The following is a 115,343-nucleotide window of genomic DNA, read 5'->3' as shown; positions in this document are numbered from 1 at the left end:
TTTTTCTCACCAGGTTGCGAGGTAATTATAGTCAATATTTTCCTGTCAACTTTATTAGTCTTACCAAAGGGCCACAAACCTTAGCATTTAACTTGCAGGGTGGAACTATTCTTGGTGACTTGCCTCCTTACGAAGCCTTTACCCTTGGTGGTAGTAACTCCGTTCGGGGTTATCAAGAAGGAGGATTAGGTAGTGGACGTACTTACATACAAGCCTCGGCTGAGTATCGCTTCCCTATTTTCTCAGTCGTCAGTGGCGCACTATTTTTTGATGTTGGTAGTGATCTCGGAAGTAATACCAAATCAGCTGAGGTACTGAACAAAAATGGTAGTGGCTACGGTTATGGTCTTGGTGTACGCGTACAATCGCCACTAGGGCCAATTCGCATTGACTACGGCATCAATGGCGATGGTGACAACCGCATCAATTTTGGGATTGGCGAAAGGTTTTAGGTTTTCAGCAGTCAGTAAAAATGTATTGTTTACACTGACTGCTGATTATTTTATTTGAGTTTATCCTTGCTTGCAAGCTCAAGCTTTCGATGAAGGGAATACCTGATTGAGAAATAATAACCCAACTAAGAACTTAATTTCGAGACTAAGTTTATAACGTCACAAGATTGGCAAATAATTGTCATAACAAGTTTTTAATATACACAGGTTAGAAGGACATAGGAGAAGGTAGATTAAAAAATCTGTAGCTTTAAAAAGTATATGAACGGATGACGCAGATAGCATTAGTAAAATATTAGGATTGAGCATGGCTTATTTGATCAATCTCTTGCCGATTAGACAACTTTATCACCTGAGTCGCGATCGCTTAACTCGCTATATTGTCGCAGTTGTATCAGTTGTAGTCGCGCTACTGCTGACACTGCTGTTACAGTCTTTGGTAAAATCAACAGTTTTCTCTCTATTTTTTGCTGCTGTAACTTTTAGTGCTTGGTATGGTGGTTTAGGAGCGGGATTGCTTGCAACTATTTTGTCAGTTTTAGCTAGCAACTTTTTCTTAACACCTGTAGCTGACAATTTAGTACTTCGGCACGGTGCGAATCTTCTACATTTGGTCTTATTTAGTATAGTTGCGTTGCTCATTAGTTCGCTCAATGCTGCACTTCGAGTTGCTCGACAACGAGCCGAAGCAAATTTAGCCAAACTTCAACTCAGTGAAGAGCGGTATCGTCATATTGTCGATACGGCTTATGAAGGTATCTGGTTATTGAATGCACAGTTGCGAACTGAATACGTTAACCAGCGATTAGTTGAAATGTTGGGTTATGGTATGGAGGACATAAGCGATCCCTCTTTTAATGAGTTGATGGCTGAAACGGTTGGGAATGAAGTTGAAACAATCTTGGCACAATGGCAACAAGGTAGAAGACAACGATTTGATTGTCGTTTTACCACTCAAGACCGCTCTAATTTGTGGGTCATTGCTTCTAGTACGCCAATTTTTACCGATCGAGGTAATTTTAACGGCGTACTATTAATGTTATCTGATATTACCGAGCGTAAGCTAGCAGAAGCAGAAAGAAACCAGTTACTAGAGCGAGAGCAATCTGCACGAGCAGAAGCGGAAGCCGCAAATCGTAGTAAAGATGAATTTCTCGCAATCCTTTCTCATGAATTGCGATCGCCCCTCAACCCGATTCTAGGTTGGGCAGAGATACTGCAAAGCAAAAAATTAGATCGAGAGACTACTAATTACGCTCTTCAAACTATTGAACGTAACGCCAAATTGCAAACTAAATTAATTGAAGACCTACTGGATGTATCTCGGATTATTCAAGATAAAATAACTCTAGATTTACATCCAATCAATTTAGTATCTACTATTGAGTCAGCAATAGAAATGGTGCGATTACTAGCTGAAGAAAAAGCAATATTTGTATCATTTTCAATGATAGATTTAGAAAATAAAAATGAATTACTTAGTTCTCATACTTGTTTATCATTAAATAACTTCAAAACTTCCTCACAAAAATATTACGTTTTAGGTGACTCCAAACGTTTACATCAAATCCTGTGTAATTTGCTGTCTAATGCGATCAAATTTACACTACAAGGAGGTCGTGTAGATATTGAGTTATCTATAATTAGTACTTTAGAAAAGTATGAATTAGCAGACTCAACACAAAAATTTGCTCAAATTCAGGTGAAAGATACAGGTATAGGTATCAAGCCTGAGTTTATACCCCATGTTTTTGAATCTTTTCGCCAGGCAGATAACGCTACAACGAGGAATTTTGGTGGGCTAGGATTGGGACTAGCAATTGTTCGCCACTTAGTAGAACTTCACAGTGGAACTGTGGAAGCTCAAAGCATGGGAGAAGGACAAGGAGCAACTTTCATTGTCAGACTACCACTTCTACAAAATAGGGAGGAGATAGAGAAAAATCATCATTCAAAAGCCCTTTCAAATTTGACTTGTGCCTCATCACTTTTAGCAGGCTTAAAAGTTTTAGTAGTAGATGATGAACCTGATATTCGGGAGTTGCTTGTTTTTATCTTAGAACAACACGGGATGCACGTCTCTACAGCTGCATCGGCTGAACAAGCATTACAAGTTCTGGCAAATTCAGAGCAAGATTTACTCATCAGCGATATTGGTATGCCAAATGTAAATGGTTATATGCTGATGCAGGAAATTAGAGCGAGTGAAGTGAGACAATATAGCCAGATTCCGGCGATCGCTTTAAGTGGTTATGCCCGTGAATTAGATAAAAAACAGGCGCAGTCGGCAGGTTTTCAAAAAAGTTTAGCTAAACCTGTAGAACAAGCTGAGTTAATTGCAGCTATTGCAAATCTCACAGGGCGGAGTTTTTAAGATTTACTAGGTTTAGACTGGCTTTACCTGGGCAATAATGGGCTACGCCTTGCTATAAGCGATGCTTCCGGCAACATAACGCACTTTAGATATAGTTGAATTCCACTAAGTACACTGAAGATTCAGTTTGATTCACAGACAGTTTTTAAACTACCCATTCATCTCCTACCATACCTGCAAAATTGACAGTGAGATGAATGAGCCTTTTAAAAAAAATCTACTGTTGAAATACTTTTCGGAGATTATTGACTTCACCTTGTACAGGTGCGGCAAGCAGACTATATTCAGTAGGAGAACTAGCTGTCTCAACTAAAGCAATTAGAGTGTCGTCGAACTTCTGTAATTGAGGTGAACCGCCGTGAGATTGGATTGAAGGACGTAAAGCTTCCCAAGTCTCTCGAATTTTACCAGCAACATTTTTTAATCTAGCCGTATTCCCATCGGCTGCCCAAATTTCTAGTTCACGACCATAGTAGTCTAGCATTGCAACCTCCAAAGGCATTTTAGGTTCTAACTGCATTGCTAGTTGATCGGCGATCGCACTAACTTGGTTAGCATCGCACATCGCTTGATGGTTTTTTGCTGCAACCGTACTTTGCAAAACTGTGATACTTGAGTCAAGGTTGGCTAAGTTGACATCAGTTTTTCCCTTCTCTGTTTTAAGGTGATCTGATAGAGCTTTAAGTAGCGATAAATGGTTTTTTGCTTCTGTCCAATTGTTGGTTTTAATCAGGTTGTAGATAGTCTTGCTATACTCGCCGATTTGATTTAGAGTTGCTACTTGTTCATCTTTGCTCACTATTGCAAATGCCTTTGTACCATTAACATCATCATTACTGTCACTAACTTCGATGACAGGGACACTAATCGGTGATGGAGATGCGTAAACTGATTGTACTGATAGACTTAAACTCAAAGTTCCAACCAAACTAGCTTTCAAAATAAGATTGATAACAGGTTTCATACTCATAACCTCCGTTATTGTGATTTTGCAACTCTGCTCTGTATCTGTCGCTAGCAAAGCACTGTAGAAATTGCTTTTTCTAGACTTTATCAGTCATGTGTGACAAATTCTTTACAAAACTATAAAAAAATAGTCACATTTTTCTCTTTATCTGATTTGCAAATTGTGTCTGCAAGGTTTCACAAGTATTTCTCGAAGACAAAATAATTTTTTCAAATCCTGATAAATCTTTCCAAGTTCTTTACTTTTACTAACTAACTTGAAATTACAGCAGAATTCAGAAGTCAGTTCGCGTTAGCTTTCTCGTTCAGTGTTAGCCGTTCCCGAAGGGTAGAGTAGACAAATGAGTTTTGTGACTAGCTTTGAAACCTTGAAGGTATACTTCACTAACTTTAAATCTGCTGTAATAGATTTTCCAAACAAGGAGATACACCCTTATGACTAATAAATTTGTGAAACTTGCTTTATCTATTGCAGCCTTAAGTCCATTGTTATTCTCTTCTATAGCACCAGCTAATGCCCAAGCATCTACTGCAAAAATACAAAAAACAAACGCACATATTTCAACGCAATATCATCCCAAAAATGTCAATGCTATTAAAACGATGCGAGCAACCACAGCAGCATCTAAATCAACTAAACTTATTAGTTATTCACCTCAAACAGCACCAATTCTCCGATTAAGAAGCCGAGGCAAAGCAGTAAGAGAGATTCAGGCATTCTTGAAAACAAAACAACTCTACAATGGAGCAACTGATGGAGTTTACAGTAAAAACACACGTTCTGCCATTATTGCTTTTCAGAAGTCTCATAATTTGAAAGCTGATGGAGTTGTTGGAGCAAAAACTTGGTCTGCCATAGTTCACTAATTACTTAAATAATACAGTTTGCTTTTTTAGCATAGTTTACCAAAAGAGGGGAGGAGGCGAATGTTGCTCGCCTTCTCCCTTTGCTAACAATCATTAATATTAAGTAAATTTATTCCTAATACTTGAATATATTGACAAAATTCACACTGCCAGAAATTTACAATTTACAACTAAATTCACATAATACAAAAATTAGCCCATATCAGAATAAAATGTTTTGATATTTTGTAATATGGAAATCTTAATTGTTGAGGATAAATTTGAAATTTCTCGGTTAATCCAGTTTTCTTTGGAAGACGCAGGATTTTCTTGCCATAGTTGTGGTGACGGGCTTCAAGCATTCCAAATAATTCAAGAGCATCAACCGAACTTAATCATCCTCGACTTGATGATTCCTAGTCTCAATGGCTTAGAGTTGTGTGCCAGAATTCGACAAAAACCTGGTGCAAAAGACCCCTACATCTTAATGTTGACGGCTAAGAGTGAGGAAATAGATCGTATTATTGGCTTGTCTACTGGTGCTGATGATTACTTGGTCAAACCTTTTAGCCCCAAAGAGTTAGTAGCCAGAGTTCGGGCGCTTCTGCGACGTAGCTTGCGTCAACCAGAACAACATCAAGTTTACCGTACCCAACATTTTCTGCTCGATATAGAGCAACACTCCGCTTTGCGTCAAATGAACCCTAATTTTTCAGAAAAAATAGATTTAACAAACTTGGAATTTAACTTACTAACTACTTTTGTTAGCTATCCTAATCGAGTTTGGAATCGCACACAACTAATAGATAAATTATGGGGTAGTGAATTTTGTGGGGATGAACGAGTAGTCGATACACTTATAGCTCGGTTACGAAAAAAGATAGAACCTGATTCAGCAAATCCCACTTTTATTAAAACAGTCAATGGTGTTGGCTATAAATTTGAAGACTGACCTCTTTAGTAATTATATTGGTGAACGAACGCCGTTTTTTGTATATATATCTACTAACAAACAATTGAAACAAGGATAACACAGTATTATCACAACTATTCATTACTGTGAAAATACTCAATAAACTTTGCTTGATAGTTATGGAAAAGTATCTCTCAATAAGGCGTTCAATTCCCATCTTTATTGTTGCTAGTTTTGGATTAATAGCAAGTCCAGATGTGGCAGTTCTAGCAGCAACTAGTAAATTTAATCCTGAATCTGACTCATTAGCTTTAAATGTTGAGTATGAAAACGAGCTTAACAACCTCAATGATACTGACGCTGCTTATGTCAGAGCCATTAGAGAACATTTTGATTAAAATGTGAGGTCGATTGCTTAAAATTAGTTACATAAGGGATGGGTTGTATTCCCATCCCTTAATTTTTACTATACTAATGGTACTAAACAAAATATTATTGACAATTAATCTTTTCTAATTATTGACTTTTATTAAATATATTGATGTTACAAAAATTAAAAATATAGATTTAAGCAACCTACATTATGAATGCTTCAACACAAAAACTGACAAAAAGTATACTTAATTTTTATCATATTATCAATTAATTATCCAACCTGGGAATATAATTATCATAAATCAATCACAGATTTAGGTTGTCAACCTTTTTATTGACAAATTATTTAGCTTTCAGCAAGCAATAAAGTAACAAGTAAGGAAAATTAAATGATCGATAAACGTCCTCCAGGATTAATAGCAATTGTTATTTATAAAGGCTTTGTTGCTTTACTACTTACAGCTACATCTATTGTTCTACTGTTAGCTTTAAAAAAACATGATACTCTTGTGGTCTTTTCCGAATCTTACATACTGGAAGGGAAACGCGAAGTTATTGAGTGGTTACTAGAAAAAATTATTAATATCAAACCACAAACTTTAAAATTTAGCGGAATTGCCACTGCAATATATGCAGTTGTGACAGCCATTGAGGCTATCGGTTTATGGTATGAAAAAACTTGGGCAAAGATATTAGTTATTGGATTAGTTGGTATTAGTATACCTCCCGAAATCTATGAGTTAATTAAAGGGGTAACGATTTTCAAATTTTTAGTCTTTATGGTTAATCTAGCTGTACTATCGTACTTGGTTAAACACTTTTATAAACATTAATTAAGAGAACTTGCTGGTAAACGCACTGTAAAACAACTTCCAATTCCCAATTGACTTGTGACGGTAATTAATCCACCGTGATTTTGAGCAATAGCTTGAGCAATAGCCAACCCTAAACCAGAACCACCAGAATTATAAGAACGTGATTTATCTGCTCGCCAAAAACGTTCAAAAATATTTCCTAAATCTTTTGGTGCAATTCCTACACCTGTATCTTGAACATTAACTACTATGTCTGAAGCAGAACGATTAGCTGTGATTTCTACTATCCCTTCTGACGGTGTGTAATTTATAGCATTTTGAATTAAATTAGTAAATAATCGTGTTATTTGATTTGTATCACCTAATAAATAAAGCTTTTCAGTTAATTGGCTTTTCAGATTAATTTGTTTAGCGATCGCTTGCGATTGATACAGTTGTACTAAGTTATTTAAAATTGAACTGAGATTAACAGTTTCTTTACTGCGGTTAGGAATATTATCATGACGAGCTAAAAATAGTAAATCTTCAGTGAGGCGAGTCATTTGGTTCGTAGCACTAGAAATAGCCTGAAATTTTTCTGCATCAGTTTCTCGTATTCCTTCTGGATACTTTAGTGCTACCCCTGCATTACTTTTAATCGCCATTAAAGGACTGCGGAGTTCATGGGAAGCATCAGCAGTAAACTGTTTCAAGCGTTCAAAGCTTTCTTCAATTGGTTGCATCGCTTGACGAGTCAGCCAAATTCCGCCAACACTACTAATAATCAAAGCTACAACTATTCCACCACCTAATCCCAAATCTAATTTATTTAAAGTTTCATCAAATTCTTCTAAAGATTGACTGGCTCTTACATACCCAATTAATTGTTTATCATCACTACTAATAATTGGTAAAGTGACAGACTGGACACGATTTTTACCAACTGTATTAATTTGTTCTCCTTCTGTTACATGAACAGGTAAACTTAAAATATCTCGTCCCTGTTTTTCGATTAGATTACCTTTAGTATCAAACCAGTTTAATCCTTGATGATTTTCAAATAATTTATCTTGAGGTAAGTCATTTTCAATTTTAATTCTCCCATTATCAAATTCTGCATTAGCAGCAGCAACTTGTGCTAATGCAACAAGTTTCTCTGTTTGTTGTTTATGGAGGCTATGGGTAAAGACAATCCGAACAGCAATTGCAAATCCACCTAAGATTAGTGACAATACGATTAAATAAGACAACAGTAAACGACGGCGAATTTTTTCAAACATAAGCCAAATTTGCCTTCACTTAGGACACAGACGATAACCAACACCATAGACAGTTTCGATAAAATCTTCTGAACTTCCTATCGCTCTCAGTTTCTTTCTTAAATTTGTAATGTGAGTTTTAACGGTTTCTTCTCCGGATAATTTATCAAACTCCCATAATTTATCTAAAATTGCCGAGCGAGTCAAAATTTGAGTAGGATTTTTCAAAAAACATTCCAATATCATGTATTCTTTGGGTGTTAATGATAGAGGCTTACCTGCGTAGGTGACATGACAACTACTAGGGTCTAGTTGTAGCTCACCATGAATTAAAATTAATTGGCGAGTTTCTGGACTCCTTCGAGATAAAGCTCGAATTCGCGCTGCTAATTCTTCTAGTTCAAATGGTTTAACTAAATAATCATCTGCACCAGCATCAAGTCCAATTATTTTATCTGGGGTTGTATCTCGTGCTGTCAACATCAGAATAAAAGCATTACAATTAGAAGCACGTAGCCGTTTACAGAGAGTGATTCCATCTAAGCGCGGCAACATTAAATCTAATAAAATTAAATCATAATTACCTGCTTGGGCGTATTCCCAACCTTCAATTCCATCACCAGCAATATCAACAGCATGATGTTGATGTTTTAAATCTTCAGCTAAGGGTTTAGCGATGCGATCATCATCTTCAACTATTAAAATTCTCATATTTCTATACTATTTATTTTGTATTTAACAAAAAATAGTCATCTATCTGCTTAAACGTATCACTCAATTGGGTAACGCACTTTTTTCTCCTTTCGCACGGAAAAGAATAGGACAACCGCCAGCAGGATAAAGGCGATCGCTGAAGCATAGCCCCTTGGCAGTGATAAACCGCCATCTTTTATCGGTTTGGTAAGAAAATCTCCAAAAGTGGCTCCGAAGGGTCGTGTGAAGATGAATGCAAGCCAGAATAGGAGAACATCGCTCAACTTTGTTATGTAGTGAAGGGCAATGACAACACCAATGACGCTGGCTGTTACCAATGCGCCCTGGATATAGCTCAGTCCTAAGTTGCTTGTTAGAAAATCACCAAAGGCTGTTCCCAAACTGTTGGAGAATACAATCGCCAGCCAATACGTTGTCTCTGCGTCTTTCCTCACGATTGGATAAACGCTCAAATCTCGATCCCGGTAATACCAGATGGCAAGAACGCTCAAGAGACAGGCTACCAGGATCAGCGATCCCACTGCGTAGCCCAGTCCGAGAGAGCGATCCATCAGGTCTGAAACTTCGGTTCCGGCTGTGGTTGTGGCAATGATCGCCACCCAGTAAACGGCTGGACGATATCTGTCGGATTGAATTTGAAAAAACAGGAGAATAGCCAGAATGGCAAAAGTTACGGCAAAGGCTACGTAATAACCCAGCCCAAGAGACATTGAGATGAAGTCACCTGCCGTCTCGCCCAGCGTCGTGGCGATGATCTTCATAATCCAAAAGAAAATTGTGACTTTTGCAACTTTGTTCATTATTGCTCTACTTGCTGGTGGACTACCAATACGTTATCTGAACTTGCAGGTTCATCGTAGAGAGAAAAAGTCAAGAACTTGGAAAGAGATAGCTGGCAATGAAGATTTTTACTCTTTACCTACTGATTTTCGTCTTCCGCCTTCAAATACCAGCAGTAATACGATCGCACTTAAAGCGAACATACTTCCAGCGATGAAAGTTGCTTTTGGACTGATTGTTTGCCACAAAACACCTCCTAACAGGCTAGCTGGTAAGAGCGCTACACCGGTAGCCAAATTAATTAACCCAAAAGCAGTACCCCGCAGATTAGACGGAACTCTATCTGCTACCAGTGCTAACAATATGCCTTGACTCATGCCCTGATGCAGACCATACAGCGCAAATAGTCCCCACACGTGCCAAGGAGCATCAACAAATGCAAAACCTAAATATGCCAACGCATACACAAAAAATCCACCCACTAGCAGCCCCAATCTACCAATGCGGTCAGATAACAATCCTACTGGATAGGCACTGAGAGAGTAAGCTATATTCATTACAACTAGGGTGAGTGGTACTAGTGAGGCGGATACTCCAGCTTGCTGCGCTTGCAGCAATAAAAAAGCATCGCTAGAGTTACCGAAATTAAATAGTAGTGCAACCGCAACTAGCACCCAGTAGCTTTTACCCAAACTTTGCAAAGCAGACCACTGTAGAGGATTATTCTGTCTTTGACTGTTTTTATTGCCGGTTTCCCGCACGCCAGTTGCTAAAAGAGCTACTGCTAAAATACCGGGAAGCACAGCTAACCAGAAAACTAGACGAAAGTTCTGTCCTGAAAAAGACATCAACATGAATGCAACTAGTGGCCCAGTGAATGCGCCGATGGTGTCTAAAGATTGGCGCAAACCGTAGGCAGCTCCACGATTAACGCTATCGGTAACATCTGCTACGATTGCATCGCGGGGAGCTACACGAATTCCCTTACCAACGCGATCACCAAAACGAGCCATCAATACCCAAGCAGGACTAGTTGCCAATGCGAACAGGGGTTTAACTAAGGTAGATAGTCCATAACCAACAACAGCTAATTTCTTACGCTGTCCTAAATAATCACTTAAGGCTCCTGAAAAAACTTTCAGTACAGAAGCAGTTGATTCTGCAATTCCCTCAATCCACCCAACTGTTAGCAAATTTGCTCCTAGTGCCGAAATTAAAAATAACGGCAACACCGAATGAATCATCTCAGAACTAATATCAGTTAACAAGCTGACAAATCCCAAAACCCAAACATTACGAGGGATGGTTTGAAAAGTTTTTGTTGTCACTGCTGTTACCTTTGAGTTGATGACTGGCAATTCGGTGTTAAGAGAAAGCTGTAATTGTTAAATCACAGTTAATTGCATTTATCATCATCACACTTGACGATGAAATTGGAATGAAATTCTATCGACTCCAAGAAATCTCAATCTGGAGCAATTTTTACGGTTGGCGTAGTGCTTGTAGTTGTTCTAACTGTTGGGTTTGTTCTTGCAGACGAATAACAAGGCGATCGCACACTAACTCACATAGCTCAAAAATTATTGGGTCAGTAATTTGGTAAAAAACACTGATTCCTTGTGGTTGACGAGTGACTATACCCGCTTGCATCAATACTTTCAAATGTTTGGAAACATTTGCTTGTCCTAGTCCGGTTTCTTGGATGATTTCTGTCACGTTTTTCGCTCCTGACTTGAGACAACACAAAACTTGCAGCCGACTTACTTCTGACAATACTTTAAAGTATTCAGCAACGGGAGCAAGAGCTTGAGGCGAAGATTCTAACATACAGACTTAAATATTACATCTTCTTATATGTAGTTACTACCATATTACCAGATAGTAATATGGTAGTAAGGATTAAGAGATAAAACAGCAATGGAAAACGTCAAAAAGATTAACAATGAATTAACAGTAGCAGGACAGGTGACACCAGAGCAGTTACAGCAGGCGGTTAGTGAAGGTTACAAGTCTGTACTCAATCTGCGATCGCCTGATGAACAAGGTTTTCTCAGCGATGAACAGCAACAAGCACAAGTCTTGGGACTGCACTACGTCAACATTCCGGTCAAGCCGAACGAGATTAGCGATGAACTGACTACAGAGGTACTTGAGCAAATTGATCAGCTACCCAAACCCGCTTTAATTCATTGTGCTAGTACTATGCGTGCGGGTTTAATGGCATTTATGAACGTAGCAACGCGACAAGGAATGACACCAGAGCAAGTATTTGAGAAAGCTGCTGCGGCTGGCTTTGATTGTAGTGCTAATCCGCAGATGAAACAGTTCCTTGAACATTATGTTTCAACTCACTCCCAAACAAATTGAAGTTTTGGCATTGTTGCAAGAGGAAACACTATGTTATTCAGACAGTTATTTGACAGAGAAAGCAGCACTTACACTTATTTACTTGCAGATCAACAGACTCAAGAAGCTATTTTGGTAGATCCGGTGTTGGAGCAAGTCGAACGTGATTTGAAACTACTGACAGAATTAGGGTTATCTCTGCGTTACTGCTTAGAAACCCACATTCATGCAGATCATATTACAGGTACAGCCAAATTGCGAGAAATGACTGGTTGTTTGGGGATTGTTCCCGATAAAGCTCAAGCCAGTTGTGCAGATCGGTACATTAAAGATGGAGAAATCTTACAATTGGCAAGCATAACAATTCAGGCGATCGCCACACCAGGTCATACAGATAGCCATAATGCGTATTTAGTTAATCAAGATCGAGTTTTAACTGGAGATGCCTTGTTTATTCGTGGCTGTGGACGAACCGACTTTCAAAGTGGTGATGCGGGAACTTTGTTTGACTCAGTGACACAAAAACTATTTACTTTATCAGATGAAACTTTGGTATATCCTGGGCATGACTATCGTGGACAGACAGTATCTACTATTGGCGAAGAAAAACGCTGGAATCCAAGATTTGTCGGGCGCGATCGCCAAAACTTCATTCAGTTCATGGATAGTTTAGATTTACCTGAACCACAAAAAATGATGGAAGCAGTTCCCGCCAATGAGCGTTGCGGTAATTTACTGTTTACCAGTTAAAGTCCTCTAATCAATTCCATAATTTATGATTGTCTGGATATTTGGTCATTTTCTCGCAATTTGTATAGGCATCAGTTTAGGGTTAATTGGCGGCGGTGGTTCGGTTTTAGCAGTACCGATTTTAGTGTATGTCATGGGTGTGACACCAAAACCAGCGATCGCCATGACTCTATTTATTGTAGGCAGTGTCAGTCTCATTGGTGCCATTCCCCATTGGCAGCAAGGCAATGTAAATTTAAAAACCGCTTTCATGTTTGGCTCTGCCACAATGTTAGGAGCTTATGTAGGAGCTAAATTAGCAACATTACCTTTTATTACCGGCACAATCCAGATGATTCTGTTTGCCTTGATGATGCTATTGGCAGCAGGATTTATGATTAACAAAAATGCTAAACCAATTCCAAAAGTTGCTGCGACTGATTTGGATTTAAGCTTATATCCCAAACCAATATGTAAATACTGTTGGCTTTGGATGCTGAGTGAAGGTTTAGGTGTTGGTTTATTAACTGGATTAGTTGGGGTTGGTGGCGGATTTGCGATTGTTCCTGCCTTAGTTTTGCTGGGAAATACCCCAATGAAACAAGCGATCGGCACTTCTTTACTAATCATTGCAATGAATTCTGTTGCTGGACTGTTAGGCTATCTAGGACAGGTATCACTGAATTGGCATCTCATGGCTTCATTTACAATCGCTGCCAGCATCGGCACAATTAGTGGAGCTTATCTTTCTCAGTTTGTACAGCCTAGACAGTTGCAACGAGGATTTGGCTATTTGCTTATAGCAGTAGCAAGTTTTATTTTATTTCAAAACCGCAGCAAATTTTACTCCTCGCCTTCACCAACAGCATACAACATAGGGCAAGAGCAACATTATCAGAATTCACGTTCTCATTTCGGTTACAAAAAAATCAGGAATTCTATTTGAATTATTGTTAACAAATTGCTAAACAGACAATATGCCAATGCGTTAAGCTATTATGCCTGATACGAGATTTAGGACAAGATGACGTTGTAGTTGAAACCCGCTTTTGGACAGATTCGCGGCGTTCTGATTTTGTGGCTACGACATCAGCAGTTAGACAGGCGATAGTTGCTGCGTTGAAAGAAGCGAATATTGGATTACCAGACCCCGATGTAAGAATTTTAGTGCCGCGTCATCCGCAAAGGTGGCAAGCAGCATTCGGTTTAAAGGATAATGACAGTGCTTCATCTTAATCCTCTGATAAGTTTTAACCAATATCTGATCGCAATATTATCAACAACAGTTCAATGACTATGGCGATGGTGAATGTCCCTAGTGTGAGGGTGAGTGTGATAGATAATCGTCGTGTGTTCGTGAAGATGGTTGTGAGATTCGCCTATAGCCATCCCCTCATCGTGGTTATGCTGATGGTGTTCATCGTGGATGTGTTGATGTTCATGCATACTAAGATAGTGAAAGTGTTCGTGTTCATGTGGATGAGGCGAGAGGGTAATTTGTACTACCACTAGCAGCATCAAGCCCACTAAGCTACCGTAAATAAACTCACGTTCAGCAAAGTGACTTCCTAACCAACCCGCAAGAGGGTAGGAGATTGCCCACCAAAGATGACTCCAGGCAAAGTGTGCGCCATAAACTCGCCCTTGTATAGCAGTCGGGATACGGTCTGCAATTAATGTCTGAGTAGGTAAGTTGACTAAATTTTGCCCCGCACCCGCTACCAACCATAAAAGCATCAATACTGTTAAATTTGCGTAGTTGGCAGGTAATAAAGCCAAGGTGATCAAAGTTGCACCAATCAAAACAAACGTTGTACGCAACAAACTTCTATTGAACGTACCATAAATAACTGCACAGAGAGTTGCACCAATCCCAAAAGCTGCCATCACCCAGCCGTACTGCACTTCTCCCAGTTTAAGTGAACCTTGGACATAGCCAACAGTATTGACTAAGATTTGCGCTCCGGCAATTGATGCGACTAACTGCATCGCTAGCGCGTAACGAATAGGTGCATCTGTAAGCAGGCGAGTTGTACCGTCTTTAATGTCTCCCCATGTTCGGCGTGTTGTTCTGGAAGGCTGTTGATTTTGTGCAACGACGAGCCGACCTGGTAGGGTGAATATTAAGATTGCCGCGATCGCAAAGCTGAGAGCATCCAAAAAGAAGACTTGTCTTGCACCAATGAAGGCGGCGACACTTCCAGCGATACCGGGGCCAAGTACACCAAGCAATTGGTAAGTAGCGGACGAAAGAGCGATCGCGCCTGCATAGTCATTCTCACCCGTGACTAATGGAATTGTGGCTTGGTAAGTTGGGGTGAAGAAAGCATTAAAAACGTTCAGTGCAAATATTAATACGTAAACTTGCCAAATTTGTGTCACAAAAGGCAACAGACCCACAATTAACATTCTGAATATGTGGGTAATAACCATGATTTTCTTACGGTCGAGGCGGTCTGCGATCGCACCTGCAAGAGGGGACAGCAATACAAAAGCGGTAACACGCAGAGTTAAAGCTACTGAAAGTACAACCGCCGCATTCTTTCCAGCTAAGTTAAAAGCCAGCAGGGCTAAACCCACCCAAGTAAGTGCATCACCCAATAAACTAGTGGTTTGAGCAGTATACAGCCTTGCAAATACCGGATTTCTCAAGCTGCGGAAAAATGTCAAGGTATTCATTTATCAAGGGGCATAGTTATAAAAGTCTTTTATAGTAATATTTTAACACTAATGGGGGGAGGGGGCATATTTATCAAAGCTGGAAAATAGTCTTGACAAGACCATTTTCACCACTCTGCTATTTTTTAGAAGGGGTGTAGTATTTTTGGCGTTGCTGTTAGCGCAGCTTGGCGTTAGCCAGATCATGAGATAATATCACCTCATTGGCAACTGATTAGTAACACCTTTTGTACTGAAAGCATCAAGATGACTCAAAATTTACTCAAGGCTAACAATTCATAAAGAATTCTAAAAGATAAAATTCTATGATATTTATCATTACTCAAAAACTGCTTTTGGTACTTTGCCATCCTCTACAACTGAGATAGTAAGTTTAGGCAATAAGAACTTACCAAATTTAGCATATAAAGCTGGTAAGACCATTAAAGTTAATGCAGTAGAAGTAAATAAACCACCTAACACCACTATTGAAAGTGGTTGTAAGATTTCTTTTCCGGGGCCACTCTCAATTACTAAAGGTGCTAATCCTAAAGCAGAGGTAAAAGCTGTCATCAAAATGGCATTCAGACGTTCCATTGATCCTTTAATCAGAACTTCTTTCAATGGTGTACCTTCAGCAAATTTGGTGTTGTAATTATCCACAAGTAACAAACCATTACGGGTAGCAACTCCAAATAAAGTGATAAAACCAACTAAAGAGGCAATTGAAATAACGCCGCCAGACAAAGCTACTGAAAAGACTCCCCCCACCAACGCCAAAGGCAAGTTAATCATAATCATGGCGGTAGAAGGAATAGATTTGACAGAAAGGTACATAATTACTGTAATTGCAACAAAGGCGATCGCACTCGAAATTAAGATATTCTGAGTTGCTCTTTCTTCTGCCTCAAATTGTCCTGCATACTGAATATAGTAACCAGCAGGGATTTGCACTTGTTGCTTAACTTTCTCCCTAATTTCATTGACAATGGAACGCAAATCTCTACCATTAGCATTAGCAGAAACAACAATCAAGCGGGATACATTCTCCCTATTTATAGTATTAGGCCCAGTACCATTTTCAATTGTTGCAACCTGTGCAAGAGGAATTTTTTGACCGTTAGGAGTATCAACTAACAAATTACGAATCGTATCTAGGTTTTGCCGTGCATCTGACTTTAACCATACCGCTAAATCGAAAGTTTGTTGTTTTTCTAAAACTTGAGATACTACTCGCCCATTCAGAGCAGTTTCAATAATCTCAGACAGTTTGCCTACTGTCAAACCATACCGTGAAGCAGCAGGTCGGTTGAATTTAATTTGTATTTGTTCAATTGGTATTTGGGGTTCTAGTTGTAAATCTACAATCCCATTAACGGTTTTCATGACATCATCAACCTGCTGTCCAATTGTGCGGAGTTGTTCTAAGTCGGGGCCAAAGATTTTGAGAGCGATCGCACTCCTCACCCCAGACAACACCTCATCCATACGGTGTGAGATAAAGCCCCCAATATTCGGTGCTACTCCCGGTAATTTCGCAAATTCTTGGCGTAACTTCTCAATCGTCCCCTCCCTATCTTTCATTCCTGCGTCGCTTAACTCGATATCCAAGTGTCCTAAATTTACCCCGGCTGCGTCTCCATCTCCTGGCGCACGTCCAGAACGCAATTGCACGTATGGAAATCTAGAGTCTCCCTTGAGTGCGTGTTGAAGTGTTTCACCAGCTGCATTAGTAGCTTCTAGAGAAACCCCCGGATAAAGAGTTAGAGTATTAACCAAAGTTTGCTCCTGAAACTCTGGTAAAAATATTCTGCCAAAGGAAGGGACAATTACAGCCGCAGCCACTAAACTTGCGATCGCAGCCCCTATAACAATTCCAGAACGCCGCAGAGAAAATGTTAGTAGAGGACGATACAGCCCCTTAAAAAATCTCGCCACCCAAGGTTCTGTTTCTGGCAGGCGACCATAAGGTAATAAGATTGCACATAAAGCTGGAGTCACAGTTAATGCCGTAATACTAGAGGCGATAACTGCTGCCATATAGCCTAATCCCATAGGGATAAAAATGCTACCTTCCACACCAGCTAAAGCAAAAACTGGGGAGAAGACAACTATGGTAATGATAGTAGCTCCAAATACTGAATCGCGTACTTCTTGACAACCGTCAAATACAACATCTAAAACTGGACGTGGATTAGGGGAATATTTATTTTCTCGCAAGTTACGATAGACGTTTTCAGCATCAACAATTGCATCATCAACGGCTGAACCAATTGCTACTGCTAACCCTCCCAAAGTCATGGTATTTAAACCTTGACCCAACCAATTTAGTAGCAGTACTCCTAGTAATAAAGATAAAGGTAGGGCAGTTAAACAAATAGCTAGGTTACGCCAATTCATCAAAAAAGGGATTAGAATTAAGGCTACAATAATGCTGCCTTCAATTAAAGCCTCTCTAACATTTTCAATAGAAGAATCGATATAGTTTTCTTGACGAAATGTTGGGGTAACTTTGATATCTTTAGGCAATCCTGCTTGAATCTCTGACATCGCCGATTCTATGGCACGGGTGACGGTAGGAGTATCGGCTTGAGGCTGTTTGTTAATCATCACAACAATTGCCTTTTGACCATTAAAACTGCCATCACCCCGTTTAATAGCTGCACCAATTTGCACGTCAGCAATATCTGAGATTTTGACAGGTGTACCATTGCGGGCAGTAATTACTGATTGCTGTAATTCTTCAATAGATTCAATTCTGCCAATACCACGAATTAACTTTTCTCGGTCAGGAGTAATTAAATAGCCCCCAGGAGCGTTAACATTAGCAGCTTTGGCTGCTTGCTCTACGTCTTCCAAAGTAACATTAAAGGCTCTTAGCTTGGCTGGATCTACTAATATTTGATATTGGCGAACATCGCCACCATACGCCACTACCTGACTAACACCAGGCACAGCTAAAAGGCGATTTGTCACTTGCCAATCAACAATCCGCCGCACTTCCATTAAAGGAGTGCTTTGAGACGTGAAGGCATATTGTAATACTGTGCCAATGGGAGAACTAGTGGGAGAAATTTGCGGAGTTTCTACTCCTTCGGGAAGCTTACTTTGAGCTTGTTGTAATCGCTCTGTTACTAGCTGGCGAGCTTGATAAATATCAGTATCCCAGTTAAAAATGACTTTAACGACAGAAATTCCTGCTGCTGAAGATGAGCGTACCGCCGTTACTCCAGGAGTACCGTTAATCGCGCTTTCAATTGGTAAAGTTACCAGAGATTCTAATTCTTCGGGGGCGAGTCCTGGTGCTTCTGTTTGAATTTCAACTTGGGGTGGTGCAAAGCTAGGAAAAACATCCAAGGGCATTTGGATAATCGTCCGAAATATCCAAATTGTGAGGATAATTGTACCCAGGATAACTAACCAACGGCGAGCGATCGCCCATTTAATAATCGCACTCAGCATTGTTATTTCTCAATCTTGATTTCTGAATCTTGACTCGCTACCCGATGGTTATCATTAAATTCTGGTGATGGCTCTACTGGAACGGAACTATTGATATCTTCTTCTGTGACATAGCTAACTCCTGTGGCTAGTTGATATTGATGTTTGCTGCGACGACCCGCCCAAAAAGTACCTGCCATAAAAGCTAGAGTAGCTAGAGTAGCTCCCCCTCCTGCTGCAATCCACCAGGGTAGTGGTAAGCTAAACGTTTTAGTTTCCGTTACCTGTGCAGGAATTTCGGTGTGTTCGTCTGCTTTCGTCTTGGTATCACCCCGCAAAGATTGAGCGTAAAGTTGCGGCGCGCGCTGGGTAACGATCAAATCACCCTCGAATAAACCAGTTTTTACCTCAATCATGTCTTGCGAAGTTTGACCCAAGGTAACTTCAACAGGTTGATAAGCGTTACCATTCTGCACATAAACCTGTTTCTTGCCATTTGCTTCTACCACAGATGCACTGTTGATAGCCAAAACATCTGACGAAGTTTGGTTTGTCAACACTTCCAACTCAGCAAACATTCCAGGTTTGAGAACTCCACTGGAGTTATCTATTTCGGCTTTCACAGGCACAACGCGCGTATCACCTGCTACCACAGATTCAATTACGGCAATTCTTCCATTAAAGGTGCGATTAGGTACAGAAGCCACTTTCAAGCTTACCCGTTGACCAATCTTAACTTTGTCTAAATCTTTTTCATAAATATTCGCTGTGGCAAAAACACGGCTGTCATTCACAATCGTCATTAACTTGCCACCTGCGTCCTGGAATGTTTGACCGAGAGTAACTTCTCTGTCAGCAACCTTCCCGGAAATCGGAGCATTTACTGTCACCAGTCCTTGAGCATTAGCCCGGTTTCCCAATTGAGAAAGGCGAGTTTGATATGTGGTGCTACTAAGTTGGATTTTTGATTGGGCCAGTTCAACAGATGATTGAGCCGTTTTGAGTTTAGCCTCAGCCTCGATCACATCGCGGCGACTGTTAGCTGTGGTTAGTTTAGCCTTAGCTTCTGCTAACTGGGTTTGGGATTCTAGGGCTGTACGACGTGGCAAAGCACCAGCATCAGCTAACTGTCTATCTTTGTTATACTTTTCTTGAGCAAATGCTACTTGGCTTTGGGCTTGAGCTATTTCAGCTGCGGCTATTTGCTGATAGCGATCGTAATTCTGCTGGGCTAGCCTCAAGTCAGCTTGTGCTTGCCGTAAATCAGCCTGACCTTGTGCTAGTTTTTCTTGGGAGTTAACCCGCAATTCCACCAAGTCAGGGCTGGATACAACAGCTACAGGTTGGCCTTTCTTGACGTTTGCACCGGGTTCTACTAGTAATTCAACTACTTTTGCCCCTGAAATTGGGGTAGTCACTTCCACTCTTTGGCTGGGTAAAGTTTCAATTTGTCCGGTAGTTTTAATACCAACTGCTAGTTGTTGGCGTTTAACTGGCTCAACCTTAATTCCTAACCGTTGGGCAGTTTGAGTATCAACTTGAATGGAACTAGTTGCTGGGGTGGCTTCACTTTCTCCTTGAAATTCATTTCCGTGTCCGCCGTGGGCTAAAACTACTATGGGGCTTGCTAATAACAGCAGGCTGACAAGTGTACCAGAAACACAACGTATGGTTACAGTTGGTTGGAAACGCAGAGAGTTGGGCATCGCTATCAGAAATCCTTAAGTATGAGGGCAAAGGAAGGCGATCGGGTATTTATATTTGGTAAAAAAAGCTAGCTTTTTTTAGGAGATTTTTCTGCACCTCATTCTCAGTCTTTCATCTCAAAATGAAATTGGCATGAAATTGAGAATTCAGAAACTAGCTTTCTTTGACATCTAAAATTCTCAATTGCGTCAGCAAACTTTGTACCCGTTTCTAAGTAGAAATTGAAATTTGAGATTACTGGTTATACCAAGTTTTGCGCCACTGTTTCATTTGGTTAATCTCTATGTCTTGGGCTTTGATAATTTCTTGAGCCAAGTTTTTAATTTCAGGACGTTGAGACTTTTGCAAGGCATCTTTCGCCATAACTACAGCTGCTTCATGGTGCGGAATCATTGCGTTAATAAAACGCAGATCAAATTCTGCATCAGCTGCACCCAAATCTATATCCATCATCATGGCTTGCATTTGCTCAGAAGACATCTCCATGTCATGACCCATTTTGGCATCATAAGCCATTGGTTTATCTCCCACTTTGGGATACCAAGCTGCACGCCACTTTTTCATCTGCGTAATTTCTTGGTTTTGTGCTTTGATAATTTCGTCTGCTAGGTTTTTAATCTCAGGGCGTTTCGATTTCTGCTGTGCAACATTCGCCATTTTCACTGCCCCCTGATGGTGCGGAATCATCGCATCTATAAACCGCAAATCATAATTAGCATCGGCTGGGCCTAAATCCATTGCCATACCGTGGTTCATACCGCTACCATGATTCATCATACCGTCATGGTTCATGGGTTGCTTATCGCTAGTAGCAGTAGTAGGGTTTGGTGTTTGGCTTTGGTTTTGGGAGGCAGTTGTAGAACAAGCTGTTAAGAGGCCGCTAGGAACAGAGGCGATCGCTACCAAAGTCAATGACAAAAAGCTATTTTTCAGAGTAGAAAGTTGCATAGGGTTCATCTAAATATTTCCTGATTGCATTTTCAAATATCCAGTTGGCTGGAGAGTCAACCCCTTGGGTTATTTATCTTTGGCTTGGGTAATAAAATTGCCCAGATAACTAGCTATTCACAAAGCTACTGTTGCACTTACTACATAGTTTGACAGTCAAAAATGAAATTAGGATGAAATCAGGGTTTGTGCTAGTAGTACAGATGTACGAGTGCATATCAACATGAAATCCCTATACCTCAGTAGCTAGAAATATTTATTACCTCATTGGTATGACGCGATACCTTCGGTGAGCTTCGCTAACGCCTTCGCAAATCTTTAAGGTGAGTCTAAAGGCGTTATTGCCTTTGGTAAACCTAAAAAATTTCAAGAGAGTAAATAAATGGCAATACAAGAACTCACTTTGAATCAAGTGAACCAGCAGATGCAGCAGTGTATTCAAAACTGCTTGGACTGCCACAGTATTTGTTTAAATACCGTGACTTACTGCCTACAAAAAGGTGGTCATCACGCCGAACCTACTCATATTCGATTAATGCTTGATTGCGCTGAAATTTGCAATACAAGTGCTAATTTCATGCTTCGAGCTTCTGACTTACATTCTCGTACCTGCGGCGTTTGTGCTGAACTGTGTCAACGGTGTGCAGATGAGTGCGATCGCATGGGTGACGATGCTCAAATGAAAGCCTGCGCTCAGATGTGCCGTCGCTGCGCTGATTCTTGCCGCCAAATGGCGATGGCAACTGCCTAAGTCATCGTCAAAGCTAGCTGGCTGCCGTGTAGTATTTGCTGCAAACTGTGCCTGGAAATGCGGCAGTCAGTAAAGATAACCTTAGCACTGCAAACGGTAACTTCAGACTGACGCTGCTGGTATTGATAGCAATTTGATCGCATATTCACCATCTACATCTCTAAGTATAAGCACCCACAAAGCTGCATCTAATATGTGCTTAAAAAAATTCTTCAGATGGCCTCTTGACTCTCCAGTGAACTGGAGCATTCAAGATGAAAGAGCGTTAGTTGTTAGTTAACGCCACTTAGTAACTGGAGCAGCCAGATGGAGAATACCACACTCAAACTGCGCGGCATGAGTTGTGCCTCTTGTGCCAGCAGCATTGAAGACGCGATTAATTCTGTCCCCGGTGTCGATGAATGTATTGTGAATTTTGGAGCAGAACAGGCAACAGTTAAATATGACCCTAGAAGAACTGATTTAGAAGCCATTCAAGAGGCGGTAAATGCAGCAGGTTACTCTGCTTACCCACTCCAAGAACAAAACCTGATGGCGGGAGAAGACGATGTGGAGAAAAGACATCGCTTAAGAGAATCCCGCGATTTAATGCGAAAAGTAGCGGTGGGAGGCATCATTAGCACTGTATTGGTTATAGGTTCGCTGCCTATAATGACGGGGTTGCAACTACCCTTTATCCCAGCATGGCTGCATAATCCTTGGGTGCAGTTGATACTCACTACCCCAGTACAGTTCTGGTGTGGTTACTCCTTCTACATCAATGGTTGGAAAGCTTTAAAACGTCATGCTGCCACAATGGATACCCTAATTGCTTTGGGTACAAGTGCAGCATATTTTTATTCGCTATTTCCCACTTTATTCCCCAGCTTTTTCATCAATCAGGGGTTAACACCAGATGTATATTATGAAACTGCTGCGGTCGTCATTACCCTGATTTTGCTAGGAAAACTATTTGAAAATCGCGCGAAAGGACAAACCTCAGAAGCTATCCGTAAGCTGATTGGGTTACAAGCTAAAACGGCGCGTTTGATTCGTAATGGACGAGAAGTAGATGTCCCAATTGAAGAAGTAATTATTGGAGATGTGATATTGGTTCGCCCTGGCGAGAAAATTCCTGTTGACGGGGAAGTAATTGAGGGAGCATCCACAATTGATGAAGGGATGGTAACAGGGGAAAGCGTGCCTGTCAAAAAGCAACCAGGCGATGAAGTGATTGGAGCTACCATTAACAAAACTGGGAGTTTTAAATTTCGGGCGACACGAGTCGGAAGTGATACTGTACTGGCGCAGATTGTCCAATTAGTACAGCAGGCACAGGGTTCTAAAGCCCCAATTCAGAGATTAGCAGACCAAGTAACTAGATGGTTTGTGCCTGCGGTAATTGCGATCGCTCTACTCACTTTCATCATTTGGTTTAATTTTACAGGTAACGTGACTTTAGCGCTAATCACCACTGTTGGGGTACTAATTATCGCCTGTCCTTGTGCGCTGGGTTTAGCCACACCAACATCTGTAATGGTAGGAACAGGTAAAGGTGCAGAAAATGGCATTTTAATTAAAGGTGCCGAAAGCTTGGAACTGGCGCACAAGATTCAAACAATAATACTAGATAAAACTGGAACCATCACTCAGGGTAAACCAACAGTCACCGATTTTGTCACCGTCAATGGTACTGCTAATGGTAACGAAATCAGGTTGGTGCAACTTACGGCATCTGTGGAACGCAATTCCGAACATCCATTGGCAGAAGCGGTTGTGAGATACGCCCAATCTCAAGAAGTGACGTTAGCAGATGTCAAGGAGTTTGAAGCTGTAGCAGGTAGTGGTGTACAAGGTATAGTTTCTGGTCATCTTGTGCAAATTGGTACACAACGCTGGATGTCAGAATTAGGCATCGACACCCAAGCCTTACAACAAGATAAAGAGCGTTTGGAATATCTAGGCAAAACTGCGATTTGGATTGCGGTTGACGGACAAATTCAGGGATTAATGGGGATTTCTGATGCCATCAAACCTTCCTCCATACAAGCAGTCCGCGCTTTGCAAAAACTAGGTTTAGAGGTGGTGATGCTTACAGGAGATAATCGCCGCACCGCCAAAACCATCGCCCGTGAAGTTGGTATCAAGCGTGTTTTGGCTGAAGTTCGCCCCGACCAAAAAGCCGCTACAGTGCAGAAACTACAATCATCAGGAAAGATTGTGGCCATGGTTGGTGATGGTATTAATGATGCACCAGCCCTAGCCCAAGCCGATGTAGGAATGGCAATTGGCACTGGTACAGATGTAGCGATCGCCGCTAGTGATATTACGCTTATCTCCGGTGACTTACGAAGCATTGTCACTGCCATTCAACTCAGCCGCGCCACAATTCGTAACATTCGTCAAAACCTGTTCTTCGCCTTCATCTACAACGTTGCTGGCATTCCAATCGCTGCGGGTATTTTGTTCCCCATCTTCGGTTGGTTACTTAACCCAATTATTGCAGGTGCAGCAATGGCATTTAGTTCGGTTTCAGTAGTTACAAATGCCCTACGTCTGCGTAAATTTCAAGCTAAACCAGTAGTATAAGGAGGTAGCAAATGTTGAGTAAAGTAATTCTTAGCAGTATAGCAAGCTTGGGATTGGCATTCACTGTTGCCTCAGATAGAGTAGTTGCACAGATGAATCATGAAATGCCAGCTACCGAGCGATCGCAGACAACTCAGTTCCGCCGTATTGAGCAACCATTCTGGGTAAAAGGTGCAGTTACAACAGTTGGCTTGGGGTTAATCGGATTAGAAATCTGGTGGTTTCTCTTGAGTAAACCAAAGTCGCAAAAAGCAGAAGCTCATGATGGTATTCAAGAAGTTGGCATTATCGTAGATGGAGGCTATGAACCTAGTCGAATTCTAGTCAATGCAGGTCAAAGAGTCCGCCTTAATTTCCTACGTCGTGACCCTAGTAGTTGTCTTGAAGAAATACGCCTACCTGATTTCCATATCGCCAAAAACCTACCACTCAACGAAGTCACACCCATTGAGTTCACATCCGACAAACCAGATACTTATACCTTCAACTGCGGTATGAATATGTTCCGAGGAGTGATAGAAGTTCAACCTACTGACTCGACTGCAAAAGCAACCCCAGCAACTAATTCTCAAGCTATTCACCAGATCCAACCAGAGCTTTCTTTGCCTACAGAGTCAGCAATAAAAGCAGTGAAAACACCAGAAGGTACTCAAGAAGTGACTGTTACGGTTGAAAAGGGTTACAAACCGGAACGAGTAATTGTAGAGGCGGGACAACCGGTAAAATTGGACTTCCAACGTCACAATTTGAGCAAGTGTTTTGATAAATTGCTAATACCGGACTTTGACTTAGCCGTTGACCTTGCTCCTAACCAAACCACTTCAGTGGAATTTACTCCTAAGTATCCTGGTGAATATCAGTTCACCTGCGGTATGAAAATGTATCGTGGTGTTGTGGAAGTAAAACCTGCCACACAATCCAGTAGCAAATAATTAGCAAAATGATCCTGTTCTCACTTGACTCTCCAGCTAACTGGAGAGTTTAAGATAAGGTAAATACATTTATCTAGCATGAGAGCAGCTAAGTATGTTAGTCCAAGAAGCGCCAAAACTCATTGGTAATGTTGCCAAGTCTAGCGGTGTACCTATTAAAACTATTCGTTACTATGAAGAACTTGGTCTACTCAAATCATCAGCAAGAATGGAAGGTGGATTTAGATTATTTAACTCTGATGTTTTGGAGCGACTACACTTTATTAAACGCGCTCAAAGCTTAGGATTAAGCTTGTCAGAGATTAAGGAATTTTTAAATGTTCATGATGGAGGGGAATTACCTTGTGAGCATATAAAAATTAAACTAGAAGATAAGATTAAAGCTATTGATGAACAAATTCAGCAATTACTTATTTTGAGACAAGAATTATCAGGATTAGTTTCTGGTTGGGAAAGCATACCTGAAAATCCTGAAAAAACAATTTGTCCTATTATTGAAAGAAATTAAACAATCAAGCTGTTAATTTGATTTTTTTATCAGTATATCAACGCATTAAGCTAAGTTGATATGCTGATTTTTTATTGAGAGAAATCAATTGATAAATAAATTAGTTGTTTTTTTTATTTTACCTATTGACTCTCCCGTAAGCTGGAGAACTTAAACTAATTTTAGTCGAGTAGATTAAGCGTATATCTATTCAACGATTTTCAGAAAATTAGTTATCCTCAGTAAGAAATTTAACACTATGACACTGCAACTAACAGTTCCCAAACTTGCTTGTTCTGCTTGCGCGAATACTATCACCAAAGCAATTCAATCAATTGATTCTACAGCCACAGTGCAAGCTGATCCAAAAACAAAAATTGTCAGTATAGAAACTCAAGCACCTGAAACTAAAATTAAAGAAGTAATAGCTGCCATAGGCTATCCATCTGTTTAGGTTTTTGAGTTTATTCTACTATCAGTAGTCAGCATTGAATGAACTGCTGATAGTCAAATATTCAGGCTCTTCCGTATGTGTTATGCTAAAGTTTAAACTCAAATTAGGAATTTACCTTTAAAATCAAGGGTTTCAGGCAGTTATAACCTAGATTTTCTTCCTAAAGATAAAACGTCAAGATTAAAAGCTGCCTTTCTTGCCCAGCAAGGGATATGAGCTAATTTCTAGACGTTTTTAGCATAACAAGTAATGAAGAACCAATATTCATTTCAGAAAAGTCCTTCTGCTTTTAGAAGAGAAGTGACTTATATGAGTTTACTTTTTCTGATTCCACTGACGATTGGTTTAGCAGTTAGTTATTTGTTTAAAAATTCTACTGCCGACATGGCAGAATTAACAAGTTTATCTACAGTTGCTTGCCTAATTGTCAGTTTAATATTAGCACCTTGGCAACTAAAAATTGTGGTTCTAATGCTTGCTATATTAACTCCCCAGGCGACTTGAGACTTTTGAATAACTTCAATCATTAAAAAATGGAGCAAAATCAATGAATAGATTTCTGAATACAATTGCTATAACTACTACTTTGATACTAATTCAAAGTTGCTCCTTATTAATTAGAGACGAAGGAAAACTAATATCTGCTGCTACAAATCAGCATGAAGAACATTCTATAGGTGTGATTAATCACAGAGAACATTCAACAAGTGGCACAGGTGATGGGAAAAAAGCATTTACCCAGGTAAAACTCAAAGTTCCAAACATTCTTACACCTAATAAAAATATTCCGATAGTAATTGGTGTTCAAGATTCGGATGGGAAAGCAATAGCCAACTTTGACACTTTCCAAGAAAAGCTCATGCACCTCATTCTTGTCAGTGATGATCTTCAGTTTTTTAGTCATCTTCATCCCACATATAAAGAAAATGGGCAGTTTGAAGTTGCAGCCCGTTTTCCGCAAGCAGGCAATTACACATTTTTTAGTGACTACAAACCTGCTGGTCAAACAGAACAAGTCTCAGTGTTGAAAACACAAGTTTCTGGAAGCAGTATTGCAGCCCCAGGAATTAACCTAAATCGCAGTAAAACGTTCAATGATACTAAAGTTAATCTTGCTGTTTATGAACCTACTGTGAAAGCGGGTAAAGAAGTCACTTTAATGTTTAAATTACAAGATGCTTCTAAGAATCAACCGCTTACAGACTTGCAGCCATACTTAGGAGAAAAAGGACATTTAGTTATCCTGCGACAGTCAACCTCATTAACAGCAGCAGATTACATTCATGCTCACGCTCTAAAAAATGCTCCTGCTGGACAGGTTCATTTTATGACTAGCTTTCCTCAACCAGGAAAGTATAAGCTCTGGGGTCAGTTTAATCGCAATGGCAAAATCATCACGGCTGATTTTTGGATCGATGCTGTTTAATTTAGCTGATGTTTTATTAGTAAAACGAGAAATGCAAAACTGTTGTGTTTCTAACTTTATATGTACATAGTAGTTAACCCCTACTGTTTCCTTTGCAAACACATCCAGAGAAGTTGTGACACCTAATCAATCCGTCAGGGCTATAAACGAAGCAAAACTAATCCAAGTGCTGACGAGTCAAAGAACAACACCAACAAATCGAATGCCACAGCAGCCAGAACAAACGGGATGTAAGTGTTGCCAAGCAATGATGAATCATAAGCCGGGAATGACGAACAACCAAGACAGCCCATCAAAATAGAGCTTGATAAATCCCTTGGCGAGACACACATTTGAATTTTAAATGTTAAAAAAACTAAAAATTTTTAGAGAAATCTCGCCGAACAATACTGATAAACTAATTGCTAAAGAATTCAATATAACTTAAGTACTTTATATTACTATTTTATCTACTAACAACCTTATATAAGACTAGTATTTGATTTCTGAAAAAACTCCGTACATCTGGAGAGACAGAAAATCAAAGGTAGTGTTTCGCATAAACCACTCAAACATCCACTTTAAATGAGAGAATGTTGGAATTAAAGCGCAAAAACGTCTAACCCAGGTTTTTGCTTGTAACCAAATATCTTCTATAGGATTTTGTGATGGGCAATTAGGAGCAAAGCGGACGCAGTGAATTTTCCATTGCTCTTGAGGTAAACCTTGATTGATTTCGCCTAAAAAGTTTTGAACTAGATGTGAACGATGGTAAGAAGCACCATCCCAAAAAAGAAGTAATCGTTGATTGGGAGACTGGTCTAATAAATAATGTAAATAATCAATCGTATTGTCTGAATTACCAGCGTTGTAAGCTTTCAGCAGTAACTTGCCATTGAGATAGTCAACCGCCCCGTAATATGTCTGTTTATCTCGTTCGTTAACGACTCCAACTGCTATTTCTTGGTCAGTTCTTCCCCAAACATAACCAGTTAAATCTCCCCACAGCAGATGACATTCATCTATTAGTAATACTCTCAGCCTTCGGGCTTCTATTTCTTCTGTGTTGCTTGCCAACAATGTTTCAATCTGTTTTTTTTTGCAGCAACAGCCTCCTTGTCAGCCTTTGGATTTAAGGAAGTGGTTTTCTTCCAACTAATTCCTGCCGCGTCAAATAAATCGTAATAGCTCCGTTTTGATTCGTAGATTACATCATATTCAAATGCTAATTTGTACTCCAGTTCACCAAGCTCCCAAGTATCTTTCGTTTGCAACCAACTTAATACTTCTTGGAACTGTTCATCGCTCAGGTAACTTTTTCTTCCTTTATGATTTAAGCGCAGTCCCGAAATTCCATATTCCTTGTAGGCTTGCTTCCAGCTTGTTATCGAACCAACAGACACATCTAAAATTGTTTGAATTTCCTCATACTTGTAGCCTTGATAAACCAGTTTTACTGCCAAAGCTTTCCTCACCTCACGGGCATCTGGACGATTATCTATAAATTTTTGTAGTTCTGCGATCGCTGCTTGTAGATGCTGATTTATCATTGTCCGTTATTACACAGATATCTCTATCCGTATTATCTCGCAGTCTTTTTCAGAAATCAAATATAATTCCTATATATAGGAATCGTACTTGAATCTTGCTAAGTATACTGAGAAATAAACCAGGCTCTCCGAGACTTGCTATACAAAATTAATACTTAATATGACTTTAATTCATTAGATGGCAAGGGATTCAAGACAATCAAATTCTATTTTTATCAAATCTGTTGTTTTGTTGTATGAAACCTTACCATATAAATGGGTTCACCCTTTTTTAGGTATTAATTTATCATACCCAAACTCGGAGAGCCATAAACCTTTGTATAGCAAGCTTCTAACCAATTTGGTTTTTTAGAAATCAAATATGAGTCCTATATATTACTATTAACCGTTATTTAAAATAGTGGTTTTATACCCAATGAAAACCTAAAAAACAAAAAATAAATAATAAAGTAAATTCCAGTCTAATACACAAATGAGGAGTTATAAAAATTACAATGTTTTTCCTTAGACAACCATCGTTATTTTTTTGACACGGACTTACGTCCAAATAAATGAGAAAAAGCACTGAAGTTGACACTATTACTTCAAGAAAAACCTATGTATTTTACAGAAGATAAATATGGCTACTAAAACTAGAAAAGTTAGCTTAATTGATGACAGCATAATGGGTATTTACCAAATTGCTGCCTATAACGAGCGCAAACTTAAGGCAGTCTATTATGGATTGCAGGAAACGTGGGGTATTATCCAAGCACAGTCTCAAACTAACTGGACAAAAGCACAATGGGATGAGTTCAAATTTCGATTTATTGCTACATTCGGCACAATCGAAAATCCCAAGTATACGGTTGAACAAATGGTCGAGTATTCTATTAAGCACTTTAACAAGGGGTTGGAAGAATTACTCGAAGTCAATAAGCGTACTTGGCAACAGCGTAAACGTTTATCAGCAAAATAATTAGAAGTCATTTAATTATACAGAAAATCTCACTTTTACAAGTGGGATTTTTTTACTAATGCTGACGCAGCTAAGAATGAAAAACCTATCTAAGAGACAACTATGGCTGCTAATAAATCCAATAAACTCAAAGTTACTACAATTGATGATTCGACAATGGAACAATTCAAAGTTGAGTCATTTGATGTGCGTAAGTACAATGCCATTTTCTATTCAATTCGCGATCTTTACGGACGCGAATCACAACGGCAATTAGGATCTGATAATTTCGACTGGAAAACTTTTAAGACTCAGTTTGAAATCTGTTTTGGTCGTCCTGAAGATTGTCGTTACACCACAGAACAATTATTGAATTTTGCCAAATACAAATTCAACATGAGTTTGGAAGACTTGTTAGCTTATAACCGTAAATCATGGGAACTCCGCAAAAGACGAGAACAACAATATGCAGACATGGAGCAAATTAACTCTGTAATTCAACACATTCCAGAAATTACCAATTCTCATGTTGATTGCTCCCAAATGCTAGATCAACAGCCATACTAAAATCTCAAAGAATCAGTTAGAAAGTACTGTTTTATGCAGCACCTCGTTCTAACTGATTCTTTTTTTACTACACTGATTTTTGTCTGAACCTATCAAACATTCTCGTTTACAGCAATAAAGGTACTAGGCCGCTCACAAGGCGTAAAGTTATACTTACGTTTGACTTCTTCACCTGTATTATTTGTATTACCTTCAACAGATTTAGTTAGCGGTACAACCTCAGAGCGTATGTAACCAGTCAACTTATCAAACTGAATAATCATGTGCTGGTGGAAAGCCCAAACATCCGCCATCCGATTGTCCATACCAGAAGATATTTCATCAGGTATAAAAATATTACCGTGCCAGGATACTTTAATCCCCTCTTTCTGGAAGTAAGCATCTATTTCTGGACGAATGTAATCCGCAGTTCCTCCGCAGAATACCAGTTCTTCAATGTCCTCATCCATCTTTGATCGCAACCACCTAGCGATCGCACGCCAATATTCGTCTCTAGCAAGTAATAAAGCTTTGGACATCAACTCTCCATCAAGTTGAATCTCATCACCTTTGCGCTTGCGTGAGAGTTTTTGCATCACCTGGGGGTCATAACTGGCTCCAGCTTCTATCAGTACCTCAATAATATTGGAATTATCAGGGCTTAGTCCCGATGTTTTGGAAATCAAATTATTTACTAACCAAGACATACCAAAATTGCTGGTTATTCCTGCACCAATCGAACCACTCCGAAAGGTGAAAATACTCGCGTTGCGATAACCAAGCATCACATACATCGAAACAGGTACATGATCGCCAAGCGTTCGCCTACGGTGGAAAAATATTCCACTACCTTCAGACGCTGCATCATAACGAAGCATTTTCACCCGCATCTTACCTGCTGGTGTATCAAACCCCCGAAACGTATCCTTCAACCGAATTTGTAACTGTTCCTTGTCTTGCACTTCACCCGGCGGCAGCAGGACACTCAAGTAAGCTGCAACATCATTACCCAGGTTCAACTTCTCCTTAGCCAGCCAAAATGCTCCGCAAATTTTGGGGATTGCCAATTCGTACTTTAGCTCCTTCAGTTGCGATATACCCCCAAACCGACGACGAGCAAGTTCTCCCAAGGCGAAATACTCATCACCGATTCCTACCCAAGCACGAGATTCAGGACTACCTTCAGGTTGGACGCTTTCAACTGAGGCTTTAGCAACATCCGCTATTTCTGAATCTAAAAGTAAAACAACAGGCTTTCCTTCTGGATACTCCTGAACGATAACCTTGGTTTTACTCGCACCCATGTCAATCGTAATTACTATCTTTTTTACGTCTGTTTTCTCCTTTGTTTTAGGCATATATATTGATGTTTTATTAATTTTTACTATTGTTACTAATTTAACTGAAATAGGAATAATGCTGTAGTGCAAAACACTTTCTTTACAGGGGTTAACAGGTTTTTTACATACAAAGTAAGTAGAGAAAAAATTATTCCGCTCATTTTCTTCTATATCTTCTATAACACTAATACCAAACCGAAACTGTAGATTCTAAGTAAATTAATGTATTAAAAATTTCTTCAACACACGCTGGTTAAATTACGTCCTGTATCATGAACAAATTACCCCAATCACACCCTAATTCTGTATCAACTAAAAGTTGAATTAGAAAATGAAGTTAGTCTTTGGCTTATCAAATAAGCCATGTAATTGTAATTATTGCACCCAGTATTACCTCAATCATCCCCACACTTACCTCACTAAAAGCACCACAATTGAGCAGTCTAATAAAATAACAAGGTATGTCGAATGGGGTTTATTACAAATTTGCTTTGCTGCAAAATTGTTGATTACAACTTTTACAAATGAAATATCATGAAGGCAATTGCACCGCCGGAGTTAGAATGCGATCGCCTCTCCAGTCCGGTCAAATACTGTTAATGCATTCGACCACAAGCTCTGACTAAATATATGGTTAACATGGTTTCATTAAAACCTTTGAGTAATACAGGCGCTTGGGCAAAAACTCCTTCTAAATGCACCTTGTGAGGAAATGCAAAGCACTTGGTAGCAACAGTGCCTGACGCGATGCCTGCTGCGGGTGTAGCCATCGCACTCTAGAAAATATTGCCCACAACAACAAACAGGACAAGGGAGGGAATTACGTAAGTAGCATAAGCGAAGGCAAAGAATACGCTTTTCTCTAATACTTAACAGCCATTCCCCATAATCCCTTCACTCCAGACGAAATCCTGCATCAACTTCTATTTCTGCCTTAGCAATTGGGTCATCCTCGTCATCATTAAAGAATCCATCATCTTCAGAATCTTGTTCCAAAATATTTGATCCGACTGGTTCTGAGGTAATAGGTAGCGAGTCAGGACTTGGCTCAGTGGAATCAAAAAAAGAAACCGAAGGGGGAACTAAATTAGTTGAAACAGGAGTTACTCCCACACCATTAGTTCCAATTGTTGGTTGTAAGCCAATCACACCCTGCGAGAAAATTCCACTATGAGGATTAACAAGAACTACCTGGGGCAAACCCTCCATCCCAAATGTCCGTTTCATCTTAATTATCTGGGCTTCAAGTTGCGCGATCGCATCATGGAGGGCCGACTGCAATTCCATACCGGATACTCCCGCAGCCGATAGTGCAAACGGTAGGTAATACGCCCGCAACGCTTCACATACTAACTCAGTTTGCCCTCGCTTCTTCGACTGGAGATAGCTAATTACTATCCCATCTTCAGTATCCTTATTCCGCATGATTCGCGCCAACTCAACAGAATCAGCAGGCTTACTCGTTCTTGCCATACCCTTACTTCTATATAATCTGCAACCCAAGCTTTTCAGTAAGCTACTTGTCAATACTCTTACTTTAACCACACTGTAGAAGAACTTACCCCCGTATTTACTCCTAACTACCCCAATTCACACACTAATTACCCCAATCAATTGAAAATTAAGTCTAGTTTTTTAAATAAAAATATGTTGTTAACTGATAAATAAACTCTCACAATTCCCATGATTGAGGTATTCTGAGGGCAAATTGACCCAACTATTTCAGCATTACTTCAAACATCAATCGTCTTGGAACAAAACTCTACAACCCTCGCTGCATATAAATTTACATCAGTCGCGTTCCACAATAAACCATTGCTGTTGTCGCACAATCCAGAACTAAAACAAGGTATGTTCAATGGGGGCATTTTATCCTTATATTATTCGCAATAAATTAGATTAATTGACAATATATTCAATACAATCGTTTATCATGTAGTTCTAATAAATACTACTTCTGTTTTATATTGACTTTTTGATGGCTAAGGTATGGTAAACGACCCCGTAAAGCGAACTAAATCTATCAAGGTATACCTCTTTGAGGAAGAAAAAACTACCATTGAGGAAAAAGCGATCACTACAGGGGTAACTGCATCTGAGTATTTACGTTCCTGTGGATTAAGGCGGGTACTAACGGCAAAACCGCCCGCCGACTTGATAACTATCCGCGCCACTGCTGGAAACCTTAAAAGCGAACTGATGATGTTATCTCATTTAGCGAAAGAAACAAACAACCAGCAAATTTTGGATACTGTTAATAAGGCGATCGCACTTGTAGATCAGACCATCGCAGCTGCATTTCACATGGACGTTCCAGATAAATCACCCTCAAGCCAAGATAAATAAGGCATTGTAGGTTCTATAGCCCCCACTTTCAACTGTCTCAATTTGATTCCCGTCATCTACAAAAAACCCAATTTTCTCGACACGCTCAAGTATGTCTTGGGCAAAGATGATGCTGCAATTGTCGATACTAATATGATGGGAACAAAGCCAGACGAATTTAACCAGCAGTTTCTCACCATCAAGTACACCAACAAAGCAGTTAAACGGCAGTGCGCTCACCTCATCATCTCGATCGCACACCGCCCGAACTACCACGAGCATTTATCCAACAGTCAGTACAGTTATGTAGCAAGAGAATATCTCAAGGATATGGGATACTTGCCCAAAGAAGAATCATCTGTAGCAGCTACCAGTCAGTTTGTTGCAGTACGCCACCACGATCGCAACCACGAACACCTGCACATAATCGCCTCCCGTATTCGGTTAGATGGCAGCTTAGTTAATGATTCCTATGATTATTTCAACTCCCAAGTCTCAACTAGACGCATCGCGGCGGAACTAGGATTGGAAGTAACTCCAACAACAAATGAAGCTGTGGCCTCTAAGTTAGAGCAAGAGTACGGAATAATTACACTTACCAGCCCCAACCGATCAAAAAGTATTAGAGCAGTCAACAGTAAGCACAAAACCCCAACAAGTAAGGAAATTATTCGCCAAGCAATAGGAGAAGCCATTAAGGATAGTCCCACCGTTTCTACGTTCATTGAACGCCTGGAGGAAAATAACATTGGAGTATTGCCTAAGATGCAGGGGGAAGAACTACTAGGCTTTACCTACATTCATAATGATGTCAAAATTGCAGGTTATCAAGTATACAAACCTTATAGCTGGAACAAACTGCGGTCTGAATATGGAATAATGTATGATCCAGATAAAGATAAAGAAGTAATTCAACAAGCTAAAGCCAGAGCAATTAACCGCATCAATACTAACAGCACAAGTAACAAAGAGTCCTTTTATATCAGTAAAGCTACTAACAGCAGTACAAGTGATAGCAATGGCGATACCGATAGTAACTCCAAAAAATTTATTAGTACATATATACTAAACAGTGATTATCTAGATGAGATTTCGATAATACAACCCAAATCAGAAGATAACCCCACTTCGGAAGCAAATAACACTAAGAAAAAAGTTCAGCCGCATCCCCAAAAACAGTACCCACAACAGGATATTTCAGAAGAAAATGGTCTTACTGCTAAACAATTCCTAGAAGAGCAATCTTCCCCTGTTCCTCCTTCTCTTAACCTTCTGCCTTCTACTCTCAAACATTTGCCTTCTATAATCACTGACTATATGCTTGTTACCAATAACTTCCGTATCAAAGGACGGGAGTTGAGTGCCAGCTTAGATAGCAATACTCTGAGTGTTTACCGTCATGGGGATAATACTCCTGTGATGCAAACCTGCTACAGTCAGGGAAACTGGTACGAAGAGATACCAACTCGACTAACCACAAACGAAATTGAGCAGATTGAAAGTTTACGTTTCTTTACCCAACAAGCATTAATCAATCAACAGCGATCGCAAAGAGGTATTGAGCGTAGTAAACCTGCTACTAGAGAGAATTTAATCTACTGAGAATTCCTATTGTTGATATATGAAATACGAAGTGTTCAAATTTGAATACTTCGTAGAAAGCATTAATACATCTAAGTTGATGTTTTAAGCAATTCCACTGCGTATTAGTGCCAAAATTTGTACATCCGAGTCATAATAGATTTCGAGGTTGTTTTCTGGTTCTAAGTCATGAGTTATGTTATGTTTTTATAAATCACAGCGCAACAGCTTAATCTTGAAATACCCTCGTTTAAGTTTCTCACTTCCCCTGACTTCATAAAATTTATCTGGTTTTTGGACAATTTCAACCAGTCCCTGCGCTTCCATCTTCTCAAACAACGACTGCCACGACGCAATATCTTGCTCAGGCGCAAAAATTCTAACATCGTTTATCTCGCCCATAAGCCTCTTTGTTCTAGCTATATAAAATTATAAAAGTAACTAGAACAAAAAACGATAACCCATGCCCAAGAAAAAATGTGGACTTGGATTTGACTGTGCCAGTATGATGCAGCACCCAAGCATAGATCCTGGCGACTGCTTAAATTACAAAATTTGTGGGAGTGCGGTTGAACTAACCCCTGATGAAGAACTCGAACTTGTTCGTATCCGGGAAGAACAAATGCGCCAGTATCAAGAACAAATTCGCCTGACTCGCCGTTCTGCCGCCATTATGATGCTGATGAGGCGCGGTTGCCCACAATCACCAGAATCATTAGGTATTGTCTCTGCCGTCGAGGCGATCGCCACCACATTAGATAATATTCGTACTAGACTTACTAACTTCGACGGACAGTACATTGCACCACCTAGTTGCGAACTCCACATCTACAATGTTAAACGCCCCAGTGGTACGTACTCATACTATAAACTAACTGCCGAAAACGCAATATTTGCACCTTCAGAGAAAGAACAACAAGTACGGGTAATTCACCTCAGCCATCATAATGATGCGCGGTATATAGAAGCACAACTTGGTATCGAACGGCGAAACAAGTTAACCCAGGTGCGAACACTGCTTCAGAACGCAAGCGCATTGCTTGAGGAAGCAACACGTCTACTCGAACAAACTACAGATATGAACAGTCCAAATGCTACAGTTGAAGTTTTCAACATCGATGAAATTATATCCATCGACTAATAAAACCAGCAAAATGGGAAAATTTACTTCATTACTGCCACAAAATATAAATCCTGAAATACAGGATTATGTGTAAAGCTGCTTTATCTACCAGTGCGACGTGACGATTACAATCAAATCGCTCTGATAGGTATGCCAACAGGCTAAAAACTGACTAGGGAGAAGTGAAAAATGACTATAAGTTTTAGAGAATGGCTCAAACAATTTAAAAATCAAGATATACCTTTTGGTGATTTATGGAGTGATGCCACATCGACTAAAAGAGGAAGATTTCAAGATAATATTTCAGATTCTTGGCAGGGTAGCACTATAGAAAGCTTGATAGAGTTTATGGTTAAAAATGAAGCATCATATAAATCTTATAGTGTTCTTAATGAAGCTAATGAGGCGTATCATAATTATTTGGGTTTAGAACCTATAGAAACATCTAAATTGGAAGAATTAGAGAACCAATTTAAAGCTAAATATTACGCAGAACGTCTACAGCACTATACAAGATTATGTATGTTATATAACAATGCTACTTGAATTTTGCTCAGTATACTGAGCAGTCAAGCTTTTAGGCAGTTTTATTTTTGTTCTAGTTACTTTAAATAAAAATAATAGCTAGAACAAAAGAGACACTCAAAATCGAATAACGACAGGAGAGTGTACATTTAGAATAAAGTTCCAAAATTTAAAACAAAGTCTTGAAATTTAAAATAAAGTCTTAAACTAACTGGCACAAAAAGACTTTACCGTCTACTGGGCTAAAGCCGACGATAGGGCGTTGCGAAGCAGTCTAAACCTGCTTGATAGTTTAGGACTTTACTATTTTCATCTAGAAGCGTTTAGAGATTTTTCTTTAAAATTTCATGACTTTATTATTTCCTATGCCAAACCATAAGTACGTAAAATTAAGCCTTTCAAGCTTCAGAAATTTCAAGACTTTATTTTAAACGTACAGAGAGTAAAAAATTAGGGAGGCATAAAATTATCAAGGTGCTGCCACACGAATTTAGCTTTCCGTCTCAAACTGCAAACATAACCATAATGGCAAACATGAAGAATGTTACTACTGATTCAGGGTTAAGCAAGAAGTAATCAATAAGTCAGTATATTTTTTGGCATACTTAAATTATGGCACTAGGTTCAATAAGGCTTTATTAGGAATAAACTAAGTAATATTTCTATAAACAAGTATTTTTAAATACTAGTAAATTGTTAGTCTAAATTAGAAATTTGTTGAATAGATTACTGATAAAGAGAAAGTAAAATTAAATTTAACGGGTATTTTAGTGCCAAAAAGTGAAAATTTATATTTAATTTTATAAGTTTAATTGTTCATATATGACAATTCAAGCTAAACATTTTGACACTAGATTAAATCAATGGATTCATACAGATGGTAATACAAATAATCCAGATTCGCTGTTAAAGGAAGAACTTAATAATACTCTATTAGAACATTTCTTTCATGGGATAAACTTTTCGTTCGGGCATATGGACGAAAAGTCTACTGTGGAACAATTAACTAATCATCCTAAAGGTCATAAATTATTATTATCGTCAAAAACTCGGTTATTATATGGCCCCGAAGAATGCCTAGATACAATTAGGCAATTATGCCCTGATAACAAAGATAGAGGTGCTTACGGGTCTATTTTTCTTGGTTCATGTAGAAATGCTGTCAATAAAGAGTTAAACATCCTAATAGTTGATGATAATAATGGTGAAAATGGCGACATTATCAGTAATGACCAAGCATATCGGCTAACAGGAGACTGTTACGGACAAATATCAAAAGAACTGTATCACGAATTAACCAAGCATCAAAAAGGTGATAAATATCGAGTAATTCAGCACCGCTTCGGTTGGACTGATCGAGACGGAGATGATAACAAATACCGCTTTGGTAAAGGTACACTACGCCCTGCTAACCTTGAGCAAATCCTGAATTATCAAGACCCTAATAACTCAACTAAAATTGACCTCATTCTTCCCTTATCTGCGTTCAAGGGAACTGATAAAGATAATCCTAATGGCCCGACTAAGCCTCAAATTCAACCTGGATTGTACCGACAAAATATCTGGCTAGGTGAAAAATCACAATCTGAACTCGGCAAGACAGCTATATCGCAGTTACTCGCTTCATTCCCTAACGGACTGAAAGACTTTACTGAACAGCTAGAACTTGAAGCCAAAAAGCTTAAAGAAGCACAGGATGATCCTCGGCAACTTGCACAACTTTACTGCGAAAAATACGAGAAACGGAAAGCCTTTCTTGAAGAACAAGCAGCAGAAGATCCAACAGTAGCAGAAGAGTTAGAAACTTTGCGCGATAGCGAAGCGCTGCTGCGAAGCGCAGATCGCATTGCTACTGACTCGTTTATTTACAAACTCATCAAAGCTGACCTGCAAGGAGAGGGGCAACTTCTCGAAACTGAGAAAGTACAGCGCGAACTCGCCCGGTTCGTCCAAAACGAGTGGAAAGAAATCGCCATCGGCAAGACGCTCACATTTGAGCGAGCAATGGTCATTCCCTCCAAAGACTTGCAAAATGGGGAAATTTCCATACCGCATTATCAAGATGACGAAGAAGTTCTCAACTTCCGCTCCCCTTTCCTCAACTCAAATGGTCTGTGCGTCTCAACTAACAAAATTGTAGAAGATATCCTTGGGCCTGATGGTCAACCTCTCGTTGGTGCGATCGCTGTCTCGGACGAAACAAGCGATCGCATTTACAACCGTCTTAATGAGCAAATTAAATCTATCCTGCCAGAAGCTCAAGGAAAAAATCTTCGATTAGAAGGTATTGAAAATTACTTAGACCAAAATATTAGTAAGCTGGAAACTCAAGATAAAATCGAGTTTACTAACAAATTTAATCAGTATATTTTAGAACTAAAATCAGCTGGTTATGAATTAGAAATTCTTCCTCAAGAGTCCGAACAAGAGCGTCAAGCACGCGATTACGATGGTGATTGTATCGGCTTCGAGCGGGCAAGCAAGTATCCCAACCTAACCATCGAAGCAAAAGAGCGCAACCTTCCTGAAAACGCCTACGCTCCAACTGTCAAACTTAAAAAACAATCTTTTTACCAAAAAGATGGCAGTCAGCCAGAATTTGAGGAAATCGCCATCCACATGAGCGATGGCATTAGTGTGGGTGTTATCAACAATCACCTTACCGCAATTGAGGCGTTAGAGTCAGAAATTACGATTCTGAAAAGCTTTGGTAGCGAGAAAGACCAAATTGAATACGTACAGCAGGTAGCCAAACACTACGAAGATTTATTCAAAACAGAAGCCTGGGCAAAATCCAAGGGTATTGAAGGGAAGGAAATTCCAAGCAAGTATCGCAGTTACATGGAAGAGTTCATCAAAACTGTTGGGCAAGAACCCACCAATACACTAGTGGCGATGAACATTAATACCCAAATGTACCGTGAAATGATTGCCGAGGCAGCATTTCAAAATCAAATTGCAGTTGACCTTTTCAAAAGTGCCAAAAAACCTGAAATTGAAATTATTCGCAGCAATAGTCGGATTCTTCACCGTGAAGTCAACTATATTAAGGATAAGAAGAAAGATGTTTATATTGACAATATAATTCAACCGACGGGATATTCACCTGTTGAGTTACTAATTGCTCAAACCAATCAGTATTTTAAAAAAGCTCGTCTCGAATCGCGTGAGATCGTTCAATTTCAAGCTTTATTTAAAGGGGTTGAATTTTCTCACGAACAGCGATTAAGAGCTACGCTCATCAAAAAAGAATTCGACAAATCATTCAACCGAGCGAGTGAGCTATCTAAACAAAAAGAAACTGAAAAAGGGTCGTCCGCAAATATTACTCTTGCTAATGGTAATCAATTAAGTATAACTAATATTATACAGTATGATAATGAATTTATCTGGAAAGCTAATACAATTACGATAAAACTATCAGAAATATCCGAAGATAAACGCAACAATAACCGTCCGCATAAATATTTAGTTTATGCTCAAATTAACGATGAAACTGAGAATGGTAAACCCAAGTTTAGAAAATTAGGAACACTGGCGAGGGAGCAAGAAAATAAACTCGAAGAGATAGGAATTACGCTTGGACAAGAAATAAAATCTAACAAAATATCATTCCAGCCTGAACTAAGCGAAGGTCAAATTAAACTTCTTTACCAAAGAGCTTACCAGATAGCAGAGGGCTTTTATAATTCGATTCCAGACGACCAAAAGCTGGCAATGGCAGCTGCCACCTGGGCGGTATCAACTACTCGTGAGAATAGTAATGATAAAAGTAGCGATCGCCAAAATAAAGTTTCTAATTTCGCCTTTGCTGCCTTTCCTCAAGAGATTATCAGTCAGTTAGATACACTCAAGTTTACCGAGTTTAGTATCACTGGATTTGACCGGAATAGTGAGTTTTTTAATAAAAATCAACCTCAGAGTATTCGATTTAATCTAGCTGAAGATGGAAAAAGTGTAATTGAAATCCAGAATCAAGAGGGTAGTTACAAAACATTTGGAAATATTGAACAAAGTAATGCCCGGCTACCAATTGGTACTATTGCTATTGGCAGTGTTGAAAGAGGTGAAGTATATACCACCTCTGTTACAACCAAAGTACCCGGATTACCAGAACTCACTTTCAAAGTAGGCGAAGTTAATAAGTTTGGAAATTCCCAAAGGTTTAATAATGAACCTGTAATGTTAACAATCGAAAAGGTTGACCTGATTCGGGAAGACTATACTATTTATCTTCAAAATGGGAATAAACCTGAAAAACTAGGCAATATTGATAAAGAATCAATCAAAGAAGGTATTGTTCAAGGCTGGCTAGCAGAAAAGCCTGGGAATGGGCAACAGTTACATCTTAAAATTCAAACTATCATCACTGGACAAAATGCCTATGCTATAGCAGAGACATCTCAGAATAATCTGTTACGAATTAATATTACGAATCCAAAGTACAAAAAACAGGAAATTAACAACCAAGTATTTCAAGAAACTTTAGTTAGGGCATTTGATAAAAAGCACGTTTATATTGCTAAAATTGGTGACCAATCACTCGGTATTATTGGTCAGCATAATGAACGTCTCGAAGCTGATTTAAATAAAGGGAATGTACAAAAACAGTGGCAAAGGAAAGAAACTAGCACTGTACAAAAATTAATTGATACGGGTATTATTCGCCCAAACCAACAACGAACCACTATCCCTGTACAGATTACCAGTAATGAAAGTACGTGTAAAATAACTATTGATCCAGAAACAGTACAGTATCCTGACAAATGGGTTAAACGCAGCCAGCTTATAAGTAATGAAAAGACTGTCATAACCGAGCAGCAGGAAAAACGCAACCAAATACTCGGTAAAATTAACGAACGCCCTACAATCATGTTTCAAGATAAAGAACAAAAATTAGTCGGGCTTTTAGGATTAGCAGTTGATGAAAATATAACCGAAAAAACCAAAAAGTATCTCGAAAAAATAGGAGTATCATACGAACAGCTTCCTATATCACAAGCTCGGTTAGAAGCCAAAAAAGGAATGACCGTATTCGTACTTGATGAAACTACTATCAGTAGCGAATTAAGACAAACCTTTATTAACCGTGCTGGTGGTCATATCAAAAGTGCAGACACACCGTCACAACCGACTCCAATCATTCCCCAACAAACTGTATATTTTTATAATCCAAATCAACAATATACTTCCCCCGATGGAACGCAGACAGAAACTAAAGAAGCTTTTGGATTAGTAGTTCCTGCACAAGACGCAATCTTTGTAGCCACTTGGTTAGAATCAAAATCTACTGAAAACGATTATTTTATTGAGAGTAACACAGCTACATTTATTTTTAATAAAAATGAAATTAGTGAGGAAATTAAGAAAGAATTTAATAGTTTACTTGGAGAACCTATTAATATTGGTGAAGTTGATGGTTTTGACCGCTACGAACAGCTTATTACAGAGTTAAATGAAAAAGTTACAACTGAAGGTAGTCTTTTAAAATTAAACCATATTCCAGAAAATAGTGATTACCAAAAAGCTCTAAAAGCACTTCCCAACCGTCCAAAAGAACTCAATCAAGAAGATTATCCAGTACCAATTGTTCCTGCTAAAGCTTTATCTGAAAAGAATACAACTAATATTCAATTAAATACTAACGCCACATTTGCAGGAATTTCACAAGTCTATCAAAACGCAGTTGAGATACAAGTATTAACGGATACACAACCAGAAGCTAAGAATCAACCAATATTACTACCCAACTCGCGTCAAGCCGATCCAACTAAAGCTATCGAAATATTGGGTAAGGTAAGCGAGGAAAAAGTAGAACAATTGCGATCGCATCTTGAAACCCACCTCAAACCCATACTTGAAAATGACAAATCTAACTATGCACCACTGAGACAAGTCGCATGGGTCGGTGCAAAATGGGATTTGAAGGATAAAGATTTCAAGCCAGGGGTACAGGACGACAAGCTAATGGAACTTGTCAAACAAGTATATCCCGACGCTGATATTGTGCTGGTAACTTATTCCGAGAACCCCGGCGCTGGCATTAACTACCACCGCGATGACTCCTACGCCGCGACGGAGGCCCGCAGCATCAATATCGGAAATTCTGACTGGGGCTATCGCGCTGCTAAGGAACGAATGGCATGGACTAGGGAAGAGAATCAGGACGCACCATACCAAGAGTTTAAACTTGAGTCAGGTACAGTAACCCGCTTTAACTGCAAGAACGAACACGCTGCACTGAATACTGAGGCTGGCAGATGGTCTATCAACATCTGGTCAATTAAAAATGATCTGGGCAGAGAAAACAGCGTTCGCCAGAAATTTGAGAACTTCCTCGCTTCAAACCAACCTCCGCGTGCGGTAGTCCAAAGCAACAACGACCTGACCATTAAAGCTAACGAATGGACACCAGGGGGAGAAATAAAAGTAGAGCGCAGTTATACCAGCCTCAGAGAAGTCACCCAAAACATACCCTCACACCCTTCAAACCAACCAACTGTCGAAGAAATTATCGCCATTGGCAATTCCACTGCGGCACGCGCTGCTAATCCTCAGATTCCAGACAACCCAACTATATCTGGCAAACCAGTACCGATGGTTTATTCGCTGCATCTGCACGGCGAAGCTGCCACAGTACCAGTTGATACAACCATCGATGCTATGCGCGGACACGGTAGGATACATACTACCAGAGGTGTAGACTACCAAAAAACTTATGGGATCAAAGAGGGAGATATTGCGATCGCCCAAGGTAAAAACGGCGAGCAAGTTGCGTTTCGGGTGGGTAAACAATACAAAATTACCACCCAAATGATTCAAGACCCAAGTTACCAGCAAGCCTGGGCGAGATGGGAGAAGCATTCACCAAAAGAACTTACCCAAACTCAAGCGAGTAAGAGTCAAGTATATGGCTTATTCATGGAGCCACTAGGAGATTATGTCAATGGCAAAATTGTTCCGTTCCCAAGCATCCAAAAACAGCCTGCAACTCCAGTAAATATCAGCCCCGACTCTAAAGACGGGCTGGGAGTAGCACTAAGTCTTGCCACTGTACTCGCCAAAGAACAAGGCAACCTGCAAAACGATTACCAAGTTTCAGTCAATAATAATCCAGAAGCCCCCGCCGGGCAGTATGGAGTAGAAACCCATGTCCAAAAACCTCAAGGGGTAGCATACGCATCCGCCGAACACGCATTTAATCATCAAAAGCAGTTGTATCCATCAGTTGATGAATACCAGCTAATGGTAGAAGTGCTTCAGGCTAAACTCGAACAACATCCCCGGCTAACTGAGGCGATCGCCAAACGCGGGGGAGTCAATTGGTTAGAGAACTGTACAAGCATTACTAATGCCCAGGATCAACAGTGGCAGGGTAAGGGTAAAGAATCGGCATTTATTCAAGCCCTTAGCAAAGCGTATATATATGTAGTTGCAAAAACACAACAAACTACAGTACAAACCCAGCAGGACAAGTCCCAACAGACTGCTCTGCGGCCTACAAATCCACTGTCCCAACTCGAACCTATAAACGCCGCCGTCGCTGAACACATGAAAAAAGACATTGCGATGGCCCAAATAGCTACCCAGTTTATCGGTAAATCAGCTGCACCCCCTGGTACACCTTCAAGCACACGAAATTACGAACAAGTATGGGGGGAACGCGCCAACACAGGAAATTACTCAAAAGAAGACATCATTATGGTGTCCGGATCTGGCCCGTGGCGTGGAGTAACAAGTGAGCAAATTGCCCAAACATTTGAAAATCACTATAAACCCTTACTTGATAAAGCAATAGCAGCGAAAAGCTCTTTTATAGTTGGAAACGCACAAGGAACTGACCAATTAGTTCAAAATTATCTTCAAGAAAAAGGGTACAAAGTAGAACAAACTTCCCAAGGATATGCTGTATTTAATCATATAGAAAACACCAAAATTAGTAGTAATTCTATTTCTGCTAATACACAAGTATCAGATAACTCATTAATTGCTAAAAACAAAAGCATTTTTTCATCACAACAAAGCCAACAACCAAATATTAACCAAGCACTCGCATCACTTGCTCAATCCAATATGCAGCTGGTTGGAGCGATGGATAGCATTATCGAGCGCATGAAAGCTAATACAGTGCAAAATCTCCAAGACTGGTATATAGCAGCTGAAAAACTCGGTCAATCAGACACATATCTCAATAGAATTCAAGAGATAACTAATTTATATATTCAAGAAAATATTAGTCTTGAGAATGCTTTTAAGGCAATGGAACAAGATATTAAAGAATTAGAAAAAGTTAATGAGATGACCAGTCTTGCTCAACGTGTAGTTAAGACAATTGGACAAGAAGATATTAATGGCATTATGTCAGTCCAAACAGAAAAATATCAGATTGCTACTCACACTCAAAACCAAACTTATCTAGTTAAAGATAAAAAGGATAATATCTTGTTATATGTCAAACAAGGAAAAACTCAAGTAAGTAACATCAGTGATGAAACATTACAAGATTTTAAAGTTATGAGCGATCGCATCAATAATGCACTCAAAGATGTCAAAAAAGATTTAGTAGAAAGGTAATTTTACTATGAAAGAACTAATCGATTTTCCAGTAGAAGGTTTAACTCCAGCAATGCAAGCTTGTCTCCTTAGAGAATTGATTGCACAGCTTAATATACCTGATGAAAAATTTGCAGAATATGCAAAAAATCCTCCAACTGCTGAGGAACGACAAGAGGCTGTGTTAAAGTTAAATTCAGAAATAAATAGAATCAGTGAAATAGCACAAGAAGAAGTAAAGTTAAGCTCCACAGAAATTGAAACTGTCAATTTTGTTAATCCAGTTAGTCCAGAGTCATCTTTACAACCCGAAGTAAGCCAGTCTAAAGACAATACAATTGAACCAGATATTCTAAAAAACTTTACAGATAAAAATGACGACAATAACGGCAACCTCGTAGAAGAAGATCAACACGATCAAGTACAATCTATTATCGCTAATTTCCAAATTCAACAATTTGTTATTCCTGTAATTTTAGACCGCTTAAATATATTTGGAAAACCAGACAAAGAGACAGAAAGTATCATTTATAAAAGTGAGACATATACTGCAAGTCTAAAATTAGAAGAAGATTCACAAATTCTTAGCCTTGATAGAAATTCGCCTGATTCAGAAGCAAGTCAAGAAGCACTTCTAGCATCTCGTAATAATAGCTCAGAGAATTACTCTATCATCATCAATAACCTTACCCATAATGAATTTGAACGGTTTAAGGCTCTGTTCGATGAGCAACAAGCACGCTGCGAACAGAACCAACAACAATTCAAAAACCAGGATGCTGTTCAAGAGACAGATTAAATTAAATCAACCCAAAACACACACCATACGAAAAAGCTATAAACCCCAAAACTAGCTTGTTATTAAAACTCAAGGGAGTTTTGGGGCAAATAACAACCGCAACAGAAAAATAGTAAAAAGACGCAGTAAAGTCAAACAAACTTGTCGGGTTAACAGGTAATCTGCCTAACCCGACCAAACATAGCATTCCTATTAAAGACCAAACAATAATATTTTCTATCCATCCTAAAAGTTGATTTAAATTCATAAAAAATCGTTTATTACTCCCTAAGTTTGATAAATACTATTAAAACTAAAACTGATCAATAAAATTGCCTAGTAAATAGATTGCTTAATGAAAACTACACAAACCATCCAATCACTTTGTAAATTTTTTAAAATTAAAAATAAAGTTTTTAAATAAGCTGATTAATTTATAGTAACTGTAAAGATTAAGAAACAGTAAAAACTAGGTGCTATAAGTATTATTATCAGGGATAATACTAAACCAAACAGTATGTAATATGAAACCTATTAATGTTGTCATCATTGAAAATGAGAACATATCTAGGGTTGGTGCGGCGACGATATTATCTGAAACTGGTAAAATCCAGGTATGTGGCCTTGCGAAATCCGGAAAAGAAGGAATAGAAATTGTTGACCAACAAAAGCCAGATATCGTGGTGATAAATATTGATTTACCTGATATCAATGGCACTGATCTCATAAGTTTAATTAAATGTAAGCACACGTCAATTAAAATAGTTGTTATGACTGCAAATAGCAGTCGAGATACCATTAACGCAGCAATTAGTAATGGCGCAGACTGCTACTACTGTAAAAATAACGCCAGAGAAGAAGTAGGAGAAAGATTCATTGAAGCAGTAATGGCTGCATACAATAACGAATCATGGATTGACCCAACTATTAATCGCATTTTGATTGATAATCTTAGGTCAAATGACACAGCCGATAGAAATTCACTAGATTTGTTAAGTGGTTTCTCTAATAAAGAAATTACAGTTCTCAAATTAGCAGCTGGTGGCATGAAAAATAATGAAATTGCTAATGTCATGTATGTTTCCGAAGGTACAGTCAGGTCATATTTACATAATTCATTTATCAAGTTAGGAGTCAAAGATAGATTAAACGCTATCCGGGAAGCTATCCGCCTGGGAATCCTCAGCTTTGCAGATATGAAAATCGAAGAAGAAGTTACTCAAGCAACCCACACCAAAGTCAAAACCAACCAAAATAGTCAAAAGGATACAGCTAAAACAAGTAATAAGGGATACAAAGGCTGGGTTGCCTAGAAAATTAATCAACTGCAATTATGCAGCCACCTGAATACTTCTTCTGCTGACGGCAAGTTTTAATGATGGCAGCGTTTCTAACATAAATACTACGTGCTACCTTACCTTCATTGGATTTAGCCCAATCGAGAAGCTTTTTATCTTCAGGTTGTAAAATAGCAGTTCCTGAAACCGCCTGCTGAAAAGTTACACTTTCAGCAATAGTTTTGTATGTAAAAACACCAATTGCAGATCCCAAAGCCAGTACAAAACCCAACACTCCCGCTACTTGTGCCAATCGCCAATTACTTACGCCCAAGAGAGGCAATGCCCCACCAGCTTGCTTAGTCATCTTAATTAAATCCTTAGCGGCTTGGGCGATCGCACTTTTTTGTTGTTGTATTGCCACCTTAGAAGCACTATTTAACTTATCATCCACCATGTCAGTCCAACCCACGACAAGCGAGTCAAGCCTACCAGGTAGCTGCTGCAACGCAAATTGGGTTGTACCTAGTTCGGCATATAGGTTAAACAAGGGGTCATCAGGTCGAACACCTAATTTAAGTATCCAATCAGTGACCTCTGCTTTCTTTTCTTCAGAATATTCTGCAATAACTTTTTCAACAACTTTTGCAATATTGGTCATAGGTTGTTTAAACAGTTAATTTAAAACCTCACTGTCAATTTTGGTAAAGTACTTACCATTCTTCAGATTCAATATCTTCATTTACATCAAAATTGGAAGAATTTTGTTGATTTGCACCTACAGAAGCTAGTTCTGTACAGTTCTTACTTAGCCCTAAATAATTAGAAGCAATAACATTAGAAACAATAGAATTCTTAAAACTCTCTATCCAGTTGAATACTATAGAACGCTGAATAGTATTAAGAGGGGAGTCAGTTTCAATAAGTTGAGCATAGGATAAACCAGTATCCTCAAGCAACTGGTAAAAGTCGTTATGCAACCCGCCCAAAACTAGCTCCAAGCCATTTAATTTTTTAATATCAGCTTGGAATTTACTACCTTCATAGTATCGAAATTGCTTGCCAAAGTAATAATTTTTGATAACAACATAGTCAACTTGACTACCAAAATGCTGGTATAAATCCTCAAGATAATCTTCAACACAGTCTTTACGATGTGATATCGGGTGCAAGAAAGTAACGCGATATCCGAGATGGTTAAGATTTCCTATCAGTGAAACATCTTTATCAAAAAACTTGAACTCCTGATGGTTTTGACCTGGCATATCTGTCAAAATTACATCAATATTTGGAAATATTTCTAAGTCTAGTAATAATCTATCCGAATCACCCCTAGACAATCCCAAATGGTTTATTTCAAAACCTTTTGTTTTATACATCGATAGCTTGTTACGATAACCGTGGTAGAAAACACGCGCATTGCAATTACTTTTCAAGTACAATTCCAGCAAGAGCCTAGAAACTGTGGACTTACCCACACGAGCATCACCCGATGTAATTACAAAACGCTTTTTAAACATAATCAACCAAGCAAACTATTCAATTAAGCAGCTATATCTTGAGATGGTAAATTTGCATCTTGGTTTTTAGCTTTTTCTTTTTCTTCGTTTTCTCTAAGCTCTTTAGACTTTTCCACAACTGCTGGATAGTAACAGTCATCTGGTTGTATATCAAAACCCAATAAATTAAATGCTGGCTTAATTTGCGCTTCAAACTCAGCAAGCCAAGATTTAATTCTTGACTTAATTACAATATTTGTTTCTTTATGAGTCTGTCCTTCATTAAAGGTTAAAGCATGGCGGTCAAGAAAGTCATAAGACTTGTAGAATAAATCTGGCATTACAAGTTCTATTAGACCTTCTGCAAGCATATTCTGACGTAGGGAAGAGTCATTATATCGCTCAAACTTTTCTTCTTCACCATGAAACAGATTTTTGACAACAGTATAATCTACTTGGTCTTTACAAAGTTCACGAAGTTTTTCTAAAACATTGATAGAGTCAAGAACTCTACTAATCACTGAAACCATTGTCACTCGACAATTAATTTCAGTTTTCAGAACTTCAAAAAATGCAAGCTCTTTGACATAACTTTCAAAGAAACCTCCAGATTGCGCAGGTAAGTCTAATAATGTGATAGGACAATCACTCTCATCTAGATTAATTAATAAATCGTCAGCACCACCTCTATGAAAAATATCAATATAACGTATTATAGGGCGGTAATCTTTTTGAAAATATCTTTCTATTTGGGGATTTCTCAAGTCAGCTTCATAAGCAACACAGGGTAAATGTTTATTAATGTAAAGTTGAAATATTGCTCGTGCAAAGGTACTTTTACCCACGCCACCTTTATCACCTGTTATAATTATCAGTCGCTTTTGAGGCTTATCATTAGTATTGGAGGAAGTATTGTTTGACATGGCTGGTTGTTCTTTATTTTTTCTGGTCATAATATTATTTACAAAGTAACTAAACTTTGTTGTGTTAGATTAATGTCAATCTAAAATTTTAATTTGTAAACAAAAATCAATAAATTAATGAAATAAAAAAATCAGCAACTATATTGCTCAAGAAAATTTTCCTAATTTATTTTGAATAAACTACTTTGAGTATGCAACCTCTCGCTCAAAAAGCCAAGCAACAAAATTCCACATTAAACCAACATTTGTTGTTATGTAAATTAGTCATAAATTTTATGTCGTTTAAAGTAATTTAACTTTCAAAAAGGGCATTATGATATTTTGATTGGAAATAATCTATGAGTGAAGTACGAGCTGATTACGATGGTGCTTGGAAGGAAGGTGTAGAACAATATTTTGAAGCGTTGATGTCGCCTTAGTCTTCAATTTCCCATTGTCAAGCTACTGGACTATGAATCTCGTTGGTCAGAATTAGAACAAAGTGATAGTCCTTTTGCCGTTCTGGTGATGGCGCATCTGCGGACACAAGCGACAACTCAAGATTTAGCAGGCCGATTGCAGTGGAAGTTGAGCTTAATTAAACGAATGTATGAGTTAGGCTATAGTAGAGATAAAATCCAGCAAATCTTCCAGTTGCTAGATAGATTAATGACTCTACCACCGGAGTTAGACTTAAATTTCAAAGCAGAATTGGAGCGTTTTGAGGCTGAACAAAAAATGACATACATGACAAGCATAGAACGCATAGGTATAGCAGAAGCTACCCAGAAATATATTGCTCAAATCCTAACAATTCGATTTAAAGATGTTTCTACTGAATTAGTAGAAAAATTAAATAAATTATATGATATTGAGTTATTGAATCAATTGTTAAAAAAAGCAGTAACTACAGGTTCAATATCTGAGTTTGAGCAACAATTAAGTCAGGAAGATACAGATACATAGTGTTAAATTTGTACGGAACGCTGACCGTATAGTCATAAATTCTAACTACCAGCTAACTTTTTTTGCTTTCAAATACAAATTAATTCCCCAATCAAATCCGCTGCCCGCTCTCCATATTTTTGTTGAATAGTATCCCTGTACGGCAAGCAATCTTCACTTAAAAAATCACGAATAAATAGAGAAAAATCAAATCCTCTTTTCGAGTCCACGTATTCTGCTAATTCAATATTAAACAGTGATTTAAATTCATCCTCTCTTTGTTTGAGTGCTGAATATTTAGTTAAATTGTTGGCTTGGAAGATTGGTTCAACTGCTTGATTAAACAGTTTTTCCATTAAGATATCTTTCATAGCTCCTTCTATATTTTTGTACCAAATTTTACTCACAAATTAATAACTTCTGTAAAGCTGAATCACCTCTTTTTGTGCAGTTAAAATCTAAAATACCAAACATCTTACCGCCTGATATCCCTCATCTTTCCCAAAATTTTTCGCTTTCCAACTCCAAGGAAAACGGTAGACACCCAGGATTGGCAGTCGCCCACTCCTTAGCTTCTGCAATTAGAGTTTCGTTACCGGAATCGAGGTAGAATTGCATTTTGGCACGTTGCTCTAAGCGATCGCGTTCTTGAGTGCTGAGAATATGTCCCGTGATTACGCAGTATTGGCGCACCTTAACCCTAGCTTGGTTTAGAGCCATTAACCGCAATTTTGTCACTCGCTTGAGTTCCTCAATGCGGTAGGAAACATCAGCAGTCTCGTCACCAACAGATACACTGTGCAAGCCGTTGTTGGGGTTTTGGAGTGGTTGTTCTAGTGGAACCGCAGCAGGTATCGAAACTACACCCAGCCCGTTATCCTCCGTGTTAGATAAGTTTTGATTATCAACTTTTGACGACGTGCCGGAGCTACACAGGTATATAAAATCCTGATCAGAACTGAATTGATTTGATTGTAAAATATTTGTATGAACTGAATTCTCTAATTGATTGCTGATTTTACTGGAATTAATTTCAGCAGTATTAGAAGAATTTATGAATTCAAGATTTTCCGCAGGCTGGATGACAGCTAAGTCTGACTGAGAAACATCAGGTTGTTCAACTACCTCTGCTGACTCCAGCCCTTGGGGGGCTGTAGCAGCAGGAGGTAAACACCTACAAAAAACCTTCATATAGAAAGAATGAACGTAATTACTTATTCCACAAGGATTTTGAGTATCGTGTTTTACAAATGAGCTTTGAAATTCGTAAAATTGCCCGTTCTCATTTGATTGATAAGGGTTTGAGCCATTTTCTGCCCAAGGGTCTAAAATGTAGCGTGTGGGATGCCACAAATGTAAGTGTTTTTGTAGAGTCTCTTGGGAAATAGTTTTGTTAAAGCGACGTTTATACTCAGCACGTATAGCTTTTGCTCGTTCAGTAGCCCCTGCTGGTAACCCACTATCCCACTCTATTGCTGTTACTACTATCTGGATGCGTCTTTGGGCTTGTTGGCTACGTTCCCAGTTCTGCTGGTGGCGGCGGTCAAATGGAATTACGTTATCTTTGGGTTGATCGATCCTGCTAACCCCTGCTATGGCTTCTGCAAATGTGTTGGCGAATGTACCCAACAGTCGTTCTGGATAACTAACGTAGGCACTGTACCATTTGTTACGAATTGTGCATTCTACCCAATGCCGTACTCTAGCTTCGATTTCATGTTGGTGTCGGCAATATTGCTCATAGCCAGGGGCGTTAATTGCGGTGGAGAGGCAAAATTCGACTAATTTATCGCCTCTTAAGTCTAGAAAGACGATTCCGTAGCCTGCAAAGATTTGTAGGAGGGTGTTTGTTTGTCCTTGTCCCGTCCAACCGATCGCAATTGTTTCTTCCCAGTTGGCACGCCACTGTGCAGCATCAGCAGACTCTTGCTTACGATATCTCTCCCGTGAAATTTGTTTTTTGGCTTTGTTCGCTACCCGTTTTAATTTGGTTAAATCTTGCCGACTGGCTGCGCGATCGCAATAGTCGAGGAAGATAGAAACTGAGTCGCTAATTGGTTGTAGGTCATCATCAAGTAAAAATGACCCACTACCCGGTTGCATGGGACAACGGATGGCTTTGTAGTTGGTTATTTGTTTGGCACTATATGGTTTAGTGTTGGGGAAGATTTCTAGGTGTCCTTGACGCAGGATAAAGCCTGCATTTTTCAAGGTAATTTCTAAGGCGCAGGCTAAAGCAAAGGTAGGCAGGGGAGATGCAAAGTTTAAAATCAAATGATAACCACCACTAAAGCTGGACTGGAGAATGACGATATCGACTATGCCAATGTCCTCTAGTGCAGCTTTGATGCGATTTATAGATTCGATGTTATGGTAATCACCAAAAAAGTCTAAATCGATTGTGGCGTAACGGGTTGTGTTGTCAAAACGCAGACCTACTAATTTTGACTTATCTTGGTGCAGCTTCCACAGTTGCGAGGGTTGCAGGTAATGGTCGATAGTACGCCATGCTGGTTTTGCACCTTCTACTAAAGAAGGGGCAACTATCGCCCCAAATGGATGCCAAAAACGCTCTACGTAGCGTTTACCCAAAGATTCTGCGGGTAGGTGGGGTTTGATTTTCTTTTTTACAGGCTGTGAAAGGCTTAATTGGGGCCTGTTATCAACATCTGCCCCGAAATCTTCTTGGAACATGAGTGACTGTCCTGATGGTTTTAGTGCATCAGGTAGCCTCGCTGTTGGTCAAAATGTGTTAGCCTAAATTTGAAATTTTTGTTTTATTAATAAGCGGTTGGTTATCCGCTTGTTGGAGGCGACTGGTAATCGTCTCATGGTTGAAAGCAAACAGAGGTTATACTTGTTTAGGCTTAGACATACGTAGGCTTAGGCTAAGATTTAGTCCAACACGCTTCACCAACAACAATGCGGCTACCCAACTTTTTTTTGAGAGCTATTTAAATACGTCAGTTCTAGCGAAGTTGTGACTAAATCTAGAAAATAGTTTTGGAATAAGAATGCAAAGCTAGTAACACCTAAAAGTGTCACCAAAAACTGGCAGAGGTTAGTACAATGGGTGAAGATGAAATTACACTCCACCAACGAATTTAAAAACAAAAAACAGTCAAATATATCCATACGAGTTCAGCACCCAAAAAATGAACCCCTACTGCAATCAGTATTGAGATGCTAATCTATTAGATAACGTTAAATTGTAGGATAAATTCTCTGCTAGATTAACTGCTCACAGCTACCTATGCAGCACGAACATTACCCTCTTTTCTATTTGTAGACACTTCCATTGCTTTCATTTGGTTCTTATAATCCTCCCAAGTTTTTTCAAATACGTCAGACTCGTACATCCGCAATAGAACCTCCTCTTTATCAGTTAAATTTGGGAGTTTTAATAATTCAGCTAAAGATACCTGAACTGGAAAAACATCCCTAAACTTTTCCATTAAGTGAAGTATTCTTTCTCTCTGTTCAGCAGATGGTTCATCTTGCAACTCTGCATCAATCTGTCGCGGACGTAGATTCACAATTTCTAGGTTCATATTTACTAAATTCCTCAATCCAAACACAACAAATTCATTAGTTATACCAATAACACGCCCCACAATTTCCAACTCTGGCCGCAGTCTTTCCTTAAATTGATATACTTGACCAACTTGGAAACGCCGAAACGGATTGCGATCGCCATTCCGCATCCAAGCGATACCATCACTTATACTACCTATCTCGTCTGCTTCAATCAGGTCTATAACCTGGTCACAGATATCTTGATTGCAAACAAACTTGTAAGCTGCATCAATACTCCGGTTAAATTCCGCCTCCAGTGCCACAACTGCCTTAAATTTTTGCAGTTCCCTTAAGTGAGAAATATATTCAAATACTTTTTTACCCTTGTGATAACTGCCAACACTTATCCTTAAATTCTCTGAAACCTCCTGAATCACAGGTTTACCCTTATTTAATTGAGTTTTATTCTCATCTATCGAAGTGTTCAAATTTGAATACTTCGTTTCATTCAAACGACGGGCACTTTCCCGTTGTCTTTCTTTGGCTTGGGGACGAAGTACGCTCTCCCAGTACTGCCCTTCATGAAATTTCTGGTAATGAGTCTTCCCGCCTTCGCGGTGGAGATTAAAGTCAAGCACTAATTTCAAATCTTCTTCAGGCGAGCCAGACTCGACAAATTCTACTTTCACAGCAGAGATTCCCAACTGGCGGGCTATCTGCAAACGACACTTACCAGCTAAAACGACATTTACACCAGTGCGTGCAGATACCTTTAAAGATTCCAGAATCCCTTTTTCCGAAATACTTTTTTCCAAAGCCGGACGATCCTCATTTTCACCGTATATTTCTATCAGCTTTGGATGAACTACCAACTCCGCAGGAGAAATATATACAATTGCCGGATTATGCACCTCAGACATATTGATACTCCGGGTTACAAATTGCCTAAAAAAGATAAGTTAAATTTTGAAAAGCTTAAGCAGAAAGCAGGAAAAATCAAGCAGCAGGACGGATGGCACTTTCTCCAGTGGATGAAAGTGCTATTATTAGAAAATAATTAATTTTTGTAAATAATGAACAATTAATTATCAAACAATCTCCCGAAGAGAATTTTCGCAGTAGAAAACTATTATTATTAACCCATTTAAAACCAATTTCATTGAAGAGATATTTTTTGGTGTTATTTTTGGGAAAAATACATCTACCGAAAGAAAGATTTGTAAAACTGGTTAAACTCATGATATGATGTCTCTAGTTAATTAAATTGACAAAACAATGTTCCGCCTTGTTTTACTAACAAGTGGGCTTGTTTTCTCCTCAAAGCCCTGTTTGCACCAGGGCTTTGGGTGGGTTTTTAGAAAAAATGAACGCTACAAAAAGAGTATATCAGGCTTCATTCCATTTGGCAAAATTGTACAGTAAAGAGGGGTAAATTTTTAGATGCCTCATCTTCAGATATTAAATTCTCTTGAAAAACAAGCACTAGAACACATAGCGGCAACTGGCAGCGATGAAGTTAGCAAAAGAGCTAAAATTCTGCTAGGGCTAAACGAAGGCAAGAAGTACTTAGCCTTAGCGCAAGAAATTGGTGTAACCGAAAACTCAATAGCAAAGTGGAAAAAAAGATGGACATCAAGTACCATCTTGTCAGAAACCCAGGACTCAGCGATCGCAAAAGCTAATGAAGTATTGGGTGTCAACGTAGGCAGACCTAAGAAGTGCAAAAGTACAGAGGCAAGCAAAATTGTCGAAATCAGCGAATGGAGCAAGAACCGAAAACCTAGTCGTTCCAAGCACCACTACCATATGCAGGTAGCAGAAGAAGCTGCTAAGAGAGGTTTACCAACACTATCGCCAAGAAGTATAGGACGCATTTTAGAAGCTCAACCTTAATAGAAAGAGTCATCAAGCAAGTATTATCCTATCCCAAGGGAGTAGTTTTGCAATCCCAGTTTTTACCGAGGCTTTTCACCAAATTTTAATTCTAAGCAAGCATTTCCACACACTCGACCACTTGAGCAGAGGTCACTTGTTGCGCAATCAGAAAATCAACGAGTCCATTGAGTTTTTTACGGTTGTAGACGGTAGAATAGCCTTGAATTCGGCGTTCTTTGCAGAACTGTCGCAGCTTCCGCGCACCTAAATCCAAAAGCTTCTTCCTTTCTTCCTTAACGTCTAACAGCACAAGCTGTCTAGCTTCATCCGCAACCCCAGTTTCAACAACTGGCGGCGCAGTTTCAATAATGGAAGATTCCGGTTTAGAAAATTCTTCCTGAACAGAAACAGCACCAACACCAGTCAAATTCCCATGAGTTTCTAAAACTGGCAACTCTTCAGAAATCACCCCAACGCTATTACTGACTTGAAGTGATACTGATTGAGCAGGGACAAATATCACATAGAAGATTGGGAAGACCATCAAAAACAACTCGATTGGAAACAAAATATCGTTAACAGATTGCACAAAAGGCGATATTGCAAAAGCAGACATAATGTGATTCCTCCATGAATTACTGATGGGCGGCGTTTAGCGGCTTACCACCCAGTAGCGGGGGAAACCCCCGTACTGAGTGAAAGCTTTTACACGTATCCCAGCCAATAGCAGGAGAAAGGAGGATAAATTGCCTTTTTAAGCAATTAGATGAACTAAGTTTTCCAAAATTTGCAGTTGTTAAATTGGAGAAATTACCAGTTCAAGATACAGAAATTGCAAAAATGCGATTTTTCCGGCTTGTACTCGCAGCTTTTAGAAACTTCCTTATTCATCTCAGCACTCCAGATTTTTTACTCTTAAGGTAGTTAACGTAGCTAACCAAGTTGTAGTTATATCTGAGTTCTTGAGGAACGAAAGTTGAGTAAGGATGCAGTGATACACCATCACGGCGAAAGCGATGACAGGGCGCATATATATCAAAAAAGATAGATATTTCATCTCCATCAACTTCGATTTGAGCTATGCCCTTGAGTTCCTTTGTAAACTCTAAAACTCGTCCTGATGCTACATAGTCAAAGACCACTACATTTCGAGTACGGAAATACTGGATGTAAGAAAGAAGTGTTGCTTCCATACCAAGCTCAAGCAGTCTGTCAGAATGTTTAAGCAAGATACCGGAATAGGAAAAAGAAAACCTACGATTAGCGTATTCATCCCACAAGATAAGATTGCCGTAAAATTTGTAAATATTCGCTTGATTGGACGATATTTCTCTATTTAAATTTTCGACAACAGCATCATCTTCAAATGGAAACAACGCCTTACGTTCATCCCATTGCTTATCTGGACAGCAACTATTTTCTAAACATCCATATGGATGAATCCCACAAACAATATTATTGGCACCGTGCAGTAACTTACACCCAGCACATACTCGCAAATAGCAAGAACTAAATTCTTCGCTATTAACTGCATTAATATAGCGTCGGTGTATATCTAAATGCTCCTCTAAAGCTTCACAAGGTAAAGGTTTATAAGAGGAGAAGGTTTGTCCAATTAATCCGTCTGGATCGGTTTCATCATAGATTACTGCCAAGTCGTCAATTTGGTGAGAATGTAATTCTTGGTAGAGTACGAATTTCCGATATGGTTCTTCCTCAAATCTAGAAACAACCAAGCACTTTGAATCAGGATGTCTCTCAAAATTCATCACCGTGTAAGTGTAAATTGAAGGCAGACAATCAAAATCTTCAGAGTTCTCAGCTTTTGTTAATACAAGCGGTTTTATGTCAGCTATTTTTGCAGTTTCTCTACTCGAATTAGTTTCCTCCGATTCTTCAACAACGCTTAAGAAAGCACCGCCCAAGGAAGCAAGAATAATTCCGGTAAAGCCCAATACAATAGCACCAGTGCCAATATAGGCAATTTGTTCAGAGCGTTCTTTCTCAACTATTGGGAATCCGCCCCTAGCTAAGTACAATAAGCCCAAACCAGAAAAAGTTGCTACAGTGCCTAAAGCAATAGCAGTCAAAGACACCATTCCAAAAGCAGCATTAAGATTTCTCAAGCCATTAAACGCAAACTTCTTCAACATAATTCATCCCTCCAAAATGCAGGTCACAAGGTTTTTAATTACTCTCGCCCCGGCACAAATTGGGATTTGCTGAGAACTACACTACTAACCTACCCCTTACTCTATTAACAATTCCACAACTATTTAATAGATATGTACTCATTAATTTTCAGTCTCAGTAGTAGTTTCATTCCCAATGGTGATAGCAAGAGTCGAACTTGCTTTGTTGCTTAAAACAACAATCTAACCGAACTGAAATATCACCAAATCACAATATATAGAAATAACATATCTACTTTCCAAAAGTCCAAGTATTAGTTTCGTTTAATTCCAATTCTTCAAAACAGTTAGCAAAACCCGTAAAATGGAAACATCTTAGCGGCATCCGAGATATTAATAGTAAAGAAAAATTTTCTAGTTTAGCCAACTGTTGTAATCTCAATGAATCGTCGCTAAAACTATCGCTAACAAAGTGCAATCTATCAAAATTATCAATCACAAGTAACCCATTTAATCCATTAGATAATTCGGTTACTATATTTTGCCAATCCTGCTGGTAGTACAAATCAAAACTCATAGGAATAACATCAAATAGATGAGCCACACTAAAAGGATATTCAAGATTGAGATAAACAGACTTTAAAGTAATATCTTTAAGTAAACAGTTTTTCACAGTAAAAGTCTTACCAATATCCTGTTTACCCCATAAATTAACATTCTTGCCTGCATTTAGTTCACCAATCAACCAAGTATATTCTTGATAACGCAACATTACTATTATCCTTTAGATAAACTACAATTGTTTTGAAATTAAATGTGTGATTTTTTGATTGTATTTTTCTAAACTGTGTCTGGAGAATTGGTTAGATACAATAAAATTATCTAATAAGAAATCAGGTGATTGTGAAAGTCTTAACAGCACACCATCATCACCACTACTGCGATGATAGTAATGAACAACGGGTGATTGGATAACTGTCAGGTTATCGTTACGAATTGCTCGCCCTGTAACTAGCCCATCCATAATAAATTTAGCGGCGGCAGCTACATTATCACTATCTCGTGCAAAATTTTTGAGATACCAATGGAACTCAATCCACACTGTACTATCAAAACAAAATTCACATTCTCTAACAAATTCACCAATTAAGTTTGTCCAATACTTCTTAAGTTCAGCACTAGCTTGCCAACTTGACCGTGCCTGGTTAATAATTTCGTTCATACAAGGGGGTAAAGGCATGGTTAGTTCAAATATCATCTTCACCGCCACCTTTAAAGTTATTTAAAAATTCTTCGACAACGTTTCTAAATTTCTTGTATGACCTACCATCTTGACGGGATAAATTGAATACTGCTTTGACAATTTCATCAAGTTGATAGCCCTTTTGATGCAAATTCATAATTGAGTTTCTTGCTTCTTCGTCAAGCTGCACCTTAAAACTAAAACTGCCCTCAAAATCAGTCTTAGACTGCTTAGTTTTAGTAGCAGTAGTGGCTTTAAATTTACCATTATCATTACTACGACTCTCGCCATACAGACTAGCGACAAATTCATCAAAATCTAACCCAGATTTCCATGCTGTATAAGGATCGTTATGGTTTTTTGCTTCCAAGAGTAATTGCTGGAAGTATTCAGGGTCTTCATCGTCAGCAACATATAAAGCTTGGAGTCGTAAAACTTCAGTCGTCTTGTACAAAAAATCACCGTATCCCAGCAAATAAACTGCACGCTTGTCTTTATCGTCCCCAAGGATAATACAACTATCTTCAGGACGGGTTGTAACAAAGGCTGTCTTCGCTGGAAAGTTTGAGCGAATCAACGGGTCTATCACGTTTTTGTCAGGTCGCTGAGTATATAACAATACATGAATCCCCGCACCACCCGCTTTTGCAAGCAACTTCATCAGCGCAGTCTCAATGCGATCGCAGTAGTTATCATCGGAAAGTAGGTCAAAACACTCGTCAATTAGACAAATTACTCGTGGCATGACACAATCAGGTGCAAAGCGTGAGTTGTACTGTGAGATCGTTTCAATGCTGCTGTGGCGCTCAAATTCCTGGTAGCGCAATTCCATTTCTTCGACCAAGTAATCGAGTAAGTTAGCAGTAGACTCTGCATCACGTGCAACTGGGGCAACAAGATGGGGAAGCCCATCAAATTTACCAAAGGTCACACGTTTAACATCTGAAAGTGCCAATCGCACAACAGAAGGGGGATATCGTCGCACTAAGTATAAGATTGCGGCTTTCTCAAACTGGGATTTTCCACCCCGCGTCCGCCCACCACCCAGGATATGAGTCACGTTATCGCTATAAAGGGGAATTTCGACATAAGTGCCATCAACATCAACACCACCGGGGATAGACACAGAATAAATGTCAGGTTCGCCGTCAAAAGTAAAGTAATCACGGAAATAAGCAAATTGTCTGTCTAACCTGGGTATGTCAAATACAACTCCCCCAGGCACTACACTCACCATTGGCGCAACTTTTAAGCCTAATTCTTCACCAAGCTGCTGTACTAAGTCATTACCGATATCTTCTACTTTTTTATAACTAACACCCCGTCCCAGTTTTACCCTAATACGGTTAAAAGTGGGGCCATTTTTGGCATCAACATACTTAGCATTAATATTAAAATCTTCTAAAGTATCAACTAATAGTTTTCCTGCTTGCCCCATAGTTAAAATATTTGAGCTAACAATCTCATTATTAGCAATTTCCCTATCCAAATATTTAGGTTCTTTTAAAAGAATTGAGCCATTACCTGTCATTTTTAAATCTAATGGTTTACCTGTGGCACGCGCAACAAGCACTGCCGTTCGACAGCAATAGTTTTTAATAAAGTTATCTCTCGATTTATTTGCTAAATCAGTAAAATAACCAGTTCCTTTATTGCTCAAAAATAAATTATAAAGATTCTCCTGAACTACTTTATAACCAATCTGCTTGAGATAAATATTTTTGATGGATTCTATATATTCAAATAAAGATTCTATTGGCGAGATGCTAACTATCTCAATCATTTTTTGATACACGTTATGTTGCTCCCACTGTGAGGGCATTCGATTGAGATGGATATATTCAAGTGCATAACGTACAAACTCGTACTGATTTAAAGTACAATGTTCTGCACATATTGATAATATTTCATCATCGTTTGTACCTGCAATTACTGATTCATATATTACCTGAAATAAAAATTCTAAATTAAATTCAACAACTGGACGTGATAATTTTGCTCTAAAATCAATCTGCTTTAAAACAGTTTCAGCATAAGAAATCATTGCTTCCGGTAAAGCTTCTTGTACATTCTCTACAATCTCTTCATTGCTCAAACCATCTTGTTTGGCCTGTACAATTGCAGTCCAAAGCTGTTGTTTTTGAATTTCAGTATTATTATTATCAGTATACATTTCTAACATTATTTTTCTCAATTATTAGGATGATAAAATTGAGTTAAAGAATAAAAAATTGACTATGAAAAATTGGAATAAGTGGAATGCAGAGGAAGAAAAACTTCTTGCTAGATTAGTTACAAAATGCTCAAATATTGATGAAATACATCAGGAATATTTTCCATATAGAAGTAGACAATCAGTAAAAGGAAAACTGAGGTTACTAGGATTAACACTTGAACCACAATGGACTGTCGAGGAAGAAGAAATATTACATGAACTTTACTCTGAGTTATCACCAAAGATGATACAATCTCAGTTCATGCCTCATAGAACTCTTCCCGCAATTCACGCTAAAGCACAAAGACTTAACCTAAAACAACGCCATAGATGGACAAAAGATGAAATGCGATACCTCAAAGATAACTATTTAACTGAAACTTATGAGGTCATAGGAAAAAAATTAGGTAGAAACGAAGCAGGGGTAAGAGCTAAAGCTCAAGCAATGAAATTAAGAAAACTTGAGTCGTACACAGTTAATCATAATTATTTTAGCACTCCAAATTTAGAAAATTGCTATTGGGCAGGATTTTTAGCAGCTGATGGATGCATAAATTATTCAAGTCATGGTTATATTTTAGAAGTTGGACTACAGGAACAAGATTTAGAGCATTTAAAAACATTAAAGGATTCACTTGAATGCGATCGTCAAATAGCCGAAATGCATAATTCTAATCAAAAACATCAATATCCATTTGGGAAAACCTACACTAATGGTAAAGCCTTTAGATTGAGAATAAACAGTAAACAAATATGTGATGATTTAATTAGCAGATTTAATATTACACCAAATAAATCTTTGACTCTTGAACCTCCTGTTCTAGATAATGAGCAATTGATAAAAGCATTCATTATCGGATTAATAGATGGGGATGGTGGCGTAAACTTATTCAAAGTCAAAGAAAAAGTTAATAGCATAGAAATAGACCTCACAGGAACAATAGAAGTACTCAATTGGGTAAAAAACTGGTTTGATATTTGGGTTCCTAATAATCACTACAAATGTGCTAAACCCAAACAAAGCATGAATTCAAAAGCTTATCGATATCATGTAGCAGGAAAACGAGGAATAGAATTATGGAAAATACTATCTCAAGTTAATGTACCTAAGTTAAAACGTAAATGGCACAAACCTTTACCCTATTTTTGACTTCCATAAACTACCAACATTTTTTGATAATAATTACGTAACTCTTCTAAAGATTTTGGGTTTTGATTGTACGAGTTGCAAATAAGACTGGCCCAAATTCTACCTACTTTGCATACAGCAGTATCAAACCTTCCTGCTTCAATGTCACTTAAGGCATTATTACGACGAATATATTCAATTGCCATCTTGTCCTGAGAAGCTGGACTAAAATCTTTTAAGTTTAACTTTGGCTGAAGGTCATACCAACTTATATCCAACATTTGATAAGCACCAGCCGCAGTTGAACAAACATTTTTACCATTAATAGGAGCGCACTGTTTCTTTAACGGGTGTGTAGAAAAATTATTAAAAGTTCCGTTAAATACTAACTTGCGATAACTTTCTGGCTCACTGGTTCCTGTTTCTGCCCAACGAATTGTTGCTAAAAAAGCACTCAAACGTGGTGAATAAAGATGTGGTGAATAAGAACTTGTATTAACTCTGCTTCTTAAACTATTTGACGACAATGAAGAAACACTATTACCTTGAGAAATTGAGAAATAAATGCCTAAAGTAATTAAAGAAGCAGTTGACAAATGAATGGGTTGAAAACGGAATATAAATTGATGACGAGGACTGAAAACCAATCCTACTAAACCACCAACAATAAACCCAAATTTCCAACTATCAACTGCCTTACCGAAACTACGCACTTGGCAAACACTATCCGCACCCTTTGATACCAATCCACATGGCAGTGAAGCTACTCCGAAAGAAAATGCAACGGAGCAGGCTGCACCAACCACACCTGATATAAAAATCGGTACAATTTGCATTGCTCTTGCCAATAGCTAAATAACTTTCAACGATTAGCTATATACTCGTGTAAATAAGGACGGGGGTTCTGCGCTACACCATTAACGTGAACCTCAAAATGTAAATGTGGCCCCGTCGAAAACCCCGTACTACCTACTGCTGCAATCATCTGCCCACGGACAACTTGTTGTCCCTGCTGCACATACAGCTGACTAGCATGACCGTAGAGAGTAGATAAACTTCCCTGATGCTGAATAACAACTGCTTTGCCGTAACCATCCTTGTCACCCGCAAAAGCTACTCGGCCAGCATCAATCGCATAAATTGGCGTACCCTTGGCTGCGCCAAAATCAATTCCCCTGTGAAACTTGCGATCGCCTGTAATGGGGTGTGTCCGCCAACCAAATTCACTAGTTACAGGAGTACCAACCGCAGTAGGAAAGGCAATTCGACCGTTATTTAAAACCTGATTACTAACAACAGTTCTAGGTAGTATTAGATTCTGGAGAGATTTAACTAATAATTGAGATTCAATCCATCCAGAAATCTGGGGAATGACCATAGCTGCAATGACAACTGAGGTTGCGATCGCATATCTCCAACTTTCACTCGAATTAGTATCGGCTGTCTCATCCAAACTAGTTACAGTCGAATTACTAACCTCCTTTTTACCGTCAGTTTCAAAGATTATTCGCATTGTCTCAACGCCTTTTTGCATTAGCAGGAGAAACCTGCCAACAACCAATCTTTGCACTACTCAATATTTCTTCAAAATCATTCTGAGCTACACGGCAATCAGGAGAATTTAGTCCATTTCCGGATGTTGCAGATTCCTTAACTTTAGGGGAATAGCGCGTAGAGACAGGATTAGAAGATATATTCACACTAGGTGTAGTAGAGACAACAGCTGGCGATAAAAATTGAAGCTTTTGTGCCAACGCCACAACATTACGCCAGTTATAAAACTGCAAATACCCCGGTTGCAAGAGATCTGCAATCCACACCAGCAGTACGAACCAAAAAATTGCCTTTACCCACATTAATCCAACTGCTTAACCACAGGCAGGGCAAAAGAAGGAACTTCCTTGGGTACAACTTCAATCTTTTTCCCAGCTGCATATCCTGGCCCGGTATAACTGCCATTAAGGAGAAAATTCAACAGCATTATTAATAACCACACTCCTACAGCAGCGACACCCACAGGAGATTTAATTACATCTGATAAAAAATATACTGGATACCAGCCAAATCTCCAGGGATTCTGCGGGTGTAGCCGATGTGCTTTCCAAGTCTCAATGTAGGGAATTTCTATCTGAGGAACTCTCGGCTTATAAGCAGTAGGTGCATTAATATACCTAACTTCTACGGGTTGAGTATCATAAGTGGTCATAGGAGAAATGTTAGGTTGGTGATTTACCATTCCTCCTTGCTGTACCTGCTGCAACATATTTTGCAACCGATTGGCAGGCACAATTGCTCCACCTTCAGAATAATCAACATCAAAATTACGGCGTTGATTTCTACTCATAATATGACCTCAAATTAACTAACTAGCCGGCTGGTTTATTATTTATTTGGGAGTTAGTATCTTCCCAAAAATCTTCATCTTGAAGTTGGGCGTAAAACTCCTCTGGAGATAACATTCCAGGTTGATTTTGTACTCCATCTTCAAGAAACTCACTACTATCTACTCGCCCTAATCCAGAAACAGTAGAACGAGGAGAAAATTGAACGACATTCTTAGCAGAAAACTCGTTATTAAATCTCATCCCAGGAGGCGAAACTGGGGGGATTAAAGAAGGCTGAATATCAGTATTAGAAACACCAGCATGAAGTTGTTGATTGCCAGATTTTCCCAAATTTTCAGACACTGCATCTGTTTCTTCAACTGCATTGTTATAGTCAGAAATTCCCCAACTCAAGAAACAAGTAAACCCAGCCAGAAATATAACTGCACTCATCCAATGCACTCCTGAATTGGGAGATGGCATCATCTCAATCGTTGTGCGAGTTGAACCTTCCAGGGTAGTACGAATAGGGGTACGTTTGACTGCCGCTACAACATTGAGCGAACACAAAGCTATGCAAATTATCGCAGCAGCAAACTTAACATACATGACATCACTCCCCTGATTTATTAACAGGCTTTCTATTAGGAATTGGCTGAGGTAATTGCTTCTTCATTTGTTGGAGATATATTCGCCTTTGTTCCTCCTTCTGGCGTATTTTCTCGCGGATATCTGCCACCTGTGCCATCTGCTCTACTGGATCTAAATACCCTCGCGCCCGTAATAACTGCGCCTGTGCAAGCGAGTATGGTTCTTGAGCATTCCTAATCTGAATTAGCATTTGATTCAGATCGACCGATGGTTGAGATTCCAAATTCTGGGCGTAATCAATCGCCTCTAATTTACCCAAGATCAAAACAGCAGCAGCCCCGGTTGGTATCTTCTCCTCAACTTTCGTACCATCGGTTTTGCGGTATCCCCAGTAAAAACTATTATTTCCAGAAGCCGCTTCTAGTAACACATCCAGCGAGTTGAACTTAACTATCTCCAGTGCCGGCATATAGTGAAGGCGGTAAAACCCAGATTTCTCATTAGCCTGCATCCTGGATATTTCACCCCGCAGTTGCTGTCCCCACAATGCCGCCGCTAACTGTCGCCAGCCTGTAAGAGTAGGCGCACCTTCTACTGAGGAGTAACTAGACAGATGGTCTATATTGTAGTCAGTACGGGAAAGCTTTTCTAAGTACACTTCTCGAATTTGGGCAACTTGCGCCTTTACTTGCTGTACCTCCGATATCTGATTACCTGGAATTTGTTGCTTCCATCCAACCATTAATGCAACCGCCCCAATAACAGACAGCGCACTAACAGTCGAACACACCGTCCACAAGGTAACATTTACCTTTTGTCTTCTTCGACTTGGTTGTTTATTTCGTACAGGTGTAGGAGTAAACATAATTTACCCCTCACGTATTATCAACAACCAACTGCAACTGAGGGCGCTTGTTTAACTCGCGTGCGATCGCAATTCCCGCACCACCCACAACTATCCCGGTAAGTAGCAACAGAGGATGCAGGGCAAGCGTGGCCCCCACTCCCAATAGCTGTCCTACCATCCCAGAAACACCCAAGTTCATTAACAAACCACCCGCAGTGTTGACCAAAAAATCAAATGCTGCACTCATACCTGCTCCCTGGAAAACCAAATAACTACTAGTGCCAGAATTAAACCAACTAATTCACCTATGCCTACACCCACTAAAATTGGCTGGATGCTGTAAATCTCCTGTTTATCCCGCGTTGGGGGAATCGCTACCCATGTCCCAACCACAGTACCAGCTACTACCGAAAGTAAATTTATACCAACTGCTTGGGTAGATGTTTTTCTCAAATTAAGTAAACTCTCATCCCGTATTCGATAGCAGATGGGTAACATCTGAGCTACTATTTCTTCTGAGATTGCCCGGTTTTCGGCTGCGAGGACTTCAACTGTCTGGGCTGCGGTGTCGATGTACCGACCAACAGAGGATGAGTCTCTTCCCCCCAGTTCACCTTGCCGAAAAAATCGTTATCAATACGCGAATTGATTCGCTCTTGCGCCTGGTCGTAACCAGCCGCAACGGAAGTATTACCTTCAGCCAGCGAACTACTGCCATGAAAAACAAATTCTTCTAGAGCAAGTGTGGAAGATTCAAGCACTACTTTATGGCGTAATTCTCCTAACTGAATTCCCCTGTCTGCATCCCGGTACAGTATTCCTACAAAACTATCGGGGGAAGCTTGTTCTGGATCTACGCCAAATCGCTGTTTAATATACTCGCGCTTGTCGAACTTATGTTCGCCTACTTCTGATTTGCGATCGCGCATTGCAATCAAGTGCTGGGCAGCTTCTTCAAGGGACATACCTTCACGAGAAGCTATCTCTTTGAGTTGAACTAATTGCTGTTCGATTGTTTCGTCAAGCGTATCATTTGGTTGCAAAGCTAAATCTAACAACCGACAGCAGGTACGTACTACATCAGGCGACACCTGCAAAGTCTCTGCCACTTTGTTGATATGCTTCATTGCGCTCAATTCTCCTAATTACTGATTGCACAATCGGGTTATTTTTTTCTTCATCAGATATATGCTTGGTCAAAAAGTTATAAAGAGTTAAGCCATTAACTTTTTGTAAATAAGCATCTAAGCCACCAGCAGGAATTACTTGCTGTAAATATTCCTTATACGTCAACCGCCGAATTTTGGTAGCAACGTAGAAAACATCAGCAATCTCAACTGTTGCTGCATCAAAATATCCTCCCCGCTTTCGCGGTTTGACTATACCGGCATAGGGATACCACTTTTGTAAAGCAGAGATTGAAATCCCGTATCTTTCGGCAAGTGTTTTTTGGGTATAGATAACGTTTTCACATATCATCAAACTCAATTCCAAGTGAAAGACAACATCAATGAGAAGCGAATTAAACTAGCAAATTACTAAACTGTTTATAAATTAGAAAATAATTTACCAAATATGCCAGTTTAGTACAGGTATAGCTCAACTCAAATACATCTATAGTTCAACCTATCTCCAAATAAACTGCACACTAGCCAAGTTACATACTGCCTGTTGATAATGCAAGCACGTTTGTATATATGAGTAAAAACAATAAAAAAAATACTCTTTTAATAAAAAATTACTCTAACAGAAATATATAACGAAATATGGGACTTAATAGCCTGTGAGAAGTTCATCGAACTTTTACCCATTTATCTTGCAGTCTCATGTTATAAAAATACTTGCCTTCACAATCTAATAACTGCAAAGCTTACCCTTGTTGAGAAATAGCCTGCTGCTGTTTCTTTACCGCGCGAGCTATCAGAGGGGCTTTTTTCTCTAATCCTTGTAGAGTCAAATCACCATCCAAATAAAGTTGATACCATTGTTGACGCTGGCGCAAGACTCTTTCGTCATCCCGTAACCGCAACCGTTCCAAAGTAAATTCTGCCCTTTGAAGTTGTTGCGGAGGAACTTTATCTGTTAATACTAATTGTAGGGAAGGAAGTAAAATTTCAAACCAATCTTCTCCCAAATCAAAAGGATCAAGCACCTGGTCGTCAAGCGTACCTTTACTACTATTAATCCAAGCAGAAGCAAAGCGTAAATTGCTCCATTCATAAGCTAAATTGCGATAATTTTCACGGCTGCGATAATGATCTACTGTCCCAACTGGTTCATACATAACGCTATAGCCACAAAGATTATTAAATCCATCGGCTAAATAACTTTTGAAAGGCGACCAATAATCTCTGGTTCCTTTTTTGGGATCAGGATTTTTTTCCAACCAAGTATTTCCCGGTTGTCGCACTTTTTCATCAAAATCAGGCGGTTCTGGAGGAGGATTAAATGGCATCATCTGTGTTATACCTCTGATAACCCAAAATTTCTTTTCTCCGTTGTAACTATCCAACGGGGCCAAAATGGGTCATGTCCTGGTAAAACTCTTTGAAGTTCCTGATGGATTTGTGTTGGTCTTCTCAAGTGTTCTGGAAACGCATTCATATCATCATTACGCATCCAAGCCTCTGCTGCTTCAATTGCGATTTCTGCTTCTTTGGAACGGGCTTGTTTGAGACCAAAAATTTCAGAGGTTAACCATCCAACTGTATCCCCTTGTTTTGACCAAGGTACTTCATCAAGGCTAACTTCTCTATCTTGTAATTTAAATAAAAATAGTTGATCTTCTTCCTCATTAAAATTTGGCTCTAAGGAAGCAAGAACAAGAGGAGAATGAGTAGTTACTAAAGCCTGTATCTTCATTCTGGGTTGTAATTCTTTCACTACAGCTAAAATAGCTGGTAAAATCACTCTCTGCCAACGAGGATGTAAATGAGATTCAATTTCATCAATTAGTAAAACTATCTGATTTACTGGCTTTTGTTGCCGTAATTCAGCAGCTTTTTTATGTTCGTACCAAGTCCACACTAGTAAATAAGCTAGTCCCAGAATACGCTTCATTCCGGCTGATGTTTGAGTGACAGGAACATTCCCGTAAGGTAGGTTAACAGTAGGAATATCGCGCACATCTTCAATAGAAACTCGCGTTGATTCTCCCACTTCTATCCATTCTGAAGGGTGAGGTGCAAGTTTTTTAATAACATTAGAAAATAGTTGAAATGGATATTTATTTGGTTGATTTTGCCATGTTACCCAATCTTGAATTAAACCATTACAAAGAACTTTATTTTTTAATTTTAATCCATTCCAGAGTGTATTTGGATTAAAATTATAAGCAATATCGCGTTGGCGAGCTGGGTCAAAAACAGAAAAACTACCATCAACCCGTACATAAATAACGACCTCTTTTAATAAAGGAGGCATTTGTAAACTACGCCATTTTTGTTCAGAAAAATCAAAGTAACTCTGATATTCTCTTATATCTTTTTTATTGCTAACTATTCCTGTAATTTGCGGATTTTCACCTCTGACTCGCTGTGGGTACGCTGGTTGTTCTACCCAATTTGTAGTCATCACCCACCAAGCGATATCTAGTAAAAAACTTTTACCTAAACCATTATCACCTGTAAATATATTGAGCCTATCGGCAAATGCGACATCAAAGTGGGCAGCAGGTCCAACTTGCTGGAGGTGAAGTTCTTTTAACATTTTGCTCTCCCAAACAATTTTATACTTATCAAATAACCTCTTATAAATTAAATAACTTTACTTTAATTATTAACATTATTTCTTTAACTGCGCTTTTAGACAAATTTAGTTAATTACGCCTATGAATTTTATGGAGCCAGCTATTTTATCGTTTGAAAAATAACAATATTCCGTGCGGATAATTCGTACATTTGTCTTCATTAAGATTAGAATGTTGTGATTCATATCCTTGTAAATCTTGACTAGTAAGTGAGTACACATCGCTGGTTAGAAGTTGATATCCTTGAGTTTTAAGATATCCAACTAACTTATCAGGGATTACATGGGATGCACCATATGTTGGTAATAAATTATGTGCAATTTTATCTTCATCTGAAATATCTAATCTAACAATACCTGTACGACAAAATATATTAAAATCAATTGGTTCAACCAAACTACTTGTAATAATTTCAATTGATTTTACTTCCTCAGCTAACTGATTTGTACTTGCAAAATTCCGCGACCACGGGTTTCCAATTAAAAATAGCCGCACTGATATCGCCTCCGGTTGCACATTCACTATATCGAGTAACAACCGCATAACGGCATCCGGTTGTAAATAATCTAACACTCCATGTACTGAAACTAACCGTAATGTTTTAGGAGCGTAAAGTTTTGTCAGTTCTAGTTCTGCTAGATTGCGATCGCAAAAATAATTTAACTGTAGATTTGGGTATTGGCTGCGTAAAGCTAAAAACTTTTCTGGTGGATTAGTAGCAATGTCGTAACAGTCAATTGTCGGAAGTTGGTAGCGCGTTAGGTCAACTCCTTCAAAACCAAAAAAAACTTCTCGCTCGGCAAAACCTGCACCCAAGATAGCTACACTATCATTTTTACCTGAAAGAATGGCTTCCCAAGTAAGGGGATAAACATTAGGAGTAAGTTCTAAAAGCCTAGCTTTACTAATCTCTAGGATATTGCCGCTGCCCTTGTTTTCTAGGAATCTTACTGCCATAAAACCTCGCTAATTATGAAACAACCTTGGGACGGCTGATTGGTGTAATGTCTTTACCTTCGCCCAAACGGTACACTTCACAGGCCAACGAATTACCTAACTATCAGAATCAAGGCTAGCTTCCAATTCTTCGATAGAAATATCTTTATATCGCGCATATTCTGCAAGTTGCTGATTAATAGTTTCAAAATTTGCTTCTATCCTTGCGGCGATGATTTGGGCAGCAAACGCAGCAGGGGAACGGCCCCGAAGCTTTGCCCAAAGCTTTAACTTCCGAAAGTCATATGGGGATAGGGTAATTGAAAAACGAACGTTTTCCTCTGCCATGTCTAATACTTCTTCTAGCTGTGTCTTCATTAATGTACATCCTCTTTATTATCTCTGGCGATGGTCTGGTGATGCTTTAAAGAATCTATTTTGTTATTTTAGCGTTAAAGTTGCTTGACAGACTCTCTAGGGATTCTCTAGAGTTATATTTATCTGAATAAAATTTACGTACAAACGAAAAGAAGCCTGAAAGACAAGGAAAAATCCAATTTCAGGTTTGAGCCAAAAAGTTAAATATCAAGAATCTTTGACCTATATGGAATCTCTGCCATGAACCACTACAACACCCTCAAAATCCTCCCAACTCAAGGTTTAGAACCTAGACAATTTCTACGCTACTGCTTCGGTATAGCCGAACTCAGCCCCCCAGAACTTCTCGAAGAAGAAACAGATTCGCAATACCGCAAAAAATGTATCACCGTACTATGTGCAGTCTTAGGGGTACAAAGACCGACAGTTCGTAAGTGGGGAAGCGATCTCAACTTTGACGGAATACCCAACTACTGCAAAATTTCACTTGCTTACATTCACGCGGCCGAAATCATACCAAACCAGCTAAAAAGCATCTTGATAGGAGAATACAACGCACCGGAAGTAGACGCTCAAACCTTTCTTGAAAGAATACTCCTTGAAGGGTTAACTGAACAGCAAATACTGCAAACTGTTTCCCACGCCAATTTTCGTGCAACTTGTGTCAAAACCCTCACGCAAGTATTACACATTGGCACCAAATCAGTCCAAGATTGGGGTCAAGATATGTCGTTTCACAAAATGCCCAAAATTCACAAGCACACCTTGGGCTATGCTTTGGCTGCTATTTCCAAATCATCAAAAGCTTGGGACAAACAAGCAGCCTGAATTATTTGCGCTGACTGAAATAGGTAAGTGGTCTTTTAAGACCAACGAAATTAATGCAAAGTGAATCTTATCATGCCAGCAACTATCACATCAATCTCTTATCTCCAAAAACATCAATTAGATCCAAATCCAACCGCACATATCGAAACCAGCAGTCTGGAATATTTGCACGCCGCTTTCTTACTCTACGAATATAAAACCACCTACAGCAAGAAAGAATACCGAACCTTGCTCGATACATACGGTTGGGATAAAGGAAGCTCTGAGGAAAAACGAGCGCTCAAAATAGCCGAAAACTTCCAAGAATTTTTAACTTGTCCTCAACACCTAGCCGCAATTCCAGTAACAATACTTCTCAGATTGTGTTCTCTTCAATACAAACCAATTATCAGTCAGCTACAGAATTATCCAATTGGGGGATTGACCTGCAAACTGGTACTGGAGTTAATCGAAGAAAGGAAAGCCCTCCTTAAAACCCAAAAACAGGAACAACAAAAGCAGATATCAATCTGGCGCAGAACTCCAAAAGGCGATCGCTACTGTCAATTTCCTCCTCAGTGGGAAGAAGACCACCAAACAGGGGTACTCACACAGGAATTGATTGACGGATATGGACTACTCCCTCAGCAAATTCTCCGCGCTGCGATCGCAGATTATCACGCCAAAATCAAATCCCAAGAAAAAGAGCAGCCCCAGGAAGATACTGCTGAATCTGAAGTGGTTGAGTCGAGTATGCTTCCACAATTAGAAACATCCCCAACAGAGAGCGAAAAAGCTATAGAAGTTAACTCTAGGCTAAAACAAAACGAACAAACCAGCACCGATAACGCTACACAACAGCAGTCAGTTGGGGAAGAAGTATTAATGCTGGCAGAAAAACTCAAATCAGCTACCAGTTATTATCAAATTAGAAGTGCTATCTACAGGCATCTGGCTGTTAAAGATGAAGCTTGGCAGCAGCTTTCCCCAGAAGAACAGTTAAGAATTAAAAGATTGTTACCCCAGGAAGTATTAGCTCTCCAAACAGCTAGAGAAGCAGGTTTAATTATTGACTACTATGAGTTAGAAACTGGCTGGTTTCAAGTATTTATTGCAGGTGAAGATAAGCCTGTAAGCATTAGTAAATCAAATGTAATTAGTTGGATACAGGAACAAGAAAGACTCAACTGCGTAACTACGTAAATCACCACAATCAGCTAACGCCTCAGCTTTCAAATTAATCTAAAAAAGTATAAATGGAATTGTCAGGAAAAATACCCTCAATTCCTTGCTGCTACATGATTAAGCTATCTCGTCCGCTTGGAAATGAGAAACATCAAGCTCGTTATTACTTAGGTTCATGCGCGAACCTCAAGAAGAGATTTCAGCAGCATCTACAAGGGTCTGGGTCAGCATTTACTCGTGCTGCGATAGAACGCGGCATCGAATTCAAAATTGTCTACGTGTGGAAGACCTCAAGTAAACAAGAAGCCCGTCAGCTTGAAATTCAACTTAAGCGATATAAGAACCACGCACAATTATTAAAAAGAGTACAAAATGCAAAAACTAATTCGATACAAACAAGGTAGATCCAATTTTAAATGTGCATTACAGAGTAAGCTTTTGCTATTAATCCTAATTTTGTATGAAGATGCGCTGACGCGCAAGAAATAACAGTGAGTTTTTCAGATAAACACTCGTCGGCATCAACTCGATAGTGTAAAAGCTGTCTTAGCCTTGCTTGGGATGTGAAGTGCATTTTTGAAGGCATTCCATGAATAGCGCTCGCATCTTAACTAGATTTATAGATTAATATAGTACAAAAGTATTGCAATGACTATTTTCCTTTGTCTGTGTAAACTCATATGTCAAAAATTAACCAGATCCAAAACGAACTGCTGAGACTGGATGGTGGAGCATTCCAAAAGCTTGCGGATGCTTACCTCTACAAGAGAGGATACGACCGTATCAATCCACTTGGATCTGTAATTGGTGCTGACAAAGTGAGACAAGGAACTCCTGATACATTAGTAGTACTACCTAATGGAAAGTATGTCTTTGCAGAATACACAACACAAAAAGAAGGGGTTACTAACAAGTTTAAGAAAGACCTCAACAAATGTTTTGATGAGTCAAAAACTGGAATCTCTGTTGAAAAAATCCAAGAGATAGTTTTATGTCATACCTCTATGCTTTCCCCTGATGAGGAAGATTTACTGAGGGATGAATGCCAGAAGCGAGGAGTAAACCTCAATATCTTTGGTATTGGGCCTATCTCCTATGACCTTTACCAAAAGTATCCAGGCATTGCACGAGAGCAGCTAGGGGTTGAGGTAGATACAGGACAAATTATTGATGTTGATGAATTTGTTAATGCTTATAATAAAAAAGCAGCTACTCCTATTAATACAACTTTTCACTTTCGAGAGGAAGAGTTAGAAGAAGTATTACAAGGGTTAGAGAAGAGTAATCTTGTTATTGTATCTGGAAAAGCAGGGGTAGGTAAATCTCGACTGGCACTCGAATGTTGCAATAGATTTTTAGCAAGTCACCCTGAATATCAAGTTCGATGTATTTTTCTTCGAGGAGCAGATATTTTTGAGGATCTACGGGTTTATTTCTCAGAACCTGGTTGTCACCTGATTTTGGTAGATGATGCCAATCGGGTCAATTCATTTGACTATTTCATTGATCTGCTTCATAACCAACGTGAGGATCAAAAAATCAAGGTTATTGCTACTGTTCGAGATTATGCCTTTGAAAAAATTCAGAAATTATCGTGTTCTTATAATAATTGGGCTGGCGTAGAGCTAAACTCTTTGGATGAGAATCAGATAAAGCAAATACTTAAGGATGAGTATGAAATTCTTAATCCTCTCTATCTCCACAGAATTGCTGACATTACACAAGGAAATCCTCGTCTTGCAATCATGGCTGCACTATTAGCAAAGCAAGAAAATAGGCTTGACAGTATTAATAATATATCTAATCTTTATGACGAATATTACTCTTCAGTCCGAAGAGATTTGCACGAACTAGGTGATGAAAATCTCTTAAAAGCTGCTGGAATCGTTGCTTTTTTCAGGACAGTAGATCGCTCAGACGAAAACATGATGAAGGCAATTGAGACAGCATTCACTATTAGCCAGGAAGTTTTTTGGAAGGCTGTTCGCCAGCTACATGAAACAGAATTGCTCGATATGTATGAGAACGAGATTGTGCGAGTTTCTGACCAAGTTCTCGCTACATATCTTTTTTACCTTACCTTCTTTAAAGATAGATTACTTAAGTTTGCTACTCTCCTAACTCATTTTTTTCCTCAGCTTCAGTATCGACTTGTTGACGCTCTCAATCCTGTTTTAAATACCTTTGATAGTGAAAGAGTTATAGAAGTAATGCGTCCACACGTTAATCAAGCATGGGAAATATATAAAAATGCAGGAGACGAAAAAAATCTGATGCACTTTATACAAGTTTTCTGGTTCCTCAAGGAAACAGACATCCTTGTATATGTTCATAACTGCATTTCTATAATGGAACAGGAATCAGTAGATTTATCTAAATTAGATATTAAGCCTAACTCTAGCATTGCATCACTTTCTATTCTCAATATACTAAATTTATTCAGCCATTCAGATGAGAGTAATCTCAAGATAGCGTTAGATATTCTTTTACAATACGCCAAAAAACGACCTACTGAAATACCGCAAGTGCTTTACCTTCTGACTGAACAATTTGGTTTTGATCACGAATCTTATCGTTATGGTTTTGCCATTCAGCAGATAGTAATTGATGTACTGTGGGAACGAGTTAAAAATGGTGAAGATGTATTATTCTCAAAGCTATTTATCGCTGTAGCTAAACATTACTTTTTTACAGAATTTGATACTACTAGAATGAAAGGGAGAGCGATAAATATCTTTAAATTCACCTTACCACAAATACCGGAACTATCTGAACTTAGACAAAAAATTTGGCAGAGGGTATTCCAACTTTATCAAGTAGCTCTTCTCAAAGAAGATGTGCTTAACCTTCTTCACAATTACAGTACATCAGGTTATAAGGTTTCGGTACATGAAATAATTGCCCAAGATTCATCTGAAGTACTTCCTTTTATTGATTCATATTTAGATGCCAGCAGCTATTCTAAATGCCTGATTATTCAAAGCTATTTAGATCATTTAGAACGTCATAATGTGCCATTTGATAAAAATTTGCGTGAACGTTTTACTAATAAAACCTATGCTCTGTCTGAAATTCTTTTTTATGATCCTTCAGAAAGACTACACCGCAATATAACAGATAAGGAAAATGAGCGACTTATTGAAAACTTCTTGGTCAACTATAGCTTTGAGGAGCAAGAGCGACTTAAGCAACAAAAAATTCAAGACTTCTTTGTAAACTACAACTTGGAAGACTACAAGCAGTTCTTTAATCAATGCCTTGAAATTCAGCAAGAAACAGGTCGTCTAAAACATAATGCGTACTATTTTCCAAGCCAAGTAGCTAGAGTGTTTATTGCTCTGGCTGATCGAGATCCCCAATTATATATTGATGTTATGAAATATTACCTAAGTTGGGGAGAGCAATTGAAGATTAATGACCTTAGACTGATTAATTATCTAATTCATATTTTAAATGTTGACAATACTTATGAAATTATTAATCAAGCTGATTATCCTTCAAAACGGAAGTGGTTATTTAACTTTTATCGTTTATTACCTCAAGAACTAATTAGAGAAGAGCATCTAGATCAACTTTGTAACCTCTATAAAGAAAGTCAGACTAATGAAGTGCCAGACGATTTGAACTTTATTTTAAAATATTGTGCCTTAGAAAAGGGTATCTTGGTCAAGATAGTAAAAATTCTGCTAGAAGTTGGCAATGATAACTACAAGAATTATCCACTATCATGCTTATTCAATAAATATGAATACGAATCTAATACACTTTTATTTAATTGTTTTGATAACAAATTTAATATATTAAAGGAAGCTTATCTTCAAGTATTGAAGCACGATCAACACATGGATGATGATGGGCGATATTTTGTTTATATTCTAAACCGCAATCCAGAATTTATTTTTGAATATATCGATTGGATTTACCAGCAGCAAGAGTACTCATATCATCGAAATGATAGACAAGATTATTCATTCCTCTGGAGATATGACAACTATGATAAATTAATGAGCCAGATAATAGAATATATTTATAATCGAAATCGATAACAGCTTAGCTTACGATCTATTAGACTTAGCAATTTTTTTATTCTTAATGCAAATGGAAAAGACAATGAAATTTTGTGGGAACGCCAAGATAAACTTTTGATAGCATTAGTCATATCTAAGTACAAAGAAATTGAGTTTATTCAATTTATATCTGACATAGTTATAAACTTCTCGTATGAGAGAAGGCGTTCATTTATTGACTGCTTTATCAAACACAACAACAACTTCGAGGACTTTGAAAAACTTCGTCTAGAACCAAGTTCTTGGGGTTGCTCAGGCAGTTGGGTTCCCGTATATCAAAAGCGTGTTGAGTACTTAGAGTCACTCCTTCCACTTTTCAATAGTGTAGATTTTCTCCAACATAAGCAATACGTAGAGCAAAAAATTCAGTTGATACGGGAAAATATCGAAATAGAAAAGAAACGGGACTTTATGCAGGATTAGGTTACAATCCTATTCTTAGTTATCGAAAATTGTTACCGTAAAAATTAGCTGTAAATTGATATGACCAAGGTTGCAAGCCCCGTTTCTACTGGAGGTGGTGGAAGTGACTACGAAAAGCGTGTTGGTGCTTACTATTTAGCAGCGCTATTACTTGGTTCCGTTCCCCGTGGTTTAGAGGCGGGTATTACACGGGAAGTGCGTTTTCAGCGCCTTTTTGAGGGAGAACCGTTAGACGACCTTGTTATCATTGCAGACCTGACCGTTGGTGAGGTAAAACTTGCGCTCCAAGTCAAGCGCGACCTCACCTTTGGTGAGAAAGACGAGACATTTGATGAGGTGATACTTGCTTGCTGGGAAACATTTAAGTCCCCTAAATTTAACATTGGAATTGACCGTTTTGGTATTGTTATTGCACTTTATTCAAAAAATATAGATGAAAACTACCAAAGTGTTCTCAGCTGGGCGCGTAACAGTGCTAATGCTGGTGATTTTCTAAAAAGAATTGCCCAACAAGGATTATCAAATAAAGAACAGCGTAAGTTTGTTGAATTAATCCGCAAAAAATTGGATAGTTACCAGGGAAGCAATGTTAGTGATGACGAGCTATGGCAATTCCTGCGCTCGATGGTCATTCTGTACTTTGACTTTCAACGCGAGGGGTCGCGTGATTACACTTATACTGTCGAGATAATTAGCCAGTTATTAAGTCCAGATAAAAAAGCTGATTCTCCCCAGCTTTTTGCTCAACTTGTTGAGTATGCAGCAGAAACCAATCGAACTGCTGGCAGTTTTAATACAGAAACACTTAGACAAAGATTACAATTACATTTTGCCCTAGTTCCATCTCCAGACTGCCGTGCTGACCTGCAAAAGTTGCAGCAGGAAGCAGAATTTGTGTTGCAAGACATACGTACTGATATTGGCGGTCTTACCCTCAGCCGAACTAACCTAGTCGCTGCTGCTAGAGAAATGATGCGAGAAACAAGACTGCTGGAATTGGTTGGCTCGCCTGGTGCTGGTAAATCTGCGGTGTTGAAAGCACTGGTTGAAATTCAACAGGGAGAGGGACCCGTAATTTTGTTCGCAGGCGATCGCATGAGCGGTACAGGCTGGAGTAGTTATGCTAACGACCTACAACTGACTCAACCCTTAGCTAAATTACTATTAGCAGCCAGTAGCAGTCCTCAACCCGCAATTTTTATTGACGGTATTGATAAGATTTTTGATTCTGGCAGACGCAAGGTTGTAAATGATTTGCTCCGTAGTCTAGCCAATTTTCCTCTGAGTGAAGATGGCTCTCGACACTGGACAGTTGTTGTTTCAGTGAGAGAGGAAAACCTTCAAGAGGTTCATACTTGGATCGATTTGAGAGTTTTGGGAAAACCAAAAACGCTAGCAATACCAGAACTAACAACCGAAGAACTACAAAGCATTATCGAGCATAGCCCTCGCTTAAAGCCACTTTTATTACTGACTCAACTGGAAGCAGTGATTAAAAATCCATTTATGCTAAGTTTACTGGAAGACCAACGAATGCTCCCAGATTCAGAACCACTACCGCCAATTGCTACAGAGATAGAAGTCAGTGAGGTTTGGTGGGAAAGGGTTGTAGGCGAAGTAGATAAAGATCGTGTTCTTGGTATTGCGAAACGACAAGCACTTTTGAAACTGGGCAGACAAGTTGTTAACTTACCAGGAAATCGCCTTTTGGTTGACGAAATATCTCCTGATGCCCTTATTTCTCTTGAATCTGACCAAATAATTTCGCGAGTCCCGCGTCGGGATGTGTATCGCTTCCGTCATGATTTGCTGGAAGATTGGGTAATTTGTCGGGTTTTAGACCAAAATCGGGAAGAATTGGTTTCATATCTTCAAAAAATTGGTCAGCCAATAGGATTATTTCGGGCTGTTCAACTATTGGGAGCTTCTCTGCTTGAAAAAAATGAAACTGACACCTGGGTGCAGTTAGTCAGAGATGTTGAACAAGCAAATGACCTGTCTCCTAGATGGCGACAGGCTCTACTGACTGCTCCCCTAATTTCGCCTCGTGCGCCCGATTTGCTTGACCAAGCAGAGCCACTGCTTGTATCAGATGATGCTCAACGTTTGACACAATTGCTAGTGGCGCTGCGGACTGTAGAAGTAAATCCTGATTTTTCACTGTTGCCTTTTTTAAAAGAACCGAATAAGCCTCTTAATGAGTTGCTCCCAATTTTAATGCTCAACCCTGTTCCTGTATGGCGGGTTTGGTTACCACTAATGAGGTGGCTTGTTCCACGTTTAAATAATTTACCAAGTTCTATTCGACCAGAAGCAGCCAAACTGATGGAAATATGGCAAACTAAAACACCAGTTGGCTCAGTTTATCGGAGAGAAATTGGAGAACTAGCAGTTGCTTGGATGAAAGAAGTTGAGAGGAATTATAGACGTGACTAGAGATGATTACGAAAAACAATTAAGAAAAATTGTGCTTCATTCAGCCGATATTATTCCGGAGAAAGTAGCGGAATATCTTCAGGAAGTTGCTAAATACGGCTATACAGATACCAAAAAGGAAATCCTCAAAGAATATAAACCCTTAGTCGCTCATATTCCTAAAGTATTTGTTGATTTTGCACTTGATATTTTTATTAAAAAGCCCAGAATGCGAAGACTTCCACCTCCAATTACAAGTGATAATTTTGAGGAAGCAGAAGATTCAAAGTTGAATACAAATTTACATTCTTATCTTTTTCAGGAAATAATTCCTGATGATGATTATGAACCTTTTGATTTCAGTAAATTAGAAATTGAAGACTTCAATGAGTTTTTACCACCTGCTCACGTCCAAGGACCTTTCCTGTATCTGCTCCAAAAAAATGAGGATGAAGGGCTACGATTAGTCCAAACTTTGACAAATTTCGCAGTTGCAAAATGGCGGGAAAGAGAACAAAAACTTCAATACGATGAAAGCGGTATAATTCCTTTACCTGTGATTATTGATTTACCATCAGAGGCACATGAGTTTTGGGGTAATGCAGATATTTACTGCTGGTATAGAGGCACAAGTGTCGGGCCGTATCCAGTTATTTCGGCACTAATGGCTTTGGAAGTATGGATGGAAAGACAAATTGAAGCCGGCAGAAATGTAGAAGAACTTTTCGAGAAGATTTTACTTGGTAGTAACTGCGTAGCTGTCTTGGGTATTTGTCTTGGTATTACTCTGGCTTACCCAGATCAATGTCTGAGAGCAGCAATACCAATTATTAGTTCCCCCTTTGTCTGGGAAATGGACATAAACAGATGGGTTAATGACCATAGTAATCCGTGGAAGATTTTACCAGAATTTGAGCGTCCTTCAGTTAAATGGATTTACGAATTGATTGAGGAACGTAATAAAAGACCGCAGCGAGCTTTAGAAGCTAGGCATCTTGCACAACTTTATATTCTTTCTAACGATGAAAGCTTAAGACTTCCAGTTGAGGAAGCAATCGCCAAATTCACACAAAATCTTCCTTTCTTTTACCAGGATGAAACAGAAAATGCAGAAGCTATTGCCATTATTAGAGAGCGGATGGAGAATTATCAGGCTTACGGTAATCGGGCAAATTACAGGATAAAAGACATAGGAGATAAACAGATGATATGGGTTGAGCCTCCTGAAGATATCAGAAAGCGTAATGAAGTTGAGCTTAACCCTATCTCCAAGTTACAAAGCTGGCTCGGTTTATGTATGTGGGCGCAAAAAACAATTGAGCAAGGAACAGCCGCAGATGACATAACGATTGAGCAAGCAGTAGCATCTGTCAAAGAACTTCAACAAGCTGGAGATTTCTCCCTACCATATGAAAATACTGAGCAAATTAGTAGACGTTTAGAAGCAATAGCTAGTGTTGCAGCAGCTATTTTAATTGCCGATTTTGAATGGGCACAAACACAAAATTTAGTTACTTGGAGCCGTGACATTTTAATTGCTGCGGCTCGTATGCCTGATGCCAATCAAGCACATATCATCTCTTTTCATCCAAAAGTATCAGCAGGGCGAGGACTTGGAATGCTCATTGCTCATAATGCGGCGGATCTAGAAGTGAGACAACAAGTCCTTATGTTGCTTGGAGAAGAACAGGAAGAAGTAGTTAAAGCGATCTTTTGCAGTCTTTATCAAGTATGGGAAGTTGATGAAATTCTTTGCTGGAATGCTTTGAGCCTCATTCTATCATTGTGCTTGATACCAGCAAACATTGCCTTTGGAAGACATGTGGGTAATTTTGATACGAATTTTGATGAAAAAGAAAAATGGCAAAAAACTCTCATAGCAAACCATTTAGACAATTTAAACCAAAATCAATTTCCAGTAATTCCAAAAGTACCTTCAGTCAAAGAGATAATATTTTCTCAGAAACTAGCTACCATTTTTTTATACGCTCTCCCTATTCATGAATTATTTAAAAACCCTAGAACTAAACAAATAATTCTTCAACTCACTGATGATTTGATTGCGTGGACAGTTGAGGCTAACACACTTGAAGACGAAAATCGTAGATATCATGACCGACCTCCTTTTGAGTGGAATTATTCCTTCTTCAGATGGGCATCATACCTAATGCGCTCGCTTAGTTATGAAGAAGCACGTCAACATATCCTTAACCCCGTCCGAAATTGTTGGTCAAAAGCACCACGTATAACAACCGACCTTTTAGATGGTTATATTGAATACCATATTGCATATTTAGAACCGCTAACTACTGAAGCAATATTAGGATGGAGAGAAATATGTAACTGGGTACTTGATAGTTCAGAGATAGCGAGGTGGGCTAATAATGCTTATCTAAGCAACGATATGTCCGATACTGTTTCACGCATCCTCTTTGTTCAACTTGGCAAGTGTTGGTTCAAAGAAGAATGGTCTCATGCGGCTTTATTCTCCGACATTATAGAAAAGTGGGTCAAAGTTATTGGACATAACCCCCAGGCTTTCAGCTACCTGATAACAATGTTGAGCAGTTCGGGATGGCAATTTGCACCAGAACCTACATTGCAATGGCTAACTCAATGCGTAAACGCAAGTACTCATCCACTTTGGCAAGAACGAGATAACAGTGAGAGAACAGCCGAATTGTTGCAACGGATATGGAATAATTTTGAAAAACAAATTAGGGATCGCACAGCTACTTTGCAACGGTACTCTGACCTAGTATATCGGCTAGTAGATGCAGGTGTACCCTTAGCAGGTTTGCTGCGACAAAAATTAGAGCAACGATCAAAGTAGGCTGAATAAAAACGATTACGGATTAACCCAGAGACTTGTTTGGCGGCGATCAAGAGATAGTAGGCAAATGTTCAAAATGCCTAAACACGTAGTAGCTTGGCGCAGACATTGCTCATGTCAAGCAGTGCAGAAGGAGTGGTGCGATAATTTCACCGGATTGTTTGTTGAATCAATAGCAGTCGCAGTGGGGCTAAGGGTAAAAACGAGGTGACAACCCAAGTGAGCGCTTAGTTTAAGTGGGCGCGGAAGCAGAACCTTGCGATCGCTATAACCAAGCATTTAATCAATTACGGCTAGAAAAGAAAGGAGATGCCAATAGTTTAAAGATAACGAGCGAGCAATTCCTGAGCAACTTGCTTGTGTTTTTCTACCAATTCCTTTGGTGTAAGGAATTGAGCGCTACCCATAAAGCGATAAACCCAACGGCTAAATTCCGCCAGCGATCGCGGTGGAAGTTTGAGACTGTAATCAAGATAGCTTGGTTTTCCATCTGGAGTTTTGGCTCCAAAAGAAATTTTCTGGCTTTTATGGCGTTTTTCGCCTTCTTGGATAAACACCATAACATCAGGGAAGAAGCGCACGGTTACGTTAATAAAATCTAATTTGCCCTGTCGCTCTAAACTTTGTTCTTCTTGTTTACCTAAATATAATCCCCAGCCATTCTCCAGTAGTTCATGTGCGACTTGGAGGCTTTGCCATTGTTCTGTTAAATCCCGTTCTTTAGAGCCAAGCAACTTAAAGTGTTCGGTAAACCTATCTAACCTTGAGGTAGCTAAATGTCCACTCTGACAATCTTCATGCAATAGATACCAAGCTACATCTGAGTAGATAAGTTGTAAAGGATAGATATTTAAAAACTCAGTAATACCTTGTTGATAAGCATTGCGACTGCGATAAATTTCTATTGCCTGACCCCGAATAATAGAACTTTCTAGCTGTTCTATTTTTTCAAAAAGGGTGCCACGATACTTGCTATCAGCCATCATTTCTTCTGGGTCGGTGTAAATAATAGCTCGATTGATTTGCGCTCGCACTGGATAAACAATTTCATCCGCTAAGTTCAGCCCCCGCAATCTTCGCATCAATATCTGGTAAATCTTACTCACTTGCGGATCTTGTTGATACTTTGCTTGCGAACTCAAGGCATTGAACGCAACCTGTAGTTCCATCAAACTCATTGCACCAGTTCCCAGGTAATAACCCCAACGATATATGCGGCTGTCTAGGATGTTGTAGCGACGCAATGTCCGCAAATCTTTTCGCAGCGTGTGTAGCGAATAAGTCGGTAAATCAATACCGCAATCACGAGCAACTTCTTGCAAGCGCAGTAATACCTCAGCAAGTGCATCGTGAGAATCTCCAGATTTTGGTTCAATTGAATTATTTAAATCACTACTACCTACTCCGGGATAACGCACAAAAGTTGCAATTAGTAGCATCAACCGTTCAAAGGCCTGGAGGTCAGTGTATGGATGAGTAACAGGCTTCTTGGGCATTTTAATTTGTCAAGTAAAAGAAAATATTCAAGCACTACTGAGATTAATCTCTCAAAGCCTTACAGGTATTGTTGTTTAGAGTAATTTTAACTAATTAAATCAATACTCGCATTTATTGGAATCTCTGAAATGTCTTTTGCTACTATGCACTTTAGATACGATAAGTCAAACAACTCAAGTTACCTTATCCAAATGAAAACAGCACTAGATCGAATCTCTAAAATGCTTTTAAGTACAAATTTGAATTATTTAGTAAAAATAGTTACTCAAAAATATTTTTAGGGAACATTAACTATAGAGATATTTTTTTGTCAAGGCAGCAAACGAACTTTGTTAGTTGTCTAGTTAGTCAAATTTAAGTATCTAACTCAATAATTTTGCCAGGTTAGTTATCTACCAAACAATGACTACTTTTAATTTCTCTCAACCAAGACATACTCTACAGCTTTGGCAGAAAATTTCATCATATTGGTCTCATTCCAATCGTCCCAAAGGGCAGCGATTTTTAGGTAGCGTTCAGATTAGCCAAAAAGCCACCGAGGAAGTTTTAGATATTGTAGGCTACAACTTGAGAAATCTAGATACAGTTACTCATCATAAGTTGCATAAAAGATTTAATGAACCTGAACAAAATTGGCTAAAAATTATAACTTTTGCTCTATCAGAGTATGCCTACTATTATTCAAGTGTTGAAGAAAAATTTTGGTATGGTTTTTGTCAAAAATTAAATATTTTATGTAATCAAAGCCTAGAAAATACACTACGTCAGCTTGTAGGTGAAGGATTTGACCTACTGGGTATTGTCCAAGCTAAAGGAGGATATCGTTACGTATCAACCTTATGGTTACAGAGTGGTATCCCTCAGCAAAATCTCACTCATTTTTCTCAGTTAGTTCAGGAATTCTCACATGAGTATGGATGGTGGGAAATTGCTCATAGTTCATGTGAAGATATTTCCGAAGAACTATTATATTTTTGTCAGGAAAAGCATCCTCAATGGGGTACTCTGATTAATTTTCTCAAAGCTAGTTGCCCACAGAAGGAAGACGAGGAATTTGAGCCAATTGCAGGGAAGCTACTTCAAGGTATTGCTATTGTTGCTGTTGAACTTGAACGTCAAGGAACATTACCTGAAGCACTGCAAGATCACAATGAGCGCGAAAAACTTTTGGGAAGCTATTACTTACCAAATAATTTTTTCTTGAGGGATTGGAACAGTCTGATTCAAGTTTTAACTCCTAAACAACGTCGTTTTGGTAATAGCCGTAAAATAATTAGCCGTCGCCAAAAGCCTTTATCTTTAGTTTTAGATACTGCTGACTCCTTAAATATACAACTAGTGCTGCCAGAGCAAAACCTTTGGAAGAAAGGGTGGGATAACTTGGGTGGAACTTTCTGCCAGATTCCAGAAGCGACTTGGGAAGGTACTATACCCTCAAAACCAGGACTAATTATTCCCGAACAAGTTGTAGACATCAGGAATGTGGCTGAACTATGGAAGTGGCAACTGTTAGATCACCGTAGCAAAAGCCTAACTGAATGGAGACTTGAGGGAGTAGCCAGCAATTTTCCCTGTTTAATATTTGATGCTTGGACAGGCGATCGCATAAATTTAGACTCTGCTAATCCTAGCATTAGGGGAACCAAAGAGATTATTTTATTTGCCCCTAAAGGTGTCAGTCTAGACTTTGGTAATGGTATTGAAATCCTAGATAGTTGTGTACCATCTAGTATCAGAGGCTGGCAGGGTCAACAGCTTACACTTACAACGAAAGAATCATCAATTGTCTTCATAGTAATTTCTTATGAAGATATTACTACATTTCGAGCGATTAGCTGGAAACCTTCTTCTGACGAACAGCCAAGCTTAAGAGGACTGAAGCTGAAGGGTAAAAAATCTGTTTATCTGGAAATTCCCACTTTTTGGTATCCACCCATTGAAGGAGAAATATCCTTAAATATTTCTATCGAAAATATCACCCATCAAAAAACACTTATTACTACAACTGAAATAGTACAGCCAAGCGATAGATGGCAGGCAATTCCTCTTGATAAATGGATTACTGTACCAGGTAAATATGAAGCCCGCTTTTGGAATCAATCTCATCGATGGTCATATAAATTTGAAATTCAATCAAACTATCAAATAACTGGCAAACCAGAGATTAAGAATTTAAAGATTAGTTTGGTAAATCAATCTCCAATAGCTCAATTACCAATTTTATGTGATTCTGCTGATAAGTTCTGGGCAAAAGAAATTCAACTAGAAGGGCTTTTACCTCTAGAAACTATCAGTTTATATTTATACGATAAACAGGAAACTATATTTTCTCAATGTCAAGCAGATTCACTAGGTTTTTTATGCATAAACCTAGCATCTTTCTATAATTTATTATCTCCTAGCTCTAATTGGTATGCTTTAGATTTCCAGAGGTTAGGTGAGGACGCGCAACGTTTAATAAAAACGGAAATTTCTCCCCTTGTAATTAGCTGTACTTGGGCGCATCAAGCAATTCACCTATCTGGTTTATTATCTGACGAAGTTTATTCCCTATCATGCTGGAATTTACTTTTACCTGAAAAAAACCCAGTAGAAATTACAATTTCACCAGTTTCGTTAAATGAAGATAAAATTACTGTTCTATTAGCATTGCCACCTGGAATTTATCACATTCAGCTAATAGGTTCACGTAAACTACGACACAACCTTGGTTGGTGGTGTGGTAGTAATCAAAATGATTTACCTGATGAAACTTTAGAAAATGAAGATTTGGCAGATTACTGCTACACCATTCTGGATAATGAATCTGTTAGTGATTTTGTGAAATCTGCCAAATATGATTATGACCCCTATTTATTGCAAACAGCTATCGATAGCCTAAAAAATTTACCATTTTATCTTCCAGAATGGTTACAGATTAATTCTCTTAGAGAGAAACTCCAAGCTCTTGTTGAAAATCTAAAAATCGAGTTAAAAAGTCAGGCAAGTACGCAAGAAGTAACAATATCAAAAGTAGCGAATACTGGCAATGTAGCAGCAACTCAAGAAAATTGGTTATTAATCAGGTTAAGAAATCCTAAAAAACGTAATTTTGTTTATAAACAAGTAGAAATAATGATTGCCAAGAATCATCAACTAAAAGCAAATTTAAGTATTCATATTCCTCAACTATTTATTTTCAGCGACATTTTGTTACTGGAATATAAAAATATAAAAGATATTAAGATTTATCTACCTCAAGAATATATTAAAGAAATGGAATATGTAACCTACAATGATGCTCAAAAAATCTTAAACAATTAAAATTATGTTAAATGAAAAAATTACTCGACTACTCAGTAATCACCGTCATTCCGATAATCGAACAATCCCACAGCCTTTAACAAAGTATCAGATTATTTCGCTGTTAATTTCAAGTCTTTCTCCTAACGAATCTCAAGAAAACCTAACAGATACAATTCAAGATACCCTAAATGAATTGCAAGCAGAAGGGGAAGTGCTAGCAGGAAGACGCAACCATTACTGTATGGCTCCTCCGATGGTTTTGGCTCAAAATAAAGAAGATTTGAGAAATTTGTTATTTCGGGGCGATCGCGCTTATTTGGCTCTGGCTCATCAAGTCCTAGAAAGTCAAAAAAATCCTCAAAATCCTTTACTATTGCGCCCTAAAAGTAACCAATTTCACAGAATTAAAGACCGCCTAAGTCAAGTTGGTATTCGGTTGCTGACTATTTCAGATAGTATTGAAAATTTACCAATACCAAGAAGACCCTTGAAATCGGAGTTGCGCTCAACTTGGACGGAAGACCCTTTTTCTATTAAAAATTGGCAAAATGAAGGCTACATTCAGCGATACGTACCCTGTAATGAAGCGCAGAAAGAACGTTGGCGCAATCCGAGCCGCGAGAGCATCAAAAACGAAGATATATTGCGCTTGCCCACAGGTGAATATCTCTGGTTTGAAGACCAAAATTTTTATGAATTAGAGCCAGATTTAGCTATTTTAGCTATGTTTTACCAGGAGAAACAAATGGGATGTCCTTTAAAAATTATTTGGGATGAACCTCCAGGAAAGTTAAATTTGCAAGGGGTCTATCTTCCCAGTACCTATGCACGGTGGTTATGGCATATTTCTGAGCCTGGAGAAGAATACAGAACTCGAAATTTTCAATCAAGAAACTGGCCACTTGTCAAAGAAGCATTTAAACGTTTAGGAGTTAAATTAGTATGACTAAATATCTAGATCCAATCGCAGCAGTTGAACAACCCCGTGCAGACTTTATTCGCTATTTACTTACAGCTTACCCCCTACGTGACCCCCATCTCCGCTACGGTTTTAAGCAATTATTAGAGCAACCTGGAAACCTTTGGCAACATCCTTACCTCGAAGGTTCCCAGCCATATAAATCAAGTCTTAGTATTAATGAGTTGGTCGAACAAGGGGTTTTACACCCTGATATGGCAACACTATTTATACCTAGTAGTCGTCGGTTGTACGAACATCAAGAAAAAGCGATCCGCGCAGTTGTGGAACAACAGCAAAATATAGTCGTTGCAACTGGTACAGGTTCGGGAAAAACTGAGTGTTTTCTGACACCCATGCTCGATATGCTGCTAAAAGAAGGAAATAATTTATCGCTTGCTGGAGTCCGGGTACTAATTTTATACCCGATGAACGCTCTGGTAAATGACCAAGTTAAACGTCTGCGGCAATTATTATGTCGCCAAAAGACGACAACCAAAATTAAATTCGGATTCTACACCAGTCGCACCGAAAAAGACAGAGGTAAAGCAATAGAGTCATTAAGAGAAGAATTCGCGGCTTACGATCCAGAGGAACTGCGGCAATTATTTACCTCGGCTGAAATAGAATCTATAAAACATGAGGAATTAATTGATAAAGCTATTGAGAAAACTAGCAGAGTACAATTACTCTCAAGAGAAGAAATGTGGGAAGCACCACCCCATATTTTAATCACCAACTACTCCATGCTGGAGCATATGTTAATTCGACCCAAGGAGCGAGAAAAAATTTTTGAGGCTTCAGTAAATACTTTCAAAATGTTAGTAGTAGATGAAGCTCACACCTATGATGGTGCTAAGGGTAGCGAAGTTTCTATGCTGTTGGAGCGTTTTAAAGCTTCTATAGGTGTGGAAGAAAAAGGTAAAATTCGCTGTATTGCTACCAGTGCTAGCTTAGGAAATGCTTTGGTTGATGATAAAGTTCTTGCATTTGCAAGAGAGTTTTTTGGTGAAACTTTTAGTCAAGTAATTCGCGGTCAGCGTCTCAATGCCAAAGACCGATTAGGCAACCCTTATACCCTACCTGCTGCACTTACTAATGAAGAAATTCTACAATATTTAAGTATTATCGAATTACCACAACCAGGTTCTCCTATTAGTTCTTGGTTTGACCCACTGAGTGCTATCGTCCCCGAACAACAACTAAAAATAGCTGAATCGCAAGCTGATAATGATATTCACAAATTCCTCTGGTTTGCTCTCAAGGGACACCCCTTAATACATCGACTGATTAATATACTTTGCCGCGAACCTAAACCTTGGGAAGAAATAGTTCGCTCTCCAGAATTATGGGGTGTCAATCTGCCAATTAAATTAGATGGTAGCGTTGATGATACAGATGCAGAAGTTGCTCTAGCTCATTTGCTGCAAATAGGCACTCTCGCTCGTGCAAATCCAGATGATTTACCTTTACTTCCTGTGAGATTGCATCTTTTATTTCGTAGTTTAGAGGGACTTTATGCCTGTATTAATCCCAAATGTTCGGGAGCAGCGCACGACCCACTTTATTCAGAGCGTGAAGCACGGTACGGGCAACTTTATTTGAATGAGAAAAAAACTTGTGAATGCTGTAACTCTCCTGTATTAGAATTGGGTAGTTGTTCTCAATGCGGTCAGAGTTATGTATTTACTCAACGCCAAGATTCGGGAGAACTAGAATCTCTACCCAGATCAATTCAAGGATTAAAGGATAATACCAAGATTTACACTTTGACTTCTGGTAATTTAGATAGTGTAACAGAAGAAGAGGAAATGGGTGAAGATGAAGAGGAACAAGAATCAACAATCATAAAAAGTTTTAAATTTGAATTTCAAAAACATGGCTGGATTGGTAAAGTTTCAGATGAAACGTTTACAAACAAAGTAACAGCACAGAATGAACTTACTTTAGCATGGCATCGCCAAAAAAATGATAAAGATGAAGGTGGTTGTTATTTAAACAGATGTGCTGCTTGTGGTGCTGGAACTGGACGCACTACTTTAGCAATCAATCGATTTGTGACTTATACAGATGGCCCATTAGAGGCGATGCTGGATAGTCTCTTTGAACTATTACCCGAAACAGAAAAGACTGATAAAAACTCTTCAAAGCGGAAATTACTTACCTTTTCCGATGGTCGTCAAGATGCAGCATTTTTCGCTTCAGACTATCAACGTACCCATACCGAAATGCTGTACCGCCAGATGCTTTGGCAAGCATTTCATCAGGTAAAAAACGCTGAAGGTATTACATCTGTTAATCAAGTAATTAACCAACTGAAAGCAAGATTTTTAGAATTTTATATTCCTCATCCTGACCGAAAATCTGATGCAAATTATAAAAGTTACCGCCCTAACGATCCAGAGGAAGAACCTAAAGATAGAAAAAATAAAATAGATGCAGAAGATTTAGCTCAAAAACGAGCTAAGGAAATATTACTTAGAGAATTTGCTCTCGTTTTGAACCGTCGTTCAACTTTAGAAGCGTTTGCATTACTAGCTTGCCATATTGATTTAGATGAACGATTGATTGAATTGGTTGCGGGTCATTTTGAAATCACAAACGATGAAGCAAGGATTTTTTTAACAGTCCTTACAGATATTATTCGTCGTGCAGGAATTGTCAGCATTGAAAATTCATCTTATTATTTCCCAGAAACTGGAGGGGATAGCCGTCGTCCCGAAATGGTAGATGCTCAGGGGAAATCCAAAAACTATTTATTTTTGAAGGATAAATTAGACGATGAAATCAAGAAATTTAAAGACTCGATTTCATTTATGCCCTGGAAAAATGGGAGATTAAGAAAGCCATTCAATCGACTAGGTTGGTATTTATCACAAATATTTGGTGAAGAAAATATTCCCAGCAAAGAGGATTTTTTATGGCTCTCCCGTCAGCTTCAAGATTTTGGCTTACTTGTTCCAGCTAAAAAGGAATATCAACTTAACTGGGGACAGTTAAATATTATTCAAACACAGGAAGATTGGTATCAGTGCAATTGCTGCCAGCAGGTTTTTCATGTTCCAGGTTTATCAAAAATCACGAAGGCGACACTTAACGTCCAAAAATGTTCAGCTTATAAGTGTAAAGGTACTCTTGAACCTTACACACCAGAAAAAATTGAACAAACTGCTGCCGAACATTACCAGCAATATTTAATTAAAAAACGATCACCTTTACCACTGCGATCGCAAGAACATACAGCACAGCTAGGTGTTGCAGAACTAGAAAAACGCGAAAATCGTTTTCGCCAAGGTCGCATTAATATGCTCAGTTGTTCGACAACCTTAGAAATGGGTGTAGATATTGGTGAGTTGCAAGCGGTGGTTCTTCGCAATTTCCCTCCTCATGTTAGCAACTACCAACAACGAGCCGGACGCGCTGGACGACGCACAGATGGTGTAGCTATTACTTTAATGTATGGGCAACGTCGTCCCCACGACCGCTTTTATTTTGAGCAACCAAAAGAGTTAATTGCTGGTAGCAATCAAATCCCCAAGCTTGATTCTGGTAACTTCCAAATACAGCAGCGTCACATTCATGCTGAGTTACTAGCTGCATTTTTACGAAAAAACTGGAATCTCAGTGCAGAAGAAATAAAAATTGCAGAGTTTTTGGATTTACCACTAGAAAATCCTGTTTCCTTTGAAAATTTTACTCCTCCTGCTGAAGCCAAGATTTGTAAGTTACAACAATGGTTAAATAGCAATGAAGCAGCAGACCTAGCCACGCAGTGGCTAACTCGGTTAGGTAGCTCTGAAAGTCAAGCAGCTATAGTGCTGAGAGGCTTTAAAGATGGGATTGAAGATTTTCAACAGCAGCAACTTCAAGATTGGAATAGTTTAGCGGAAGATATGCTTGAACTACGAAACCGCATGATCAACCCATCTGAAACAAAAAATTTAGAGAAAATAGCTAGACTTATTGCTGGGACAAAGCGCGAACTTGATAAAGTTGGCTCTCGTCGCTTACATGACGAACTAGCCCAAGCCAGTATCCTACCAATTTATGGTTTTCCTATTGACGTAGTTCGTCTTTTGACTGGAGAAAGCAATGAGTATAATTCAGCACAAGGTAAACATCGACTAGAACGCGATCGCCGACTTGCTCTTGGTGAATATGCTCCAGACCAAGAAATAATAGTAGATGACCGAATGTACAAAAGTGTTGGCATTCTCAAACCAACAGAATTAGAACAAAAGTTCTATTGGGTTTGCCAAAATTGCAATCATTTTTTAGATGCTAATACGGGAGATGAACCAGTAGAATCTTGTCCCGTTTGCGGTGATGAGCCATCCTCACCTGCGGCTAAAAAAATGAAACTTTACAAAGTTCCCAAAGCATTTACAACTGATTGGGAAAAACTTCCAGAAGTCACCCCATACATTAAACCGCAGCGTCAACCAGTATCTCAGATTTTTTTAATAAATGATGGAGATTTATCAGAAACCTTACCTCCACAATTGGGTTTGTATACTCTTACTGTTAGCAAAGGTGGAAATTTCTTTTTAGCTAATCAAGGTTCCTATGGTAAAGACAAAGGGTTTGATAGAAAAGGATTTGCAATTTGTAGTACCTGTGGACGCGATTTGAGCGATTTATTACCCAAAGGAGAAACGAAAAAAAGCCGAGGTAAAAAAGGAGCCAATAAAAACTCTGCAACTAGTCAACAATCATCGCAAATTCCTCATACTCATCCCAGAACTGGAAAACCATGTTCTGGCCGCTATACATTGATGCATTTGGGACATGAATTTTGTAGCGATTTGCTAAAAATTGTTTTTGATTCCAAAACCGAACCTACACCCCTGTTCGGCGAAGATGGAGAACGCGAAGATGATGGCGAAATTTTTACCAATACAAAAAATCGCAACCGAGGTTTAGAATTTTGGCGTTCTCTCACCTATGCATTGTTAGCAGCAGCAGCCCAAGTAATTGACGTACCGCGTACAGAATTAGATGGGCTGTTTACGCCTCGTTCGGACAAACGCGCTAACATTATTATTTATGACAATGTGCCTGGAGGGGCAGGATACAGCCGTCGCATTGCCGAACGCTTTGATGAAGTTTTAAAGACAGCATTAAAAATAGTTTCATCATGCAACTGTGCAACTAGTTGTTATGACTGTTTACAAACTTACTCTAACCAGCCATTTCACAACCAGTTTAACCGTCATTTAGTGGCAGATTTTCTGAGACCGATAGTTGAGCAGGTCAGTCCGGATGAAGAATTACAAAAATTTGCTCCCAACTCCAACAGAATAAGTTTGTCTCTCATAGCAGATAACTTACCAGCAATTTGCCGAGCAGCAGCACCAGATACTTTAATTTATTTACCCAAACTCACCGATGAGTTTGGTTTAAACAAAGGTTCAAACTTGTCTTGGTTAAATCTGCTTACAGATGCAGTTTACTCTATGAGAGCGATTAATAAACCACTTGAATTAATAGTAAACTATCTGCCAGACCCCAATGGACTTTCAGATGTTTCTTTAGACCAACGAAATCACCTTAAGGTATGGCGAAAACGCTTACAACAGTTGATAGACCAAGGTTTAGTAAAACTTTACCAGACTTGTGCTGAACATTTTCCTGAAAATTTACATAGAGATGTCCCAATTCTCTGTTTCAATAGCAACCAAAGTAACCGTATTGTTCTGTCATTAAAGCAATTCTCAAACAATGAACCACCAACATGGTTTCAAACCCGAAGCCCAGAAGGTGTTAAAACAGTTGTTAGTCGGTTAGAAACATTACGCCAACAAGCAAGACTTGTCCCAGCATCTGAGTTAGAAGACCTAAACACTACCGTAATCTTCTTAAACCCCTCTGAGCAGGAATGGCGCGGCGACTTCAGCATATCAGAACTTAGAAATAAACTGAGATTAGAGACTGCTTTATCTGGAAGCAAGGTGACGAAGATTATCTACCGCGATCGCTATCTGAGGGAACAAGGGGCTTCCATTTTAGTTGAATTATTAAAATGGGGTGGATTTGATACTCAATCTCATGTCGAAATTCTCACAACTGAAGATAAGGATGCTAAGAACGCTTTAACCATAGAGAAAGAGCTTAAAAAAGTATTTGTTCAACTCCAACCGAATGAAAATAATTTGTTGGTTCGAGTTAAACGCTCAGTTGATTTCAAACAATGGAGTCACCTTATTCCTCACGGTCGCGTTCTGGAAATCTACCGACAAGACGGATTGCATTATCAAGTGATTTTTGACATCGGGATGACCTTTTTAGCAAGAGAACAAGGAAAATATCGTGTTAGATTTACCACTTATGTAGTAGTTGAGAAAACCATTTAAGATTTGAGGATGGCGAAGAATTGGCGTTGCACAATAGGGGATTTCCAAAGAAAAAAATATCCCATCGCTCTGAAGGCAAGGGAGCAGGGGGAGGGAAAGTTGTAGTGAAGTCCAGAAATTGGATAATTTATTTTTTGGAGTTCCCTAGAGGGCTGTTTAAAACTTTGTATTATTCGTCAAATTCACTCCTCAATCCAGAAAACCTGTGATGGTAGAGTCGATGGGGACTATTACGCCCCGCACCTCTCTGTTAAATCCGGACGTGCGTATTTATACGCATCCAGCTTTCGATATTCTTAGGTTGCCCTGATGCCCATATGGGTGTAATCATGACAGGACTCGTGTATTGCTAGAAGATTTTTAGTTTTCCAGTTGCTATGATTACCGTCAATGTGGTGTAAGTGTACTCGTTCTTCGCTTGTAAACTTCATCCCACAATGCCCACATGTATGGTTTTGCTTCTTTAAAGCTCTAGAGGTTTCACCATCATATAACTTACTGTTGCGTTGGCTCCAGTAGGTTAAGTCTCCATTATCCAAGATTCACTAGTATAGCTACTGTGCCTAATCATACTCTGCAATGCGTGAGTGTTTTCTGAATACCTTGCAACAATTACGTCGCATCCTACCCGTATCAAAAGAGTTACATATCTCGTCTTACTTACTTAGAGTTCGACTTTCTCTAAGACTTTTGACCCGTTTCTTTTCGTTCCCTCAGATGATTGATGAGCCGCTGCGTTGTGGGGGGGGGGAACCCCGTTGTAGCAAGTGGCGTTGTTCCGTTAGGTAGTGCCAATTTAACCATCAGACCCCCTAGATTCGTGCTGCTATCGTTCAAAAATGCAGCGGGGTTAAGCTCTTCGGATGGGGACTGCCGCAAGTTGTTTAGACGTTGCCAGTCAACTGCAACAATTTTAGACATAAATTACAAAATATAATCTTTAAGCGCTCGCTTCTTCCCACAAGAAGAATAATGGAGAATGTATCGCTAAGATGCAGAAACCACCCATGCCGAAAAACTGGATTATTAAAGTAGACAACTATTTACATGCAAACCCCAATTGCATCATCGCCACCGCCCATGTGGACACGTTCCCCACAAACCTACCCCTAGAACCCAACATCAGGGAACCTAACCGCAAAAGTGCGACATACAGGCAAATCTTCGACTCTGTGACGACTCAACCAGAAAAATTCTTCGAGCGTCACAGTGGAATAGTTCTGTCAGCGAATAAAGTTAAGCCCAGCAAAAACAAAACCGAACTGGAACTTCTGGTGCTGGAAGCTAGCGAGGGGGGTAGCGATGGCATTATCAACGGAGGTCACACAGTTTTAGCGTTTGAGCAAGCTAAAAATTACAAATATGACCTAACCCAAGCCAGAGTCAAAGTTACCATCCACATCGGACTCCAGGAAGAGGAGGCTAAAGATATAGCTCTCGCCTCAAATACTACTTCTCCTGTAGATTCTCGCTCCAAAGTCAACGCCAGGGGAGATTACAAATTTATCAAGCAGTATTTAGCCCAGTTAGAAAGAGCAGAAGATAGAAAATTTAGAATCGCCTATTACCAAAACCAAAGCGGCGCTCCGAGAAATGCTCAGTGTAATGTTAACCATTTGTTCAAGCTGATCAACTGCCTCGACAGAAATAGATACAATCCCGACGGTAATAAACGCAGCAAGCACCCTACAGGTACGAACACCCCAAGTCAAATCACAGACACTGAGAGGGAAAGATTAACTCTTCTACTACCTCTACTTCCCAAAGCTCTATGGATAGAGCAAAGACTGTACGAAATTATCCAAGAACATATCAGCAACCCCAGAAGAAAGGGTGTCAACGATTTAGCATCAATCGATACGCGCAAAAATACCCTTCTCCCTGACAGCAAATACTCATTCGGGTTTGGTGCGCCAACTGACCTCGCACTACCCATAATTGCATCCTATCGGGTATTCCTAGACAAAGACTATAACTGGATTATCCCTTTTGAGGAATTCGCCGAAAACTTTCTCCAACACCTGTGGGTTAACTATTACCGTAAATACTTGATATCGGAGAAAACAGCAGGAAATACAGTGGGGACTAAAATTTGTCGCAATCAAGAAATTTGGGAAAGTCTGTACATTTCGGCCCAAAGTTATCTCAACCAGCATTTGGTGAAAATTGTTAACTCCACTAAGCGTGAAGAATTAACGCTGACACCAAGCTAAAATTCGCCATCGCAGCGCTAGGGATTTTCAAAAAACAGGTTCTGTGGGTTGGCAATTACCGTCTACCCCTAAAACCTGTAGCCTTTACTAGAAAAGGATTTCTGGATTTCAATAGCAAATTAGACTTGACAAGATGGATTTTACGGTGTAGACAGGTAGGTTAATAATTGCGCTTTCACTAGAATTATCTGCACGTATTGGTGCAATGGCATAACCGCCCACCGTAGGTGATGCTCCCAAAGGAGCCGCCCAAGGGGCGATGGGCAAAGCCCCGCTAAGAGCGATCGCAGATCGCACTCCTAAACAGTTGCTCCCGTTTATATGTGTGGGGCTGCTGAGGAAGAATGCGACATGATAATAGTAGTCTCTGATACTTAGCCTGATGAACGCACTTACAAAGGAGTATCAGAAAACCGACTCGTGCGTTTACATAAATTAACATCTCAATTAACTTAGCAAAAGCCTTTTCATTAGTAGTGAGTAGACTAGCAAGTGGGAGTAGAATGAGACTAAAAATGTCTGGGAACAAACGTTATCGGACATTTATTTCGGGTGGCTAAAGCGGGTTTATCCCGCGTATGTAGAAGAATAAAAAAGTTCAACAATAAATAATAAAGTCCAACAATAAATAAAAAAGTTCTACAATTTCTGGATGTGCATGGTCTGGGCAGATCCAGAAAGGTAAGCTTTATGGCGAGAGGTAGGCAGGAGTGGACTCAAGCCAAGTTTGAGCGCTACATCAAAGAAGGTCGCGGTCAAGGTAGTGGAGAGAAGTATAAGCCTTGGATCACTGTCTCCGATTTCCCCTCAATGGGCAGATCGGCAAGAAGCCCTGGTTGGAAGACCAATCGAGTGCATCATTTCTTATCAGACCATGAGCGGCGACTGTTTTATCTGTTCGAGTGGTCAGATATTGTCGTAGATATCAGGGAGCAATTCCCCCTGCTCAACCTAGAATTATGCACGAGTATCGCTAATGACATGGGAATGAAATACCCCACTGACCCAGTTAGCGGTATACCTTACGTTTTAACTACTGACTTCATGCTAACAGCCAATAAATCGGGTAAGTCAGTTCAAATTGCTCGAACAGTCAAACCATCTTCAGATTTGGAAAAAAAATCAGTAGCTGAGAAATTTGAGTTAGAAAGACGCTATTATGCTGACCAAAATATTGACTGGGGAATTGTAACAGAAAAAGAAATTCCCAGGCTTTTAGCTCTGAATATCGAGTGGATTCATTCTTCCTACTCGTTAGAAGCGACTACCGAAATGGCAGTTGAGGAACTACGAGGACTCTCAAGTATTTTAAAGTCTCGGCTCCAAAAAAGTAGTGCCACTATCAACAAAGTGACAACAGCTTTAGACAGAGAAATGAATATAGAATCTGGGACATCACTAATGCTTTTTAAGCATCTGATTGCCACCAAAGAAATATTAATGGATATGGAATCAACCAAAATATCTAGCTGCCCTTCAGTTCAAACAATTCAAAAAATTATGATTAAGTAATAAGGCATTAGGAAAAATTGAATGAATAATAATTTATTTGTCAACGACCTCATAGAATGGATAGACTCAAACCCTCCCAACTTGATTGAGAGAGTTCTGTGGATTGATTCTGGTTATAACATTGCCTTTGTTTTTGACATAAATGCTAAGAAAGGGTTTCCCGAAGCGAAAAAAGTTTCAGAAATAAGAGTTGCAATTCATACAGAACAAGCATTGAAGCTTAAACAAGACCCTTGGGCAAGGCATTTGAGTAATGAAGATTTAACTAAGATACAAAAAGATTATAGAGAAAATGCTTGGTCACTAATTTCATCCCTGGTTGAAAAAGAACCGGACATATACTATCGTTCGTCACGAGGTTCGCTTATCAAGCAGGTTGTTGAACAATATAACCAGGGGAGAAGTGAAAATAAATTAGTCGAAAAAACAGTTTATGAATATTTGAGAAGATTCTGGCAGAGAGGGAAAAATCAAAATGCGCTTTTACCTGACTATTCAAATTGTGGAGGTCTCGGAAAGCCCAAAAAATGTGGAGAAAAGAAACGAGGAAGACCAAGAAAATATGCCCACGAACCAGAAATTGGTGTAGGGATTAATGTAACAGACGATGATCTGAAAATTTTTAGAATTTCCATAGCCAAATTTTACAACAATGACAAACAGAATTCTTTAAGGACTACTTATAAATTAATGATTAGGGAATATTATTCATCAGATATTCGTTATGACGAAAATGGTGTAAAAAAATCCCTATTAATTCCCCCCGAACTTAGGCCGACATTCACTCAATTGAAATATTGGTATGAAGTCGAACTATCAGATATCAAAAAAAGCATTACAGAACGAAAGGGAGCGAAAAGATTTGCTTTGGAGCATAGAGCAATTCTAGGAACATCTAAGATGGAAACCATTGGTCCCGGTTCTAGATACCAAATTGATGCCACAATTGCAGATGTATATTTGGTTTCCAAGTACAACTCTAACTGGATTATTGGCAGACCAGTAATTTATGTAATCATTGATGTTTTCAGCCGAATGATTGTGGGGGTTTATGTTGGTTTAGAGGGGCCTTCTTGGACAGGAGCAATGATGGCTCTAGCTAATGCAGCCACAGATAAAATACAGTTTTGTCAGGAATATGGCATTAATATTTCCTCTACGGAATGGCCTTGCCACCATCTGCCAGATGCAATTTTGGGCGACCGAGGCGAACTTGCAGGGATGGCAGTAGAGACATTAATCCCAAATCTCAATGTCCGAATTGAAAATGCTGCACCTTACCGTGCTGATTGGAAGGGTTTAGTAGAGAGGTACTTCCGTACAATTCATGGTCATGTCAAACCATTTTTACCCGGTTATATAGACACAGATTTTAGACAAAGAGGGGGGCGAGACTATCGTCTTGATAGCAGAGTTGACATAGAGCAGTTTACTGAAATTATTATCCACTTAATTCGCTATCACAATAATCATCATTACCTGGCCAGTTATGATAGGGAAGAAATGATGATTACTGATAATGTAAATCCCATACCCATAGAATTATGGAAGTGGGGGATAGAAAATCGTTCTGGTAGACTCAGGACTTTTCCTGAAGATATCATCAAGCTAAATTTGATGCCAAGTAATAAAGCGACCATCACTGCTCGTGGCATCAAATTTAAGGGAATGTATTACAGTTGTGAAAAGGCATTGAAAGAATTCTGGTTTGAAAAAGCTAGAAGTAATTTGCTCTCCAAATCAGATAAATTATTAGATATTTCTTACGACTATCGTAAACCCAATTTTATCTATGTCCGCTCTCCTGATGGTAGAGATTTTGAGAAGTGCTTTCTTTTAGATCCAGAAGAGCGTTATTCTCAGAAAAATATACATGATATTGAATATTTACTCGCTTATGAAGAGTGGCTTTATCAGAAAAGTCAAGGCAATGAACTTCAAGCTTGTGTTGACTTAATAGCTGACATTGAAAATGTTGTCAACAGAGCTAATGATTTAGCCTCTGTAACTGTTGATAATAGGGTAAGTGATAACCAAAAAGTTGCTGGGATTAGGGGAAATAGAGCTTCAGAGAAGGCTAAACGGCGCGACTATGAGGGGTTCGAGTTAGCTAAGACAGAAACTCCTATTCCTGAGACAGTTATGCCGAGCAAAAATTCGGACTCTAAAGAAAATAAATCATTACAGCCTGACCATTTGGAGCTTCTGAGAAAGAAGCGCCAGGAGCATTTTAATGAACATAGAGAATGAGTGGGAATGGGTTAAAATTCCCAACGGGGAATGGGCTGCTGTTGCTAAATACAGAGACCACAAGTTGTCTGAATATAATACAAATCCAATAATTCGCTCTCTTCCTCCTATCTTTTCTAGAGAGAAATTTGTTGAGTATGTGACACGACTTCCGACGTGCAAATCTTCAGAAAGAGAACTAGAGCCTCAGTACAGATTTCACTGTATTGAGCGACTATCGAGATATTTTGACCCATTGAATAAAACCGTTGATTTACAACAGGTAGTTTGCGTATTAATTATGCAAGGTTATCTGAGGCGAAATCCTTTGCAACCAGAATATGCACTGCGTAGCGGTCAAATTTATCAGGCGGTGCTTTCTGGAGGAGGTTTTAACTTAGAGGAGTATGTAGATGTTCCCACCTCGGCATCTGGGTTGACAATCATTGGGCCGTCAGGAATAGGCAAGACAACCAATCTCCTAAATATCCTCTCTTTATATCCCCAGGTGATTGTCCATCCAGCTCATAGTGTTTACCAAATTGTTTGGTTGAAAGTAGACTGTCCCCATGCCGGTTCTTTGAAGGGTTTGTGTATCGACTTCTTCAGAGCCGTTGACAAATTACTCGGCACTAATAACTTCCAAAAATTTGGGGTAAAACGCAACTCTGAGGATTATATGCTGGCTCAAGTTGCCCAAATTGCCCACACTCAACATTTAGGAGTTTTAGTTATCGATGAAATGCAAAATTTAGTAGCAGCCAGAAGAAATAGCTCCGAAATGTTGAATTTTTTGGTGAAAATGGACAATATTATTGGAGTCCCAGTAATTCGCGTTGGTACAAATGAGGCTTTCCCAATTCTTCAAGGTAATTTTAGAAATGCGAGAAGAGGTGTGGGAGAAGGGGGAGTAATTTGGGACAGGATGGAAAACAATCGGGAATGGAACTTTTTTATCGAAGGAATGTGGGAGTTTCAGTGGACAAAACAATATATACCGTTAACTGCAAATATTACCTCGGCTCTATATTATGAAAGCCAAGGAATTATTGATATCGTCATTAAACTCTATAAAATGGTGCAATGGAGAGCTATTGCTTTAGGGAGCGAAGTAATCACTGTTGACTTGATTCACGCTTGTGCTGCTGACGGTCTGCATCTAGTTAAACCAATGTTAGATGCTATTAGGTCTGGGGATGAAAAATGGATGATGAAATACAAAGATATTGCTCCATTGGACACAAATCTATACCGCAATAAGTGCTTGGATTCTCTTGAAGAAACAGATTTAGAAGAAGTGAGAAGATTAGCACGCTCATCACAGAGGATGGGTCACATATCAGCAACGCTACGTCATGTAATTATTGAACTGATTAATTTAGATGTTCCACCTGCTACGGCCAAGAGTTGTGCCGAAAAAGTTGTTGCTTCTCATAGAGAAGATGCAGATAAAAAAGTGCTAATTAAAGAGGCTTATAAACTAGCTTTGCAATGCGGTAATATTTCAGCAGAGCTAGTTCAGCATCAAGAACGAAAAATAAAACTTCAACCGAAGTATCAGGAGAATGATATCCGAGTTATTGTTGAAAATGCGAAGAAAAATCAAACTCCAGCTTGTGAAGATTTGAAAGCTTTGGGGATTATTAAAGATCCACTCAAAGACTTTTTTATTGGTGAGTAGTATATGCTCAGTTTTTTCCCTACGCCTTACCCAGATGAGATTTTATATAGCGTGTTTGCACGTTATCATGCCAGAAGTGGTAATATAAAGCCTGATGAAACGTTGCAAGAATTGTTCAATTCCCGGAATACTATAGTTAGGCCGGACTTACCCTATAACTTAACCTATTTAATTAAAAATCTTCCGTTGCTTTCTCAACATACGGTAGAAAGTCTAATCCAAAAACATACACTGTACCCCATGTATGCAGTCTTTATGCCTGACAGCAAATCAGCTATTCTGGGTTACATGAAAGGAGAGTTGGGGACATATATTTATAGAGGAATAGCAAGCTCGGTTTATCTGCCAAAATATTTTAGGTTTTGTCCAAAATGCCTTTTTGAAAACTTGCATACATTTGGCGAGGCATATTGGCATCGACTTCACCAAACACCTGGTGTTCTTGTCTGCACAATTCATGATGTTGTCTTAAACGATAGTATTGTACCTATCTGGAATAATAAGTGGTATCAAGTTGGTATTGCTAGTTTGGAAAACTGTCCTATATCGAATGTAACTAAAAATTACAGTGAATCCACTAAAGAGTGGTTACGCCTAATTGCATCTGATATTGAGTGGTTAATGACCTGTGACTTCAAATCGCTTCCTTCTAAGGAATTAGATTGGTTTCATATCCAATATATAGTTTTATTGATTAAGAGAAATTTAGCGACTCTAGACCGTCAGGTATATGAGCAAGGTTTACGACAGAAATTTTTGTCTTTTTATGGAAGTGAATTTCTTGAGGCTCTTGGTATAAATGTCAGTAATAATAACATAAATTTATTTAAAATTTTTCGATTACATTTGGAGGTTTTTGACCCGGTAATGCATCTGCTAATGATTAGATTTTTGAGGAATTCGCCTTCAACATTTTTTGCTCGTAAATCTAAATATAAACCTTTTGGTAAGGGGCCTTGGCTTTGTCTAAATCCTGCTTGCGAACACTATCTCCATTCTGTAGTTACGAAGTTAGTCATGCTTTTAAGCAATGATCTAAATTCGACCTATTCTTATATAAAAAATCCTATAGGCACTTTTGAGTGTGATTGCGGTTTTCAATATAGTAAGATTGGCGTGAATTTGACTAAAGTTGATAAGTTTCGATTTGAAAGAATCGTGACGTTTGGTCAATTATGGGAACAAAAGTATTTGGAATTAAATGTTGTTGATAGACGAAATTTTCAGCAAGCTGCGTACAACCTTAGTTTTAATTATAGCAAGAGTCCAACGACTATGTTGCGTAAGCTAGAAGCTTTGTGGAAGTCTTTGAATGATAGTGTAGAAAAAGACTCCGGTTAATCAGACCCTATATTGTTGAACTTTTTTATTCAAAAAATCGACCCGCGCTCTTCTACATTGCTAAACTGAACTCAACTGAGGACAGTTATTGTTCAACTTTATTTTTCTGGTATCTGTGATGGATAACCAAAAATTAAGGGTTGTAGCTCTTGAAATTGTTGAACTTTATTATTCCTCTACAGCGTATTATTTTGAGGCTGTGTGATGACGTTATCACGTACAGACGCAGGTGTAGATACAGAAGAATTAGGGGTTGCGATCGCTCAGTTATCACCGGAACAACTAGCGGTGATTAAAGCAACAGTCGAAGCGGTGGTACAGGCAACTGGCACACCCAAAATCACTGGGGCGGAAACTACCAGCGAACTGTTTTCTAGTTGGCTCACCAGTAGGGAGTCAGAGCAAACTGTACGGGCATACCGAAATGACGTGATGCACTTTGTTCAGTGGCGACTGGGCATTGACTATCCAGACTTAGATAATTTAAACCTGCACACCACCACCAAAGAAGATGTGGACAATTACAAAGCCCACCTACTTAAAAAAGAGAAAACAGGGGAAATTGCGCGTGCTTCCGTTCGCCGTCGCCTTGCTTCCCTTAAAAGCTTTCTGCGCTACGCTTGCGATGTAGGCTACTTGCGGGCAAATCCTACAATGTTGTTGAAAGTACCTCCGGAGCGCAAAAAGATTAAGGAGCGCACCCTGACTGAAACTGAGATTGAAATGCTATTCGACGCAGCTGCACAAGTTGTAGAACAAGCCCCCACTCCTCACAAAAAGATACAAGCGCAACGCAACCAACTAATTCTGGAGCTTTTTTACTACGGTGCTATTCGGGTAGGTGAGAGTGGTTTAACCTGGGCTACCATGCATTCAAATCAGTCTGGGCTACCTTACATCAAAGTGGTAGGCAAAGGAGACAAGGAGCGCGATGTTCCCATACCAATAGAACTTTACCAATACCTTTTGGCTAATCGACAACATACTAAAGACAAAACCGAGCCGCTTTTCACAAGCCAGAAAACGGGTGAACCCATCGGCGATCGCCACATCCGCCGCATCATCAAATCCATTGCCGAAGTAGCAGGGTTAAGTCGCATCCCCTCCCCACACTGGTTGCGACACAGCCACGCCACCCATGCTGCGAAAAACACGCCTATTCACGTCATCACCAAAACTCTGGGACATTCATCTGGGAAAATTACGATAGACAATTATCTACACGCGGGTGAAGATGAGGCTAGCTCTCTTAACCTCAAACGATATCGCCAATAATAGTACTAAAGCAAGTTTGGGGAGAATCTCACGCTTTGATACTATCTCTTAGAATTATTGCTGTCTCCTCAGATCATACTCCCGACTTTCTCTGTTGAGCAAGCATAGCAATAGTGTGGAGGTGTAGAGTGGCTTTTCGTATCCTTTCTTTTGTGCCTGCTGTAGGCGATCGCCTGGAGCATAGTCCATCGCTCCCGTCACAAATTGTGTTGATATATGACAATTATGACAAAAATGAACACAATTAATACTCAGTAAATTCCACCCTTCTGCCAAACCTTGTAAAATCAATACGTCGATATCAAAAATGATATCAAATGCCTGAGCAAAAGTCCCCACCCAGCGAGATGATCCGCGTACCCGTTCCACTAATTGGGGTGGTTCGGCGACTATCCAAACTACATCGACAAGGACATACAATTGCCTTGCTGCAAGCTTTAGAGGAATTACTAGGAGAATTTGATAGCAAAAATGATATCGATCTGACAGCAGGCAGTAAATCAGTTAAACAGCTAGAGAAGCAGCTGTTGAAACTGGAATCCCATCTTGCCAGTCAAGGCTCCTCGGTGGAAACAAAACTTGAAGCCATCACCAAAAAGCTGGAGCTAATCGAACGAGCAATCGCCTCTGGGAGATTGAGCAACAGCAAAGGGCGAAGACAAGCGTACCCGTCGTACCAACAAACACAAGTTGAACTACAGCCCAGGACAAACGAAAGTCTTGCTCCAAGACTCGGTGTTAGTCCCCAAAGCCTGATTGCAGAAAGAGAAAACAAGAGCGCCAAAGAATTTTTGAGTTGGTCACGTAACCGCGACCCAATGAGCGTGGGTTGGGAATGGAATGCTCTTGACGAACTGTATCATCCGCTCAGGTGAAACAGGCATTCACATTTCTCTTGTAGTGACACGATAGCTTTAAGAATAAGTTAATAACTAGGAGCTTGAGGTGCAGCGAAAAATCGAATTAAAAAGAGGCGTTGATAACACATCTGTTGAAGCATATTTGGTAGATTTAGGACAAAGACACGTTGATAATTATGTCAATGATTGGGTCGAAAAATTAAGGTTATTTACTCAAGAAGATAAATACTGGGACTGGATATTTAAATTAAGATATATTGCTAATCAAGCAAATCTTGAAGGTTATGCAGTTGAGTGCGAAAACACAACTCAAGGATTAATGATAGTAGAAACACAAATGCACGGTTCCCGGTTGAATATTGGTAAGAGACTAGTTTATGTTGATGGTATTGCAACTGCCCCCACTAACCGAATTGAAATTCAGCATCCGCCTCAATTCAAAGGTGTTGGTCAAGCACTTTTAAATTTCGCCAGAATTAGAAGTGTTGAGCTTGGGTATGAAGGTAGAGTTGGGTTGCATTCTTTACCAAGGTCTGTAGGATTTTATGAAAAACAAAATATGTTTAACTGCGGGTCTGAAGAAGAATACGATAATTTGGTTTACTTTGAGTATGGTGTATTGAGACGGAGAGCAGGTGAAAATTTATGAATCATCAACAGCAAAATAATAATTCTCAGGTGAATGAGCCAGTAACAACCCAAGAAGCTATAGATTTACTTTTTGGTGAAGGATGGCTCGATGAAGCTGTTCGTATCGAAGATGAAGCCAATTGCACTGTTGGTGCTGGTTTGGATTGGGGTAATGCACTACCACCTTTAATGCTTAACCTTCCTTTATTTGGTCGCCTATCAACGCTGCGTGTATCACTTAACCGTGAAATCAGGCTAATAATTGAAACATGGGATTTAGGTGTAGGTACAAAAGCGGCAACAGAGACTGCAAGGAGACGCATTAAAGAACGGTTGTTATCTCCTGCGCCTGAGCTATTACTTTACTTAGAAGCAACATTGCTACAAGATGATTTATACGGTGAAGAGTTTATATCTAACCGCGAAGCTCTCAAATCACTACTTGCAGTACTTATTACTGATTCTGATAGGGCAGAAATTGCAGAGACGGCTGCTAATTCAATACGCGCACAAGTTATGTCGCAGGTGAATTTTTCCGAAAAACTTTCTGCTTAAATACTCAATGTAAAAACAACAATATTGCATCAAATTCATCAAAGGAGCAACCGCAAGAGTAGTAGATCCTCTGCGTCAATCATTAGCTTACTCCGCTAGAAATCCATACCAATATCAAAGATTTATATTTTATGTTTGGCGTAACCTGCGTTATTCAATTACAATAATCAGTGCATATATATCCTTTTTTAGAAGTTAAGAGTTCTTTAACTACGCAAATAAATTTATAAAGCAAACTGAATATATAAAAATTAAGTATATTATGATAAACATTAACGATATAATCAAAATTATTTTTGTGTAACCCAAAAGGACTGATTAATGACTAGCAAAACCCGCAGTCGCTATTCTTCAAACTGGGATACTATCGCACTTGAGGTCAAATCAAAATCCGACTGGAAATGCACGCGCTGTGGTATACAATGCTTACGCCCAACTGATAAAAGAGATGGGTTAAATCGTAGAGAACGCAGTATTAAAACTTTAGTAGTTCACCACTGGAATTATCTGCCCGAAGATAATCGAGTCGAGAATCTCGCGGCTTTATGCACGGCTTGTCATCTGCTGTTCCATACGCGACGACGGGGAAACATATCACCAGGACAACTATCTTTGTGGTAGAAAAGCCAGTGGTTAAAGACAAATCAGTAGTAGATAGTTATGAGAAAGGTAAAAAATAAATATTATCTTTCTAAGTCAAGATCGCAACATTTGCTGACGCAATAACTTCATTGAAAAATTGAAGTTGTATCGACATGAAAACTACTACTAATTCTAATCTAAAAGCTAACAAAAAATTAGTAACCTCTGCCCAGCAAATTCAACAAATAAGCACCTTAATAAGCGAGGCAGATTACTACGACTACGAAGCAGAATTAGCACAAGAAAAGTCAGATTACTATCACTTGCGGTACGGGTACTAGATTCAATCTCCCTTCAAGCATCAACTCTTCCTAGTCAACAAGCAGTAGCAGGTAAATAGGTAACTGCTACTGGCTTTTCATATCAAAAAGTAAATTATGGCTCAAGCAATTGAACGCGAAATCAATCAACTCACGCTAAAAGAGTTAAGCTTAGATGCTGCTAAACTCTGGTCACAGATAGAAGAAGCAAGCGAGTTAGGCGAAGAAGGTAAAGTAGAACAACTCGTACAAGAACTTATGGGTGTTCAAGATGGTATCGAAACCAAAATTGATGCGATCGCCTGGGTAGTTGACCAGTTAAATCTTGATCTTGAAACCTGGGAAGAAAGAAAAGTGCGAGTAGCCGAACTCCACGACCGGGTAATTTCACGTCGTAAAACTCAACTTGAACAAATCAAGCGTACCCTGATCCATCTGCACGAGATTGGATTAATCAGTGACAAAAATATTGGTAAGGAAAGGGTAATTGAAATCAGGGATAACCCACCCAAAGTCGCTAACTTACTAGTAGAGGTAGACGATCAAGATTTTCCAGATGAATTTAGGGTTATTAAGTACCAAGCTAATAATAAGGCAATTCTTGAAGCCTATAAATCTGGTAAAGATATTAGCGATGTTGCTGAGATAACTATTGGGAAACAGGTACGGTTTAAGGTGCAATCAGCTACTAAGGGGCGCAACAAGAAAAACCACAACTAATGGCATACGCCTCAACCATATAAATCAAACACAGGTATATCCCATCATTTTACAAATATATCATCAAATGGTTAAGAGTCAAATCTTAATCATTTTTATTTTTTTAAAAAATATACCTCAATTTTAAATTTATTAAAAAGATCATCAAAACTTTGCTTATATTTAAAATCAGTGAAGATATAATCGGTAAAACAGTAAATATCAACTTTAGCAGCAGTAACTATACCAGACTAGGTACAAACATTGTTACGATAGGCTGGTAAATTTAACGTTCTTTGGTGTAGTTCAATAAGTAATTGCAATTGATTATGTATTTTCTAATTTTCAATTATCAAGATGATAATTGAAACTAGCTTTAAGTTTAATCTTCAGGTATGCAATCATCATAAATAAAAATTAAATATTAGCTATCGGGAGATATCTTCAAATGTCATATCATCAAAATCGAAGTATAGTTATCCGTAACGCTATTATCAACAGTTTGTTTATTATTTGGTGTTTAGTTTGGCGTACTGGTTTGGGGCTAACCTTTTTCATCATCTATGCTTCCCTTGGCTACATATATAACTGGCCATTCTACCTTCCCATTTCGATTATTTTGGGATTTATCCCTTGGGGCTGGAAAGTGCAAGAAGAAAGAAGGATTAGAGAAGAAGAACAAAAAATGAGGAATTTGAAAAATCAAATTGGGGATGGTTTTATCTATGCCAGAGCCGAATCAAATGTCGAAATAAATTACAGGGCGGTTATTTTCCTTAAATCAGTGCTTGGTCTATTTATTAGCGGATGTTGGGGAATAATACTTGGCTGGAAAGCTATTTGGAATATGATACTACAGTTAGTTGATAATATTAGAACAGTTGTTAAATATATGTAGGGTGACATCTTTATCGAAGTAAACCAAGTCCAAAATATTTCATCACTGTTACACCATTAATTTATTATCGATTCTTTTATTCAGAGTAAATTTACACAAGCTCACGCTTTGATATAAATAGAAAGCTGGCATACCGCTTCATTAAATAGCCAGTTACTAGTTATATCAACAGGAGTTAAAACAATGGAATTAGCACAGTATATGCTAACAGGGCTTCTCTACATTCTTATTTACGGATTTTCTACTCTCTTCATTTTCCAATTCTTGCTAGAGATATCTGTCGCTTTTGAAAAGCACTGCAATTGCACTACATCCATAAAACCCACTGTAAGTAAAATCGAAAATTTAACTGATAAATCCAAACTGCGGATATCTAACAAAAATCAAGGATCTACAAACAAACATATCACTGTTGAACAGTTAAGGAAAAGATGCTCAGAAGCTGGAATAAAATGGAGTTATGCTATTCAAGTATCTAAAACTGGCAAGAAACGACATCTCAATCGAGAAGAAATGTTAATAGCTCTAAACAAGATGAAACAGTCAGCATAATAAAAATAGAAACTGATAGTAATTACTTTTATTATCAGTTTATATAAAATGGACAAGTATTGTATTTGTTGGCGAATAAAAAATTCTAGTAAAGACGCATCACCCCTAATTTTTAATCATCCAAATTCTAGACAAGAAGCAATGATAAGAGGTGATTATGGAGAGATGGAATTATGGGATAACCTAACTGCTGCTCAAGCAGAAGTAAAAAAATTTAATCACAGATATCCCAATCTTTTCTTTTGGGTAAAAGAACCAAATGTCAAATAATCATCCCTACAAAATTATTCCTGATAGAGTTATCAAACTAGCAGAAAACCAGATTTTTGTATTTGGCAGCAACACACAAGGAAGACATGGTGCTGGAAGTGCTTTATTTGCGCGACAGTACTGCAATGCAGAATACGGTAATCCCCAAGGACGACAAGGACAATCCTGGGCGATCGTAACCGACTTGAAGCTATGATTGTTCGTACTTGCGATCGCGCCCTTGAGTGGGGTTACAAACGCATTCAGTTCTATTCAGGTATGGCATTGGGAGTTGATACCGCAGCAGCCGAGATCGTCTTAGGGCTGAAGGAGAAATATTCCATAGAAATCCCCGCTGTTGTCTTAGCATAAGCTACATATCTGGCGAAAGTTTTGGAAACTAGCTATCTCCTAACAAGCAAAACTTTCTTCATTGCCATACAAATACTAAAACTACCTTGACAGATAGCTAGCCTAAACCTAGTAATTTTGAAATTAATGGCAATAGTTTATTACAAGCTTCAAATAAACTGGCTGTACTAGGTAATATGGCTATCGTTCCTCTCAACATCGTAAGAGCATTTTTCGCCACCTTTTGCATTGCTCCTTCTTTTGGCTTTTGACCTGATTCTGCTATGGCTTTTACCTGCTCTAGCGCAGTAACTTTATCATCATCGCTCAAATTAGTATCCGACTCGATTGCTTCTTGCAATTGCTTTAGCAGTTCTGCTAGTTTTGGTGCTTCTGGCGTATCAGACTTCTCAAGCTGAGCAATAGTAGTAGTAACAGTGCCACTGATGTCACCACCAGCTGTACCAGTTATATCTTTACCTGCTACACCACTAATATCACCACCTGCAACACCAGTGACATCACCTCCAACATTACCAAAATGGATTGGATTACTTTTGTCTGACATAGTATCTCCTTGGTTATTATAAATTCCTGCAACAATGCCACTATTATATTTAACATACGTAGTTGGACGATTTTTTGCTTCTTCTACCATATTTGTAACTATTTCTAAAATTTCTGTATTATCAGGTAATATTTTTTGAGGATCTGCTAAATCTAAGCTGAGTGTTTGATTGTACTCGTAATGATATTCATCTTTTAGTTGTTGTTCATCAATAGAGCGCGAAGATTTAACTATTAAATTTATTCCATATTCTGTTCTTCTTATTCCTACTATTTCAAGCTGAGTACTGTAATTTTTGGATAGACTTTCAATAACCTGAAGAGCAACTTTTGGGTTCATATCAAAGTCATTGTAAAGCTCGATAGTGTCTAAGATAGTTTTAATAAAGTTTTTGAATTCTCCAGGTTTAAATTTTCCTCTTGGTGGCATTTGGTCAATTTTGCTACCGTTTTCAGATAACTTCATGAATATCGAATCACATTCAATATCCTCAAGTTTAGTTGTCTTAGTCACCAGCCAGCCTTCAATACAAGCTTCGGTTAGTTTAGCTCCAGTTAAATCAGCACTCTCAAATTGTGTACGTACAAGAATAGCTTGTTTTAAATTTGCTTCTTTAAGAGATGATTGATAGAAGTTTGTACCTATAAATTGATAACCAGTTAAATCATATCCATCTAAATTAACTCCTTGTAAAACTTGATTATTAAAATTTTTTTTTACTGAATCTTTAGGCACTGAATCTTTAGGCGTTATTAATAGTTGAAGTAATTCTGGATTTTTAAGATAGGTTGCGCCAGGAAGAATACTGTCTAGTTCTTTAGCTTTGTAAAAGCAAGTGCGGGTTAAATTGGCTTCTCGGAAATCTGTACTTTTTAAGGTAGCGTTTTGAAAATTAGCTTTAGTTAAATTGGCGTTATAAAACTTTGTACCGCCAATAGCTGCAATTTTCATTGCAGCTTTCCGAATTACAGTATATTTTTCGTCCCCCTTAAATGATTGACTTGCGATGTAAGAGCTTAATAAAGCAAAAAATCCAGATCCTAAAAAACTTCCAACTGCATTGGTATAGGCGAGTGCGCCGCTATCAAAGTCGCTGAGTCCATCAAAGAGATAATTTGCATTGACATAGACAGTATAGATTGCTGCTCCGGCTCCGGCTCCGGCTCCGGCGAAAGTAACAACTTCGACGAAGACTCTGGCTGTTGCTGTAGCTATTGCTATGGCGAATGCTCCAGCAAAGGTAACGGCTACGGCTGCGGCGAAGACTACGACAAAGGTGACACCGAGTGCGAATGCAGTGGGGATGGCATTCGCAAAGTCTCCACTAGCGATAAGTACTAAGAAACCGAAGCCGAAGCTTATGGCAAAGACTTGGGCGAAGTTTTCGGCTAAATTTAATCCTTTGTGGATTATAGTTCTACGGAAAATAATTAGAAAAAATAAAATCACTACGCCTAAAAGTAGATTAGGCAAGTCTAATCTCATAGTAGTTGCAAGTAATCCAATCGCAGCGGGAAAATATGCTGAGATCGCAGATAGTAGAAATGAAGCAACAAGTAGAAAAGCAATCCATCGTTTCTGCAACCCAGCTTTTGCGCTACTAAAATTAGCCCCTTGTACATCTTCACTACTAAAATTGACCTTTATATCTATAAAAATTGCATTAGTAAAATTAGCACCTCGTATATCCGCACTACTAAAATTAGCCTCTACAAGTTTTGCATTAGTAAAATTAGCACCTCGTATATTCGCCCCCCTAAAGTCACTACGTGTCAGGTCTTTACCCTCAAACGATTTACCACTCAGGTTTTTACTCTTAAACGACTTACTGCTGAGATTTTGTTCGTGGGAAATGTCGTCAGGCATAATTTTATATGTAAATGAAGATTGATATTCATATACACTTAGATTATGAAATATTTCGTGCAAAAATGCGAATTTTTACTTAAAAACGTTCATTTAGCCAGGGTTATGCCAAAACCCTTGTCACACATCGAGAGCGTAATCGACCACGGGGAGGTTGCAATTTTTTCACCTCCTTAGTTTCTTCTCTGACCAAGATAGCCTTGACGGTAATCACTTTTCTTTAGTCTGGAAGCTTGACGCGCAGACCACTGACGCATAGGAGTAACTTTCTCTACATGAAGTAGCTGATGGCGATAAGTATTATTATCTGTCAGTTGGGCGATCGCACCAGCAATAAATCGAGCGCAGCGTTCTGGTTGAGATGAGACTTGGGTTGAGTCGATGAGGGATATTATTCCCCGCACCTCTCAGTTAGATCCGGACGT

At 39.0% G+C, this 115,343-nt stretch carries 102 protein-coding genes and 2 pseudogenes (1 of these 104 running past the window's edge); 55 read left to right on the top strand and 49 right to left on the bottom strand.

Annotated features, from left to right (window positions below):
* On the top strand, positions 1 to 452 hold the 3' end of the coding sequence (locus NIES593_RS00505; RefSeq protein WP_073597724.1) for a BamA/TamA family outer membrane protein. It extends 1,633 nt beyond the left edge of the window; only the last 452 of its 2,085 coding nucleotides appear in the window; its start codon lies beyond the left edge, outside the window; its stop codon occupies positions 450 to 452.
* Between the two features lie 307 nt (positions 453 to 759).
* A complete protein-coding gene (locus tag NIES593_RS00500; RefSeq protein WP_073597723.1) occupies positions 760 to 2,826 on the top strand; it encodes an ATP-binding response regulator in 2,067 nt (688 codons plus the stop codon).
* Positions 2,827 to 3,043: 217 nt separating this feature from the next.
* Here the strand turns inward: NIES593_RS00500 and NIES593_RS00495 are convergent, their stop codons facing one another.
* On the bottom strand, positions 3,044 to 3,790 hold the full coding sequence (locus NIES593_RS00495) for a hypothetical protein (RefSeq protein ID WP_073597722.1): 747 nt from the start codon (positions 3,788 to 3,790) through the stop codon (positions 3,044 to 3,046).
* 437 nt (positions 3,791 to 4,227) lie between these two features.
* Here NIES593_RS00495 and NIES593_RS00490 point away from each other — a divergent pair, with 437 nt between their 5' ends.
* From NIES593_RS00490 to NIES593_RS00475, 4 genes are all read left to right on the top strand, one after another.
* Entirely contained in the window at positions 4,228 to 4,659 is a 432-nt protein-coding gene (locus NIES593_RS00490) for a peptidoglycan-binding domain-containing protein (protein WP_073597721.1), read from the top strand.
* A 232-nt stretch (positions 4,660 to 4,891) separates the two neighbouring features.
* Positions 4,892 to 5,590 (top strand): response regulator transcription factor, encoded by a 699-nt coding sequence (locus NIES593_RS00485; protein WP_073597720.1) that lies wholly within the window; start codon positions 4,892 to 4,894, stop codon positions 5,588 to 5,590.
* 140 nt (positions 5,591 to 5,730) lie between these two features.
* On the top strand, positions 5,731 to 5,949 hold the full coding sequence (locus NIES593_RS00480) for a hypothetical protein (RefSeq protein WP_073597719.1): 219 nt from the start codon (positions 5,731 to 5,733) through the stop codon (positions 5,947 to 5,949).
* A 366-nt stretch (positions 5,950 to 6,315) separates the two neighbouring features.
* Positions 6,316 to 6,759: a DUF2127 domain-containing protein gene (locus NIES593_RS00475; protein WP_073597718.1), complete on the top strand. Its 444-nt coding sequence runs from the start codon at positions 6,316 to 6,318 to the stop codon at positions 6,757 to 6,759.
* On the opposite strand, the gene NIES593_RS00470 is transcribed toward NIES593_RS00475, so the two are convergent.
* The 5 genes from NIES593_RS00470 to NIES593_RS00450 form a co-directional block, all read right to left on the bottom strand.
* Positions 6,756 to 8,000, bottom strand: coding sequence for a sensor histidine kinase (locus NIES593_RS00470; protein WP_073597717.1), 1,245 nt, complete (start codon positions 7,998 to 8,000; stop codon positions 6,756 to 6,758). The two genes, NIES593_RS00475 and NIES593_RS00470, sit on opposite strands and share 4 nt — an antisense overlap.
* A gap of 15 nt (positions 8,001 to 8,015) precedes the next feature.
* On the bottom strand, positions 8,016 to 8,690 hold the full coding sequence (locus tag NIES593_RS00465) for a response regulator transcription factor (RefSeq protein ID WP_073597716.1): 675 nt from the start codon (positions 8,688 to 8,690) through the stop codon (positions 8,016 to 8,018).
* Positions 8,691 to 8,749: 59 nt separating this feature from the next.
* The gene (locus tag NIES593_RS00460; RefSeq protein WP_073597715.1) at positions 8,750 to 9,493 is read right to left on the bottom strand and encodes a COG4705 family protein; all 744 of its coding nucleotides are present in this window, start codon (positions 9,491 to 9,493) and stop codon (positions 8,750 to 8,752) included.
* A 108-nt stretch (positions 9,494 to 9,601) separates the two neighbouring features.
* A complete protein-coding gene (locus NIES593_RS00455) occupies positions 9,602 to 10,801 on the bottom strand; it encodes an MFS transporter (RefSeq protein WP_073597714.1) in 1,200 nt (399 codons plus the stop codon).
* Positions 10,802 to 10,955: 154 nt separating this feature from the next.
* The gene (locus NIES593_RS00450; RefSeq protein ID WP_016870435.1) at positions 10,956 to 11,300 is read right to left on the bottom strand and encodes an ArsR/SmtB family transcription factor; all 345 of its coding nucleotides are present in this window, start codon (positions 11,298 to 11,300) and stop codon (positions 10,956 to 10,958) included.
* Positions 11,301 to 11,390: 90 nt separating this feature from the next.
* Between NIES593_RS00450 and NIES593_RS00445 the strand changes: the two genes are divergently transcribed.
* From NIES593_RS00445 to NIES593_RS00430, 4 genes are all read left to right on the top strand, one after another.
* The gene (locus NIES593_RS00445) at positions 11,391 to 11,840 is read left to right on the top strand and encodes a protein tyrosine phosphatase family protein (protein ID WP_073597713.1); all 450 of its coding nucleotides are present in this window, start codon (positions 11,391 to 11,393) and stop codon (positions 11,838 to 11,840) included.
* A 30-nt stretch (positions 11,841 to 11,870) separates the two neighbouring features.
* Entirely contained in the window at positions 11,871 to 12,569 is a 699-nt protein-coding gene (locus NIES593_RS00440) for an MBL fold metallo-hydrolase (RefSeq protein WP_073597712.1), read from the top strand.
* 25 nt (positions 12,570 to 12,594) lie between these two features.
* Complete coding sequence (locus NIES593_RS00435; protein WP_073597711.1) at positions 12,595 to 13,494, top strand: sulfite exporter TauE/SafE family protein; 900 nt, start codon at positions 12,595 to 12,597, stop codon at positions 13,492 to 13,494.
* Positions 13,495 to 13,625: 131 nt separating this feature from the next.
* The gene (locus tag NIES593_RS00430; RefSeq protein ID WP_217651767.1) at positions 13,626 to 13,784 is read left to right on the top strand and encodes a hypothetical protein; all 159 of its coding nucleotides are present in this window, start codon (positions 13,626 to 13,628) and stop codon (positions 13,782 to 13,784) included.
* Positions 13,785 to 13,835: 51 nt separating this feature from the next.
* Here NIES593_RS00430 and NIES593_RS00425 read toward each other — a convergent pair whose 3' ends face one another.
* The 4 genes from NIES593_RS00425 to NIES593_RS00410 all read right to left on the bottom strand — a co-directional run bounded on the left by NIES593_RS00425 (position 13,836) and on the right by NIES593_RS00410 (position 21,311).
* Positions 13,836 to 15,227, bottom strand: a complete 1,392-nt coding sequence (locus NIES593_RS00425) for an MFS transporter (protein ID WP_073597710.1) — start codon at positions 15,225 to 15,227, stop codon at positions 13,836 to 13,838.
* Positions 15,228 to 15,545: 318 nt separating this feature from the next.
* Entirely contained in the window at positions 15,546 to 18,668 is a 3,123-nt protein-coding gene (locus tag NIES593_RS00420) for an efflux RND transporter permease subunit (RefSeq protein ID WP_073597709.1), read from the bottom strand.
* Positions 18,669 to 18,670: 2 nt separating this feature from the next.
* Positions 18,671 to 20,353, bottom strand: coding sequence for an efflux RND transporter periplasmic adaptor subunit (locus NIES593_RS00415; protein ID WP_073597708.1), 1,683 nt, complete (start codon positions 20,351 to 20,353; stop codon positions 18,671 to 18,673).
* 235 nt (positions 20,354 to 20,588) lie between these two features.
* Complete coding sequence (locus NIES593_RS00410; protein WP_073597707.1) at positions 20,589 to 21,311, bottom strand: DUF305 domain-containing protein; 723 nt, start codon at positions 21,309 to 21,311, stop codon at positions 20,589 to 20,591.
* 373 nt (positions 21,312 to 21,684) lie between these two features.
* Between NIES593_RS00410 and NIES593_RS00405 the strand changes: the two genes are divergently transcribed.
* Complete coding sequence (locus NIES593_RS00405; protein ID WP_073597706.1) at positions 21,685 to 22,053, top strand: four-helix bundle copper-binding protein; 369 nt, start codon at positions 21,685 to 21,687, stop codon at positions 22,051 to 22,053.
* Here NIES593_RS00405 and NIES593_RS23835 read toward each other — a convergent pair.
* Entirely contained in the window at positions 22,050 to 22,196 is a 147-nt protein-coding gene (locus NIES593_RS23835) for a hypothetical protein (protein ID WP_175560998.1), read from the bottom strand. The genes NIES593_RS00405 and NIES593_RS23835 overlap by 4 nt on opposite strands.
* A gap of 163 nt (positions 22,197 to 22,359) precedes the next feature.
* Between NIES593_RS23835 and NIES593_RS00400 the strand changes: the two genes are divergently transcribed.
* The 7 genes from NIES593_RS00400 to NIES593_RS00370 all read left to right on the top strand — a co-directional run bounded on the left by NIES593_RS00400 (position 22,360) and on the right by NIES593_RS00370 (position 28,221).
* Positions 22,360 to 24,621, top strand: a complete 2,262-nt coding sequence (locus tag NIES593_RS00400; protein WP_073597705.1) for a heavy metal translocating P-type ATPase — start codon at positions 22,360 to 22,362, stop codon at positions 24,619 to 24,621.
* 11 nt (positions 24,622 to 24,632) lie between these two features.
* On the top strand, positions 24,633 to 25,553 hold the full coding sequence (locus NIES593_RS00395; RefSeq protein ID WP_083602243.1) for a cupredoxin domain-containing protein: 921 nt from the start codon (positions 24,633 to 24,635) through the stop codon (positions 25,551 to 25,553).
* Positions 25,554 to 25,647: 94 nt separating this feature from the next.
* A complete protein-coding gene (locus tag NIES593_RS00390; RefSeq protein ID WP_073597704.1) occupies positions 25,648 to 26,061 on the top strand; it encodes a heavy metal-responsive transcriptional regulator in 414 nt (137 codons plus the stop codon).
* Between the two features lie 238 nt (positions 26,062 to 26,299).
* Positions 26,300 to 26,494: a heavy-metal-associated domain-containing protein gene (locus NIES593_RS00385; protein ID WP_073597703.1), complete on the top strand. Its 195-nt coding sequence runs from the start codon at positions 26,300 to 26,302 to the stop codon at positions 26,492 to 26,494.
* A 309-nt stretch (positions 26,495 to 26,803) separates the two neighbouring features.
* Entirely contained in the window at positions 26,804 to 26,998 is a 195-nt protein-coding gene (locus NIES593_RS00380) for a hypothetical protein (RefSeq protein WP_073597702.1), read from the top strand.
* Positions 26,999 to 27,041: 43 nt separating this feature from the next.
* Entirely contained in the window at positions 27,042 to 27,920 is an 879-nt protein-coding gene (locus NIES593_RS00375) for a hypothetical protein (RefSeq protein ID WP_073597701.1), read from the top strand.
* Between the two features lie 115 nt (positions 27,921 to 28,035).
* Positions 28,036 to 28,221, top strand: a complete 186-nt coding sequence (locus NIES593_RS00370) for a hypothetical protein (protein ID WP_217651766.1) — start codon at positions 28,036 to 28,038, stop codon at positions 28,219 to 28,221.
* A 170-nt stretch (positions 28,222 to 28,391) separates the two neighbouring features.
* On the opposite strand, the pseudogene NIES593_RS23370 reads toward NIES593_RS00370, so the two are convergent.
* Positions 28,392 to 29,425: pseudogene (locus NIES593_RS23370) on the bottom strand (IS630 family transposase); the annotation flags it as partial.
* A 643-nt stretch (positions 29,426 to 30,068) separates the two neighbouring features.
* Here NIES593_RS23370 and NIES593_RS00355 point away from each other — a divergent pair.
* The gene (locus NIES593_RS00355) at positions 30,069 to 30,407 is read left to right on the top strand and encodes a hypothetical protein (protein WP_073597698.1); all 339 of its coding nucleotides are present in this window, start codon (positions 30,069 to 30,071) and stop codon (positions 30,405 to 30,407) included.
* Positions 30,408 to 30,509: 102 nt separating this feature from the next.
* Entirely contained in the window at positions 30,510 to 30,953 is a 444-nt protein-coding gene (locus NIES593_RS00350) for a hypothetical protein (protein ID WP_073597697.1), read from the top strand.
* Positions 30,954 to 31,045: 92 nt separating this feature from the next.
* Here NIES593_RS00350 and NIES593_RS00345 read toward each other — a convergent pair whose 3' ends face one another.
* The 3 genes from NIES593_RS00345 to NIES593_RS00340 form a co-directional block, all read right to left on the bottom strand.
* Positions 31,046 to 32,362 carry a ParM/StbA family protein gene (locus tag NIES593_RS00345; protein ID WP_217651765.1) on the bottom strand — a complete coding sequence of 439 codons (1,317 nt, stop codon included), beginning with the start codon at positions 32,360 to 32,362 and terminating at the stop codon, positions 31,046 to 31,048.
* 506 nt (positions 32,363 to 32,868) lie between these two features.
* Entirely contained in the window at positions 32,869 to 33,042 is a 174-nt protein-coding gene (locus tag NIES593_RS23830; protein WP_175560997.1) for a hypothetical protein, read from the bottom strand.
* A gap of 124 nt (positions 33,043 to 33,166) precedes the next feature.
* Positions 33,167 to 33,697: a hypothetical protein gene (locus NIES593_RS00340; RefSeq protein ID WP_217651764.1), complete on the bottom strand. Its 531-nt coding sequence runs from the start codon at positions 33,695 to 33,697 to the stop codon at positions 33,167 to 33,169.
* Between the two features lie 564 nt (positions 33,698 to 34,261).
* On the opposite strand from NIES593_RS00340, the gene NIES593_RS00335 reads away from it, so the two are divergent.
* Both NIES593_RS00335 and NIES593_RS00330 read left to right on the top strand, forming a co-directional pair.
* On the top strand, positions 34,262 to 34,618 hold the full coding sequence (locus NIES593_RS00335) for a plasmid mobilization protein (RefSeq protein ID WP_073597694.1): 357 nt from the start codon (positions 34,262 to 34,264) through the stop codon (positions 34,616 to 34,618).
* Between the two features lie 42 nt (positions 34,619 to 34,660).
* The gene (locus NIES593_RS00330) at positions 34,661 to 36,199 is read left to right on the top strand and encodes a relaxase/mobilization nuclease domain-containing protein (RefSeq protein WP_175560996.1); all 1,539 of its coding nucleotides are present in this window, start codon (positions 34,661 to 34,663) and stop codon (positions 36,197 to 36,199) included.
* 186 nt (positions 36,200 to 36,385) lie between these two features.
* Here the strand turns inward: NIES593_RS00330 and NIES593_RS00325 are convergent, their stop codons facing one another.
* On the bottom strand, positions 36,386 to 36,580 hold the full coding sequence (locus NIES593_RS00325; RefSeq protein WP_041457400.1) for a hypothetical protein: 195 nt from the start codon (positions 36,578 to 36,580) through the stop codon (positions 36,386 to 36,388).
* Between the two features lie 61 nt (positions 36,581 to 36,641).
* Here NIES593_RS00325 and NIES593_RS00320 point away from each other — a divergent pair, with 61 nt between their 5' ends.
* The 4 genes from NIES593_RS00320 (at position 36,642) to NIES593_RS00305 (ending at position 47,178) form a co-directional block, all read left to right on the top strand.
* Positions 36,642 to 37,319 (top strand): hypothetical protein, encoded by a 678-nt coding sequence (locus NIES593_RS00320; RefSeq protein WP_083602242.1) that lies wholly within the window; start codon positions 36,642 to 36,644, stop codon positions 37,317 to 37,319.
* 171 nt (positions 37,320 to 37,490) lie between these two features.
* Positions 37,491 to 37,847 (top strand): hypothetical protein, encoded by a 357-nt coding sequence (locus NIES593_RS00315; protein ID WP_073597693.1) that lies wholly within the window; start codon positions 37,491 to 37,493, stop codon positions 37,845 to 37,847.
* A gap of 801 nt (positions 37,848 to 38,648) precedes the next feature.
* Complete coding sequence (locus NIES593_RS00310) at positions 38,649 to 46,400, top strand: hypothetical protein (RefSeq protein WP_073597692.1); 7,752 nt, start codon at positions 38,649 to 38,651, stop codon at positions 46,398 to 46,400.
* A 7-nt stretch (positions 46,401 to 46,407) separates the two neighbouring features.
* Complete coding sequence (locus NIES593_RS00305) at positions 46,408 to 47,178, top strand: hypothetical protein (protein ID WP_073597691.1); 771 nt, start codon at positions 46,408 to 46,410, stop codon at positions 47,176 to 47,178.
* Position 47,179: 1 nt separating this feature from the next.
* Here NIES593_RS00305 and NIES593_RS00300 read toward each other — a convergent pair whose 3' ends face one another.
* Complete coding sequence (locus NIES593_RS00300) at positions 47,180 to 47,425, bottom strand: hypothetical protein (protein WP_073597690.1); 246 nt, start codon at positions 47,423 to 47,425, stop codon at positions 47,180 to 47,182.
* A gap of 256 nt (positions 47,426 to 47,681) precedes the next feature.
* On the opposite strand from NIES593_RS00300, the gene NIES593_RS00295 reads away from it, so the two are divergent.
* On the top strand, positions 47,682 to 48,470 hold the full coding sequence (locus NIES593_RS00295) for a response regulator (RefSeq protein WP_073597689.1): 789 nt from the start codon (positions 47,682 to 47,684) through the stop codon (positions 48,468 to 48,470).
* Positions 48,471 to 48,474: 4 nt separating this feature from the next.
* Here NIES593_RS00295 and NIES593_RS00290 read toward each other — a convergent pair whose 3' ends face one another.
* The 3 genes from NIES593_RS00290 to NIES593_RS00280 are packed head-to-tail and all read right to left on the bottom strand — an operon-like array spanning position 48,475 to position 50,886.
* Positions 48,475 to 49,095: a DUF6753 family protein gene (locus NIES593_RS00290; RefSeq protein WP_017307626.1), complete on the bottom strand. Its 621-nt coding sequence runs from the start codon at positions 49,093 to 49,095 to the stop codon at positions 48,475 to 48,477.
* A 52-nt stretch (positions 49,096 to 49,147) separates the two neighbouring features.
* Positions 49,148 to 49,954: a hypothetical protein gene (locus NIES593_RS00285; protein WP_017307627.1), complete on the bottom strand. Its 807-nt coding sequence runs from the start codon at positions 49,952 to 49,954 to the stop codon at positions 49,148 to 49,150.
* Positions 49,955 to 49,977: 23 nt separating this feature from the next.
* Complete coding sequence (locus tag NIES593_RS00280; RefSeq protein ID WP_073597688.1) at positions 49,978 to 50,886, bottom strand: P-loop NTPase family protein; 909 nt, start codon at positions 50,884 to 50,886, stop codon at positions 49,978 to 49,980.
* A 477-nt stretch (positions 50,887 to 51,363) separates the two neighbouring features.
* Here NIES593_RS00280 and NIES593_RS00275 point away from each other — a divergent pair, with 477 nt between their 5' ends.
* Complete coding sequence (locus NIES593_RS00275; RefSeq protein ID WP_217651763.1) at positions 51,364 to 51,801, top strand: hypothetical protein; 438 nt, start codon at positions 51,364 to 51,366, stop codon at positions 51,799 to 51,801.
* 68 nt (positions 51,802 to 51,869) lie between these two features.
* Here NIES593_RS00275 and NIES593_RS00270 read toward each other — a convergent pair whose 3' ends face one another.
* From NIES593_RS00270 to NIES593_RS00260, 3 genes are all read right to left on the bottom strand, one after another.
* Entirely contained in the window at positions 51,870 to 52,151 is a 282-nt protein-coding gene (locus NIES593_RS00270) for a hypothetical protein (RefSeq protein WP_073597687.1), read from the bottom strand.
* Positions 52,152 to 52,272: 121 nt separating this feature from the next.
* Positions 52,273 to 54,474, bottom strand: a complete 2,202-nt coding sequence (locus tag NIES593_RS00265) for a hypothetical protein (protein WP_073597686.1) — start codon at positions 54,472 to 54,474, stop codon at positions 52,273 to 52,275.
* 557 nt (positions 54,475 to 55,031) lie between these two features.
* On the bottom strand, positions 55,032 to 56,216 hold the full coding sequence (locus tag NIES593_RS00260) for a ParB N-terminal domain-containing protein (protein WP_073597685.1): 1,185 nt from the start codon (positions 56,214 to 56,216) through the stop codon (positions 55,032 to 55,034).
* Between the two features lie 520 nt (positions 56,217 to 56,736).
* On the opposite strand from NIES593_RS00260, the gene NIES593_RS00255 reads away from it, so the two are divergent.
* On the top strand, positions 56,737 to 57,189 hold the full coding sequence (locus tag NIES593_RS00255) for a helix-turn-helix domain-containing protein (protein ID WP_053457966.1): 453 nt from the start codon (positions 56,737 to 56,739) through the stop codon (positions 57,187 to 57,189).
* A 91-nt stretch (positions 57,190 to 57,280) separates the two neighbouring features.
* Here the strand turns inward: NIES593_RS00255 and NIES593_RS00250 are convergent, their stop codons facing one another.
* From NIES593_RS00250 to NIES593_RS00230, 5 genes are all read right to left on the bottom strand, one after another.
* Entirely contained in the window at positions 57,281 to 57,787 is a 507-nt protein-coding gene (locus NIES593_RS00250; RefSeq protein ID WP_073597684.1) for a hypothetical protein, read from the bottom strand.
* 271 nt (positions 57,788 to 58,058) lie between these two features.
* Positions 58,059 to 59,324 (bottom strand): hypothetical protein, encoded by a 1,266-nt coding sequence (locus NIES593_RS00245; protein WP_073597683.1) that lies wholly within the window; start codon positions 59,322 to 59,324, stop codon positions 58,059 to 58,061.
* A gap of 271 nt (positions 59,325 to 59,595) precedes the next feature.
* On the bottom strand, positions 59,596 to 60,075 hold the full coding sequence (locus NIES593_RS00240) for a hypothetical protein (RefSeq protein WP_073597682.1): 480 nt from the start codon (positions 60,073 to 60,075) through the stop codon (positions 59,596 to 59,598).
* A 21-nt stretch (positions 60,076 to 60,096) separates the two neighbouring features.
* A complete protein-coding gene (locus NIES593_RS00235; protein ID WP_017307637.1) occupies positions 60,097 to 60,561 on the bottom strand; it encodes a RusA family crossover junction endodeoxyribonuclease in 465 nt (154 codons plus the stop codon).
* The gene (locus tag NIES593_RS00230; RefSeq protein WP_073597681.1) at positions 60,551 to 62,728 is read right to left on the bottom strand and encodes a DNA translocase FtsK; all 2,178 of its coding nucleotides are present in this window, start codon (positions 62,726 to 62,728) and stop codon (positions 60,551 to 60,553) included. The genes NIES593_RS00235 and NIES593_RS00230 overlap by 11 nt, the downstream gene beginning before the upstream one ends.
* 55 nt (positions 62,729 to 62,783) lie before the next feature.
* Here NIES593_RS00230 and NIES593_RS00225 point away from each other — a divergent pair, with 55 nt between their 5' ends.
* The gene (locus NIES593_RS00225; RefSeq protein WP_073597680.1) at positions 62,784 to 63,911 is read left to right on the top strand and encodes a DUF2057 domain-containing protein; all 1,128 of its coding nucleotides are present in this window, start codon (positions 62,784 to 62,786) and stop codon (positions 63,909 to 63,911) included.
* On the opposite strand, the gene NIES593_RS00220 is transcribed toward NIES593_RS00225, so the two are convergent.
* The 14 genes from NIES593_RS00220 to NIES593_RS00155 form a co-directional block, all read right to left on the bottom strand.
* Entirely contained in the window at positions 63,902 to 64,726 is an 825-nt protein-coding gene (locus NIES593_RS00220) for a glycoside hydrolase family 24 protein (RefSeq protein ID WP_073597679.1), read from the bottom strand. The genes NIES593_RS00225 and NIES593_RS00220 overlap by 10 nt on opposite strands.
* A gap of 26 nt (positions 64,727 to 64,752) precedes the next feature.
* Complete coding sequence (locus NIES593_RS00215; RefSeq protein WP_017307640.1) at positions 64,753 to 65,424, bottom strand: M23 family metallopeptidase; 672 nt, start codon at positions 65,422 to 65,424, stop codon at positions 64,753 to 64,755.
* Positions 65,408 to 65,746: a hypothetical protein gene (locus NIES593_RS00210; protein WP_017307641.1), complete on the bottom strand. Its 339-nt coding sequence runs from the start codon at positions 65,744 to 65,746 to the stop codon at positions 65,408 to 65,410. Before NIES593_RS00210 ends, NIES593_RS00215 begins: the two co-directional genes overlap by 17 nt.
* Positions 65,746 to 66,234 (bottom strand): hypothetical protein, encoded by a 489-nt coding sequence (locus NIES593_RS00205; protein WP_073597678.1) that lies wholly within the window; start codon positions 66,232 to 66,234, stop codon positions 65,746 to 65,748. Before NIES593_RS00205 ends, NIES593_RS00210 begins: the two co-directional genes overlap by 1 nt.
* Before the next feature lie 22 nt (positions 66,235 to 66,256).
* Entirely contained in the window at positions 66,257 to 66,823 is a 567-nt protein-coding gene (locus NIES593_RS00200) for a hypothetical protein (protein WP_073597677.1), read from the bottom strand.
* 4 nt (positions 66,824 to 66,827) lie between these two features.
* Positions 66,828 to 67,670: a phage terminase large subunit family protein gene (locus NIES593_RS00195; protein WP_073597676.1), complete on the bottom strand. Its 843-nt coding sequence runs from the start codon at positions 67,668 to 67,670 to the stop codon at positions 66,828 to 66,830.
* Between the two features lie 10 nt (positions 67,671 to 67,680).
* A complete protein-coding gene (locus NIES593_RS00190) occupies positions 67,681 to 67,899 on the bottom strand; it encodes a hypothetical protein (protein WP_011316696.1) in 219 nt (72 codons plus the stop codon).
* Positions 67,896 to 68,150 carry a hypothetical protein gene (locus tag NIES593_RS00185; protein WP_073597675.1) on the bottom strand — a complete coding sequence of 85 codons (255 nt, stop codon included), beginning with the start codon at positions 68,148 to 68,150 and terminating at the stop codon, positions 67,896 to 67,898. The genes NIES593_RS00190 and NIES593_RS00185 overlap by 4 nt, the downstream gene beginning before the upstream one ends.
* An 8-nt stretch (positions 68,151 to 68,158) precedes the next feature.
* A complete protein-coding gene (locus tag NIES593_RS00180; RefSeq protein ID WP_073597674.1) occupies positions 68,159 to 68,710 on the bottom strand; it encodes a hypothetical protein in 552 nt (183 codons plus the stop codon).
* Between the two features lie 22 nt (positions 68,711 to 68,732).
* Positions 68,733 to 69,131, bottom strand: coding sequence for a hypothetical protein (locus NIES593_RS00175; protein ID WP_010994008.1), 399 nt, complete (start codon positions 69,129 to 69,131; stop codon positions 68,733 to 68,735).
* A gap of 391 nt (positions 69,132 to 69,522) precedes the next feature.
* On the bottom strand, positions 69,523 to 70,110 hold the full coding sequence (locus tag NIES593_RS00170) for an HNH endonuclease family protein (protein WP_073597673.1): 588 nt from the start codon (positions 70,108 to 70,110) through the stop codon (positions 69,523 to 69,525).
* Between the two features lie 5 nt (positions 70,111 to 70,115).
* Complete coding sequence (locus NIES593_RS00165; protein ID WP_073597672.1) at positions 70,116 to 71,360, bottom strand: AAA family ATPase; 1,245 nt, start codon at positions 71,358 to 71,360, stop codon at positions 70,116 to 70,118.
* Positions 71,361 to 71,505: 145 nt separating this feature from the next.
* Positions 71,506 to 72,357 carry a hypothetical protein gene (locus tag NIES593_RS00160; protein ID WP_073597671.1) on the bottom strand — a complete coding sequence of 284 codons (852 nt, stop codon included), beginning with the start codon at positions 72,355 to 72,357 and terminating at the stop codon, positions 71,506 to 71,508.
* A 96-nt stretch (positions 72,358 to 72,453) separates the two neighbouring features.
* Positions 72,454 to 72,714: a hypothetical protein gene (locus tag NIES593_RS00155; protein ID WP_010994011.1), complete on the bottom strand. Its 261-nt coding sequence runs from the start codon at positions 72,712 to 72,714 to the stop codon at positions 72,454 to 72,456.
* A 240-nt stretch (positions 72,715 to 72,954) separates the two neighbouring features.
* On the opposite strand from NIES593_RS00155, the gene NIES593_RS00150 reads away from it, so the two are divergent.
* The 6 genes from NIES593_RS00150 (at position 72,955) to NIES593_RS00120 (ending at position 84,444) form a co-directional block, all read left to right on the top strand.
* Positions 72,955 to 73,542: a hypothetical protein gene (locus tag NIES593_RS00150; protein WP_073597670.1), complete on the top strand. Its 588-nt coding sequence runs from the start codon at positions 72,955 to 72,957 to the stop codon at positions 73,540 to 73,542.
* Positions 73,543 to 73,614: 72 nt separating this feature from the next.
* Entirely contained in the window at positions 73,615 to 74,724 is a 1,110-nt protein-coding gene (locus NIES593_RS00145; RefSeq protein WP_073597669.1) for a hypothetical protein, read from the top strand.
* Between the two features lie 53 nt (positions 74,725 to 74,777).
* Positions 74,778 to 75,110 carry a GIY-YIG nuclease family protein gene (locus tag NIES593_RS25410; protein ID WP_217651760.1) on the top strand — a complete coding sequence of 111 codons (333 nt, stop codon included), beginning with the start codon at positions 74,778 to 74,780 and terminating at the stop codon, positions 75,108 to 75,110.
* A 276-nt stretch (positions 75,111 to 75,386) separates the two neighbouring features.
* Complete coding sequence (locus tag NIES593_RS00135; protein WP_073597667.1) at positions 75,387 to 78,752, top strand: nSTAND3 domain-containing NTPase; 3,366 nt, start codon at positions 75,387 to 75,389, stop codon at positions 78,750 to 78,752.
* Positions 78,753 to 79,256: 504 nt separating this feature from the next.
* Positions 79,257 to 81,632 carry an ATP-binding protein gene (locus NIES593_RS00125; protein WP_073597665.1) on the top strand — a complete coding sequence of 792 codons (2,376 nt, stop codon included), beginning with the start codon at positions 79,257 to 79,259 and terminating at the stop codon, positions 81,630 to 81,632.
* A complete protein-coding gene (locus NIES593_RS00120) occupies positions 81,625 to 84,444 on the top strand; it encodes a hypothetical protein (protein ID WP_073597664.1) in 2,820 nt (939 codons plus the stop codon). The genes NIES593_RS00125 and NIES593_RS00120 overlap by 8 nt, the downstream gene beginning before the upstream one ends.
* A 320-nt stretch (positions 84,445 to 84,764) precedes the next feature.
* On the opposite strand, the gene NIES593_RS00115 is transcribed toward NIES593_RS00120, so the two are convergent.
* Positions 84,765 to 85,940, bottom strand: a complete 1,176-nt coding sequence (locus NIES593_RS00115) for a helix-turn-helix transcriptional regulator (protein WP_073597663.1) — start codon at positions 85,938 to 85,940, stop codon at positions 84,765 to 84,767.
* 403 nt (positions 85,941 to 86,343) lie between these two features.
* Between NIES593_RS00115 and NIES593_RS00110 the strand changes: the two genes are divergently transcribed.
* Genes NIES593_RS00110 through NIES593_RS00100 form a run of 3 tightly spaced genes read left to right on the top strand, consistent with a single transcriptional unit; the run spans position 86,344 to position 96,537 of the window.
* Positions 86,344 to 89,244, top strand: coding sequence for a hypothetical protein (locus NIES593_RS00110; RefSeq protein ID WP_073597662.1), 2,901 nt, complete (start codon positions 86,344 to 86,346; stop codon positions 89,242 to 89,244).
* Positions 89,245 to 89,248: 4 nt separating this feature from the next.
* On the top strand, positions 89,249 to 90,172 hold the full coding sequence (locus tag NIES593_RS00105; RefSeq protein WP_073597661.1) for a hypothetical protein: 924 nt from the start codon (positions 89,249 to 89,251) through the stop codon (positions 90,170 to 90,172).
* Entirely contained in the window at positions 90,169 to 96,537 is a 6,369-nt protein-coding gene (locus tag NIES593_RS00100) for a DEAD/DEAH box helicase (RefSeq protein ID WP_073597660.1), read from the top strand. Before NIES593_RS00105 ends, NIES593_RS00100 begins: the two co-directional genes overlap by 4 nt.
* A 230-nt stretch (positions 96,538 to 96,767) precedes the next feature.
* Here NIES593_RS00100 and NIES593_RS25405 read toward each other — a convergent pair.
* Positions 96,768 to 97,070: pseudogene (locus NIES593_RS25405) on the bottom strand (HNH endonuclease); the annotation flags it as partial.
* 148 nt (positions 97,071 to 97,218) lie between these two features.
* On the bottom strand, positions 97,219 to 97,458 hold the full coding sequence (locus NIES593_RS00090; RefSeq protein ID WP_073597659.1) for a hypothetical protein: 240 nt from the start codon (positions 97,456 to 97,458) through the stop codon (positions 97,219 to 97,221).
* Between the two features lie 86 nt (positions 97,459 to 97,544).
* On the opposite strand from NIES593_RS00090, the gene NIES593_RS00085 reads away from it, so the two are divergent.
* A complete protein-coding gene (locus NIES593_RS00085; RefSeq protein WP_026081550.1) occupies positions 97,545 to 98,750 on the top strand; it encodes an AIPR family protein in 1,206 nt (401 codons plus the stop codon).
* A 108-nt stretch (positions 98,751 to 98,858) separates the two neighbouring features.
* Here NIES593_RS00085 and NIES593_RS23365 read toward each other — a convergent pair whose 3' ends face one another.
* Positions 98,859 to 99,047 (bottom strand): hypothetical protein, encoded by a 189-nt coding sequence (locus tag NIES593_RS23365; protein ID WP_139253594.1) that lies wholly within the window; start codon positions 99,045 to 99,047, stop codon positions 98,859 to 98,861.
* 357 nt (positions 99,048 to 99,404) lie between these two features.
* Here NIES593_RS23365 and NIES593_RS00080 point away from each other — a divergent pair, with 357 nt between their 5' ends.
* The 5 genes from NIES593_RS00080 (at position 99,405) to NIES593_RS00060 (ending at position 106,788) form a co-directional block, all read left to right on the top strand.
* The gene (locus NIES593_RS00080; protein WP_217651759.1) at positions 99,405 to 100,262 is read left to right on the top strand and encodes a TnsA endonuclease C-terminal domain-containing protein; all 858 of its coding nucleotides are present in this window, start codon (positions 99,405 to 99,407) and stop codon (positions 100,260 to 100,262) included.
* A 21-nt stretch (positions 100,263 to 100,283) separates the two neighbouring features.
* A complete protein-coding gene (locus tag NIES593_RS00075; protein ID WP_073597657.1) occupies positions 100,284 to 102,512 on the top strand; it encodes a Mu transposase C-terminal domain-containing protein in 2,229 nt (742 codons plus the stop codon).
* Positions 102,496 to 104,172 carry an ATP-binding protein gene (locus NIES593_RS00070; RefSeq protein WP_073597656.1) on the top strand — a complete coding sequence of 559 codons (1,677 nt, stop codon included), beginning with the start codon at positions 102,496 to 102,498 and terminating at the stop codon, positions 104,170 to 104,172. Before NIES593_RS00075 ends, NIES593_RS00070 begins: the two co-directional genes overlap by 17 nt.
* Positions 104,173 to 104,175: 3 nt before the next feature.
* Positions 104,176 to 105,513 carry a TnsD family Tn7-like transposition protein gene (locus NIES593_RS00065; protein ID WP_073597655.1) on the top strand — a complete coding sequence of 446 codons (1,338 nt, stop codon included), beginning with the start codon at positions 104,176 to 104,178 and terminating at the stop codon, positions 105,511 to 105,513.
* Between the two features lie 204 nt (positions 105,514 to 105,717).
* Entirely contained in the window at positions 105,718 to 106,788 is a 1,071-nt protein-coding gene (locus tag NIES593_RS00060; protein WP_073597654.1) for a tyrosine-type recombinase/integrase, read from the top strand.
* A gap of 54 nt (positions 106,789 to 106,842) precedes the next feature.
* Here NIES593_RS00060 and NIES593_RS23825 read toward each other — a convergent pair whose 3' ends face one another.
* Positions 106,843 to 107,208 carry a hypothetical protein gene (locus NIES593_RS23825; protein ID WP_175560995.1) on the bottom strand — a complete coding sequence of 122 codons (366 nt, stop codon included), beginning with the start codon at positions 107,206 to 107,208 and terminating at the stop codon, positions 106,843 to 106,845.
* On the opposite strand from NIES593_RS23825, the gene NIES593_RS00055 reads away from it, so the two are divergent.
* The 10 genes from NIES593_RS00055 to NIES593_RS23360 all read left to right on the top strand — a co-directional run bounded on the left by NIES593_RS00055 (position 107,106) and on the right by NIES593_RS23360 (position 112,505).
* Complete coding sequence (locus tag NIES593_RS00055) at positions 107,106 to 107,663, top strand: hypothetical protein (RefSeq protein WP_017307667.1); 558 nt, start codon at positions 107,106 to 107,108, stop codon at positions 107,661 to 107,663. The two genes, NIES593_RS23825 and NIES593_RS00055, sit on opposite strands and share 103 nt — an antisense overlap.
* A 70-nt stretch (positions 107,664 to 107,733) precedes the next feature.
* A complete protein-coding gene (locus NIES593_RS00050) occupies positions 107,734 to 108,297 on the top strand; it encodes a GNAT family N-acetyltransferase (protein WP_073597653.1) in 564 nt (187 codons plus the stop codon).
* Positions 108,294 to 108,833 carry a hypothetical protein gene (locus NIES593_RS00045; RefSeq protein WP_073597652.1) on the top strand — a complete coding sequence of 180 codons (540 nt, stop codon included), beginning with the start codon at positions 108,294 to 108,296 and terminating at the stop codon, positions 108,831 to 108,833. Before NIES593_RS00050 ends, NIES593_RS00045 begins: the two co-directional genes overlap by 4 nt.
* A gap of 321 nt (positions 108,834 to 109,154) precedes the next feature.
* Positions 109,155 to 109,454 carry an HNH endonuclease gene (locus tag NIES593_RS00040; RefSeq protein WP_071524687.1) on the top strand — a complete coding sequence of 100 codons (300 nt, stop codon included), beginning with the start codon at positions 109,155 to 109,157 and terminating at the stop codon, positions 109,452 to 109,454.
* 134 nt (positions 109,455 to 109,588) lie between these two features.
* Positions 109,589 to 109,756, top strand: a complete 168-nt coding sequence (locus NIES593_RS23820; protein ID WP_010993844.1) for a hypothetical protein — start codon at positions 109,589 to 109,591, stop codon at positions 109,754 to 109,756.
* Positions 109,757 to 109,852: 96 nt separating this feature from the next.
* Complete coding sequence (locus NIES593_RS00035) at positions 109,853 to 110,455, top strand: siphovirus Gp157 family protein (RefSeq protein ID WP_073597651.1); 603 nt, start codon at positions 109,853 to 109,855, stop codon at positions 110,453 to 110,455.
* A 427-nt stretch (positions 110,456 to 110,882) separates the two neighbouring features.
* Positions 110,883 to 111,332: a hypothetical protein gene (locus NIES593_RS00030; RefSeq protein WP_073597650.1), complete on the top strand. Its 450-nt coding sequence runs from the start codon at positions 110,883 to 110,885 to the stop codon at positions 111,330 to 111,332.
* A gap of 183 nt (positions 111,333 to 111,515) precedes the next feature.
* The gene (locus NIES593_RS00025; RefSeq protein WP_073597649.1) at positions 111,516 to 111,884 is read left to right on the top strand and encodes a hypothetical protein; all 369 of its coding nucleotides are present in this window, start codon (positions 111,516 to 111,518) and stop codon (positions 111,882 to 111,884) included.
* A gap of 259 nt (positions 111,885 to 112,143) precedes the next feature.
* Entirely contained in the window at positions 112,144 to 112,350 is a 207-nt protein-coding gene (locus NIES593_RS00015; protein ID WP_073597647.1) for an A1S_2505 family phage non-structural protein, read from the top strand.
* Positions 112,347 to 112,505 carry a DUF1273 domain-containing protein gene (locus NIES593_RS23360; RefSeq protein WP_139253593.1) on the top strand — a complete coding sequence of 53 codons (159 nt, stop codon included), beginning with the start codon at positions 112,347 to 112,349 and terminating at the stop codon, positions 112,503 to 112,505. The genes NIES593_RS00015 and NIES593_RS23360 overlap by 4 nt, the downstream gene beginning before the upstream one ends.
* Before the next feature lie 97 nt (positions 112,506 to 112,602).
* On the opposite strand, the gene NIES593_RS00010 is transcribed toward NIES593_RS23360, so the two are convergent.
* Both NIES593_RS00010 and NIES593_RS00005 read right to left on the bottom strand, forming a co-directional pair.
* Complete coding sequence (locus NIES593_RS00010; protein ID WP_073597646.1) at positions 112,603 to 114,918, bottom strand: pentapeptide repeat-containing protein; 2,316 nt, start codon at positions 114,916 to 114,918, stop codon at positions 112,603 to 112,605.
* A 173-nt stretch (positions 114,919 to 115,091) separates the two neighbouring features.
* On the bottom strand, positions 115,092 to 115,322 hold the full coding sequence (locus NIES593_RS00005; RefSeq protein ID WP_217651757.1) for a hypothetical protein: 231 nt from the start codon (positions 115,320 to 115,322) through the stop codon (positions 115,092 to 115,094).
* Between the last annotated feature and the right edge of the window lie 21 nt (positions 115,323 to 115,343).

It is taken from the genome of Hydrococcus rivularis NIES-593 (assembly GCF_001904635.1).
In the GTDB taxonomy this organism is placed as follows: domain Bacteria; phylum Cyanobacteriota; class Cyanobacteriia; order Cyanobacteriales; family Microcystaceae; genus Hydrococcus; species Hydrococcus rivularis.
Note: the sequence above shows the minus strand (reverse complement) of the source record. Positions and strands in the feature narration are given on the sequence as shown.

Excerpts from the sequence above, each read along its gene's own strand:
- NIES593_RS00200 (WP_073597677.1), bottom strand. The coding sequence starts at position 66,823 with ATGTATGTTAAGTTTGCTGCTGCGATAATTTGCATAGCTTTGTGTTCG.
- NIES593_RS00435 (WP_073597711.1), top strand. The coding sequence starts at position 12,595 with ATGATTGTCTGGATATTTGGTCATTTTCTCGCAATTTGTATAGGCATC.
- NIES593_RS00250 (WP_073597684.1), bottom strand. The coding sequence starts at position 57,787 with ATGTCTGCTTTTGCAATATCGCCTTTTGTGCAATCTGTTAACGATATT.
- NIES593_RS00220 (WP_073597679.1), bottom strand. The coding sequence starts at position 64,726 with ATGCAAATTGTACCGATTTTTATATCAGGTGTGGTTGGTGCAGCCTGC.
- NIES593_RS00380 (WP_073597702.1), top strand. The coding sequence starts at position 26,804 with ATGAGTTTACTTTTTCTGATTCCACTGACGATTGGTTTAGCAGTTAGT.
- NIES593_RS00210 (WP_017307641.1), bottom strand. The coding sequence starts at position 65,746 with ATGTGGGTAAAGGCAATTTTTTGGTTCGTACTGCTGGTGTGGATTGCA.
- NIES593_RS00320 (WP_083602242.1), top strand. The coding sequence starts at position 36,642 with ATGCCCAAGAAAAAATGTGGACTTGGATTTGACTGTGCCAGTATGATG.
- NIES593_RS23360 (WP_139253593.1), top strand. The coding sequence starts at position 112,347 with ATGATTGTTCGTACTTGCGATCGCGCCCTTGAGTGGGGTTACAAACGC.
- NIES593_RS00425 (WP_073597710.1), bottom strand. The coding sequence starts at position 15,227 with ATGAATACCTTGACATTTTTCCGCAGCTTGAGAAATCCGGTATTTGCA.
- NIES593_RS00405 (WP_073597706.1), top strand. The coding sequence starts at position 21,685 with ATGGCAATACAAGAACTCACTTTGAATCAAGTGAACCAGCAGATGCAG.
- NIES593_RS00310 (WP_073597692.1), top strand. The coding sequence starts at position 38,649 with ATGACAATTCAAGCTAAACATTTTGACACTAGATTAAATCAATGGATT.
- NIES593_RS00205 (WP_073597678.1), bottom strand. The coding sequence starts at position 66,234 with ATGAGTAGAAATCAACGCCGTAATTTTGATGTTGATTATTCTGAAGGT.
- NIES593_RS00175 (WP_010994008.1), bottom strand. The coding sequence starts at position 69,131 with ATGATATGTGAAAACGTTATCTATACCCAAAAAACACTTGCCGAAAGA.
- NIES593_RS00125 (WP_073597665.1), top strand. The coding sequence starts at position 79,257 with ATGACCAAGGTTGCAAGCCCCGTTTCTACTGGAGGTGGTGGAAGTGAC.
- NIES593_RS00155 (WP_010994011.1), bottom strand. The coding sequence starts at position 72,714 with ATGAAGACACAGCTAGAAGAAGTATTAGACATGGCAGAGGAAAACGTT.
- NIES593_RS00110 (WP_073597662.1), top strand. The coding sequence starts at position 86,344 with ATGACTACTTTTAATTTCTCTCAACCAAGACATACTCTACAGCTTTGG.
- NIES593_RS00165 (WP_073597672.1), bottom strand. The coding sequence starts at position 71,360 with ATGTTAAAAGAACTTCACCTCCAGCAAGTTGGACCTGCTGCCCACTTT.
- NIES593_RS00315 (WP_073597693.1), top strand. The coding sequence starts at position 37,491 with ATGACTATAAGTTTTAGAGAATGGCTCAAACAATTTAAAAATCAAGAT.
- NIES593_RS00105 (WP_073597661.1), top strand. The coding sequence starts at position 89,249 with ATGTTAAATGAAAAAATTACTCGACTACTCAGTAATCACCGTCATTCC.
- NIES593_RS25410 (WP_217651760.1), top strand. The coding sequence starts at position 74,778 with ATGGAATTGTCAGGAAAAATACCCTCAATTCCTTGCTGCTACATGATT.
- NIES593_RS00410 (WP_073597707.1), bottom strand. The coding sequence starts at position 21,311 with ATGAACCCTATGCAACTTTCTACTCTGAAAAATAGCTTTTTGTCATTG.
- NIES593_RS00225 (WP_073597680.1), top strand. The coding sequence starts at position 62,784 with ATGAAAAATTGGAATAAGTGGAATGCAGAGGAAGAAAAACTTCTTGCT.
- NIES593_RS00420 (WP_073597709.1), bottom strand. The coding sequence starts at position 18,668 with ATGCTGAGTGCGATTATTAAATGGGCGATCGCTCGCCGTTGGTTAGTT.
- NIES593_RS00400 (WP_073597705.1), top strand. The coding sequence starts at position 22,360 with ATGGAGAATACCACACTCAAACTGCGCGGCATGAGTTGTGCCTCTTGT.
- NIES593_RS00255 (WP_053457966.1), top strand. The coding sequence starts at position 56,737 with ATGCCTCATCTTCAGATATTAAATTCTCTTGAAAAACAAGCACTAGAA.
- NIES593_RS00375 (WP_073597701.1), top strand. The coding sequence starts at position 27,042 with ATGAATAGATTTCTGAATACAATTGCTATAACTACTACTTTGATACTA.
- NIES593_RS00245 (WP_073597683.1), bottom strand. The coding sequence starts at position 59,324 with ATGTTGAAGAAGTTTGCGTTTAATGGCTTGAGAAATCTTAATGCTGCT.
- NIES593_RS00295 (WP_073597689.1), top strand. The coding sequence starts at position 47,682 with ATGAAACCTATTAATGTTGTCATCATTGAAAATGAGAACATATCTAGG.
- NIES593_RS00115 (WP_073597663.1), bottom strand. The coding sequence starts at position 85,940 with ATGCCCAAGAAGCCTGTTACTCATCCATACACTGACCTCCAGGCCTTT.
- NIES593_RS00230 (WP_073597681.1), bottom strand. The coding sequence starts at position 62,728 with ATGTTAGAAATGTATACTGATAATAATAATACTGAAATTCAAAAACAA.
- NIES593_RS00265 (WP_073597686.1), bottom strand. The coding sequence starts at position 54,474 with ATGTTCCAAGAAGATTTCGGGGCAGATGTTGATAACAGGCCCCAATTA.
- NIES593_RS00090 (WP_073597659.1), bottom strand. The coding sequence starts at position 97,458 with ATGTCTAAAATTGTTGCAGTTGACTGGCAACGTCTAAACAACTTGCGG.
- NIES593_RS00285 (WP_017307627.1), bottom strand. The coding sequence starts at position 49,954 with ATGTTTAAAAAGCGTTTTGTAATTACATCGGGTGATGCTCGTGTGGGT.
- NIES593_RS00170 (WP_073597673.1), bottom strand. The coding sequence starts at position 70,110 with ATGATGCCATTTAATCCTCCTCCAGAACCGCCTGATTTTGATGAAAAA.
- NIES593_RS00160 (WP_073597671.1), bottom strand. The coding sequence starts at position 72,357 with ATGGCAGTAAGATTCCTAGAAAACAAGGGCAGCGGCAATATCCTAGAG.
- NIES593_RS00495 (WP_073597722.1), bottom strand. The coding sequence starts at position 3,790 with ATGAAACCTGTTATCAATCTTATTTTGAAAGCTAGTTTGGTTGGAACT.
- NIES593_RS00305 (WP_073597691.1), top strand. The coding sequence starts at position 46,408 with ATGAAAGAACTAATCGATTTTCCAGTAGAAGGTTTAACTCCAGCAATG.
- NIES593_RS00415 (WP_073597708.1), bottom strand. The coding sequence starts at position 20,353 with ATGCCCAACTCTCTGCGTTTCCAACCAACTGTAACCATACGTTGTGTT.
- NIES593_RS00470 (WP_073597717.1), bottom strand. The coding sequence starts at position 8,000 with ATGTTTGAAAAAATTCGCCGTCGTTTACTGTTGTCTTATTTAATCGTA.
- NIES593_RS00025 (WP_073597649.1), top strand. The coding sequence starts at position 111,516 with ATGGAATTAGCACAGTATATGCTAACAGGGCTTCTCTACATTCTTATT.
- NIES593_RS00465 (WP_073597716.1), bottom strand. The coding sequence starts at position 8,690 with ATGAGAATTTTAATAGTTGAAGATGATGATCGCATCGCTAAACCCTTA.
- NIES593_RS00030 (WP_073597650.1), top strand. The coding sequence starts at position 110,883 with ATGTCATATCATCAAAATCGAAGTATAGTTATCCGTAACGCTATTATC.
- NIES593_RS00340 (WP_217651764.1), bottom strand. The coding sequence starts at position 33,697 with ATGCGGAATAAGGATACTGAAGATGGGATAGTAATTAGCTATCTCCAG.
- NIES593_RS00035 (WP_073597651.1), top strand. The coding sequence starts at position 109,853 with ATGGCTCAAGCAATTGAACGCGAAATCAATCAACTCACGCTAAAAGAG.
- NIES593_RS00485 (WP_073597720.1), top strand. The coding sequence starts at position 4,892 with ATGGAAATCTTAATTGTTGAGGATAAATTTGAAATTTCTCGGTTAATC.
- NIES593_RS00440 (WP_073597712.1), top strand. The coding sequence starts at position 11,871 with ATGTTATTCAGACAGTTATTTGACAGAGAAAGCAGCACTTACACTTAT.
- NIES593_RS00350 (WP_073597697.1), top strand. The coding sequence starts at position 30,510 with ATGGCTGCTAATAAATCCAATAAACTCAAAGTTACTACAATTGATGAT.
- NIES593_RS00385 (WP_073597703.1), top strand. The coding sequence starts at position 26,300 with ATGACACTGCAACTAACAGTTCCCAAACTTGCTTGTTCTGCTTGCGCG.
- NIES593_RS00280 (WP_073597688.1), bottom strand. The coding sequence starts at position 50,886 with ATGACCAGAAAAAATAAAGAACAACCAGCCATGTCAAACAATACTTCC.
- NIES593_RS00015 (WP_073597647.1), top strand. The coding sequence starts at position 112,144 with ATGTCAAATAATCATCCCTACAAAATTATTCCTGATAGAGTTATCAAA.
- NIES593_RS00040 (WP_071524687.1), top strand. The coding sequence starts at position 109,155 with ATGACTAGCAAAACCCGCAGTCGCTATTCTTCAAACTGGGATACTATC.
- NIES593_RS00395 (WP_083602243.1), top strand. The coding sequence starts at position 24,633 with ATGTTGAGTAAAGTAATTCTTAGCAGTATAGCAAGCTTGGGATTGGCA.
- NIES593_RS00150 (WP_073597670.1), top strand. The coding sequence starts at position 72,955 with ATGAACCACTACAACACCCTCAAAATCCTCCCAACTCAAGGTTTAGAA.
- NIES593_RS00490 (WP_073597721.1), top strand. The coding sequence starts at position 4,228 with ATGACTAATAAATTTGTGAAACTTGCTTTATCTATTGCAGCCTTAAGT.
- NIES593_RS00070 (WP_073597656.1), top strand. The coding sequence starts at position 102,496 with ATGAACATAGAGAATGAGTGGGAATGGGTTAAAATTCCCAACGGGGAA.
- NIES593_RS00270 (WP_073597687.1), bottom strand. The coding sequence starts at position 52,151 with ATGAAAGATATCTTAATGGAAAAACTGTTTAATCAAGCAGTTGAACCA.
- NIES593_RS00190 (WP_011316696.1), bottom strand. The coding sequence starts at position 67,899 with ATGAGTGCAGCATTTGATTTTTTGGTCAACACTGCGGGTGGTTTGTTA.
- NIES593_RS00480 (WP_073597719.1), top strand. The coding sequence starts at position 5,731 with ATGGAAAAGTATCTCTCAATAAGGCGTTCAATTCCCATCTTTATTGTT.
- NIES593_RS00045 (WP_073597652.1), top strand. The coding sequence starts at position 108,294 with ATGAATCATCAACAGCAAAATAATAATTCTCAGGTGAATGAGCCAGTA.
- NIES593_RS23835 (WP_175560998.1), bottom strand. The coding sequence starts at position 22,196 with ATGCGATCAAATTGCTATCAATACCAGCAGCGTCAGTCTGAAGTTACC.
- NIES593_RS00390 (WP_073597704.1), top strand. The coding sequence starts at position 25,648 with ATGTTAGTCCAAGAAGCGCCAAAACTCATTGGTAATGTTGCCAAGTCT.
- NIES593_RS00185 (WP_073597675.1), bottom strand. The coding sequence starts at position 68,150 with ATGTTACCCATCTGCTATCGAATACGGGATGAGAGTTTACTTAATTTG.
- NIES593_RS00060 (WP_073597654.1), top strand. The coding sequence starts at position 105,718 with ATGACGTTATCACGTACAGACGCAGGTGTAGATACAGAAGAATTAGGG.
- NIES593_RS00100 (WP_073597660.1), top strand. The coding sequence starts at position 90,169 with ATGACTAAATATCTAGATCCAATCGCAGCAGTTGAACAACCCCGTGCA.
- NIES593_RS00325 (WP_041457400.1), bottom strand. The coding sequence starts at position 36,580 with ATGGGCGAGATAAACGATGTTAGAATTTTTGCGCCTGAGCAAGATATT.
- NIES593_RS00240 (WP_073597682.1), bottom strand. The coding sequence starts at position 60,075 with ATGTTGCGTTATCAAGAATATACTTGGTTGATTGGTGAACTAAATGCA.
- NIES593_RS00010 (WP_073597646.1), bottom strand. The coding sequence starts at position 114,918 with ATGCCTGACGACATTTCCCACGAACAAAATCTCAGCAGTAAGTCGTTT.
- NIES593_RS00335 (WP_073597694.1), top strand. The coding sequence starts at position 34,262 with ATGGTAAACGACCCCGTAAAGCGAACTAAATCTATCAAGGTATACCTC.
- NIES593_RS00460 (WP_073597715.1), bottom strand. The coding sequence starts at position 9,493 with ATGAACAAAGTTGCAAAAGTCACAATTTTCTTTTGGATTATGAAGATC.
- NIES593_RS00260 (WP_073597685.1), bottom strand. The coding sequence starts at position 56,216 with ATGTCTGAGGTGCATAATCCGGCAATTGTATATATTTCTCCTGCGGAG.
- NIES593_RS00145 (WP_073597669.1), top strand. The coding sequence starts at position 73,615 with ATGCCAGCAACTATCACATCAATCTCTTATCTCCAAAAACATCAATTA.
- NIES593_RS00300 (WP_073597690.1), bottom strand. The coding sequence starts at position 47,425 with ATGAATTTAAATCAACTTTTAGGATGGATAGAAAATATTATTGTTTGG.
- NIES593_RS00500 (WP_073597723.1), top strand. The coding sequence starts at position 760 with ATGGCTTATTTGATCAATCTCTTGCCGATTAGACAACTTTATCACCTG.
- NIES593_RS00475 (WP_073597718.1), top strand. The coding sequence starts at position 6,316 with ATGATCGATAAACGTCCTCCAGGATTAATAGCAATTGTTATTTATAAA.
- NIES593_RS23830 (WP_175560997.1), bottom strand. The coding sequence starts at position 33,042 with ATGGCTACACCCGCAGCAGGCATCGCGTCAGGCACTGTTGCTACCAAG.
- NIES593_RS00215 (WP_017307640.1), bottom strand. The coding sequence starts at position 65,424 with ATGCAAAAAGGCGTTGAGACAATGCGAATAATCTTTGAAACTGACGGT.
- NIES593_RS00355 (WP_073597698.1), top strand. The coding sequence starts at position 30,069 with ATGGCTACTAAAACTAGAAAAGTTAGCTTAATTGATGACAGCATAATG.
- NIES593_RS00065 (WP_073597655.1), top strand. The coding sequence starts at position 104,176 with ATGCTCAGTTTTTTCCCTACGCCTTACCCAGATGAGATTTTATATAGC.
- NIES593_RS00075 (WP_073597657.1), top strand. The coding sequence starts at position 100,284 with ATGAATAATAATTTATTTGTCAACGACCTCATAGAATGGATAGACTCA.
- NIES593_RS00085 (WP_026081550.1), top strand. The coding sequence starts at position 97,545 with ATGCCGAAAAACTGGATTATTAAAGTAGACAACTATTTACATGCAAAC.
- NIES593_RS00235 (WP_017307637.1), bottom strand. The coding sequence starts at position 60,561 with ATGATATTTGAACTAACCATGCCTTTACCCCCTTGTATGAACGAAATT.
- NIES593_RS00135 (WP_073597667.1), top strand. The coding sequence starts at position 75,387 with ATGTCAAAAATTAACCAGATCCAAAACGAACTGCTGAGACTGGATGGT.
- NIES593_RS00195 (WP_073597676.1), bottom strand. The coding sequence starts at position 67,670 with ATGTTTACTCCTACACCTGTACGAAATAAACAACCAAGTCGAAGAAGA.
- NIES593_RS23820 (WP_010993844.1), top strand. The coding sequence starts at position 109,589 with ATGAAAACTACTACTAATTCTAATCTAAAAGCTAACAAAAAATTAGTA.
- NIES593_RS00450 (WP_016870435.1), bottom strand. The coding sequence starts at position 11,300 with ATGTTAGAATCTTCGCCTCAAGCTCTTGCTCCCGTTGCTGAATACTTT.
- NIES593_RS00275 (WP_217651763.1), top strand. The coding sequence starts at position 51,364 with ATGGCGCATCTGCGGACACAAGCGACAACTCAAGATTTAGCAGGCCGA.
- NIES593_RS00290 (WP_017307626.1), bottom strand. The coding sequence starts at position 49,095 with ATGACCAATATTGCAAAAGTTGTTGAAAAAGTTATTGCAGAATATTCT.
- NIES593_RS00445 (WP_073597713.1), top strand. The coding sequence starts at position 11,391 with ATGGAAAACGTCAAAAAGATTAACAATGAATTAACAGTAGCAGGACAG.
- NIES593_RS00055 (WP_017307667.1), top strand. The coding sequence starts at position 107,106 with ATGCCTGAGCAAAAGTCCCCACCCAGCGAGATGATCCGCGTACCCGTT.